The 115,343-nt window shown below is 50.5% G+C and carries 113 protein-coding genes, 1 tRNA gene, 1 pseudogene and 1 other annotated feature (2 of these 116 only partly in view); of the genes and pseudogenes, 41 read left to right on the top strand and 74 right to left on the bottom strand.

What is annotated here, in order from left to right; genetic code table 11:
• On the top strand, window positions 1-525 hold the 3' portion of the coding sequence (locus tag BJP58_RS27715) for a class I SAM-dependent methyltransferase (RefSeq protein WP_194541461.1). It extends 243 nt beyond the left edge of the window; 525 of the gene's 768 nt are visible here — the last part of the coding sequence; its start codon lies off the left edge, out of view; the stop codon is at window positions 523-525.
• Between the two features lie 55 nt (window positions 526-580).
• Window positions 581-805 (top strand) — a binding site (T-box leader).
• Window positions 806-868: 63 nt separating this feature from the next.
• Entirely contained in the window at window positions 869-2,731 is a 1,863-nt protein-coding gene (locus BJP58_RS27710) for an arginine--tRNA ligase (RefSeq protein WP_194541460.1), read from the top strand.
• An 88-nt stretch (window positions 2,732-2,819) separates the two neighbouring features.
• Here the strand turns inward: BJP58_RS27710 and BJP58_RS27705 are convergent, their stop codons facing one another.
• The 3 genes from BJP58_RS27705 to BJP58_RS27695 all read right to left on the bottom strand — a co-directional run bounded on the left by BJP58_RS27705 (window position 2,820) and on the right by BJP58_RS27695 (window position 4,068).
• Complete coding sequence (locus BJP58_RS27705) at window positions 2,820-3,260, bottom strand: hypothetical protein (protein ID WP_194541459.1); 441 nt, start codon at window positions 3,258-3,260, stop codon at window positions 2,820-2,822.
• A gap of 62 nt (window positions 3,261-3,322) precedes the next feature.
• Entirely contained in the window at window positions 3,323-3,787 is a 465-nt protein-coding gene (locus tag BJP58_RS27700) for a GNAT family N-acetyltransferase (protein ID WP_194541458.1), read from the bottom strand.
• Between the two features lie 207 nt (window positions 3,788-3,994).
• Window positions 3,995-4,068: transfer RNA gene (locus BJP58_RS27695), tRNA-Arg, on the bottom strand.
• 159 nt (window positions 4,069-4,227) lie between these two features.
• Here BJP58_RS27695 and BJP58_RS27690 point away from each other — a divergent pair.
• Window positions 4,228-4,524 (top strand): magnetosome magnetite crystal formation protein family, encoded by a 297-nt coding sequence (locus BJP58_RS27690; RefSeq protein WP_194541457.1) that lies wholly within the window; start codon window positions 4,228-4,230, stop codon window positions 4,522-4,524.
• Between the two features lie 92 nt (window positions 4,525-4,616).
• On the opposite strand, the gene BJP58_RS27685 is transcribed toward BJP58_RS27690, so the two are convergent.
• Window positions 4,617-6,077: a copper amine oxidase N-terminal domain-containing protein gene (locus BJP58_RS27685; protein ID WP_233354789.1), complete on the bottom strand. Its 1,461-nt coding sequence runs from the start codon at window positions 6,075-6,077 to the stop codon at window positions 4,617-4,619.
• 347 nt (window positions 6,078-6,424) lie between these two features.
• Window positions 6,425-6,988 carry an RNA polymerase sigma factor SigZ gene (gene sigZ / locus BJP58_RS27680; protein ID WP_194545085.1) on the bottom strand — a complete coding sequence of 188 codons (564 nt, stop codon included), beginning with the start codon at window positions 6,986-6,988 and terminating at the stop codon, window positions 6,425-6,427.
• 112 nt (window positions 6,989-7,100) lie between these two features.
• Here sigZ and BJP58_RS27675 point away from each other — a divergent pair, with 112 nt between their 5' ends.
• A complete protein-coding gene (locus BJP58_RS27675; protein ID WP_194541455.1) occupies window positions 7,101-8,126 on the top strand; it encodes an aldo/keto reductase in 1,026 nt (341 codons plus the stop codon).
• Between the two features lie 105 nt (window positions 8,127-8,231).
• On the opposite strand, the gene BJP58_RS27670 is transcribed toward BJP58_RS27675, so the two are convergent.
• Both BJP58_RS27670 and BJP58_RS27665 read right to left on the bottom strand, forming a co-directional pair.
• The gene (locus BJP58_RS27670; protein WP_194545084.1) at window positions 8,232-8,597 is read right to left on the bottom strand and encodes a hypothetical protein; all 366 of its coding nucleotides are present in this window, start codon (window positions 8,595-8,597) and stop codon (window positions 8,232-8,234) included.
• Window positions 8,598-8,653: 56 nt separating this feature from the next.
• On the bottom strand, window positions 8,654-8,965 hold the full coding sequence (locus tag BJP58_RS27665; protein WP_194541454.1) for a hypothetical protein: 312 nt from the start codon (window positions 8,963-8,965) through the stop codon (window positions 8,654-8,656).
• A gap of 162 nt (window positions 8,966-9,127) precedes the next feature.
• On the opposite strand from BJP58_RS27665, the gene asnB reads away from it, so the two are divergent.
• Window positions 9,128-10,972 carry an asparagine synthase (glutamine-hydrolyzing) gene (gene asnB, locus BJP58_RS27660; protein WP_194541453.1) on the top strand — a complete coding sequence of 615 codons (1,845 nt, stop codon included), beginning with the start codon at window positions 9,128-9,130 and terminating at the stop codon, window positions 10,970-10,972.
• Window positions 10,973-11,052: 80 nt separating this feature from the next.
• On the opposite strand, the gene BJP58_RS27655 is transcribed toward asnB, so the two are convergent.
• The 3 genes from BJP58_RS27655 to BJP58_RS27645 form a co-directional block, all read right to left on the bottom strand.
• A complete protein-coding gene (locus tag BJP58_RS27655) occupies window positions 11,053-11,682 on the bottom strand; it encodes an XTP/dITP diphosphatase (protein WP_194541452.1) in 630 nt (209 codons plus the stop codon).
• A 4-nt stretch (window positions 11,683-11,686) separates the two neighbouring features.
• Entirely contained in the window at window positions 11,687-12,445 is a 759-nt protein-coding gene (gene rph, locus BJP58_RS27650; protein ID WP_194541451.1) for a ribonuclease PH, read from the bottom strand.
• A 112-nt stretch (window positions 12,446-12,557) separates the two neighbouring features.
• On the bottom strand, window positions 12,558-13,616 hold the full coding sequence (locus BJP58_RS27645; RefSeq protein ID WP_071223451.1) for a GerMN domain-containing protein: 1,059 nt from the start codon (window positions 13,614-13,616) through the stop codon (window positions 12,558-12,560).
• 166 nt (window positions 13,617-13,782) lie between these two features.
• Between BJP58_RS27645 and BJP58_RS27640 the strand changes: the two genes are divergently transcribed.
• Window positions 13,783-14,346, top strand: a complete 564-nt coding sequence (locus tag BJP58_RS27640) for a phosphatidylglycerophosphatase A family protein (protein ID WP_071223452.1) — start codon at window positions 13,783-13,785, stop codon at window positions 14,344-14,346.
• A 366-nt stretch (window positions 14,347-14,712) separates the two neighbouring features.
• Here the strand turns inward: BJP58_RS27640 and BJP58_RS27635 are convergent, their stop codons facing one another.
• The 7 genes from BJP58_RS27635 to BJP58_RS27605 form a co-directional block, all read right to left on the bottom strand.
• On the bottom strand, window positions 14,713-17,157 hold the full coding sequence (locus BJP58_RS27635) for a glycogen/starch/alpha-glucan phosphorylase (RefSeq protein ID WP_194541450.1): 2,445 nt from the start codon (window positions 17,155-17,157) through the stop codon (window positions 14,713-14,715).
• Window positions 17,158-17,195: 38 nt separating this feature from the next.
• Complete coding sequence (gene glgD / locus BJP58_RS27630) at window positions 17,196-18,299, bottom strand: glucose-1-phosphate adenylyltransferase subunit GlgD (RefSeq protein ID WP_194541449.1); 1,104 nt, start codon at window positions 18,297-18,299, stop codon at window positions 17,196-17,198.
• Window positions 18,300-18,313: 14 nt separating this feature from the next.
• Complete coding sequence (locus BJP58_RS27625) at window positions 18,314-19,498, bottom strand: glucose-1-phosphate adenylyltransferase (RefSeq protein ID WP_194541448.1); 1,185 nt, start codon at window positions 19,496-19,498, stop codon at window positions 18,314-18,316.
• Between the two features lie 459 nt (window positions 19,499-19,957).
• On the bottom strand, window positions 19,958-20,980 hold the full coding sequence (locus BJP58_RS27620; protein ID WP_194541447.1) for an MBL fold metallo-hydrolase: 1,023 nt from the start codon (window positions 20,978-20,980) through the stop codon (window positions 19,958-19,960).
• A gap of 582 nt (window positions 20,981-21,562) precedes the next feature.
• Window positions 21,563-23,287 carry a proline--tRNA ligase gene (locus BJP58_RS27615; RefSeq protein WP_194541446.1) on the bottom strand — a complete coding sequence of 575 codons (1,725 nt, stop codon included), beginning with the start codon at window positions 23,285-23,287 and terminating at the stop codon, window positions 21,563-21,565.
• A 368-nt stretch (window positions 23,288-23,655) separates the two neighbouring features.
• Window positions 23,656-23,961 carry an ArsR/SmtB family transcription factor gene (locus BJP58_RS27610; RefSeq protein ID WP_071223457.1) on the bottom strand — a complete coding sequence of 102 codons (306 nt, stop codon included), beginning with the start codon at window positions 23,959-23,961 and terminating at the stop codon, window positions 23,656-23,658.
• Window positions 23,942-25,009: a flavin-containing monooxygenase gene (locus BJP58_RS27605; protein ID WP_442953972.1), complete on the bottom strand. Its 1,068-nt coding sequence runs from the start codon at window positions 25,007-25,009 to the stop codon at window positions 23,942-23,944. Before BJP58_RS27605 ends, BJP58_RS27610 begins: the two co-directional genes overlap by 20 nt.
• A gap of 235 nt (window positions 25,010-25,244) precedes the next feature.
• Between BJP58_RS27605 and BJP58_RS27600 the strand changes: the two genes are divergently transcribed.
• The 3 genes from BJP58_RS27600 to BJP58_RS27590 are packed head-to-tail and all read left to right on the top strand — an operon-like array spanning window position 25,245 to window position 27,575.
• On the top strand, window positions 25,245-25,496 hold the full coding sequence (locus tag BJP58_RS27600) for a FeoA family protein (protein WP_194541444.1): 252 nt from the start codon (window positions 25,245-25,247) through the stop codon (window positions 25,494-25,496).
• Window positions 25,493-26,239 carry a FeoB small GTPase domain-containing protein gene (locus BJP58_RS27595; RefSeq protein ID WP_194541443.1) on the top strand — a complete coding sequence of 249 codons (747 nt, stop codon included), beginning with the start codon at window positions 25,493-25,495 and terminating at the stop codon, window positions 26,237-26,239. Before BJP58_RS27600 ends, BJP58_RS27595 begins: the two co-directional genes overlap by 4 nt.
• Window positions 26,190-27,575: a ferrous iron transporter B gene (locus BJP58_RS27590; RefSeq protein WP_194541442.1), complete on the top strand. Its 1,386-nt coding sequence runs from the start codon at window positions 26,190-26,192 to the stop codon at window positions 27,573-27,575. The genes BJP58_RS27595 and BJP58_RS27590 overlap by 50 nt, the downstream gene beginning before the upstream one ends.
• A gap of 106 nt (window positions 27,576-27,681) precedes the next feature.
• Here the strand turns inward: BJP58_RS27590 and BJP58_RS27585 are convergent, their stop codons facing one another.
• The 7 genes from BJP58_RS27585 to BJP58_RS27555 all read right to left on the bottom strand — a co-directional run bounded on the left by BJP58_RS27585 (window position 27,682) and on the right by BJP58_RS27555 (window position 34,500).
• The gene (locus BJP58_RS27585; RefSeq protein WP_194541441.1) at window positions 27,682-28,566 is read right to left on the bottom strand and encodes a carbohydrate ABC transporter permease; all 885 of its coding nucleotides are present in this window, start codon (window positions 28,564-28,566) and stop codon (window positions 27,682-27,684) included.
• A 13-nt stretch (window positions 28,567-28,579) separates the two neighbouring features.
• Window positions 28,580-29,461: a carbohydrate ABC transporter permease gene (locus tag BJP58_RS27580; protein ID WP_194541440.1), complete on the bottom strand. Its 882-nt coding sequence runs from the start codon at window positions 29,459-29,461 to the stop codon at window positions 28,580-28,582.
• Between the two features lie 99 nt (window positions 29,462-29,560).
• Window positions 29,561-30,880, bottom strand: a complete 1,320-nt coding sequence (locus BJP58_RS27575; RefSeq protein WP_194541439.1) for an extracellular solute-binding protein — start codon at window positions 30,878-30,880, stop codon at window positions 29,561-29,563.
• A 115-nt stretch (window positions 30,881-30,995) separates the two neighbouring features.
• On the bottom strand, window positions 30,996-31,781 hold the full coding sequence (locus BJP58_RS27570) for a response regulator transcription factor (protein WP_194541438.1): 786 nt from the start codon (window positions 31,779-31,781) through the stop codon (window positions 30,996-30,998).
• Window positions 31,756-33,549: a cache domain-containing sensor histidine kinase gene (locus tag BJP58_RS27565; RefSeq protein ID WP_194541437.1), complete on the bottom strand. Its 1,794-nt coding sequence runs from the start codon at window positions 33,547-33,549 to the stop codon at window positions 31,756-31,758. The genes BJP58_RS27570 and BJP58_RS27565 overlap by 26 nt, the downstream gene beginning before the upstream one ends.
• A gap of 175 nt (window positions 33,550-33,724) precedes the next feature.
• Window positions 33,725-33,997, bottom strand: coding sequence for a hypothetical protein (locus BJP58_RS27560; protein WP_194541436.1), 273 nt, complete (start codon window positions 33,995-33,997; stop codon window positions 33,725-33,727).
• Between the two features lie 278 nt (window positions 33,998-34,275).
• A complete protein-coding gene (locus tag BJP58_RS27555; protein ID WP_006208732.1) occupies window positions 34,276-34,500 on the bottom strand; it encodes a helix-turn-helix domain-containing protein in 225 nt (74 codons plus the stop codon).
• Between the two features lie 290 nt (window positions 34,501-34,790).
• Here BJP58_RS27555 and BJP58_RS27550 point away from each other — a divergent pair, with 290 nt between their 5' ends.
• From BJP58_RS27550 to nagA, 3 genes are read left to right on the top strand one after another with little or no spacing between them, the layout of a single operon-like run.
• Window positions 34,791-35,663 (top strand): MurR/RpiR family transcriptional regulator, encoded by an 873-nt coding sequence (locus tag BJP58_RS27550; RefSeq protein ID WP_194541435.1) that lies wholly within the window; start codon window positions 34,791-34,793, stop codon window positions 35,661-35,663.
• Window positions 35,664-35,669: 6 nt separating this feature from the next.
• Entirely contained in the window at window positions 35,670-36,398 is a 729-nt protein-coding gene (gene nagB / locus BJP58_RS27545) for a glucosamine-6-phosphate deaminase (RefSeq protein ID WP_194541434.1), read from the top strand.
• Complete coding sequence (gene nagA, locus BJP58_RS27540) at window positions 36,395-37,582, top strand: N-acetylglucosamine-6-phosphate deacetylase (protein ID WP_194541433.1); 1,188 nt, start codon at window positions 36,395-36,397, stop codon at window positions 37,580-37,582. Before nagB ends, nagA begins: the two co-directional genes overlap by 4 nt.
• A gap of 97 nt (window positions 37,583-37,679) precedes the next feature.
• Here the strand turns inward: nagA and BJP58_RS27535 are convergent, their stop codons facing one another.
• The 19 genes from BJP58_RS27535 to BJP58_RS27445 form a co-directional block, all read right to left on the bottom strand.
• Window positions 37,680-38,720, bottom strand: a complete 1,041-nt coding sequence (locus BJP58_RS27535; protein ID WP_194541432.1) for a YhcN/YlaJ family sporulation lipoprotein — start codon at window positions 38,718-38,720, stop codon at window positions 37,680-37,682.
• 176 nt (window positions 38,721-38,896) lie between these two features.
• Window positions 38,897-39,856 (bottom strand): NAD-dependent epimerase/dehydratase family protein, encoded by a 960-nt coding sequence (locus tag BJP58_RS27530; protein ID WP_194541431.1) that lies wholly within the window; start codon window positions 39,854-39,856, stop codon window positions 38,897-38,899.
• Window positions 39,838-40,665, bottom strand: coding sequence for an SDR family oxidoreductase (locus BJP58_RS27525; protein ID WP_071223472.1), 828 nt, complete (start codon window positions 40,663-40,665; stop codon window positions 39,838-39,840). Before BJP58_RS27525 ends, BJP58_RS27530 begins: the two co-directional genes overlap by 19 nt.
• Window positions 40,662-41,648, bottom strand: a complete 987-nt coding sequence (locus BJP58_RS27520; protein WP_071223473.1) for a polysaccharide biosynthesis protein — start codon at window positions 41,646-41,648, stop codon at window positions 40,662-40,664. The genes BJP58_RS27525 and BJP58_RS27520 overlap by 4 nt, the downstream gene beginning before the upstream one ends.
• Window positions 41,638-42,732 (bottom strand): non-hydrolyzing UDP-N-acetylglucosamine 2-epimerase, encoded by a 1,095-nt coding sequence (wecB, locus tag BJP58_RS27515; protein WP_194541430.1) that lies wholly within the window; start codon window positions 42,730-42,732, stop codon window positions 41,638-41,640. The genes BJP58_RS27520 and wecB overlap by 11 nt, the downstream gene beginning before the upstream one ends.
• Window positions 42,733-42,886: 154 nt before the next feature.
• A complete protein-coding gene (locus BJP58_RS27510) occupies window positions 42,887-44,272 on the bottom strand; it encodes a glycosyltransferase (RefSeq protein WP_233354787.1) in 1,386 nt (461 codons plus the stop codon).
• Between the two features lie 167 nt (window positions 44,273-44,439).
• A complete protein-coding gene (locus BJP58_RS27505) occupies window positions 44,440-45,564 on the bottom strand; it encodes a CgeB family protein (protein ID WP_071223476.1) in 1,125 nt (374 codons plus the stop codon).
• A gap of 49 nt (window positions 45,565-45,613) precedes the next feature.
• Window positions 45,614-46,705 carry a CgeB family protein gene (locus BJP58_RS27500; RefSeq protein ID WP_194541429.1) on the bottom strand — a complete coding sequence of 364 codons (1,092 nt, stop codon included), beginning with the start codon at window positions 46,703-46,705 and terminating at the stop codon, window positions 45,614-45,616.
• A 203-nt stretch (window positions 46,706-46,908) separates the two neighbouring features.
• Window positions 46,909-47,217 (bottom strand): hypothetical protein, encoded by a 309-nt coding sequence (locus tag BJP58_RS27495; RefSeq protein WP_074961975.1) that lies wholly within the window; start codon window positions 47,215-47,217, stop codon window positions 46,909-46,911.
• A gap of 7 nt (window positions 47,218-47,224) precedes the next feature.
• Window positions 47,225-47,539, bottom strand: coding sequence for a hypothetical protein (locus tag BJP58_RS27490; RefSeq protein ID WP_194541428.1), 315 nt, complete (start codon window positions 47,537-47,539; stop codon window positions 47,225-47,227).
• Window positions 47,539-47,850, bottom strand: a complete 312-nt coding sequence (locus BJP58_RS27485) for an alpha-helical endospore appendage domain-containing protein (RefSeq protein WP_233354786.1) — start codon at window positions 47,848-47,850, stop codon at window positions 47,539-47,541. The genes BJP58_RS27490 and BJP58_RS27485 overlap by 1 nt, the downstream gene beginning before the upstream one ends.
• Before the next feature lie 35 nt (window positions 47,851-47,885).
• Window positions 47,886-48,194 carry a nucleoside-diphosphate sugar epimerase gene (locus BJP58_RS27480; protein WP_374198209.1) on the bottom strand — a complete coding sequence of 103 codons (309 nt, stop codon included), beginning with the start codon at window positions 48,192-48,194 and terminating at the stop codon, window positions 47,886-47,888.
• 48 nt (window positions 48,195-48,242) lie between these two features.
• Window positions 48,243-48,980, bottom strand: coding sequence for a glycosyltransferase (locus BJP58_RS27475; protein WP_194541427.1), 738 nt, complete (start codon window positions 48,978-48,980; stop codon window positions 48,243-48,245).
• A complete protein-coding gene (locus tag BJP58_RS27470; protein ID WP_194541426.1) occupies window positions 48,977-49,708 on the bottom strand; it encodes a sugar phosphate nucleotidyltransferase in 732 nt (243 codons plus the stop codon). Before BJP58_RS27470 ends, BJP58_RS27475 begins: the two co-directional genes overlap by 4 nt.
• Window positions 49,705-50,466 carry a glycosyltransferase family 2 protein gene (locus BJP58_RS27465; protein WP_194541425.1) on the bottom strand — a complete coding sequence of 254 codons (762 nt, stop codon included), beginning with the start codon at window positions 50,464-50,466 and terminating at the stop codon, window positions 49,705-49,707. Before BJP58_RS27465 ends, BJP58_RS27470 begins: the two co-directional genes overlap by 4 nt.
• A complete protein-coding gene (locus tag BJP58_RS27460) occupies window positions 50,463-51,353 on the bottom strand; it encodes a glycosyltransferase family 2 protein (RefSeq protein WP_233354785.1) in 891 nt (296 codons plus the stop codon). Before BJP58_RS27460 ends, BJP58_RS27465 begins: the two co-directional genes overlap by 4 nt.
• 190 nt (window positions 51,354-51,543) lie before the next feature.
• Window positions 51,544-52,401 carry a glycosyltransferase family 2 protein gene (locus tag BJP58_RS27455; protein ID WP_194541423.1) on the bottom strand — a complete coding sequence of 286 codons (858 nt, stop codon included), beginning with the start codon at window positions 52,399-52,401 and terminating at the stop codon, window positions 51,544-51,546.
• A 178-nt stretch (window positions 52,402-52,579) separates the two neighbouring features.
• Complete coding sequence (locus BJP58_RS27450; RefSeq protein WP_194541422.1) at window positions 52,580-53,140, bottom strand: WIAG-tail domain; 561 nt, start codon at window positions 53,138-53,140, stop codon at window positions 52,580-52,582.
• A gap of 82 nt (window positions 53,141-53,222) precedes the next feature.
• Window positions 53,223-54,368, bottom strand: a complete 1,146-nt coding sequence (locus BJP58_RS27445) for a glycosyltransferase family 4 protein (RefSeq protein ID WP_194541421.1) — start codon at window positions 54,366-54,368, stop codon at window positions 53,223-53,225.
• A gap of 292 nt (window positions 54,369-54,660) precedes the next feature.
• On the opposite strand from BJP58_RS27445, the gene BJP58_RS27440 reads away from it, so the two are divergent.
• Window positions 54,661-55,764, top strand: coding sequence for a YheC/YheD family endospore coat-associated protein (locus BJP58_RS27440; RefSeq protein ID WP_194541420.1), 1,104 nt, complete (start codon window positions 54,661-54,663; stop codon window positions 55,762-55,764).
• A 258-nt stretch (window positions 55,765-56,022) separates the two neighbouring features.
• On the opposite strand, the gene BJP58_RS34295 is transcribed toward BJP58_RS27440, so the two are convergent.
• The 6 genes from BJP58_RS34295 to BJP58_RS27410 form a co-directional block, all read right to left on the bottom strand.
• Entirely contained in the window at window positions 56,023-59,259 is a 3,237-nt protein-coding gene (locus tag BJP58_RS34295; RefSeq protein ID WP_194541419.1) for a DUF5704 domain-containing protein, read from the bottom strand.
• A gap of 11 nt (window positions 59,260-59,270) precedes the next feature.
• On the bottom strand, window positions 59,271-60,203 hold the full coding sequence (locus tag BJP58_RS27430; protein WP_194541418.1) for a stalk domain-containing protein: 933 nt from the start codon (window positions 60,201-60,203) through the stop codon (window positions 59,271-59,273).
• A gap of 323 nt (window positions 60,204-60,526) precedes the next feature.
• A complete protein-coding gene (locus BJP58_RS27425; RefSeq protein ID WP_194541417.1) occupies window positions 60,527-60,925 on the bottom strand; it encodes a helix-turn-helix transcriptional regulator in 399 nt (132 codons plus the stop codon).
• A 114-nt stretch (window positions 60,926-61,039) separates the two neighbouring features.
• The gene (locus BJP58_RS27420) at window positions 61,040-61,666 is read right to left on the bottom strand and encodes a hypothetical protein (RefSeq protein ID WP_233354784.1); all 627 of its coding nucleotides are present in this window, start codon (window positions 61,664-61,666) and stop codon (window positions 61,040-61,042) included.
• A gap of 293 nt (window positions 61,667-61,959) precedes the next feature.
• On the bottom strand, window positions 61,960-62,694 hold the full coding sequence (locus BJP58_RS27415; protein ID WP_194541415.1) for a type 2 periplasmic-binding domain-containing protein: 735 nt from the start codon (window positions 62,692-62,694) through the stop codon (window positions 61,960-61,962).
• A 244-nt stretch (window positions 62,695-62,938) separates the two neighbouring features.
• Window positions 62,939-63,094: a hypothetical protein gene (locus tag BJP58_RS27410; protein ID WP_194541414.1), complete on the bottom strand. Its 156-nt coding sequence runs from the start codon at window positions 63,092-63,094 to the stop codon at window positions 62,939-62,941.
• 220 nt (window positions 63,095-63,314) lie between these two features.
• Here BJP58_RS27410 and BJP58_RS27405 point away from each other — a divergent pair, with 220 nt between their 5' ends.
• The 6 genes from BJP58_RS27405 (at window position 63,315) to queF (ending at window position 67,317) form a co-directional block, all read left to right on the top strand.
• The gene (locus tag BJP58_RS27405) at window positions 63,315-63,767 is read left to right on the top strand and encodes a cell division protein ZapB (protein WP_194541413.1); all 453 of its coding nucleotides are present in this window, start codon (window positions 63,315-63,317) and stop codon (window positions 63,765-63,767) included.
• 54 nt (window positions 63,768-63,821) lie between these two features.
• Window positions 63,822-64,526 carry an AIM24 family protein gene (locus tag BJP58_RS27400; RefSeq protein ID WP_194541412.1) on the top strand — a complete coding sequence of 235 codons (705 nt, stop codon included), beginning with the start codon at window positions 63,822-63,824 and terminating at the stop codon, window positions 64,524-64,526.
• 277 nt (window positions 64,527-64,803) lie between these two features.
• The gene (queC, locus tag BJP58_RS27395; RefSeq protein WP_194541411.1) at window positions 64,804-65,475 is read left to right on the top strand and encodes a 7-cyano-7-deazaguanine synthase QueC; all 672 of its coding nucleotides are present in this window, start codon (window positions 64,804-64,806) and stop codon (window positions 65,473-65,475) included.
• 1 nt (window position 65,476) lies between these two features.
• Window positions 65,477-65,968, top strand: coding sequence for a 6-carboxytetrahydropterin synthase QueD (gene queD, locus BJP58_RS27390; protein ID WP_071223496.1), 492 nt, complete (start codon window positions 65,477-65,479; stop codon window positions 65,966-65,968).
• Window positions 65,961-66,752 carry a 7-carboxy-7-deazaguanine synthase QueE gene (queE, locus tag BJP58_RS27385; protein WP_194541410.1) on the top strand — a complete coding sequence of 264 codons (792 nt, stop codon included), beginning with the start codon at window positions 65,961-65,963 and terminating at the stop codon, window positions 66,750-66,752. The genes queD and queE overlap by 8 nt, the downstream gene beginning before the upstream one ends.
• A gap of 67 nt (window positions 66,753-66,819) precedes the next feature.
• Complete coding sequence (queF, locus tag BJP58_RS27380; protein ID WP_009591586.1) at window positions 66,820-67,317, top strand: preQ(1) synthase; 498 nt, start codon at window positions 66,820-66,822, stop codon at window positions 67,315-67,317.
• Window positions 67,318-67,438: 121 nt separating this feature from the next.
• Here the strand turns inward: queF and BJP58_RS27375 are convergent, their stop codons facing one another.
• On the bottom strand, window positions 67,439-68,344 hold the full coding sequence (locus tag BJP58_RS27375) for an EcsC family protein (RefSeq protein WP_194541409.1): 906 nt from the start codon (window positions 68,342-68,344) through the stop codon (window positions 67,439-67,441).
• A gap of 208 nt (window positions 68,345-68,552) precedes the next feature.
• On the opposite strand from BJP58_RS27375, the gene BJP58_RS27370 reads away from it, so the two are divergent.
• Window positions 68,553-69,242: a helix-turn-helix domain-containing protein gene (locus BJP58_RS27370; RefSeq protein WP_194541408.1), complete on the top strand. Its 690-nt coding sequence runs from the start codon at window positions 68,553-68,555 to the stop codon at window positions 69,240-69,242.
• 14 nt (window positions 69,243-69,256) lie between these two features.
• Window positions 69,257-70,117, top strand: a pseudogene (locus BJP58_RS27365) (IS3 family transposase); the annotation flags it as partial.
• A 151-nt stretch (window positions 70,118-70,268) separates the two neighbouring features.
• On the opposite strand, the gene BJP58_RS27360 reads toward BJP58_RS27365, so the two are convergent.
• Window positions 70,269-70,742, bottom strand: coding sequence for a Dps family protein (locus BJP58_RS27360; RefSeq protein WP_194541407.1), 474 nt, complete (start codon window positions 70,740-70,742; stop codon window positions 70,269-70,271).
• A 207-nt stretch (window positions 70,743-70,949) separates the two neighbouring features.
• The gene (locus BJP58_RS27355) at window positions 70,950-72,398 is read right to left on the bottom strand and encodes a potassium/proton antiporter (protein WP_194541406.1); all 1,449 of its coding nucleotides are present in this window, start codon (window positions 72,396-72,398) and stop codon (window positions 70,950-70,952) included.
• A gap of 193 nt (window positions 72,399-72,591) precedes the next feature.
• On the opposite strand from BJP58_RS27355, the gene BJP58_RS27350 reads away from it, so the two are divergent.
• Entirely contained in the window at window positions 72,592-73,701 is a 1,110-nt protein-coding gene (locus BJP58_RS27350; RefSeq protein ID WP_194541405.1) for a GNAT family N-acetyltransferase, read from the top strand.
• Window positions 73,702-73,897: 196 nt separating this feature from the next.
• On the opposite strand, the gene BJP58_RS27345 is transcribed toward BJP58_RS27350, so the two are convergent.
• The 3 genes from BJP58_RS27345 to BJP58_RS33995 all read right to left on the bottom strand — a co-directional run bounded on the left by BJP58_RS27345 (window position 73,898) and on the right by BJP58_RS33995 (window position 75,172).
• Window positions 73,898-74,254, bottom strand: a complete 357-nt coding sequence (locus BJP58_RS27345; protein ID WP_194541404.1) for a hypothetical protein — start codon at window positions 74,252-74,254, stop codon at window positions 73,898-73,900.
• Between the two features lie 76 nt (window positions 74,255-74,330).
• Window positions 74,331-74,993, bottom strand: a complete 663-nt coding sequence (locus tag BJP58_RS27340; protein WP_194541403.1) for a general stress protein — start codon at window positions 74,991-74,993, stop codon at window positions 74,331-74,333.
• A 44-nt stretch (window positions 74,994-75,037) separates the two neighbouring features.
• Complete coding sequence (locus BJP58_RS33995; RefSeq protein ID WP_267907842.1) at window positions 75,038-75,172, bottom strand: hypothetical protein; 135 nt, start codon at window positions 75,170-75,172, stop codon at window positions 75,038-75,040.
• A gap of 56 nt (window positions 75,173-75,228) precedes the next feature.
• Here BJP58_RS33995 and BJP58_RS27335 point away from each other — a divergent pair, with 56 nt between their 5' ends.
• On the top strand, window positions 75,229-76,182 hold the full coding sequence (locus BJP58_RS27335) for a hypothetical protein (protein ID WP_194541402.1): 954 nt from the start codon (window positions 75,229-75,231) through the stop codon (window positions 76,180-76,182).
• A 72-nt stretch (window positions 76,183-76,254) separates the two neighbouring features.
• Window positions 76,255-76,494, top strand: a complete 240-nt coding sequence (locus BJP58_RS27330; protein ID WP_194541401.1) for an NHLP leader peptide family RiPP precursor — start codon at window positions 76,255-76,257, stop codon at window positions 76,492-76,494.
• A 94-nt stretch (window positions 76,495-76,588) separates the two neighbouring features.
• On the opposite strand, the gene BJP58_RS27325 is transcribed toward BJP58_RS27330, so the two are convergent.
• The 3 genes from BJP58_RS27325 to BJP58_RS27315 form a co-directional block, all read right to left on the bottom strand.
• Entirely contained in the window at window positions 76,589-78,478 is a 1,890-nt protein-coding gene (locus BJP58_RS27325) for a sensor histidine kinase (protein WP_194541400.1), read from the bottom strand.
• Between the two features lie 149 nt (window positions 78,479-78,627).
• Window positions 78,628-80,544: a sensor histidine kinase gene (locus BJP58_RS27320; RefSeq protein ID WP_194541399.1), complete on the bottom strand. Its 1,917-nt coding sequence runs from the start codon at window positions 80,542-80,544 to the stop codon at window positions 78,628-78,630.
• A 195-nt stretch (window positions 80,545-80,739) separates the two neighbouring features.
• Window positions 80,740-82,191: a SulP family inorganic anion transporter gene (locus BJP58_RS27315; RefSeq protein ID WP_071223508.1), complete on the bottom strand. Its 1,452-nt coding sequence runs from the start codon at window positions 82,189-82,191 to the stop codon at window positions 80,740-80,742.
• A 342-nt stretch (window positions 82,192-82,533) separates the two neighbouring features.
• Here BJP58_RS27315 and BJP58_RS27310 point away from each other — a divergent pair, with 342 nt between their 5' ends.
• The 4 genes from BJP58_RS27310 to BJP58_RS27295 all read left to right on the top strand — a co-directional run bounded on the left by BJP58_RS27310 (window position 82,534) and on the right by BJP58_RS27295 (window position 85,140).
• Window positions 82,534-83,232, top strand: a complete 699-nt coding sequence (locus BJP58_RS27310; RefSeq protein WP_194541398.1) for a hypothetical protein — start codon at window positions 82,534-82,536, stop codon at window positions 83,230-83,232.
• Between the two features lie 280 nt (window positions 83,233-83,512).
• Window positions 83,513-83,689 carry a hypothetical protein gene (locus tag BJP58_RS27305; protein WP_194541397.1) on the top strand — a complete coding sequence of 59 codons (177 nt, stop codon included), beginning with the start codon at window positions 83,513-83,515 and terminating at the stop codon, window positions 83,687-83,689.
• 92 nt (window positions 83,690-83,781) lie between these two features.
• Window positions 83,782-84,174, top strand: a complete 393-nt coding sequence (locus BJP58_RS27300; protein ID WP_194541396.1) for a hypothetical protein — start codon at window positions 83,782-83,784, stop codon at window positions 84,172-84,174.
• Between the two features lie 243 nt (window positions 84,175-84,417).
• A complete protein-coding gene (locus BJP58_RS27295) occupies window positions 84,418-85,140 on the top strand; it encodes a peptidylprolyl isomerase (protein WP_194545082.1) in 723 nt (240 codons plus the stop codon).
• A gap of 166 nt (window positions 85,141-85,306) precedes the next feature.
• Here BJP58_RS27295 and BJP58_RS27290 read toward each other — a convergent pair whose 3' ends face one another.
• A complete protein-coding gene (locus BJP58_RS27290; protein ID WP_194541395.1) occupies window positions 85,307-87,439 on the bottom strand; it encodes a class I SAM-dependent methyltransferase in 2,133 nt (710 codons plus the stop codon).
• 170 nt (window positions 87,440-87,609) lie between these two features.
• Between BJP58_RS27290 and BJP58_RS27285 the strand changes: the two genes are divergently transcribed.
• The 3 genes from BJP58_RS27285 to BJP58_RS27275 all read left to right on the top strand — a co-directional run bounded on the left by BJP58_RS27285 (window position 87,610) and on the right by BJP58_RS27275 (window position 90,714).
• Complete coding sequence (locus BJP58_RS27285; RefSeq protein ID WP_194541394.1) at window positions 87,610-88,329, top strand: 3-ketoacyl-ACP reductase; 720 nt, start codon at window positions 87,610-87,612, stop codon at window positions 88,327-88,329.
• A gap of 246 nt (window positions 88,330-88,575) precedes the next feature.
• On the top strand, window positions 88,576-89,499 hold the full coding sequence (locus BJP58_RS27280; protein WP_194541393.1) for an AEC family transporter: 924 nt from the start codon (window positions 88,576-88,578) through the stop codon (window positions 89,497-89,499).
• Between the two features lie 33 nt (window positions 89,500-89,532).
• Entirely contained in the window at window positions 89,533-90,714 is a 1,182-nt protein-coding gene (locus tag BJP58_RS27275; protein ID WP_194541392.1) for a MalY/PatB family protein, read from the top strand.
• 119 nt (window positions 90,715-90,833) lie between these two features.
• On the opposite strand, the gene BJP58_RS27270 is transcribed toward BJP58_RS27275, so the two are convergent.
• Window positions 90,834-91,361, bottom strand: a complete 528-nt coding sequence (locus tag BJP58_RS27270; RefSeq protein ID WP_194541391.1) for a hypothetical protein — start codon at window positions 91,359-91,361, stop codon at window positions 90,834-90,836.
• A gap of 173 nt (window positions 91,362-91,534) precedes the next feature.
• On the opposite strand from BJP58_RS27270, the gene BJP58_RS27265 reads away from it, so the two are divergent.
• The 4 genes from BJP58_RS27265 (at window position 91,535) to BJP58_RS27250 (ending at window position 94,327) form a co-directional block, all read left to right on the top strand.
• Window positions 91,535-92,128: a M15 family metallopeptidase gene (locus BJP58_RS27265; protein ID WP_194541390.1), complete on the top strand. Its 594-nt coding sequence runs from the start codon at window positions 91,535-91,537 to the stop codon at window positions 92,126-92,128.
• A 222-nt stretch (window positions 92,129-92,350) separates the two neighbouring features.
• Window positions 92,351-92,737 carry a GntR family transcriptional regulator gene (locus tag BJP58_RS27260; protein WP_071223518.1) on the top strand — a complete coding sequence of 129 codons (387 nt, stop codon included), beginning with the start codon at window positions 92,351-92,353 and terminating at the stop codon, window positions 92,735-92,737.
• Window positions 92,727-93,605 (top strand): ATP-binding cassette domain-containing protein, encoded by an 879-nt coding sequence (locus BJP58_RS27255; RefSeq protein WP_194541389.1) that lies wholly within the window; start codon window positions 92,727-92,729, stop codon window positions 93,603-93,605. Before BJP58_RS27260 ends, BJP58_RS27255 begins: the two co-directional genes overlap by 11 nt.
• Complete coding sequence (locus BJP58_RS27250) at window positions 93,602-94,327, top strand: Tat pathway signal protein (protein WP_194541388.1); 726 nt, start codon at window positions 93,602-93,604, stop codon at window positions 94,325-94,327. The genes BJP58_RS27255 and BJP58_RS27250 overlap by 4 nt, the downstream gene beginning before the upstream one ends.
• A gap of 83 nt (window positions 94,328-94,410) precedes the next feature.
• Here the strand turns inward: BJP58_RS27250 and mmsB are convergent, their stop codons facing one another.
• The 7 genes from mmsB to BJP58_RS27215 form a co-directional block, all read right to left on the bottom strand.
• Window positions 94,411-95,577, bottom strand: coding sequence for a multiple monosaccharide ABC transporter permease (gene mmsB, locus BJP58_RS27245; protein WP_194541387.1), 1,167 nt, complete (start codon window positions 95,575-95,577; stop codon window positions 94,411-94,413).
• A gap of 1 nt (window position 95,578) precedes the next feature.
• Window positions 95,579-97,111 carry a multiple monosaccharide ABC transporter ATP-binding protein gene (mmsA, locus tag BJP58_RS27240; protein WP_194541386.1) on the bottom strand — a complete coding sequence of 511 codons (1,533 nt, stop codon included), beginning with the start codon at window positions 97,109-97,111 and terminating at the stop codon, window positions 95,579-95,581.
• A gap of 42 nt (window positions 97,112-97,153) precedes the next feature.
• Window positions 97,154-98,239 carry a multiple monosaccharide ABC transporter substrate-binding protein gene (gene chvE, locus BJP58_RS27235; protein WP_194541385.1) on the bottom strand — a complete coding sequence of 362 codons (1,086 nt, stop codon included), beginning with the start codon at window positions 98,237-98,239 and terminating at the stop codon, window positions 97,154-97,156.
• 441 nt (window positions 98,240-98,680) lie between these two features.
• Entirely contained in the window at window positions 98,681-99,898 is a 1,218-nt protein-coding gene (locus BJP58_RS27230; protein WP_194541384.1) for a response regulator transcription factor, read from the bottom strand.
• Complete coding sequence (locus tag BJP58_RS27225) at window positions 99,895-101,838, bottom strand: cache domain-containing sensor histidine kinase (RefSeq protein ID WP_442953942.1); 1,944 nt, start codon at window positions 101,836-101,838, stop codon at window positions 99,895-99,897. Before BJP58_RS27225 ends, BJP58_RS27230 begins: the two co-directional genes overlap by 4 nt.
• The gene (locus BJP58_RS27220; RefSeq protein WP_194541382.1) at window positions 101,819-102,826 is read right to left on the bottom strand and encodes a substrate-binding domain-containing protein; all 1,008 of its coding nucleotides are present in this window, start codon (window positions 102,824-102,826) and stop codon (window positions 101,819-101,821) included. Before BJP58_RS27220 ends, BJP58_RS27225 begins: the two co-directional genes overlap by 20 nt.
• Before the next feature lie 225 nt (window positions 102,827-103,051).
• Window positions 103,052-103,651: a TetR/AcrR family transcriptional regulator gene (locus BJP58_RS27215; protein WP_194541381.1), complete on the bottom strand. Its 600-nt coding sequence runs from the start codon at window positions 103,649-103,651 to the stop codon at window positions 103,052-103,054.
• A gap of 187 nt (window positions 103,652-103,838) precedes the next feature.
• Between BJP58_RS27215 and BJP58_RS27210 the strand changes: the two genes are divergently transcribed.
• Window positions 103,839-104,549, top strand: a complete 711-nt coding sequence (locus BJP58_RS27210; RefSeq protein WP_194541380.1) for a futalosine hydrolase — start codon at window positions 103,839-103,841, stop codon at window positions 104,547-104,549.
• Entirely contained in the window at window positions 104,546-105,400 is an 855-nt protein-coding gene (locus BJP58_RS27205) for a 1,4-dihydroxy-6-naphtoate synthase (RefSeq protein ID WP_071223528.1), read from the top strand. The genes BJP58_RS27210 and BJP58_RS27205 overlap by 4 nt, the downstream gene beginning before the upstream one ends.
• A 146-nt stretch (window positions 105,401-105,546) precedes the next feature.
• On the opposite strand, the gene BJP58_RS27200 is transcribed toward BJP58_RS27205, so the two are convergent.
• Together BJP58_RS27200 and BJP58_RS27195 are read right to left on the bottom strand one after the other, a co-directional pair.
• Window positions 105,547-106,062 carry a mismatch-specific DNA-glycosylase gene (locus BJP58_RS27200; RefSeq protein ID WP_194541379.1) on the bottom strand — a complete coding sequence of 172 codons (516 nt, stop codon included), beginning with the start codon at window positions 106,060-106,062 and terminating at the stop codon, window positions 105,547-105,549.
• Window positions 106,063-106,105: 43 nt separating this feature from the next.
• Window positions 106,106-106,609, bottom strand: a complete 504-nt coding sequence (locus BJP58_RS27195; RefSeq protein WP_194541378.1) for an LURP-one-related family protein — start codon at window positions 106,607-106,609, stop codon at window positions 106,106-106,108.
• Between the two features lie 154 nt (window positions 106,610-106,763).
• On the opposite strand from BJP58_RS27195, the gene BJP58_RS27190 reads away from it, so the two are divergent.
• On the top strand, window positions 106,764-107,282 hold the full coding sequence (locus tag BJP58_RS27190; RefSeq protein ID WP_194545081.1) for an RNA polymerase sigma factor: 519 nt from the start codon (window positions 106,764-106,766) through the stop codon (window positions 107,280-107,282).
• Window positions 107,279-108,298 (top strand): DUF4871 domain-containing protein, encoded by a 1,020-nt coding sequence (locus BJP58_RS27185; protein ID WP_194541377.1) that lies wholly within the window; start codon window positions 107,279-107,281, stop codon window positions 108,296-108,298. Before BJP58_RS27190 ends, BJP58_RS27185 begins: the two co-directional genes overlap by 4 nt.
• A 229-nt stretch (window positions 108,299-108,527) precedes the next feature.
• Here BJP58_RS27185 and BJP58_RS27180 read toward each other — a convergent pair whose 3' ends face one another.
• Complete coding sequence (locus tag BJP58_RS27180; RefSeq protein ID WP_194541376.1) at window positions 108,528-109,403, bottom strand: DUF6612 family protein; 876 nt, start codon at window positions 109,401-109,403, stop codon at window positions 108,528-108,530.
• Between the two features lie 125 nt (window positions 109,404-109,528).
• Between BJP58_RS27180 and BJP58_RS27175 the strand changes: the two genes are divergently transcribed.
• Both BJP58_RS27175 and BJP58_RS27170 read left to right on the top strand, forming a co-directional pair.
• The gene (locus BJP58_RS27175; protein ID WP_194541375.1) at window positions 109,529-110,089 is read left to right on the top strand and encodes an SLOG family protein; all 561 of its coding nucleotides are present in this window, start codon (window positions 109,529-109,531) and stop codon (window positions 110,087-110,089) included.
• A 155-nt stretch (window positions 110,090-110,244) separates the two neighbouring features.
• Complete coding sequence (locus BJP58_RS27170) at window positions 110,245-110,937, top strand: pseudouridine synthase (RefSeq protein WP_194541374.1); 693 nt, start codon at window positions 110,245-110,247, stop codon at window positions 110,935-110,937.
• A 145-nt stretch (window positions 110,938-111,082) separates the two neighbouring features.
• Here the strand turns inward: BJP58_RS27170 and ald are convergent, their stop codons facing one another.
• From ald to BJP58_RS27150, 4 genes are all read right to left on the bottom strand, one after another.
• A complete protein-coding gene (gene ald / locus BJP58_RS27165; RefSeq protein WP_194541373.1) occupies window positions 111,083-112,201 on the bottom strand; it encodes an alanine dehydrogenase in 1,119 nt (372 codons plus the stop codon).
• 286 nt (window positions 112,202-112,487) lie between these two features.
• Entirely contained in the window at window positions 112,488-113,993 is a 1,506-nt protein-coding gene (locus BJP58_RS27160) for an alpha-glucosidase/alpha-galactosidase (RefSeq protein ID WP_194541372.1), read from the bottom strand.
• Between the two features lie 107 nt (window positions 113,994-114,100).
• On the bottom strand, window positions 114,101-115,021 hold the full coding sequence (locus tag BJP58_RS27155) for an AraC family transcriptional regulator (protein ID WP_194541371.1): 921 nt from the start codon (window positions 115,019-115,021) through the stop codon (window positions 114,101-114,103).
• 182 nt (window positions 115,022-115,203) lie between these two features.
• A protein-coding gene (locus tag BJP58_RS27150) for a methyl-accepting chemotaxis protein (RefSeq protein WP_194541370.1) crosses the window boundary here: on the bottom strand, window positions 115,204-115,343 show its end. It continues 1,858 nt past the right edge of the window; the window shows 140 of its 1,998 coding nt (coding positions 1,859-1,998); its start codon lies beyond the right edge, outside the window — the gene reads right to left on this strand; it ends in the stop codon at window positions 115,204-115,206.

Here is a 115,343-nt window from a genome sequence, read left to right as displayed (position 1 = left end):
GCCGGAGACGGCGAGAACTTCGACACCGAATCGCCGTATGATGCCGTCTTCTCCAATGCAGCCCTGCATTGGATGAAGGATGCTGGTGGTGTGGTACGCTCCGTCTATGGCGCACTCAAGCCCGGTGGCCGATTCGTAGCGGAGTTTGGAGGCAAGGGGAATATCGACGGAATTTACCAAGCTTTGAAAACGGTGTTCGCCGACCATTATGGAATGGATGCCGACACCCGAAATCCGTGGTATTTTCCCAGCTTGGGCCAATATACGACCTTGCTTGAATCCCATGGGTTCCGGGTGCATATCGCCCATCACTTCGACCGTCCCACGAAGCTCCCTGAGGGCAAGGATGGCGTGAAGTATTGGCTGCTGCATTTTGGCGATCGTTTCTTTGCTGGATTCTCGGCTCAAGAGAAGGACGAAGCCATTGCCCGTATCAGCCAAGCTGCCCGGGCGACGCTCTGGCGTGAGGATGCATTTTATGCAGATTACAAGCGCCTGCGAGTCTTTGCAGAGAAAGTTTCATAATTTTAGGGTTGATTTTCTAAATAGAATGGTTAATAATATGAAAAACTTGAACATGTGATTTTCGTTGATTGGGAGAGTAACTGCACTTGACTTTAGTCCAAGCGAGCCGGGAGGGTGGAAACCGGTACAATGTCGGCGGTGAAACGGACCCAGGAGATGGTCTTCCGAAATGAAATATCGTAGGAAGCCCCGGCTTACACCGTTATCGTATCAAGGTGGTTAAACCCTCTATGGTTTAACAACAAGAGTGGTACCGCGAGCACAAGTCCTCGTCTCTTTAGGAGATGAGGGCTTTTTTGATTTTTCTGACGTGTTTTGTTTATTTTTCAAAGGGGGATTTAACGTGTTAAGTCATTTGATTACTTCGAGCCTTCAACAAGCTGTAAACCAGGTGTGTGAAGATATGGGCGTCCAACTGCCCGATTCTACTCCAATCCGGATTGAGCAGCCTGCCAGCATGGAGCATGGGGACTATGCCACCAACATTGCGATGCAGCTTGCGAAGCTGCTTCGTAAAGCTCCGCTGCATATTGCCGAGCTGATTCAAGCCGAGCTTGAGCAGGATACGACTTATAAACAGCTAGTCTATGCCACGGAGATTGTTGCACCAGGTTTTATGAATCTGCGTATCGATTGGGAATATTGGGCTGGTCATCACTTTGAATTGCCCCCGGCAACGAACGAGAAGATTGTCATTGAGCATACTTCCATCAATCCGAATAAATCCGCCCATATCGGCCATCTAAGAAACTCCTGTATCGGCGATACGCTGGTCAGGCTGATGAGGAAGCTTGGTTACGAGGTGGAGGTTCATAATTATATCGACGACCTTGGCAATCAACTGGCAGATACGGTGGTCGGGATGCTCCACACGCCGCTGTCAAAGGAACATGCCCGGTTCGGCGATTACTGCTGGGACGTGTATTCAAGTACCAATAAGGCCTACGAAAGGGAGCCCGGGCTGGTTCAGCATCGGACCGAGGTTCTGCACGCACTGGAAGAGGGTAACCAGAATCTGTCCTGGATCGGACTGCTCGTTGCCGAGAGAATTGTCAAAGAGCATCTTGAAGAAATGAAGCAGTTCGGCATTGACTATGATCTGCTTGTGTGGGAGAGCAGCATTGTCAGAGAGGGGTTCTGGGCATCCGCTTTCGAGCTGTTGAAGAACACGCCGCTCTTCCATCAGGAAACCGAGGGCAAACTTGCAGGCTGCTGGGTGCTCAAGCAAACAGGAACGGAAGCCGTTGACGATCCGGAGTCAGACCACAGCATGGATAAAGTGCTCGTGCGCTCCAATGGCATCCTGACTTACACCGCTAAAGACATCGCCTATCACCTGTGGAAATACGGTGTGCTCTCCAACGATTTTGTATATAAAAAATTCACAAACGAAGTTTGGACGACGAGCACTCATGGCGAGCAGCTCTCTTTCGGCAAAGCAGACATGGTCATCAACGTCATTGATTACAGGCAGCAGTACCCGCAGGCGATGGTGAAGCAGGCGCTGGAAAGCCTGGGATTCCATAAAGAGGCCGACAAGCTCCGTCATGTCAGCTACGGCGTCGTTTCGTTAAGCCCTTCTGCCGCTTCGGATCTCGGCATCGATACTTCCGACGGGAAAGCATCCTACGCGATGTCCGGACGTCAGGGGATCGGAATTAAAATCACCGAGCTTATCCATCAAGTAGCCAAGTTCATCGAAGACACCCGTTCCGATAAAAACGGTTTGTCCAGTCATACGATCGCAGCCGCCTCCATCCGTTACTATCTGCTTCGTTTTGCACTGCAAACCGAAGTGGTGTTCGATCTGAAGCAGGCCACTGAAATATCGGGAAATACGGGGGTATACCTGCTCTACTCCTACGCGCGTGCACTCAGCGTGCTCAACAAAGCGCAAGAAGCGGGGGTTTCGCCGTCGGTGCCTGCCCGGTTCCCTGCCATGGAAAAAGCGGAGCATGCGCTCCTTCGCCATATCAGCACCTGGCACGATACCCTGTATGCCGCCGGCCGGGATCTATCTCCAAGCGCCATCTGCAACTTTACTTATGAGCTGTGCTCCTTGTTCAACAATTTTTACTCGGCATGCCCAATTCTGAAATCGGCGGATGAAGTGCTCCGGTTCCGTGTATGGCTCACTTCCTTATTTAAAAACACTCTTGGAGAAGCACTGGATGTACTGGGACTGCCCACGCCCAGCCGGATGTAAATCTCCATCTAACGAGTTTAACGAATGACGGTGTACTAAAAAAGCCACCGTACGATTCATGTTGAATACGTACGGTGGCTATCATATATTATTGCAATCCTCTGACGGTCAATCTGATCTGGACGGCATCTGCTGCAGGCTCTTCCTGCAGGGTCCAGTTGACGGCCAGCGCTTCCTTCAAGCGAGCGACCTGCTCCTCCTGGAGCTTCAGCCCCTCAATAATGCCTTCACCTACACTAAAATCGGATTCTGAACTGATGTGGAAGGCTTCCTCCAGCCAGATCTTCAACCCGTTGCGGGTATTAAACGTCATTTTGTATCCCTCGCTAACGGCCTTCTCTAAATCTTCCCCATGTTCTTTTGCATAAGAGAACAATTCCTCATAGTGAAAATGACCATTGTTCGCGACTTGGAATCTCTCGACCTCACCCGAGCGCACAGCCTCCAGCAGCTCGGAGGTAGTTAGCCCCGATTTTTTGGCATGCTCCAATAAAATGGCGGTATTCTGTGAGATTTTCGTAAGCTGCATGCTCGACGCCTCCTCAATATGTATCGTAAAATACTTTTTTCTTCTATTATAAGACGAAACCGCTAGGATGTCAGACACTTCTCAAAACATAAGCTATATTCGCTCCCGATGTATTCACCGAACGGTTCAATCTGGGCATACCCCAGCTTCTTATAAAAATGAACGGATTCCTCCTGCGGCTCGCCTGTTTCCAGGCGCGAAAAACGATAACCCCGATTCTTCGCTTGCTCTTCCAGATAGAGCAGAATCCGAGAGGCTATTCCTCTGTTCCGGTATGGAATATCCACGAAAAACCGCTTGATCTCAACCACCTCTTCATCCAGCGGCCGTACAGCTCCACAGCCGACAGGTCGGCCCTCCTGGTAGGCGACCACGAAGAGGGTTTCTTTTACCTTGGGGTCAGTCAGATCCAGCCCGAATATTCCTTCCGCCGGGTATAACGTTGATAAATAATCGTCCAGCTTCGCGATGAGCTCCTGAAGATCCTTGTCGGTCTCTCTTACCAAAGTCATAGTGATTTCATTCATCTATCATATACCTCCACGTTTCTAGTCGTATTATGGAGTGGGATTCATCATCCTCACGGGACGTACTCGTCCCAGTCGGGGTACGACCTTCCAGGCCGACTGCGATGTAATCCTAACGAAGCTTATCCTCCGGCGAACCCCTTTTTTGGGGTTCTCATCCTCACGGGACATAAAAAGACACCGTCGTTTGACGGTGTCTTCTTTTTACGTCCCAGAAGGGATTCGAACCCCTGACCGACGGCTTAGAAGGCCGTTGCTCTATCCAGCTGAGCTACTGGGACAAATATGTATGAAAATCTTTTAAACAGTAACGAAGTATATTATATCGCATCTTTCGTATTTTTCAAAGAACTTTTTTTCAGAATGGTTCGGAACAGAATCAGGAGCGGGCTTACTGGGTAATATGAATATCATGAAAATGACTTCAGGAGCGTGATATCATGAGACAGCTTTTGTCCTCTTTATCGTATTTCAGCATCTTCTTTGCCCCCTTCATCCTTCCTGTCATCGTTTGGATTTTCTCCCCGGACGCCTATGTAGCCAAGCACGCCCGTCGCGCCCTATTCTCGCACCTGTTCCCCATTATCGCTGCGATCCCTTTAATCTACATGGCCGTAACCGCAGGGTCCTTCGGTTCCGTCATTGGATACCTGATCCTGTTCGGCATCATCTACTTCGGGGCTTTTGTTTATAATGTGATCATGGGCATTCAAGTGCTGAGGGAGTACGCATACTGATCATATTTAAAAAGGACCATGCGCTTAATTGCATGGTCCTTCCTTGTGTTATTAGGTTGTGCCATGCGTTTAACCGCATGGTCCTTCTCGTGTTATTTCGTTGTAATCAGCACCATTTTTTCATTGCCGTCCCACTTCACTTCACAGCCCAGCGCGGATGCCACGAAACGCAGCGGCACCATCGTGGTGCCCTTTACCATCCGCGGCGCCGAATCCAGTGCTACATTTTTTCCGTTAACGACCGCTTGCTTGGAGCCCATCTTCAGCTTGATCTGGGCAGATCCTTTGCTGGAAGATACGCTTTGCGTCTTTTGATCCCATTTGACCGAGGCATCGAGGGATTCGAAGATCGGGCGCATTGGGACAAGAACGCTTCCCCCTACCATGACCGGTGACTGTGCATAGGATTGGAGCTGACCGTTGATTTTGATGCGAATCGGCGCTTCTCCGATTTGTTTGCCGGACTGATCATAATATTTAAGCTTTACGCTTTTTACGCGTGTATCGTAATCAATGCGCAGGGTCGTCGTTTCATTGGCCGTCATGAACATGGAATCCGTATCCGTCCCCAAAGAGCGTCCCTTTGCATCATATGCCGTTGATTTCACGGTAATTCGTTGGGACACATCCCCGTTCTCCACCCCGATCGTAACGACGAGCTTATTGTTGATCGTCGTTCTGCCCTCGGCTATGATTTTCGGAGTCTGGCTGTTTCCCGTCAGGAACACCTTGAGATCGCTGACAGCTTTGCCAGCTTCCAGCTCAGCCTGGAAAGTCGCGATTTCGTTAGATGAAAGGTAGCCCGAAGTTGTATTGACTTCCAAAACCTTGCCGCTGCCGTTGCTGCCGACAACAATGACTCCCGCTTGCCCGCCTTTATTCCGGTTCTGAATCGAGCCGGTCACGACAAGCTTTCCGTTCTCCAGGCGGCTGCCCGTTTGAAGCAGCTTCACGGCATCTTCAACCGGATCGATAACGGATACCTTTACGCTTTTGATCAGTTTGGCTGCCTTCAGCTGTACGATGAACGTACCGACATCACTGCCGCCAAAGTAGCTGTCCGCCGATGTCACTTCAACCGCTTTACCGGAAGCATCATAACCTACCGCGAGCATGCCCACGTTGTGCCCGACCGTTGAATTCTGCACGACACCCGACACGTTAATCACGCCGTTATTCGTATAGTAACCTGAAGCCAGCAGCTGTGCTTGATCGCCGGCGGGTCCTGCAGGAATGACTTCCACCCGCTTAACGCTGCTGCCGCTATCCAGATCCACCTCATATGTACCGATTTCATCACTCATCATATATTCGGAATCACCGACAACCTCAAGTGCTTTGCCGTTTTCATCATAACCCACGACATAGAATCCCGCTTCCGCACCGGTTCCTCCGTTGCGAATATCCGCCGTCACGCGCATCTTGCCGTTCACCAGCTCATGCGTGGACTCAAGAACCGTGACGCTCTGTACGGTATCCGCGTATACCGGCACTTGGACGGAGCCCAATGTAAGCGACAATGCCAGGATTCCCGCTCCCCACAGCTTAACCATATGTTTATTCCATCTACCCAATTTCAATCTCCCCTTGTCTAATATGTTAGAAGTGACGCTAATCCAACATTATAGGGAGGATTCTTCAGTAATCATATAGAGGAAAAGCCCTATTTGCATCTCTTTCATAATCAAGAGTCCCGCGTGGTCCATACTCCCTACTGAAGCGGAATCGGAATCGACAAGAATCCTATCTTTTATCGACATCTTTTGCAGAACTACGTAAAAATCCATTGTCCTATATAGGAATATCATCATTGTTATAGCCACTGGAAAGAACATATACGCTTCGGGGTGATTCCCATTGTGATACATAATAATAAAAAGCTTGGTGAACGCACCAAGCTTTATTTTTTGGTCTTTTTTCTTACCGGCTGCGGCTCATCGTACACGATCCGAAAATCCACGATGTTCCCGTATGCATCCGATTCGATATGACAACAGCCCGTCAGCAGCTCTTTCATCATCTCTCTCCCGCGCTGTACTCTTGATTTAGCGCCGGAGTATGATATCCCCAAATGCTCGCTTAATTCCTTTTGCGACATCCCTCTATATTCGGTCAATTCAAGAGCTTCCCGATATTTATCCGGCAAGCATGGCAGCACGGACTGAAAACAGGCAATCACTTCCTGATCATAATCAATCTCTGCATATTCATCGACAACAGACAGCTGTTCCGGCAGCTCTTCACCTGACCGAGTCTTCCTGTAATGATCCACGATGCTGTTGCGAGCTATTTGAAATATCCAGGAGCCCCGTTTCTCCTCATCCTTTAAATCTGAGATATGGGTGTGGACCTTCATAAATACATTCTGTACAATATCATCCACATCAGCGCGCTCACGAATCCTAGTCATGACAAACCTTTTAACAGGCTCATGGTACTCCGTCCAAATGGCGACTGCATCCATCTGAAAGCTCACCCCCGGCATTTTCCAAAAATAATTCGATTGATTTTTGCGTCCATTCCAACTGACCAGCGTCTCCCTTAGTGTAAACCAAATCATAGGAGGCTGGAAAGAGATGAAATACAATTTACTCGGTAATACAGGTGTGCTGGTATCAGAGATCGGGCTCGGCACGATGACGTTTGGCGGAGGAGCGAAGTGGGGAATGTTCGGCACGCTGGATGATAAGGAAGCAGGTTATCTTGTAGATCAGGCCTTGGATGCGGGTGTCAATTTCTTCGATACAGCCAATGCCTACGCCGAAGGCCGCTCTGAAGAGATTCTTGGTAAAACACTGAAATCCAAGCGACATCAAGCGCTGATTGCTACGAAGGTTCGTGCGCGCACGGGTCCGGGCCCCAACGATATTGGACTGTCGCGGCTGCACATCATTCGTCAGGTGGAAGAAAGCCTTAAACGCCTTAACACCGATTATATCGATCTATATCAAATTCATAACCCGGATCAATTAACCGATTGGGAGGAAACACTCCGTGCACTGGATGACCTTGTCCGAAGCGGAAAAGTACGGTACATTGGCAACTCCAATATGACCGGTTGGGAAATCATGAAAACGCGCGGCATCTCCACTATGCACGGTCTTCATGCATTCAAAAGCAGCCAATCGTATTATTCACTCGCCGCAAGGGATATCGAAAGAGAGATTATCCCTGCCCTAAAGGATCAGCATATGGGTTTGATCGTCTGGAGCCCGTTAGCAGGCGGGTTCTTGACCGGAAAATATACGCGTGAACATCGGGGAGGCTCCGAGGACCGCCATGCCAAATTGGCTTTTCCGCCGATTGATACGGAGCGGGTGTACCCGATTCTTGATGTGCTTCAAGATATCGCGCAAGCTCATGAGGCAACTGTCGCCCAAATTGCGCTTGCGTGGCTCCTTCATCAACAAGCGGTCACCACAGTTATCGTAGGAGCTAAACGTACTGACCAACTGCAAGATAATTTGGGAGCGAGCGGGTTGATTCTGAATGAAACCGAACTTTCTCGACTGGATGAAGTAAGCCGTCTGCCTGCTGAATATCCGGGATGGCCTTTTATGGAACTGGACGAGGATATCATTCGAAAGCATGGGCAGAACTGAGTTTTTTAGAATGGGGAATGCTGGTATGGCGGCATTGCCCTTACACATACAAAAAGAGATCTGCCGATGAGCATCGGACAGATCTCTTCTTTCTTTTTTATATCTCTAAAAATATTGAGACCCTTCGCTGAGCCGCTGGTTCAGCTGCTCATATAGCTGGCCTGTAGAAAGCAGCTGCTGCTTGAATGCATCCCGATCTTCCTCCGCGGTGGATTGAACGGTGCTCTCGAACGCTTCATCCGTGGCATCGACAAATGCATCATGCATGCTGTTGTCGTACCAATCCACCTCCATGCTGGCGTCGCTGCGGACGATTTTCACCAGCTCATAACCTCCCAGCGGGGAGGACGGCGTCAGATAAGCCAGCAATGCACTTTCTCCTTCCGCTGCGGGATAGACCTCAACCTCAGCGCAAGGAGCGCCATTCACTTCCGTAATCCGGCGGATTTTTGCATCTTTAATTGCATACATCATACATTCTCCTTCATCGCGATGTGCAGGGACTGCACGATCCGTATAGTTTTCAGTCAGTCGGAGAGCAATCGCAGCTCTTCCATTTGCTGGCGCGTGGCCGGTGTGCCCAATTGATAAATGGTTCGATACACCTTGTCCAAGGAATATTGAAACAACGAATTGGAGGATTGCTCCGGCGTATCCGGCCATGGGAATACATAGCCTGGAAACCCCTCCTCCTCCTTCTCCTGCATCATGTCCAGCTCAATCCGAACTTGGTCCGCCTCTTCCGGCGTTGCTTCGATCTCCCATTCATAAGCGCTCGCTCCCTGTTCGGTCAACACGGAGCGGCTCTGGACGGAAACGTAGTAGGTCGACTTATTCATGGACGCATCTCTCCTTCTCTTTGATATTCGTCCTCTTTCTTAGTTTTCGTAAAAGGACAGACATTTTATGCCTTCCTTCGGCATATATCTGTATCACTTTGGCGACGTAGGATTAAAAAGATGGGACAGCGTATGACAAAGACAAAGAGAGGATGAACCGTCATGTGCGGAATAACCGGTTTTATACAATGGAGCGGCGATTTGACGCAGGATTCGCAGCTGCTGGTAAAAATGACAGAAAGTTTGGCTCACCGCGGACCTGACGGATCCGGCACCTGGATTTCCAACCCGTGCGCATTCGGTCACCGAAGACTCAGCGTGATCGACCCCGAAAATGGCGCCCAGCCGATGATCATTCATCGGGAAGAGGAAGTCTATGCCATTGTATATAACGGGGAATTATATAATGCTGCGGAGCTTAAAGACGAATTGGTACGACGCGGTCATCGTTTCAATACCAAATGCGACACGGAAGTTTTGTTAGTCTCTTATATCGAATGGGGTCCCGATTGCCTGGAACGCCTCAATGGCATATTTGCATTCGCGATTTGGGACAGCGTGCGGGAACAAGTATTTTTGGCTCGAGACCGGGTAGGGGTAAAACCCCTGTTCTATAGTTACATTGACGGAACGCTCGTATTCGGATCGGAACCGAAAGCATTGCTACAGCATCCGAAGGTGGAGCCTGTGGTCGGGGCCGAGGGGCTTGCGGAAGTGTTTATTATCGGTCCGGCGCGAACCCCGGGACATGGTGTCTACAAGGATATCGCAGAGCTTCGCCCTGGAATGGCGATGATCTTTAACCGGGAAGGATTGCGCAAGTATACCTATTGGAAGCTGGAAAGCAAGCCCCATGAGGATGATGCGGATCAGACGGCAAGCTACTTACGCGATCTTCTGCGGGACACCGTTGAACGTCAGCTGGTATCCGATGTACCGGTCTGCTCCCTGTTATCAGGCGGTCTTGATTCCAGTGCGCTCTCCTCGCTCGCCGTCGATTACTACAAACGGACGGGCCAAGGACAAGTGCACACCTACTCCGTCGATTATGTGGACAACAACAAACATTTTAAATCCCATTCCTTCCAGCCGGGCGCGGATGCGCCATGGATCAAACGGATGCACGAGGAGCTGGGCACGGACCACCATTGGATTGAATTCGACACGCCCGAACTGGTCGAAGCGTTAGATGTCTCCACGCAGAAGCGGGACCTCCCGGGCATGGCTGACGTGGACGCCTCCCTTCTCCTCTTCTGCCGTGAGATTAAAAAAGGCGCGACCGTCGCCATATCCGGTGAAGCCGCTGATGAAATATTCGGCGGTTACCCTTGGTTTCACCGGGAAGAAATGCTGAATTCCGGTACTTTCCCATGGTCTGTCGCCCCGGATATGAGAGCCGGGCTGCTGTCTGCCGAAATTCGGGACTGGATCAAACCGCTGGAATACCTCGGAGACCGTTATGCCGATGCGGTAGCCGAAGTGCCGAAGCTGGACGGGGAGTCCGGGCAGCAGGCCAAAATGCGGGTCATGTCCTATCTCAATATCACCCGCTTCATGCCAACGCTCCTCGATCGCAAAGACCGGATGAGCATGGGCGTTGGGCTGGAGGTCCGCGTTCCATATACCGATCATCGCCTGATCGATTATGTGTGGAATATTCCTTGGAGCATCAAAACGACAGGCGACCGTGAAAAAGGCATTCTGCGCAAAGCTCTTGAAGGTGTGCTTCCCGACGATGTCCTGTACCGCAAAAAAAGCCCGTATCCCAAAACTCACAATCCGAACTATCTGGCAGCCGTCAAAGCGCAGGTGCTGTCCATTCTGGACGATCCTTCTTCACCGCTGCTTCCGCTCATCGATACGGCACGGATCCGGGAATTGGCTTCTTCGCCGGATGCTTCCTCCAATCTCCCTTGGTTCGGTCAATTGATGTCCGGTCCGCAGCTGTTTGCCTACCTGGCCCAGGTGCATTTCTGGCTCAAAGAGTATAACGTATCCATACGTTAAGTTCTTATTGTTTACGAAAAATTAAAGAAACCATACCCGCAATAGCCGGTATGGTTTCTTTTTATAGTATTACTATTCAATTATCGTGCCTGTAGGTCCGCTACAAGCTTGCGCAGCGCTTGGCCCCGATGGCTGATCTCCTGCTTCTCCTCCAGGGAAAGCTCGGCCATCGTCTTCTCATGGCTTGGCAGGTAGAACAGCGGATCATATCCAAACCCGCCTTTTCCGGACGGATCCGACGTGATCCAGCCTTCAACGCTCCCTTCAGCCTCAAGCTTTTCTCCCGAGACCGGATCATACAGCACCAGCACACAGACAAATCGGGCCGGACTTAGCAAGGGCTGCTCCGTATCCTCACCGAGCCTTAATTGTTCCAGCTCACCGAGCAGCTTCTCGTTATTGTCCTCATCCGCGCCGTGCTCGCCGGCATATCTGGCGGAATAAACGCCAGGCGCGCCATTCAGCGCATCCACGCACAATCCCGAATCATCGGCCAGAACAGGCAATCCCAGTGCGTCGCCAACCGCCTTGGCTTTTTTAAATGCATTGGCTGCAAATGTGGCTCCGTCCTCAACGACATCCGGCAGATCAGGGTAATCGTACATGCTCTTGACCTCCGTACCAAAAGCAGCAAAAGCATGCGCAAATTCCTTGACTTTCCCCTGATTGCGGGTAGCTACGATTAACGTGTCTCCAAGTGTCAATGTCATGGGATTATACTCCAGTACTCGCATTCACGGAACCGATTTTTGCTGCAATCGGGCCAAGCGCCTCTTGCTGACGTCCGATCAGCTCGCGGATTCCCTGTTCCCCAAGCTCCAGGATCTGATCCAGTTCCTCACGAGAGAACGGGCTTTCTTCGCCGGTTCCCTGAACCTCAACGAATTTGCCGCTTCCGGTCATGACCAGATTCATGTCCACCTTCGCTTTGGAATCCTCTTCATAATTCAGATCCAGCAGCGCCTGTCCGCCTGCAATGCCCACGCTAATGGAGGCCAGGTAGTCCGTAATCGGAAATACCGCTAGTTTATGTTGTTCTGCAATTTTATTTACCGCTATGGCTAAAGCTACAAATGCTCCTGTAATGGAGGTGGTCCGCGTTCCGCCATCCGCCTGGATTACATCGCAGTCCAGCGTAATTGTCCGCTCGCCAAGAGCATGCAGATTCACAACAGACCTAAGCGCTCTGCCGATCAATCGCTGAATTTCCATCGTCCGGCCACTGAGTTTACCGCGATTGGCTTCCCGTTGGTTACGGGATTGTGTGGCGCGCGGCAGCATGGAGTACTCAGCCGTCACCCAGCCCTTTCCTTGTCCTTTCAGAAACGGGGGAACCTTCTCATCCACGGTTGCCGTAATCAGCACCTTGGTGTCTCCCATCTCGATGTACACGGAGCCTTCCGCATATTTATTCACATGGGTCGATAAATTCATCGGTCGAAGCTCATCGCTCTTACGTCCGTTAGATCTCATGTTTTCTGCCTCCTACTTCTTATCGCAATCCTGATTAGCATTCCCTATTCTACCAAAGTGCAGGCACAAAAGCACCTTTTCCGGCGCATATTTCAAAGATGGCCGTGAAGGGTCAGATCGAAATTTCGTTAATGAACTCCGGACGGCTGACAGGCTCGCTGTAATTACGGCTATCCGTTCCAACGACCTCGGAGAGATCGTTCATTCGAATTTTGACCTTCGCATCATCCGAATTCTCGGCTACGGTTAGCACGACGGCCTGCAGCAGCTCGGTTGGAACCTGCTCTCCCTGCTCAAACATGCTGTCCTGAAGCGATACGGTAACAGCGCCGTCCTCTCCTTTTTCGACCGATGCAACGGTGGTATCGTCCGGGATGACCTCGACAAGCCCATCACCGTAATGCGGTCCCCGGATCAGTTCGTTCAAAGCAGCCTTAACCGCATCCTGTCCAGTCGGAACAAGTCTGGTAACAGGTACATAATACTGAATGCCGTCTGGCGTCACTGAAGAGAAATAGACGGTAACCGGCGAAGAGGAAGTGTACAATGCGTCATCCGCCTTTTGAAGGTTGATCCCCATTGCTCGTGAAAGCGGACGGTCCAGCGGCGTGTGATTGACCGGCATTTCCGTTAGTTTGACTCCATCCACCCATACCTGCATCGATTCGATGCCTTCATGTCCCGTCAGCGTCCACGTCAACGCCTCCAAGATTCTTCGTTCATCTGCCGCTTGATATTCCGTAAACGATTTATTGAATTCAACAACGGCCAATTTGCTCTCCGGATCGACCGTCACATTATGGATCTGCGTACCTGCAGGCAATACCGCCTGGAAACCCTGTGGAACATAGCCAGCATAGCGGCCTCCGTTCACAAGCACTTCAAGAGATTCTTTCACGGCGCTTGCACCTTCTACCTTCGGAATACCCAAGGTTACAGGTGCCAGCATTCCCCGCGCATCCGAAAGATAAACCGTTGTCTGCGTGCCAATGTCACCTTGTGCCGCTGTGGATCCGGCCGTGTTCAGCATCTGCTTCTCCACTTGTGCAGGCGGCGGGTCAATCGCCTCCGATTGCTTCCCGGAAAATACGCCGCAGCCGGACAACACGATCGGAACAGCAAGCAGCCCGGCAGCGGAAAGCCTGCGAAGGTTACGTTTACTACGTTTCATGTATTGTTCCTCCCTAACATTTTTTTGTACAGGTTGTACTCCTATGTATACGAGCCCTTTCCAAAAAAATAACTCTCAGTTTTGCCCTTTCTGGACAAAGGGGGGTGGAAAAAGTACAATCGTCGTATGCATCTTCATCAACCACGAAAATGAGGTGAGTTCCATCATGGCAGAAAACGATTCAAACATTCCATACAGTCTGAACAGCAAGAAGGTAGCGGATGCGACACGGAGCCTGCTGCATAAGCGTGGAATCAAGTTGGAGGAAATCGCGGAACTGGTGATGATCCTTCAGAATAAATACTACCCGAATTTGACCATGGACGAGTGCATGGAGAACGTGGATGCCGTACTCAGCAAACGCGAAGTCCAAAACGCCGTATTAACCGGAATTCAACTAGATATTTTGGCGGAGGAAGGCAATCTCATATCCCCGCTTCAAGAAATGCTGGCCAATGACGAAGGGTTATACGGCGTGGATGAAGTCCTGGCATTTTCCATCGTTAACGTATATGGAAGCATCGGCTTCACCAACTACGGGTATATCGACAAACTCAAACCCGGCATCCTTGAGCAATTGAATGATAAATCAAGCGGCCGTGTACATACCTTTCTCGACGATATCGTCGGCGCGGTTGCCGCAGCCGCCAGCAGCCGGATCGCCCACCGCAAGCAAGCGGAGCGTGAGATCGAGTTGTACGGCACGACCGAAGAGCTTCCAAAAGAATAAAACGCTCATAAAAAGAAGATTCGCTCAACATGCGAATCTTCTTTTTTTCTGCCTACCAGAAGGAAACAGCTCACCGGACGGGAGCTATCCAAGCCGAGAGTAGGTAATTTCAAAGAATTATAGACGAATGCAGTTAGAAAGCATACCTCTTTACGGGCCGGAACCATGAGTTTCTTCTATAATAAGAAGCCTCCTCTCACCTATGAAAAAACGGGCTGTCCAATCACGTAAATCGGTAAATCTATCTAGTCATTTTTGAAAAGATCCATCATATGATATGATGAAGAACATTCCAATAGAGCGCCTATGGAAACCCCGCCAAGCCTATGGCGGGGTTCTTTTTTTAAAGAATATGATAGAGATAGATTACCGGTTCGCACCAACCATAACAGGAGAAACATTCCAGATGTCGGATGCATAACGGTGAATCGTGTTATCGCTGGAGAAATGTCCGGAGTGGGCCATATTTATTATCGATTTCTCGGTCCAGGCTCCGGTATTCAAATAAGCACGATCGATCTCCGACTGGGTTGCCACATAACTGGCAAAGTCCGCTAATACAAAAAACTCATCGTTATGATCAAGCAGGGACTGGAGAATCTGACCAAACTCCAACTCGTGACAGCAGAAAGGTCCTGAAGATATTAACTGATTCAGCACACGGGCGATTCTGGGATCCTGCTCATACCGCTCCCTGGATACATAAGCTCCCGTCCTGTAATACTCAAGCACTTCCTCCAGCTTCAATCCGAACAGGAACATATTCTCATGGCCAAGCAGCTCGAACATCTCCACATTAGCCCCATCCAGCGTGCCGATGGTCAAAGCGCCGTTCAACATGAACTTCATGTTTCCCGTGCCGGATGCCTCCTTGCCAGCCGTGGAAATTTGCTCGCTCACATCGGCTGCGGGGATAATCTTCTCCGCCAGAGACACCGAATAGTTCTCCAGGAACAGCACCTGGAGTTTGTCATTGACCTGCGGATCCTTATTCACGACTTCGGCAACGACATTAATGAGTTTGATGATGCTTTTGGCCAGATAATAACCCGGTGCTGCCTTCGCCCCAAAAATGACGGTACGGGGAACGCGATCCGCGCTTGGCTGATCCTTAATCTCGTTATACGCGTGCATCACCCGTAATATATTCAGCAATTGCCGTTTATAGCCGTGCAGCCGCTTCACGTGGACATCGAATATGGAATCGGGATTAATGACAATCCCTTGCTTATTCGCGATGTAATCGGCAAGCCGTTCTTTATTGTTCCGTTTGATCCGCTGAATCCCCAGCTGAAAGGCGGAATCGGTCTTCAGTCCCTTGAGCTGAATTAATTGATGCGGATCCGTGATCCATGAATCGCCGATACCATCGCATATCAATTGACTCAGGCCGGGGTTGCTGTGCATCAACCAGCGCCGGTGGGTAATCCCGTTGGTTTTGTTGCTGAATCGCTCCGGATACAGCTCATAATGCGGTTTCATGACCTGTGTCTTAAGCAGTTCCGTGTGCAGCGCCGCCACACCGTTTACATGATAGCTGCCCACAATTGCCAGATTGGCCATGCGGATCTGGTCGCTTTCAATGATGGCAAGCTGCGATATGCGCTCATGGTCGCCAGGATAGCGTTCCAGCAGCATGCCGCAGAACCGCTTATTGATCTCTTCGATCATCATGTAAATGCGCGGCAGTAGCTCACGAACCATGCCGGCCGGCCATTTCTCCAAAGCTTCGCTAAGCAGCGTGTGGTTTGTGTAGGAAACGGTCCGGCTCGTGATGTCCCAGGCTTCCTCCCAACCGAAACCCTTATCGTCGATAAGAATCCGCATCAGCTCCGGAATCACCAAGGTCGGATGCGTATCATTGATATGAATGGCCACATGCTCGGGCAGCTCATGATAGGACCGTCCCAGCTTGTCGAACGTCCTGAGAATGCTCTGAACGCCCGCGGAACAGAGAAAGTACTGCTGCTTCAGCCGGAGGAGCTTGCCTTCGTAAGCCGAATCATCCGGGTACAAAAACTCCGATATCGATTCGACCGAACGGTTATATTCCAAAAATTTATAATAGCTGTTGTGATGATGAGCCGAACGGATTCTGGATATATCCGAAGCGGATTCGGCGCTCCACAATCGCAGCGTGTTCACCTGCCCCTCACCGTACCCGATCACCGGAACGTCGTAAGGTACCGCCAGAACCCGCTCATAATCCATCGTGTGAAACACGGTTCGCCCCTCCTGCACATCCACCTCCACGCGGCCCCAAAAGCGCACTTCCACCGCCTTGTCAGCCCGCCGTTCTTCCCAGACGTTGCCCCGCTGAAGCCAGTTGTCCGGCAGCTCGACTTGGTGGCCATCAATAATCTTCTGTTCAAACAATCCGTACTTATACCGGATTCCGCACCCGTGGCCTGCATAGCTTAGTGATGCCAACGAATCGAGAAAACATGCCGCTAGACGTCCGAGCCCCCCATTTCCAAGGCCTGCATCCGGTTCCTGCTCCTCAATCTCATCCAAATTCCACCCGAGGTCCAAAAGGCCGCTGCGGACCATACCCAGCACGCCCAAATTCAGCAGATTGTTTCCCATTAACCGCCCGATCAAAAATTCAAGCGAGAAATAATATACCTGCTTCTGCCCGGTATCCCGGTATATCCGATTGGCGGCCGCCCATTCCCGTCCGACATACTCCCGGATCATGCCGCCGAGTGTTTTGTATACATCCTCAGCTGTCGCTTCCTCAAGTCCCTTCCCCAACCGACTCACCAACTGCTCCGTAAAGACCTGCTTGAATGTTTCCTTGTTGTTAAACAAAAGAAAGTTCCTCCTGACGGATTCGAATTATTTTGTGATCAAATCGAGATGTCCTTGGCGATGACAAAAGGTTTGCGAAAATCCCCTTGAAGCTTATGATCCCGCGAGATCATCACATCTTTATCGAGTATGACGTTCTCCAGCCTCACATTCTCGCCAATGACGCATTTTTGCATGATGATGGAGTTATGGATGCTTGCGCCTCGTTTTACCTGTACTCCGCGAAACAGAATGCTATTCTTTACTTCCCCGTCGATCTGGCAGCCGTTGGCCACCAGTGCATTGCTCACATCGGCCGAATTCAAATATTTAGCGGGAACCTCATACTTGATCTTGGTGTGGACAGCCTGCTTGCGAAACAAGCTGTTGTACGTTTTAGGATTCAGCAGGTTCATGCTGGTACGGTAATAGCTCTCAAGCGAATTGATCACCGCATGATAGCCGAGGTATTCATATCCCGCAATGTTCAGCTTGTGCCGGTTACGCATGATCGCGTCCCGGAAGAAATGGCTGCCCCCATGGGCGATGCAGTGGTCGGCCATCTCCAGAAACCGCGCTTTCTCCATCACAAACATCTCCATGTATACCGCATCATGCTTGTGATCGTAATGAATATCCTTGACCATGCCGTCCTCATCGACATCGAGGCGAACACAGGAACGGTGCTCTTCCCGTGGTGCAGTTACTTTTGTATAAACAAGCGTCACGTCGGCGCCCTGCTCCAAATGGTATTCGTATACCTCATTGAAATCGACGGTGCTTATATGCTGGCTGCCGGAATGCACGATATGCTTCGCGGATCCCCGCTCAAAAAAATCGAGATTGTTATAAATATGCCGCAGCTCGCCGGCGGACACATCGGCTTCATCGTTCCAATCCGGCGGAAGTATGAACAGGCCGCCCCGCTTGCGATGCATATCCCAAGGCCTGCCTTCGCCCAGATGATCCATCAGGGACCGGTATTTCCTGCGAACAAACAGCGCAATATCCTCGATGCCCGCATGCATCATATTGGACATCACGAAGTCGATCAGGCGGTACCTCCCCGCAAAAGGCACAGCGGCCCCGCACCGGTAATATGTCAATTCACTCAATACATCCCGTTCATGCTCCAAATTAATAATACCCATGAGTTCTCTCATCTGCGAATCCCATCCTAACCTTGATTATTATGGGACGAAGACGACGATTGAAGCAGCTTCAGGACGTCTTCATCTTGACCGCTTGCAAGCACAATCCGGGATGGATCTTCAGGAGGGGGACCAATGACGGCATGATCTTGAATGATCATGTCCTCAGTGATAATCGCCCGGTGTATTCGTACATGGCTACCGATGCGCACCTTGGGCATAATGACGGAATCGGTAATGACACTGCCTTCCCCTACCTCCACGCCATAAAAGAGGACCGAATGTTCTACCTCGCCGCACACGGTGCAGCCCTCGTTAATCATGCTGTTCCGGACGACGCCGGTTGGAGAAATATACTCTGCCGGCTGATTCGGGTTCCGGGTGTAAATGCGCCACAGCGGATCATTCAAGTCCAGCTTGGGCTGCTCGCAGAGCAGATCCATATTGGCTTCCCATAGGCTCTCGATGGTGCCGACGTCCTTCCAGTACCCTTCGAACGGATAAGCGTACAGCGTTTTGCCGTCCGCCAGCATGCTCGGCAGAATGTCTTTGCCAAAATCATGGCTCGTATCCGGATGCTCCGCATTCCGCAGTAAATAGGATCGCAACAGCTTCCAGCGAAACAGATAAACGCCCATGGATGCCGTCGTACTCTTCGGATGCGCAGGCTTCTCCTCGAACTCGAAAATCCGGCAGTTCTCATCCGTATTCACCATGCCGAACCGCTTCGCTTCGTCCAGGCTCACCTCGATGACGGAGATGGTGCAATCGGCATCCTTCTCCTTGTGATAAGTCAGCATACGGTCATAATCCATCTTATAGATGTGATCTCCCGACAAAATCAAAACGTGCTCGGGATCGTACTGATCAATAAACTTAAGATTCCGATAAATCGCATCTGCCGTCCCGCGGTACCAGGTCGTCCCGTCCTCGCGTTCATGGGGCGGAAGCACGAATACGCCCCCATTCAACCGGTCCATGTCCCAATCGCTTCCTACGCCAATGTAAGAATGCAGAACCAGAGGTTCATACTGGGTTAGTACCCCAACCGTGTCGATTCCCGAATGGGAGCAGTTGCTCAGCGGAAAATCAATGATCCGGTATGTACCCCCAAAATAAACAGCCGGCTTGGCGAGCGTCTTCGTGAGGCCCTTCAGCCGTTTGCCCTGACCTCCTGCGAGCAGCATAGCGACCACATCTTTTTTCTTCATGACAGATTCTCCTTTAAGGGGCTTTATGAGATACGAATCCTATAACATGAAAATTGCGGAACCAAGGGAACGCTTCGATACGAATATGGTGGAGTGAATCATGGTGATGAGTGATTAAGAAAAAAGCCTTGAGGGAATGCCTTACTTAAACAGCAAGGTACATCAGCTATATGCGGGGCAGTGAGAAACTCTGACTCTAACTCTGACTCTAACTCTGACTCTAATGAGGGAAAGGCCCCCCATCTTAGGAATTATCGGCCTCCTCTTCTATAAAAAAGCCGTGGCGCCACTTGCCAAGCATCCTGATCGCAGCGGCTGCGCGGGCAGACTATCGGCTGCTTCTGATCAAGAGATGCTCCACAATGTAGCCCTCTGAATCTATTAAACAAAAAACCGCCTATTCTACGCATGATGGAAGTCAACGTACAAGCAGACGGTTTTATTCATGTCTTGATTATATCAGGAATGCGGCTGTTTCCGTACAGAAAAATAGCGCATTCCATCCTCGTTTTCGATCTCCTCGGCCTCCCCGCGGCGGGCCAGCTCGGCGAGATGGGCCAGCGCTTCGCACATGGCGAAGCGCAGCTGGTGGATGCCGAGCTTCTCGCCGAAGAGGGCGGTGCAGACCTCGAAGGCGGTTAGGCGGCCGGCAGCGCTCAGCATGCCGGCGATGGCGGCCAGGCGCTCCTCGTGATGGAGGAGGAGCGTCTCGATCCGTTCACGGAAATGCGTGAACGGGTGGCGGTGTCCGGGGTACGCCGTCCGGACATGCAGCTCCCGCAGGCGGCGCAGCCCTGCGAGGAATAGTGCCAGCGGCTCGGCGTCGCTGCCGGGCAGCAGGCTCACGTTGGGCGAGATTTGCGGCAGCACGGCATCGCCGCATAGCAGAACGCCGCTGTCTGCATGGAAGAACGACAGATGCCCCGGAGCATGGCCGGCCGTTTGCACCGGCACCCATATCCGGCTGCCCATCCGGAACGGCAGATCCTCGCTGATAAACGAGATCTCCGGCTGCGGCGTAACTTGGGGGAAGAAGCCGTTCAGATGCTCCGGCAGCAGGGAAAGCTTGGTTTCCGGCATGCCCTGCTGCCGGAAGAACACCGGGAGTTCGTGATCCATTGTGGAATCCGTTCCCCACATGAGCATCGCTTCCCGATGCGCCCGCTCTGACATCCACACCTTGGCGCCCGAACGCTCCTGAAACCACCCGGCAAGCCCATAGTGATCCGGGTGATGATGGGTCAGCACGACCGAAGCGATGTCGCTGTACTCGAACCCGAGCTGCTCCATCGCCGCCAGCCATTCCTGCTCCGAGGAACTCGTTCGCGGCCCCGGATCGATGATGGTCACACCGTCATCCCCCCGCAGCACATAGCTGTTCACCCATCTTAAAGGGTTGGACAATGTAATCTTCACCTGACTGAGCTGATGTTCTTCTATATGATGAATGTCCGGGCTATTTCCCTTCTCTTCCTGATTCATTGTAGATGCAACCTCCATCTGCATTATGACTTCAAATCCGACTCTTTCATCATAAGCTTGAAATCGGGATATGTATAGCAGGGTGCCTGGTTTAGATGCTACTGTTTCCCATCAAAGGACGCTTCACGTACGCATCGTTCCTCCAATCGCTGTTGCCCCCGGATTTTTCTTATTTTATTGATCCATTGTAAAAATCCGATGGCAAAGGCGACCGCTGCCGCTTTTACGGAATCGATTCGTCCGCTCCGCTGCTTCGTGCTCGTTCATCATAAAGCGTGTACCGTCTGATCTTAATAAGCAGATGACCTTCTTTCATATACGAAAAGCATCCCCATAGTCATATAAACTTGGGGATGCTTCTCCATTAGCGAAACTGTAGTTTTTTTGAGTTAGCTGAGTACGCTTCATTTCAATCCTGTAAAACTTTCTTAGGACTTGCATGATGTTTACACTCTCTTTTCGATCCACAAAGTCCCTCTTGGGAAATTGCACGTTCTGCAACCTCTTGATATTCCAAGTTAATTCTTTCTACCCATCTCCAGCTCAATGAATACTCGCCTCATACTGAAAGGCTCCATAATATCACTTCAGCTGACGGTCTATCTCCTCGCGTGAGCGCTGGATGGCTTCCTCGGCAGGCAGGGTGATCTTGATTCCGTCCTCGCCCATCCATTCGACCTCTCCGTTAACGGCTCCGCGTCCAACGATCAGACGCATCGGAGCGCCGGCAAGGTCGGCATCCTTGAACTTGACGCCAGCCCGTTCGTCCCGGTCATCCAACAGCGGCTCCAGACCAGCCTTATTCAGCTCGCTGTAGATATGTTCAGCCAGTTTCATCTGTATCTCATCCTTAACCGCAACCGGGATAATGTGCACCTTGAACGGAGCCACGGACATCGGCCAGACCAACCGCTCATCCGAGATGCACTGCTCGGCGATGGCGGACATGACGCGGGAGACGCCAATACCGTAGCAGCCCATGATCAGCGGTTTCTCCCGTCCGTCGGAATCCAGGTACATGGCGTTCATAGCCTCACTGTACTTCGTACCCAGCTTGAACACATGTCCAAGCTCGATCCCGCGATGAAACTGAAGCGGAGCTCCGCAGCGCGGACAAGGTTCACCTTCTGTTACATTTCGGAAATCGCCGGTGTGTTCCAGCGAAAAATCATGTCCTGGGCGGACTCCCTTCAGATGGGTATCCCCCTGGTTAGCACCGGTGATCCCCTCTGCCATAGCTGCTACTTCGGAATCGACCAATACCTTCAGGGTTAGACCTACCGGTCCCGCAAACCCGACCGGGGCTCCCGTCGCCTGCATCACCTCTTCGGCGCTCGCTAATTCCGCGAGTTCTGCCTCTAGGTAAGACTTCACCTTTGCCTCGTTTGCTTCGCGGTCTCCCCGGACAAGCACCGCAACCCGTTCTCCATCCACGTGGTAAATCAGCGTCTTGATCAATTGCTCCGGACCGACTTGCAGGAAGTCAGTCAATTCCTGAATGCTCTTCACATCGGGAGTTATTACCCGTTCTATAACTGAGCTTCCGTCTGTCTTTACGGATTCTCTTCCTGCAGGCTCAGCTGAAACCGCAGACTCCGCTCGCTCGAGATTCGCAGCATAACTGCAATCGGTACAGGAAACAACGGTATCCTCGCCTATATCCGCCAGTGCCATAAACTCATGGGTTTCCCCTTGTCCGCCAATGGCACCCGCATCGGCTTCCACCGCCCGGAACGTCAGGCCACAGCGTCTAAAGATTCGTTCATACGTTTCATACATGTTCCGGTAGGACACATCCAGGCCTCCCCAGTTCCGATCAAAGGAATACGCATCCTTCATCAGGAATTCACGCCCCCGCAGCAGACCAAAACGCGGACGCCGCTCATCCCGATATTTGTTCTGAATTTGGTACAGGTTGACTGGCAGCTTCCGGTACGAAGAAATCTCTTGGCGAACGATGGACGTAATCACTTCTTCATGGGTTGGTCCAAGCACGAACTCCCGATTATGGCGGTCATGCAGCCTGATGAGTTCCGAACCGTAAACATCGTACCTGCCCGATTCCTTCCACAGCTCGGCGGGCTGAACAGCGGGCATGAGCATTTCCTGTCCGCCGGAGGCATCCATTTCCTGCCGAATAATAGCTTCGATCTTTCGCAAGACCCGCCATCCCAGCGGCAGATACGAATAGATTCCTGCTGCCGTTTGACGGATATAGCCGCCGCGGAGCATCCATTGATGGCTCAGTGCCTCCGCCTCGGAAGGCACATCACGCATCGTTGTCATCAATAATTGGCTTTGCCGCATCTTCCTCATACTCCTTCTTATATCCATGAATGAACCTGCCTGAGCGCAAAAAGAGCACATTCGCTCCTAGGGACGAATGTGCTCGTGGTACCACCCTGATTCCATCTTGCCGGACGCAAAAGACGCTCCATTGAAGATGCTTCATACGGCGGTAACGGGCCAAACCGGCGCCGCTTGTTCACAGCGGGCAACTACAAGGTAGGAAGGACACAGCCTAGCGGGGGAAGCCTTTCAGCCAAGGGCTTCTTTTCTGTCTCGCCGAATCTTGCATCCTCATGTCCTTGATGATCGTTATTCACGGGAAATTCATTTTCCAATACATTACAGCCGGACGGTCGGAATGTCAAGCATGAACGGGTCAGGCGATTCTAATGAGCGATATGGTCCAGCACCTGCCGTAAGATCCCGATGACATGCTCATCTTCATACGTATAAAAATATGTATTTCCTTCCCTCCGGTATTTGACCAGTCTTAAACTTCGCAGATAGCCAAGCTGGTGGGATACCGCCGACTGACTCATGCCAAGCACCTCGGCAATATGGCCGACCGGGCATTCTTCTTGCGAGAGCAAATGAAGAATCCGGATCCGCGTCGGATCCGAGATGGCCTTCAGCAGTCGTGACGCTTCCATGGCCTCGTCTTCGTGCAGCAGCTCATGGTGCTCTTTTTCCATAAACTAATCCCCTCTTCTCCATAATGGCTTGAACGATTTCGCGGGCATCCCGTGAAACTCCTGCCAAGAGTGCGGAGCCCCTGTGCGTCTGCCAAGGCAAACCTGCATAATAGAGCCCCTTTACCGGACTGATACCGCGTGTATGAATAACAGCCTTCTCATGATCCAGCGCTCGATCCACTTGAAGCCAATCATAGCTGGGAACAAAGCCGGTCGCCCAGATAATATTCTGAACCTTAAGCTCCGTTCCATCCTCGAATCGCATTCCGGAAGCGCCGGCATCAACGGCTCTCTTTTTCAACACCACTTTACCGCACTTGACCGCTTGTTTCAATTCATATCCAAAAATCGGGTCTCCGCGGCGCTTCAGCTTACGCCCCAACCAGGAGGAACCGCCGGCAGATAAAATGCCGAGTTTGTCCAACCACCAGAACATGCCCTTTCCCCCAATGGTCATGGGTAAATAACGCGGCTGCTGTCCGAGGGCCAAATACGTTTCCCGACCACGTGACAGTTCGACCGCAATCTGTGCCCCGCTGTTCCCGCCGCCAACGACAAGAACGCCGCCCTCCTGAAGCTGTGAAGGTTGCCTGTAATCGGATGAGTGCAGCTGGAGAATGTCCTCTGGAACCGATGCTGCAAACGTCGGAATTCGAGGCTGCCGGAACGGCCCGGTAGCGATGATCAGCGCCTTTGCATGATATTCTCCCTGATGGGTGTCGATTATAAAACGGTCTTCTTCCTTCCGGACACACTTCACATCCGTCTCAAACTGAATGGGCAGCCTAAACCGCGCTGCATACGATTTCAGATAGGACGCCATCTCATCTTTATCCGGGAACCCGTCGGGATCCCCCTCTAACCTCATTCCATGCAAGGCACTATGAGTCCTCGGCGTAAACAACCTCAAGGAATCATATCTCATCTTCCATGCATCGCCTGCCTCCATCCCCCGATCCAACAACAGAAACTTCATCCCTGCCTGCTGCAGCCAATAGCCAGCTGCCAATCCTGCCTGCCCCGCGCCGATAACGATTACGTCCCATATCATATAGGTATCACTCCAATTATATGAATAATTGCTCATATTTACATATAACATGGATCTTGTTTCCCCTTCAAGCATAAAATGGTGATTGCATCGTCAAACGCCGCATGAAACTGGAATAAATATCTGATGAATCCAGTTGACAACATACACATTCAGTCATACTATAGGCATAAAGTTGCTTCGAGGAAACAATATATGCTCGGCCCAATTTAGTAGGGAGAGGTTAAACTTTATGGATGAGACAAAATATCGGCAGCATTTGCATCAGGCAGCGCTCGGCGAGCGGTTTCTGATTGAACAGGTGGATATCCGCGGAGAGCATAAGCGGCGGCTTCTGGACCTCGGATTCGTACCGGGCTCCGTTGTCGAAGTGCTGCAAACCAGCCCGCTCGGCGATCCGACCTCTTATAGAGTGGCAGGTACCGTCATAGCATTAAGAAAAGAAGAAAGTCAGTTAATCTGGGGTAAGGTGATGTCATCATGAGAACTTTTACCGTCGCGCTGGCTGGCAACCCGAACACGGGAAAAAGCACGCTTTTTAATGCGCTCACCGGGCTAAAGCAGCACACCGGCAACTGGTCCGGCAAAACAGTCAGTCTCGCAAGCGGCTATTACGATTACAAAGACACCCGCTTCCAATTTATCGATCTGCCCGGGACGTACTCCTTGTTCTCCAACTCGGCCGATGAAGAAGTGGCGCGCGATTATATTATTTTTGAGAAACCGGACGTTACCCTGCTGGTTCTGGATTCTACGGCGCTGGAAAGAAGCCTTAACCTTGCGCTGCAAGTGCTGGAAATGACCGACCGGGTCATCATCTGCCTGAATCTGATGGACGAAGCGAAGAAAAAAGGCATCAAGATTAACGCACGCAAGCTGGCGGATCAGCTCGGGGTTCCCGTCATTCCGATATCGGCCAGAAATAACGAAGGGCTGGATACCCTGTCCGAGCAGCTGCTTCTCATGTGCACAGGGCAGACTCCGACTACGCCGTACCGGATGAAATATAACGAATATCTGGAATCGCGAATTTCCGGCCTGGAGTCCGAATTACGAGACATTCTTGGCGACGAATATCCAGCCAGATGGCTGGCGATCCGTTTTCTTGATGGAGACCGGAAGCTGATCGCGACGCTGAAAGAACGATTAAAGGCTTCGGATAAAGGAGGGATTTCGCTTGGAACAGCTAAAGCGCTTGGAAGCTCTAACAGCCGCCATTCCTGCTGAGCAGGTAGAGGACGTTCGGGAAGACATCGTGGGCGAATTATTCAAAAAATCCCGTGAGCTGTGCAGTGATGCCGTCACCGTCACCAACCGTGAGCTTCTGTACCGTTCCGAGCGTCTGGACCGCATCTTCACCTCCAAGCTGTGGGGATTTCCGATCATGCTGGCCATGCTCGGCGTTATTTTTTACTTAACGATCGCAGGGGCTAACGTGCCTTCTTCCATGCTGGCAAATTTCTTTGGCTGGATCGAAGGATACCTGACGATGGCCTTTCAGGCCCTCCATGCTCCCGATTGGCTCTATGGCGTGCTGATTCTCGGATTGTTCCGGGGGACCTCCTGGGTTGTCAGTGTCATGCTGCCTCCCATGGCTATCTTCTTTCCAGCCTTTGCGCTGCTGGAGAACTATGGCTATTTGCCTCGGGTAGCCTTTAACCTGGACCGCCTGTTCAAAAAAACAGGAGCGCACGGCAAGCAGTCCCTCACCATGGCGATGGGATTCGGCTGCAATGCGGCGGCCATTATGTCGACCCGGATCATCGAGTCGCCTCGGGAGCGGATGCTCGCTATTCTGACCAATAACTTCGTGCCCTGCAACGGTCGCTGGCCGACCCTGATCCTGCTGGCCTCCTTGTTCATGGCTGCAGGTTTCTCGGGAGGAGCCCAGACGCTCGTAACGGCTTCCGTTGTTATGGGCATGGTGCTGATCGGTGTCGTTGTCACGCTCACGGTATCATGGGGTCTATCCAAAACCGCCTTGAAAGGCATTCCTTCCCACTACACCCTGGAGCTGCCTCCATACCGTAAACCGAAGATACTGAATACCATTCTCCGGTCGACCCTGGATAAAACCCTCTATGTGCTGCGCAGAGCCATTATCGTAGCGGCGCCTGCAGGCGTGCTCACCTGGGTGCTTGCCAACATCTATATTGGCGATGCCAGCATTCTGATTCATTTCGTTGAATTTCTTGATCCGTTTGCGCGCGCACTCGGACTCGATGGCTTCATTCTGATGGCCTTTATCATCGGACTTCCCGCCAATGAAATCGTGCTGCCGATCCTGCTGATGGGATATTTGGCTACGGGGTCCCTGACCGAGGTTACCGATATGTTTGCCCTCAAGCAAATCTTCCTGGACCAAGGCTGGACCTGGCTGACCGCACTGAACATGATGCTCTTCTCGCTCCTTCATTATCCATGCGGAACCACGCTCGTCAATATCTGGAAGGAAACGAAAAGCGCAAAGTGGACGTTCCTGTCCTTTGCCATCCCGACGGCCATCGCCATCGGCGTCACCTTCCTGGTCACTCAGGTGGCCCGGGCACTGGGATGGGTTTAAAGACCGAGGATTGAATCAGCATCATATAAAGCAAACGAGCCGCTACAAGAAGTCTCCTTGAAGCGGCTCGTTTATTTTATCCGGAAATGGATGAGTTCTATGAAACTTAACCTTTCACCGAACCAGCAGCGATGCCTTCCACGATACGATCACTGAGGAACAGGAACATCAGCAGGATTGGCAAAATACTGATCATCAAGGTTGCGCCAATCGCACCCCAATCGGTTGTGTATTGTCCGATAAAGTTCTGCACGCCGACGGTGAGCGTCTTGAATATGTCCGAGCTGATAAACGTATTCACGAAAATAAATTCGTTCCAGTTGTAGATCATGTTAATGATGGCTGTCGTCGCCAGCACCGAGCCCGTCATCGGAAGCACGATCCGGAAGAAGACCCGGTGAACCGAGCAGCCGTCCATGACCGCCGCCTCTTCCACTTCCTTCGGCAGCGTGTAATAGAACCCGAGCAGAATCATAATGGTAATCGGCATATTGAAGGCCACGTACGACAATATCAAAGAAACCGGATGATCGGTCAGGCCAACCTTGTTGAACATGCTGAACAGCGGGATCAAGGTGGAGTGAACCGGAATCATCATGGCAACCATAAATAATCCGAGGACGAAGGAGCTGCCCTTCCACTTCATTCTCGTAATCGCGAAGGTGACGAGACTTCCCAGAATGACCGTGAGCGCAGTCGCGACAACGGTGATCCAGACGCTGTTCAGAAAATATACGCTGATGTTGCCGGCACTCCATACCTTCTCATAATTCTCCCAGCGCGGATTCATCGGAAGGGACAACGGAGGAAGATCGAATACTTCCTGATTGTTTTTTAATGAGAACAGCAGCAGCCATACGAGCGGGAACAGCTGGAATACGGCAACGCCGATCAGCACGATATACAGCAGCGCGTAACCCAGCTTGCCCCCCACTCCGTTTCCGGACCGGGCGCGCCCGTCTTGGAGCTGTCCTGTGGCTCCGGATATCATGAAGCATTCCTCCTTATGAATATTGGATCGTTTCTTTCGATGCCGTTAATTTCCGTATGACCCACGTTACGATCAGACAGATCACTAGCAGGAAGAATCCGATCGCGCTGCCGTAACCGAAATCATAAGCGCGGAAAGCCGTGTGATACATGTAGGACGCCATCACTTCACTTGCGCCGTTAGGCCCCCCGTCCGTCATAACAAAGATGAGGTCGAAATATTTCAAGGAACCTACCACCGCCAGCACGATCGTAACCTTAATCACTTCCATGATGAGTGGAAGCTTGATCCGGAACGCAATTTGCAGGGAAGTCGCACCGTCGATCTTGGCCGCTTCCACCAGCGATGCCGGGATATTCTTCAAAGCTGCATAATAGATCAAGATATAGAAACCGGCATACTGCCAGAGAATCGGAATAAACAATGCGAACAAGACAAGCGACGGCTCAGCGAGCCATGCCGGCGGGTTCGTGATCCCGATGGATTCCAGGAAGCTGTTCACAATTCCGTTCGTCGGGTGGTAAATGCGCAGCCACAGCTGCGCGATCGCAACGGAGGACAGCAGCATGGGGATGAGATAGATTTTACGGAACAGGTTGGCGCCCTTGATCTTGGAGGCCAGCACCATTGCCACGGCCAGGTAAATGATCAGGCTTGCTGCCGAGAATACGGCTAACAGCAGGGAGTGCCATGCACTGTCCCAGAACTTGCCGTCCGAGAGCAGGGCCTGGTAGTTATCAAGTCCGATAAAGGTCATCGCACCGATGCCGTTCCATTCGTTCAGTCCGTAATAGGCGGTAAGTAGGATTGGAATATAAACGACGGCCATAATCACAAGCAGTGCGGGCAAAACATACAGCGCGATGATTTTTTTGTTGGACATCACTTTATCCAAAGTGTCCGACTCCTTTCTTCCTATGGTCTTAAGGAAAGATTTATCCGGCATCGCTGCCGGATAAATCAGGGTCCCGTTTCTTTGTTGTCCTAAAGAGTCTTAGTTCCCTTTGGAGATCGCCGCTTCATGCTCTTCGGAGAATTTCTCCGGCGTCACGGCTTTGCCGAAGAGCGCCTGAATCATGTTCAGATGTGTCTCGGCGGCATTCGCCTCCATCTGTACATCCGCGAACAGGGTGATGCTGCTTGCTTGGTTCATTTCATCAAAGAGATCGATGTACAGCTGCGGAAGCTCAAGCGTCGAGGTATCCACCTTCGTTGCCGGGATGACGCCGGCACCTGTAACGGACTGCTCGCCCCACTTGGTGACGAAATACTCAACAAACTTCTTGGACTCCTCTTTCACTTTGGAGTTCTCGCCGATGAACAGGCCGACACCCGGTCCGCCTACCCAGCTGTTAATATCGCCTTTGCCGCCTTCAACCGTCGGGAATTTGAAGAAACCGACGCTGTCGCGGAATTCTTGCGGAATCTCTTCATTGGTCGTAAAGTTAGGCAGTTCCCAGGTCCCCATCATGTACATGGCCGCTTTGCCGTTCAGGAATTCGGATTTCGCTTCCTCGTTGGATAAGCCGTTGAACCCTTTGACAAACGCGTTGCCATCCACCAGCGATTGAACCTCGGCGGCTGCCTTTACAAGCGATTCGTCCTTGAAAGAACCCGAACCGCTGATTGCGCTGGCAAGCGTTTCTTGTCCGCCGATTCGGTCTGCCAGGTACATGTACCAGAGCGAACCGGTCCAGCGATCCTTGTTGCCCAGTGCGATCGGAGCAATCCCGTTATCGGACAGCGTTTTCACGACATTTTTGAATTCTTCGTAGGTTTGCGGAATCGCCAGATTATGCTGCTCGAATATCGCTTTGTTGTAGTATACCGGAGCGATATTGAACTCGAGTGGAAGCGCATACGTTTTGCCGTCAATGGCATAAGCCTCGGTCGTGCCGGCTACGAACTTGCCATTAAGCTGACCGTCCAGCAAATCATCTACTGGTGCAAAAAGCTTGCCTTCGACATAAGGCTTCAGGAATCCCGCTGCCCAGGTTACCCCTACGTCCGGAAGCTCGTTCGAGGCGGAAAGCACTTTCAATTTATTTTTATATTGCTCATTATCCAGAACTTCCTGTTTGATCGTCACGTTCGGATTCTCTTTTTGATATTCTTCGATGATCTGATTCACGATTTTGTTCTGTCCCGCAGAAACGCCTGCCGGCCATAAGTGCATGAAGTTCACCGTAACTTTATCGCCCTCGCTGCCGCTGTTGCCTGAATCCCCCGTGCTGCTGTTGCTCGATCCACAACCAGCCGCAACCAGAGCGAGACACAATGTTAGTAGCAGAACCGTCCATTTTTTGTTGAACACGTTTACAACCCCTTTTCTAGTATGCTGTTCGCGTATTGAAACCGCTTTAATCAAATTTTATCAGTGAGGGGATGATTGTATAAGGTCATAATGATTGGGACTAATTCCACTTTTATTAGATTTCCTCTCCGCTATCGGATACGCTATGGCGGTATTGACTCGGGCTTACCTCCTCAAGGTCACGGAACACTTTCACGAAATATTTCGCCGTTTGGTATCCCACCTTCTCCGCAATTTCCGCGACAGGCAGCGATGTGCCCGCCAACAGCTCCTTGGCCCGCTGTACCCTGCGACGCGTTAAATATTCGCTGAAGGTGAGTCCGGTCTGCTCTTTGAATAACACGCTGAAATAACTGGAATTCAGGTGAAGCACTTCTGCCACTTCCTTAAGCGATACCGATTCCTGAAGGTGCTGATCCACGTACTTCAGCGCTTCCTGCACCTGAATGCTGTAGCCCTTATCCTGCTGCGCCGCCTCCAGGAGCTTGGGATCCACCAGTTTCTCCATCCGCTCAATCCGGTCTATTTTTTCCCGGCGTTCCAGGGCCGATTCGACCGCAGTTACCAGCTTCCGCTTATCCAGCGGCTTTAGGAGATAATCCACGACGCCGTATTGCAGCGCTTTACGGGCATAATCGAATTCCGAATAACCGGATATGACGATAATGACCGGCGGATGCTCTAGTTCATGCAATCTCTCAATGAGCTCAAGTCCCCCGATTTCCGGCATGCGGATGTCCGTCACCACCAGATGAGCCACCTGCTCCTGCAGCCACTCCAGCGCCTCTACGCCGCTTGAAGCCGTCACGATTCTGCAGCGACCCGACGACCATGCCTCCAGCGTCTTCCTTACCCCTTCCCTCGTTCTCGGCTCATCATCCACGATCAGTATCGTTTTCATGCTGTTCCCCCTCCCCACCATTAACCTGAAAATCATTCGGAATTTGAAATGAAATCGTCGTTCCCTGACCCACCACGCTGTGAATACGCAGGCCGGCTTGCCCGGAAGCGTAATACAACCGGATTCGCTGCTCTACATTGGCAATGCCAACACCGCTTTTTTTAGAAGATTCCGCGTATCCCTTTTCCATGGAGGAATACAGAGAGGCCACCGTCTCCTCGTCCATTCCCGGGCCGTCATCGCTAACCGAAATGACCGTATATCCCGGGTGATCCGAGACCTTCGCCCGTACAATAACGGTGCCCGGACCCAATCGCTGCTCAACTCCGTGGAGGATCGCATTTTCCACGATCGGCTGAATCAGCAGCTTCGGAATCGGCACGTTTTTGCTGGCTTCATCCGCCTCGATTTTCCAGGATAACCGGTCCAGCATCCGCATTTTCATAATCATCAAATAACGCTCGGCATGATCCAGCTCGTCCCGGACCGATACCCACTCATCCTCGTCTTTGCGGTTAATGACGTAACGGAATAAGCCGGACATCGCGACCACGATTTGGGCCAGCTCTTCTTCCCCTTGATCATCCAGCGCCCAGTAAAACGCTTCCAATGTGTTAAAAAGAAAGTGCGGATTGATCTGCGCCTGCAGCGCTTTAAGTTCCGTCCGGCTCTGAATGATCTCCTTCTGATACACAACCTCGATTAATTCGTTCAGCGAATCCACCATCTGGTTGTACGAATTGTTAAGCTCGTTGATCTCCATCGTCTTCGAGGTGACGGCAATGGGCTTCAGCGTTCCCAATCTCACGCCGCGCATGGCTTTGATCAGATTCAAAATCGGCCGGATGATCATCGTGGTCAGTATAAAGCTTAAGAACAGAAACAGCAGCGCACCCACGCCCCCGGATACGATGATCGCGGTCCGCAGCACCGATATCCCCTCCGTCGTATAATCGACAGGCGTCAGGATGACCAGGTTCCAGCCCGTGGCCTCAGACTGTTTCTGTACGGCAATGTAGTCCTCATGGCCGACCGTAACCGTCTCCCCTTCGCGGTGCAAAACCTCCTTCGCATCCACCACGGTGGCAAAATCGGACGAGATTTCATTCCCCGCCTGATCAAACAATCCCATCGTTTCACGCGAATCGGTGCCCATGCCGCCTGCAGAGTCCGCCAGCGCAAAATAGTCCTTCTCCAGCTTCACGAGCAAGTATCCGCCGTGGGCAAAGGAATGGTCAATCAGCCGAATTCTCCGTACCGCTACCACCACATCCGGGTCCCGGGGATCCTGACCGAACCATACCAGCTTCCCCATGCCCTGGTCTGCCGCAGCAATCCAATCGCCCCTAACCCGGCTGGTCAGACTTCCTTCATCCAGTGGAAACAGCCGCCGATAATCCTTCGTATATAATTCCAGCGACCGGATGCCCGTAGCGTAGGCTTCATATTTACGAACCTCCTGTTGAAGGGACTGCCGTTCACCGAATGTTATCGGCTTACCCGCGGTCTCCTGCGCCAGAAAGCGCTGAACCGTCGCGTTCGTCGAGACTTGTGCCGTCAGCGTATCCACCTGCTTGAGCAGCGCATCCAGCTTCCCTGTGGCCTGAACGGCCGTCTGCTGAATATGCTTCTCCGCACTGTTGCGCAGCAAAGCCGAAACCTGATCATATACAAACACCCCGACCAATGCCAATACGATAACCATCACTAGCATAAATCCAAGGAAGATTTGATTCCGCAGTGTATTCAGCCTGCCAAATCTGTTCAAGTTCTGCACTCCCTTTCGATTTGGAACTGTAATTCACTATACACAATCTTGTTGAAGTTAGGGAGTCCTCGCCGTTCCGCAAAGGTCCAAGGCATATGTACTTTATTACTCAAAAAAAGAGGAAATGCGAAAGGTTAGTTTCCCCTTGCACTCCTCTCATATACAGCCAAACATACTATACCGGATATAATTCCTGATGCCGCTCAAGCTCTCTTTTGCAATCGGTGCACAGCCCTCTTACGGCGCCGGCGTCATCCGCGTAAAAGATTAATTGTCGCTTGCGCCGGCATTTACTGCATGCTTGTCCGTGCTGACCGCTCCGGGTTCGCGTTGTTGTGTTCAGATGGATAACATTACGTTCCCTTCCGCTTCTTTTCTTGCGTCTGATCCATACAATTGCAAGAAGGACTAGAACGGCCCCGGTCATCATCCCGATCATCCATCCCATGTTTATTTCACCTCCGACATGTGCAGGCTATTTGTACAAAATAGCTAAAAAACGATTAGCAGATTTACACTCCATGATCACGTATAAACGACGTCGCTACATTAATACATTTGCGAACATTTTAACATATCTTGTATTTGTCATGGCAGTTTCTGCCCATTTCTAATCACAGAATATAACCGGACTTCCGCAATGAAAACACAAAAAAGCCTTCTCACTCCCGTTGCTACGGGAAGGAAGGCTTTCGCTGTGCTTTCGTTCATGCAACCGGCATGGTGTCAGATCTTCAACTCACCGAGTTTTATCAACTCAACGACAGCTTGCGAACGGCCCTTGACGTTTAATTTCTGCATGACATTGGAGATGTGGTTACGCACCGTCTTTTCGCTAATAAACAACTGCCCGGCGATATCGCGAGTCGTTTTGTCCTGCACTAGCAATTCAAACACTTCGCGTTCACGGTGGGTTAACAAGAACTTGCTGTTATGGTCGGTCCCCTTCAATGGTGTCACCCCTCCTTGCCCGGGTATGTGTGGTCTAACAAGGGTAAGGGATACAGTCAACTCATCTTATGTAAGATGAGGGGGGAAGGTGCGAAAGAGGCGAACAATTTGGGCGATTTGCCCGTATTGGCGATTTTTGTCCTTGCTTCCTCTCGAGGGTTGGTCTATGATGATGGTGTAAAAATAATTTTCTTTATTTTTTCATATTTATAAAAATTATTTTCAGAAATGGAATCCCATTTGTTATGCCCAAGCAATAAGCTCACCGGGAACCTTGAAGGAGGCTTGTGATGACACCAATCTTGCATATTATTTCTGTCGAAAAGGAAAGTCTGCCCCGTCAGGAACGACGGCTCGCAGAGTTTATTTTGACAGCTCCATCCGAGATTGTGCATATGGGCATTAAAGATCTTGCAGAGCAGTGTGAGGTCAGCGCTGCCACCGTAACCCGTTTTTGTAAGAACTTTCAGTGTAAGGGGTATCCTGATTTTAAGCTCAAGCTCGCCGCCGAGATCGCTCATGCCGAAATGGCCTCACGCACGGGAAATACGCGCTATCAGGATATCGTTGCCGGCAACGCGCTTGCCGGCATCGTCGAGGCGATTGAATCCAATCATCTGACTTCGATACGGGATACGACAGAGCTGCTCGATCTGGGTCAGCTGGAGCGTGCCGTGGATGCCCTATGCCGCGCGAAGCGCATTGATCTGTACGGAGTGGCTACCTCTTCCATTGTGGCACAGGACTTCTACCAGAAGCTGATCCGGATCGGCAAAAACTGCACGGCTTTCGCAGATTCGCATATGCAGATCACATCAGCCTCTACCCTGGCTTCAAGCGATGTTGCCGTTGCTGTTTCATACTCCGGCGAAACACCGGAGACCATCGATGCGTTGACTTGTGCCAAAGACGCCGGCGCCTTCACGATCAGCATCACCTCGTACCGAAGCAGCGCCATCTCCGCTCTGGCAGACATCACACTGTATTCATCTTCATTAGAGGAAGGAATGCGGCGGGGAGACATGGCTTCGCGTATCGCTCAGCTTCACATTATCGACATCCTGTTCATGGGTATGGCCAGTCGGGACTTCTCTACGTATGTTCCCCGTCTGGAGCAATCATATCTTAATGTTCAAAACTATCGCAAAAGCCGAGGAGGATAATAACCAATGAATATTTACACATTCCGCGATGAAGAGCAATTTGTGCAAACAGGTGCCAACCTGATCTCCAGCCTGCTTCACACCAATCCGCGCGCTAAGCTGGGACTGGCTACAGGAAGCACACCGGTCGGGCTCTATGCCAAACTGATTGAAATGAACCGTCAGGGCCTGGTCAGCTTCGCCCAGACCACAACATATAATCTGGACGAATATGTAGGCCTTCCCGAGAACCATCCCGAGAGCTACCGCACTTTCATGAATGAGAAGTTCTTCAATCATGTGGACATCCAGATCGAACGGACCCATGTGCCGAACGGAAATGCTGCCGATGCGAAAGCAGAATGCCTGAATTACGATAAAATGTTGGAAGAATTCGGCCCGGTTGATCTCCAGCTTCTCGGCCTTGGACATAACGGACACATCGGTTTTAACGAACCTGGTGAAGCCTTGAGTGGGGGTACGCATGTGGTTGAGCTGCAAGAGAAAACACGCAACGCCAATGCAAGATTCTTCCCTACCCTGGATGATGTTCCAACCCATGCGATTACGATGGGCGTTGCCACGATCTTGAAAGCCCGGCAAATCCTTCTCCTCGTCCGTGGTGAGGATAAAGCGGAAATTGTTCACCGTGCATTGCAAGGACCGATTACCACACAATGTCCGGCATCGCTGCTTCAATGTCATCCGAACGTGGTTGTCCTTTTGGATCAAGGTGCGGGGAGACTGCTGGTATGAGCGGCGAACGAAAAGAATCTGTCCAATTGCTGTATGGTCAAGTCCTGACGCCAAACGGCATCTGCGAAGACGGCGTGCTGGCGATTCAAGGTGAGAGCATCTCCTACGCCGGTGATGCTTCCGGACTCCCTGCCGATCTGAAGCAGGCCGCAGCGGAAGTGATCCATCAACCGGATGGGTACATTATTCCCGGTTTTATTGATATCCACGTACATGGGGGTAACGGTGAAGATTTCATGGATGCCTCCAAGGATGTCCTGGATAAAATCACGTCGTTCCACAGCTCCCAGGGAACAACGGCCATGCTTGCTACCACGATGACGGCCCCTAAGGCAGCCATCGACCATGTGCTGCAAGAAGTTAACGACTACCAGAGCCAAGGCATGCCTTACACAAGACTGGTGGGCGTACATCTGGAAGGCCCTTTTATCAGTCCGAAATGGCCCGGCGCACAAAATCCGGAGCATATCGTCCACGCTAATATCGATTGGCTGGAAGAGTGGGTATCCACTTACCATGGCCTGATCCGCCAGGTGACGCTCGCACCCGAGCGAGAGGGAGCACTAGAGGCTATCTCTTGGCTGAACACCCACGGGATCGTAGCCGCCTTGGGGCATACAGATGCCACCTATGAGGAAGTCGAAGCCGCCGTTGAAGCAGGTCTTAGCCATGGCGTGCATACGTTCAATGCGATGACAGGACTGCACCACCGCAAGCCTGGCGTGGTGGGCGCGATGCTCAGTGATGATCGCTTAAGCTGCGAGATTATCGCTGACGGTATCCATGTCCACCCCGCAGCCATTCGGATTCTGGCCCGCATGAAGCAAGACGGAAATCTGATTCTGATTACCGACGCGATGTCCGCTACCGGTATGGCTGACGGCGAATATACGATTGGTGACCTGCCGGTTGTTGTCGAGAACGGCATCGCCACGCTCAAGAGCAACCGAGACAGCCTGGCTGGCAGTACACTGACGATGATCAAGGGCTTTCAGCTGTTGGTCCGAGAGGTTGGGTTAAGCATTGAGCAGGCTTCCCTCGTTGGAAGTCTCAATCCCGCCGCAAAGATCGGCATCGCAGATCTTACAGGCTCTCTTGAAGCCGGCAAGCTTGCCGATGTGCTGATGCTTTCAAGTGATCTGGAGCTTCAAGGCGTCTGGATTCAAGGACAACGCAAACATTAATCCTGATTGATTATTACTTATAGCAGACATAGCAAAGGAGCTGCCTTTTTAGGGATGATTTCATTCCTAAAGAGCAGCTCCTTTTGGTATAGAAGTTTTACCGGCTGTTCCGATTACCGCCAAACCAACCGTCATCCGTATCATTCTTCATCAGGTTGCCGCGGGTATCGTTCATGCCGTCACGACCGCCAAGGTTCAGTGGGAACACACGGTTAATCCATGTGCCGAAATCGCGCGTAAGCGTTCCAACCGTGTTCGCTGCATTACCGTCAGTTCCAAAACGATTGGCATGCTGATAAAAATCCTCATCCGTGGAAACATATACTTGACTGATATGCGGAGCGGTCTTGCGAATTTTGCTCGTAATCTCCTGACGTACATGTTGAGGAACCTCTTCACGATTGTTGCTCATGATGCCCATATTATTGTTGTTGTAAGTGCCATAAGGAACGCCATTGATGCCTGTTCCCATATGAGTGTCATTTGTCGTACCGTTCGTTCCGTTAGTACCCATCAGTCCATTCGTGCGTGTTCCGTTTAACGTATTATAATTGCTGCCGCCAAATCCGCCATTGGTTGTCGTTCCATTTACACCGAAGCCGCGGTTATCGGCATTACGGCCTAAACCTGTTCCAAGACCTGTCGTATTGTCCACAGCACGTCTTGTGTCGTTTGCCATTCCTTGCAGGAGACCGACGCTGCCTGTACCTGAGGTACCGAAGGTACGGTTTCTGACATTCGTGGTGTTCGTGCCCGTCAGCGTACGGTCAGTGGCACGATTAGCTCCAGTGCTCATACCTGTCACACGACCGTTGATGTTATTCGTGTTCATGCCATCCCGGGACAGCGATACATACGCATTGCGGTTCGTCACGAATACATGCGCTGTACCTAAACCACTGATATCCGAAACTTTCTTCGACAGCGTTTTGCTGTATTTCAGGTTGGTCAGGTCATGCTGCTGCGTGCTGCGGACGTTCTGGTTGTTCCGTACGGAATTCACACCGATACGGCCACTGTCCACATTGTTCGTACGTGTCGTGTTGCCGTCGTTGGCGTTACCGCATCCTGCTACTGCAGCCATACTCAGCAGCAATGCCGTGGAGACGGTCAGGTTGAGGGCCTTGGATTTAATCATGATTCATCCTCCATCTCTATAATGAGTGTATTAACATCGTATAGGATGACCTTGCGGCAGAAGTGGTATGCTGAAAGGTTTTAACATGGAAGATTACTGATGATCAAGCCTAATTTTATGGACAAAAAAACACCGATTAGATCACGAGCATCCATCGGCGTTTTATTTCAATTTACTTATGAAGTGGAGGACTGCACCTGTATTCTGGCGTCATCCATAATATCGGCAAGCGATTGCTCCAGGACGTATTGCGGGCTCCATCCCAGCGCTTTGAGGAGCCCGGCCCCTTGCTGCCCCCCGGTCCCCTTATTTAACGAATCCAACGAAAGCGAGGCGGATTCAGGTCCCCAATCGATGGGCACCGCCGTCCCGGTCTCCTTCAGTAAGCGCTCAGCCAGCTCTCCAAGCGTATGCTCTTTCCCCGAATCGATGGGATACGTCATGCCGGAAGACCCGCTCTTCAGAAGTACGCCGTATGCAGCTACCGCATCCCGAACGTCCAGAAAGTCCCTGGATTCGAATCGGGAACTGATACGGAATAGCGGCAGGCCCCTACCCGCTTCACAGCCTGCAATATACCGGGCAAGCAGCGTGCAGAATCCTGTCGATTCTCCAGGGCCAATCAGATTGGACGGCTCAGCAAGGACGATATGCTGGTTAAACATGCTGTGCCAGGCCGCTGCGGACCAACTGGCAAAGGTTTTGCTAAGGCTGTATGGATGAGGAACGGCGGCCGCGCCTTTTGCGGGATCTACGCTTAGTCTGGACCCAACCATCACCATGCGACTCTCCGGACAGTGCTGCCGAACAGCCTCAAGCAGATAGATGGTACCCATAACATTACTCTCCATATATGAAGCAGGATGCTTCCACGACTCCGATGCTGAATTTTTTCCGGCTAAATGTAAAATATAATCGGGAAGGTTATTTCGAATAAGGTCATTCACCTGTTCACGATCCTCCAGGTGACACTCGGCGGAAATGACGCCTTGTATCGAATCCAGCGTTTTCTTATTTCGACCGGCAGCAACGACCGTACAGCCCTGCCGGACGAAATAAGCACAAGCATGTAAGCCGGTAAAACCTGTGGCTCCTGTGATCAGCAGTTTTTTGTTTGTTAATGTTTCTGCTGCCATTCATACATCTCCTTTAACATTTGAGCATAATCCGGAAATGGATAGGTTGCATCGAGTCGCGTGCTGCGCAGCGTCCGATCCTGAACAAACTCGTCGGTCGGGACCACAACCACATCGTGTTTCCCCCATATGTCCTTGAACAACAGCAGCAACTCATATTTGCTTACCGGATTCGGATGTCCGAGATGGATGAGCCCCCCCACGTCCTTGTTCATGAAGAATTCGATCGCTTTGGCAAGCTCCAGCGTTGTAACACCGTTCCATAGCACAGCCCGGTAGCCGGAAACCTCGCCTCGCTGCTTCATAAACCAGTTAAACAGGCCGATTCCGCTCTGCCGAATTTCTGGTCCGATGATCGAGGTTCGAATCGTCAAGTGATCCGGGTCTTGGACCTCGCCCAGCGCTTTGGTTACCGCATAGGAAGTCACACCATCGGGAAGATCATCTTCCCGATAGCCTCCCTTGGTCCCCAGAAACACGCAATCCGTGCTGATATGAATAAGTCTGGCTGAAATGCTATTCGCTAAATATCGCAACCGATGAGGTAAAAAACCGTTGATATGATACGCGTTTATCTTGTCTTCCTCAGCTCGTTGATTCAAGACGCCTACGGCGTTGATGATGATATCGGGCCCAACCGCCTTCACGATATGCTCTACAGCACTCATATCGGTTACATCGAGCACCAGGCCTTGTGAATCGCTTCTGTCCCGGGTCGTATAAAAGACATGATGCTTGCCGGATAACTGAAAGTACTGTACAAGCATATGTCCCGCCATGCCATTTCCCCCGAGAATGAGCATCTTCATGGCAAGAATCCTCCGCGGCGCAGAATATCCCGTATTTCGACCTTCGTCATCAATTGATGCTCCGAGCTGAAGCTGTTGAAAGACACTTTGGGCAGGTGTTGATACCGTTCCTTCAGATCAGGAATATCTAAAGTTGGTAATATGACCAAATATTCGTCGTCGTAAACAACGGTTGTCTGGCTTTCAAAATCACTCATGAGTATTTCATGGATCTTCTCTCCCGGTCGAATTCCGGTTTCAACCACTGTGACGTCGTTTCGCCCGGAAGCCTCTATAAGCACTTCCGCCAAATCCACGATGCGGCAGGTCGGCATCGTCATAACGAAGATTTCGCCGCCTATGCTTTCAATCGACGCTTTGAAGAGCAAGGAGATTGCGTCCTTCAAGGTCAGGAAGAAACGGGTCATGTTGTGATCGGTGATGCTGATCTGTCCCTTTTGCCGAATCTGATTCTTGAATACATGAACGACGCTCCCGTTCGTTCCGAGAACATTGCCGCCCCGCACGCAAACGAATTTGGTGTGATTACTCAACAGATTAGCATATACAATCAGCTTTTCGCCAATCGCCTTGGTCATGCCGTAAAAGTTGGATGGATTTGCAGCTTTATCCGTTGAAATATATATCACTTTTTTCACTTGGTTTTCAATGGCTGCTTCAATGACATGCTGCGTGCCTACTACATTGGTTTTCAGAGCTTCATAGGGATGCTCCTCACATACAGGCACATGTTTCAGCGCCGCAAGATGAAAGACGTAATCGACATCCTGGCAGGCTGCCGTAAGAGCTTCCTTGTCGCGGATGTCCCCAATTCGGAAAGTGAGTCTCGGATCTTCAAACTCACGGTCCATGGCCACTTGCGTAGCCTCGCTTCTGGAATAGACGATGACCTGCTTAGGATTTAGCGGCAGTAGCTGGCTGATCAGTTCATGTCCCCAAGAGCCTGTGCCGCCAGTCACCAAAATCCGTTGATTAGTGAACATTCACTTTCCCTCCAAGCACATATTTTACGACGGTACGCGACACATTGTCCGCCAAGTATCCGTCCGGGCACTTCCAGTCGCGACTCAATTGAGTCATCAATTTGACCGCTCCATGGATCCGGTCGGCACTCAAGCCGGATACGATGTTACTTCCGCAATCCACAGTTTCCGGTCGCTCCGTCGTCCGCCGAACCGTTACTGTGGGTACGTGCATGATGCAGCATTCCTCTTGTACCGTGCCGCTGTCGGTGATGGCACAGAGAGCATCCTTCTCGAGCCTCACAAAATCAAAAAAGCCAAACGGCTCGTGGAATTCAATGAGCGGATGGAGACTAACCTCCTTCGCCCCTTCAAGGCGCGAAGCCGTCCGGGGATGAAGGCTGCATATGAGCCGGTGTCCGAACGTTTCCGCAACCGCGTTTAACCCATTTAAAATTTCCTTTAAATTCTCAGGTCGATCCACATTCTCGGAGCGGTGTATCGTGACCAGAAAATATTGCTGAGGCGACAAGGACAGCTGCTCCATGATCCGGCTTTGATTGACCTGAGTTTCATAATGTTTCATGACTTCATAGATCGGGTTCCCTGTCAGAACGATACGCTGACTCGGCACACCCTCGCGAAGCAGATGATTCTTGCTATAGTTCGTATAAGGCATGTTGATAGAGGATACCGCATCAATGACTTTGCGGTTCTTCTCTTCAGGCACATCAAGATCAAAGCAGCGGTTCCCCGCTTCCATATGCACCACGGGATACCCCAGACGCTCAGCCAGCACAGCGCAAAGCGCGCTGTTTGTATCGCCTAGCAGCAGAACGGTATCGGGCTTCTCCTGCTCCAAGATTTCTTCCATACGGCTGAACATGACCGACAGCTGGCCTCCGAGCGTTGCCTGACGGTCCTGAAGGACGTAATCCGGACTGCGGAGTCCCATCTCCGAGAAGAACACCCCGCTTAAGGTATTCGTGAAATTTTGCCCTGTATGCACGAGCACATGCCTCGTTGCATACTGGTCTAATAGAGGAATGATCAAGCTTAATCGGATAATTTCGGGCCTCGTACCCAAGATTGTCATGACTTTCATATCGGATTCTCCCTTGCCAAGTTAATCACAGATCCGAAGGCGATCTTTCCGCAGCACGACCATTCTTCCCGTATTCGTGAGGAGGCAGAGGTGAATGCATATCTGCTTCTCAATGTCTCAGAAGCCTGAGGACCGCTCTGCCTTTCCCCTCGTCTTATGCCTTCCGTCGCCTTGCGGACGTTCTGCGTTGTCTAGGCTTTGATGCCCGTCGCCTGGTCGGTTTTCCTTCTGTTCTTCTGGTTCTCGTGCGAGGGATTATTCGGCGCAGTCCGGCTTTGCCGCGTTTCTTCCGGATCCGCTTACGCTGCTGTTTATGCCGTCTCGTCGGAGCAGCCCGGTGCTTCGCCGTTCTTGCCGTCGCCTGGAACCACTCAGGATGCTCATTCATCCACCGGGAAACCATTTCGTTCACTCGTACCTGGTACATCGCAGGACCATAAACAGCCTGTGCTTGCATCCGGTTCTGCATTCCCAAGGAAACTCCCTGATCCGGCTGATCCAGTATGGACCTTACTTTCTCCACCAGAGAGGCCGTACTCCCTGGGTCGGCTAGCAGTTGCGGACAGCCGGCAGCTGTCAACACTTCCTGGAGTCCTCCTGAGGCATAGGCAACAACCGGTTTTCCGTACATCAGGCCCTCCAGTGCCGTCAACCCGAATCCCTCCGGTACCACGCTCGGTACAACAACAACATCGAGTGCACAGTACACCTGAGTGATATCATCCTGGGTACCGGCGAATATGAATCGGTGCTGAGCTCCGGACCAAGCAATCCGATCGCGGCACAATCTCTCATAGTCCAGGTCCAGCACGCTGCCAACAATGAGGAAGACCGCGTCCGGATAGGCATCCTTGAGTGAAAGCGCCATGTCGATAAAATGATGGACCCCTTTGCTCTCGATCAGAAACGACGAGATCATTCCAATTACAGGTCTGTTCGATGTGATCCCAAGCTTCTCCCGGTAGGAAGCCCTCCATCCCGGCCATGCTTCCGGCTGAATGTCAGACTCGCTCCAGGATGGAGGAAGAACCGTCATCTTCGTCTGCCTCACTTCCGGCGGGAAGCTCTCGGCTACCGATTCGGAAATACTGATGATCCAACTGCTGTACTGATGGATTAACGAAGTGGAGAAATGGGCATACCCGTTATCCGTAATTTTTTCTGTCAGCTGCCACATCACGGGAATCCCGAGTCGTTTTCCGGCAGCCGCCGGCATAAAATGCACGCAGGTATTGGTAAGGATCACCTGAGGTCCTTCATTTGCTATCCATTTTGTCAAGGCACGGAATACAGGTGTTGTCATTAACTTTTCCGCTTCGTTCATAAGATGGGCACCAGGTGTATATATACTGTGAAGCAATGGGATTTTGTATATTTTGACCATAATCCCGGATTGTCTGGCCAGCATGGTCAACCGGCCTTCATTCGGTGCAACCAGAACACAATCGAAGTATGGAGCTAACTGCCCGCAGAAGAACAGAAGCAGCTTCTCCGCTCCCGTAATGCTTGAAGGATTGGATACGTGTGAAAAAATCAACATTTTCGGTTTAAGGGCCATCGGTATCGTCCGCATCTTCAGTAACCGTGATTCTCGCAGTACCGGATGCGATCCACCTCCTTTTCACCCAGTTGGTACAATATATTAGGGAGACAAAGATACCGCAACGACGCTTGTTCCCCCAACATTCATCTATTTCTGAATATCGATCAAGGGAAGATGACCGAGAACATCGTGTTCAGCCGATGCGCATAGGTATGCTCCTGAAACGTTCTCTCCAGCGCACGATGGGCAATATCTTTACGCAGTTGGTCATTCGTAAGGTAATACTCAATCTTCTCCAGCAGTTCACCAGGCGATCGGTATGTCTCAATCTCCACACCCGGCGTGTAAAAGCGTGCCAGATCCGCGCGCTCATCACAGAGTTGAAGCGTACCGCAGGCACTGATCTCAAACGTCCGAGGGTTCGGGGACGCCGCAGGAATATGACCTCTATTTTGATTAATGTCGTCGTCATCTACCGCACGGTGCAGATTGATGATAATCTTGGCACTGTTGTATACGTCTGCCGTTTCCGCGGGGCCCATCCACTTGTTGACCTCGATTCGGTTGTTATATCGCCCATACCCAGGGAATCGTTCCCACCAATTTCCGTTTATAAATGTACGGTGCGCCATCAGTTGATCCATAATGGGCTCAAAGAACTGAATCCGCTTCGGGTAGGCTGTACCGACAAAACTGATATCGCGGGTTGCCGCTCCAGGTTTGACGATCGGACGATAATGACCGGGAAATGCAGCGAATGGCAAATAATGAACCTGAGCGCAGCCCAAGTTCTGATAATGGGCCACGCAGTTAAACTCCAGCGTAAACACATAATCATAGTGATGAACCCAGCCTATGGTCATATCGGTATAATACGGATCGTCGGTCATCCATACGGCTGTCCGAATCCCCATGGCCCGAACGGCATCCATCTGTTCCACAGGAAGATACATGCCGTCCAGCACCAGCACTAGATCCGGCCTGGTGCGGCTTGCTTCCGCTGCTACATCCTGCTTCGCATCCGTCAGCGAAAGCTGACGTACCATGCCATGCAGCGTGCCGATAATCGCCTCGTCAATCGGCGAGTAGGGAAATCCTTTTCCCGAACTGACAAACAAGACATGGATATCCCGCACAGGCGGGGTGTATACAATCCGGTTGACGATGCCTTGTGATTTCCCCCGGAAGTACCCTTCATCGTATCCCGCTTGAAGACCGGCATTCCTGCCTTGCCCGTATGCATCGGATACGGCGGACCGACGTGGTCCTGTAACTAAACTTCTAGCCATCCGCTTCGCTCCTCCCTGATATTTGCTTGAACGAAAAACAAAGTCCGTCCTATCGATTGGCTTCGATCAAAGTCAGAAGTTCCGGCAGTCGGTGAACATACGTATGTCTTGTCATCGTTGTCTGAAGCGCCCGCTGCGCTATACTTCTGCGCTGATCCTCTTGAGAGAGATAATAGGAAATCTTATGTTTCAATTCCGGAACGGAGCCAAAGGTTTCGATGTCGATTCCTGGCGTATAATACTGGCTCAGATCCTCACGGATATCCGTGATCTGCAGCGTACCGCAAGCATTGATCTCAAAGGTGCGCGGGTTGATCGAACGTCCCGGATAATTCAGGCTGTTGCGGTTATCGTCACCGCTTTGTGTGGGCCGGTGCAGGTTGATCACAATTTTGGCGCCGTTGTAGAATTTCACGGTTTCAGCAGGCGGAATGAAGCCGCTGTACACAAACGGGGAGAGTTCTTTATAACGGGCAAGTCGTTCCCAGTAGCCTCCGATAATACGAACCTGCTTCCCTTTCAAGAACGGGGCCAATTCATCAAACAGTGCCGCACGGTTGCGGAACGCGTTCCCGATGAAACAAATGTCAGAACGATATGCCGGCCCTGCCATCGTAGGGGTGAATAGTTCCGGATGAACGCCAAGCGGAAGATAATGCACTTCCTTCACCCCAACGCTTTGATACAATGAAACACAGCTCAGCTCATGCGTGAACACAACATCAAAGTGCTGTGCCAATCCCGGTGTCTCCTCCGTAAAATAAGGGTCATCGACAAACCAAATGGCCGTCCGGAAGCCGAGGTTCCGGAGCTGATTCATGGAATGGCGAAACCCCTCCGGAAATACGTGCAAGCCGTTCATCACCAGAATGATATCCGGCTTTTGCTGCAGCGCTACCTCCACCACTTGTTCCGGCGGCACCACGATACATTCCTGAACGATTCGGCCAAGTCCCTTGACTACCCCTTCATCAATGGACTCAAATCCTTGAGGGACATACAGAATTTTCAGATTGAAATATGGCGAGGGCTCGACTGGAATACGTTCCATCAGCGCACGGCACCCCCCCAAACGGTAACCTTCACTGTAACCTGCCTGGTAGCCCTCCTTCTGACCTGTAAGAAACGATAAGCTCACCATCTTCACCCTGTCTCTTATGGGATTTACAAAGGTTCATATAACTATATGCCAAGAGGACGAATGCATCATGGACGATTGTCCCTTGAACCGGGAATTTGGCGTATGCCCTTACGTATCGCCCCCTTGAAAACGGCGAGTGAAAATAAAAAAAGAGCGGTCCTTCACGGATTCGAAACCTTCCGTGAGAGCCGCCCTGTCCGCCTTCATACAGGTGCAGGAGGGATTTGCCCGTCTTCATAACCCTTCGCAAATCCCGATTTAAATCCTTCGTCATATGCCTGACTATAACCTTGGTTATACGCCTGGGATGAGGCGGGATAGAAAACGCGCCCTCCTCTTCGTAAACGATAGCGGCCTCGAATCCCGCGGCGTTTACGCAAACTCAAGTTTCCGCCACGACGCCGTCTGGCACCTTTAACAATCTTCAAGCGTCTTACAGCCAAGGACAATCTCTTGCTGCCGGCACGACGTGCACGTCCGCTCTTTCGCAAGCCCTTTATTTTTACTTTCATCCTGTCATTAACCTCCCAAGTGCGTGGTTTGTTCCTGGTCTGCTGTACCGTGGCTTGCAATCCTTCCGGCTGCAAGCCATGGGGAAGAAGGAGACCCCCGTTTCGTTCGGTTCAGCGGTATGCCTGTCAGCATCTCCGTCATAACCGACTGGTAACCGGTTAATAGCCGGATATTCTCAGCAAGCTTTTTCGCAGTCACGTCGGAATGGGCCGAGACTTCGGCGATATTCTCCAAAATGCCGGCCAATGCCTCCTGGCTTCTGGCGATAGATGATATCATGGCTACCCTTGCTTCATGTTCCCGGTGGGTGCGTGTAATCATCAATCCGAATCTCCAAAATCAAATTCATCAAAACCTCCGCTTGACGCCTGATCATCGGTACCTAAAGCCACACGCAGATTCCGGCAGAGCCCTGATCCGATTCGGGTCAGTCCTTCAATCTGCTCCACGATCTGCTCATGCATCACCAGCGAATCCTTCAATCCGCCGGTAGAGGGATCCTGCGAAAGCACCCACTCGCGAACTTTTTCAGCTTCGACCGCCTTCCCTTCCAGGATCAGAGAGGTCTCGCGCTGAATGGCTACGGCTGCTTCCAGCATTCGCATCAAAGACTCTTCTTTGCTCACCTGCATTCCCGCCTCCTCTGTCATCCGGTAAGATTACCGGGTTATTCTTCCTCTTGGTCTCTCATTTCCTTTAACACGATCTCCAGGCTATCTGCTGCGGTTTGCTGCAGATCCGCCATGGCATTCAAATAAGACACGATGCTGCGATTGATTTGGGTCGTCTGTCCTCCTGATGATTTCGGTCCTTCTGCAAGCTGAAATTCATATTCAGGAAGAGAATGTATAATTTGAGCCATGCGAACAGCAGCATGGCGCTGAGCTTCCAAAATCCGGGCCAGCTGCTGTTGAGAATGCGAAAGATGCGCTATCATATCATCGATTTTGCTCTCCACGTCGGTACTCCCCTTCACTCTTCTATCAGTTCAGCATATGCGGAAAACGGATTCTCCGTGCAACAATCAAATCATATCTTCCCGCTTGCAAAATATAGATGATGCCTCTATCTGTAATCTCTGTTCCGCGGGTATCCGTTCAAGCCATCTATGCATATGGTCTTCCGCGGAAAGGATCTCTTCCGTCCACATTCCGATCTCTGCCGGGAGCGATCGTCTGAACAGCAAACAGCTCAATGGACTGGGCGAGGAACTCGGCAGAGCTGACTTCTCCTCGCCCACTAATGCAGCTCCTAAACCCGTTGCTGCAGAACTGGCGTAGACCATTTTTATACCAGGTTCACGCTCAAACTCGCACATCAGAACCCCAAGCCAGTTATCCATATGTGGAGGATCGTTGGCCAATATGGCGATATGCTCGCCAAGTGAAGCTGAAATCGCCTTATTCACTACGCGGGCTAGATGATCTCCACTATTCCCCTTGATGTGACGCACGACTCCTCTTCGATCATGAATATACCGCCTCGTATTCGCTGTGGCGCCAGCATCGGCAACAAGCACCTCATAGAGATGGGGAGTCATTGTCTCAATATGCTGTATGACTTGAACCGCTGCATCATGCTGAGAATCCGCAGGGATAATAATGCTCGTTCCTTCGAACACACTGCCCCGGTCCTCCTGCCCAAGCCTTAGCCCGAGAGCATAACCGGCCTCATAACCGGCTCGGTAATGCTCGCCCGATACGCCCCCCTCTCGCTGCTCTCCGGTATGGACTGCAGCCCGAACTGCACGCCGTTTTTTCATGGCAATTCATCCTTCATATGCACAGCCGCCTCCTGCAACGATTCAAAAGTGCCGGCATCGCACCACCACTGCTGCAGGATGTCATACATTAATGTCCCGTTGGCTGCATACAGATTGTTGACATCGGTAATCTCCAATTCCCCTCGTTCTGACGGACTGATTCGGCTGATGATATCAAATACGCTATGGTCATACATATATATTCCCGTCACCGCATGACGGCTCCGGGGATTTACGGGTTTTTCCTCAATGAAAAGCAATTTCCCGCTGCCATCCTCCGCAAATACAGGTACGCCATACCGATGGGGGCTATCCGTAGGACTAAGCAGTACCATAGCCGTACCGGAAGGCTGCTGTACATAATGCTGAATGAACGGCTTTAAATCATCCTGAAACAGGTTATCCCCCAGCAGAACAACGAATTTTTCACCGTGAGGTATAAATCCTTTCGCCAGCTCCAACGCCTCCGCAATTCCGCCTGCCTGCTCCTGCACCTTATAGGTCAAATTGACACCAAAGCTCCGTCCGTTCTCCAAATATTCGGCGTACAGGCCAACCGATTTGGAGCCGGTAATCAATAAAATGTCATCGATGCCCGCCTGATGCAGCTTGTGGATTCCATATGCAATCATCGGATGCTTTCCTACCGGAAGCAGGTGCTTATTCATATATTTCGTCAGCGGAAGTAGTCGGGTGCCGTTCCCCCCTGCCAGCAATACGCCCTTCATGATGCGTCACCTCTCTCCTCGATGAATTGTAATGGGTCTACATTCCACTTCTCTACAAACCGTCTCCGGTTTCGTTCAATCAACTCCTGGAATCCGCTCGGGAACCGGGTTCGGAAGCTTGCACTCCCTTCATGGTGCACCAGCACATTCCCTGCCACCACCAGCTTGAACCCTGCAAGGCGGGCGCGATAGCAGTAATCATCATCCTCATAGTGTCCGGGCGAGAACATCTCATCCAGGTATCCCACCCGATCCATGACCGTGCGCCTAAACAAATAGCATAACCCCACGATACGATTCACTTCGTGCCACAGTGCCGCATTCGGTACATTCCAGCGTTCTGCCTCCCGGATGTAGCCTGCTCTGTCCGTATAATCTACCTTTACCTGCTGGATACCGCTTGCGTAATTCGTTACAGGCCCCACGACCCCGATCTCTTCCTGGCTGTATAACGCTTCTTGCAATAACGTCAGCCACCGCGGCGAAACAAAAACATCATTGTTCAGCAGCAATAATTGATCTCCCAATGCCAACCGGAGACCATGGTTACACGCGATGGGGAAACCGGTGTTTTCGGGCAGCGAGACAAGCAAAAGCCCTTCCCGTACACAATATTCACCGGTTCCATCCCGTGAGCCATTGTCCACCACAATAATCTCGTAGGGGACATCGGTATATGCCCGGATATGCTCCACACAGGTACGGAGCAGATGCAGTCCGTTATACGTGGGAATAATAATACTCGTTAGTCCGCTCATAGGCTGTTCCTCCGTAAGGCTAATTCCGTCCGTGACACCTGTCCCCATTGAAGGCGCCCGCCAAGGTTTTTCATCGTATCTCCCAGGGCTTCGATATGATCGCCAATGATCAGCTTTGCCACTGGATTGTCCTTGCCGCGATTCGTCTTCCTTCGCCGGTTTACGCTCAAAACATCCACGGTCTGCACCGCTTCAATTCGAAGCCCCTGTCTTATGGCCAACGTCTGGGCTCTGGGAGGGACTGAAAGATTCGCATAACCGATACTCTCCAGCGCCTGCCTTGTCATCGCATGGGGAACAGCAGTTAGCGAATTGGCCTCCAGATCGTCACGTCCCAGCATGCGGTTGAGAAATGTTTTGCAGCGGGTAACTTCATCTTGGCGGCCAAATTCCGGCAGCAATGGCATGATATCATTCAATGCCACATCCACTCCGCGATCTGCCGCAACCAGATAGGAACTCAGCTTCTCCGCAGGCACCGGCATATCCCCGTCCATGAACAGAACGATGTCCCCGGTGCTCATCTTCGCTCCCAAGGCACGGGCCACATCATGCCCCAGCCGCTCGGGAATGTGGATCACCGTAACCCCTTCAAATGCACGCGCTGCCGCGTACGTATGATCATGGCTCCCATTCTCGACAACGATGATTTCATGAAATGGAAGCCGCTTTAGCTCTCGCAGCACCATCGGAATGGAACCCGCTTCGTTGCAGGCGGACACGATAACGGAAGCACGCCCGTTCAGAGGCGGCAGCAGCGGTGCCGGAATCGACTGCCTGGCCCCTCTGGCGTATCCTCGTCGGAACGCTTCCGCTACCCCCGGCAGAACGTGATAGAGCTGGTGCTGGGGGATTCCGCTGGAAGCCAGCCATTGACCCAAAGCCATGGATGCATCCCTTTTGGAGGCGGCCCCTCGTCTTCTCCCGGACATACCTCCCGCACTCAGCGCGAGCCGTTCCCAACGGCTGCTCCGTGTTAAACGGTATGCCACCACCCGTGAGGAACCTTTCCTTAAACGTCTTCGGCCTTTAGATCCTGATCGACTTATTTTTTTATGAATCCGTTTTTGCACGTGCTCACCTCACCACGCTCCGTCTTCGTCCACCATCGTGATATCCGCCCCGGATACCACGCTCTGCAATCACGGCTTCCAGTGCTTCCAAATGATCGCCAAGCACCAGCATTTCCAGCGGATCTCTGCCCGGGATTCGACCGGGATTCAAGCGTCCAACCTCCACGCGATAGACCGCCTCTACACGCAGCCCCCGGTTCACCGCAGCCGCTTGCGCTTTCGGCGGAATGGACAGCTCACTTGCACCGATTGTCTCCAGCGCACGACGGCTTAAGGCATGCGGTACAGCTGTCATGGACGCGCCCCGCAAATCAGATCTTCCCAGCATCGAATTTAATGTATATTTCGCAAGAATAACCCGGTGAACCGGCTGCCGATCGATAGGACCGGTATAATCGTTCAAGGCCACATCAACGCCGGATTGAACCGCCTGCACGAAAGGCCTTAACTCACCGGAAGGAATAACCATATCGCTGTCTGTAAAAAGAAGAATTCGTCCTTTAGCTGCTTCTGCGCCCACACTTCGTCCCACATCGTGTCCCAGCGGCTCCGCAAAAGACAACACCTTGGCTCCCATCCGTTCTGCGACAGCTGCGGTCTGATCCTTACACCCGTTCGCAACAACGATTACCTCGGTCTCGGGATGAACCGCCCGCGCTTCTGCTATGACCGCGGAAATCTTACCGGCTTCATTCATAGCGGGAATAATGACAGACACGCAAGGATGGGGGTGATTCTCCCGTGGGATCTGTGGCTCCATAGGACGGTAGGTGGTAGGAATAGCGGGTGGCTGCAACGATTCCCTGGAAGGACGCCGAGAAACCGGCCTTCTTCGGGGCCTTAACCGCTGCATTTTGCGCATACTTGCACTCCTCCTCCCTTGTAACGGTCACTTGCTCCTTGGCAATCTATCCTATTGTATGTTTGCTCTTCTTCATCGTAACGGCATATGTACGGTTACGCCCCAACGCTTATCCCCATCCGCTATCTGTACATACAAAAAGGGCGGGGAGTAAACTCCCTGCCCTTTTTGTACGATTCTATTGCCCGCCTATTGCTATCCATGATAACCATCCGGCTGCATGCGGATTGCCTGCGGACCTTGTGATGCCGACCATCGCCTGAAGCTCATTCCGTGACTTGACCCCCGCTTGAAACCCGGGGTCGCTGCATGATACCACCATGACATAATTTCCATCGGCATAAGGGGAGTGGAGCGAGACGGCAACATCGATGGTGTCGACGCCTTCGGGAAACATGAACGGCATCTCGCCGAACTGCTGCATTAACGGCCTGTCAGGCATCCCTTGTACCGGATTAAAGCTCAAATGCGCCAAGCCCACCGAATGGCTCGCAATTTTAGAGGAAGTAATCGATTCAGGGGATAAGTGAATGCTATATACAGAATAGTCTTCAATCGCCTCGCTTCTCACACTGCGATGTCGAAGATGAGCCGCGTCAATCGTATCATCGGCCAATTCATACTCGGCCGTACCGCCACGATCAATGCCCGTTCTGTACGCGGATGTCTTGAGACGGCCAGGATATCGCCGGTACGGTCTCTTCCCTCTTCCCCTGGTGATCCTTCTGGCTTTGTTCACTGTCGGCTCTCTCCTCTGCTTCTAATCGTTACTTCATCCTATTCGGCAAGGGGGGCGCCTGCCACTGTTCCATCGGTTATCCTCAGATGGTCTGCATCAAATGAACCCAGCGCTCGGCCGTATGGTCCCATCTGAAGCGCTGCCGCACCGTTTCGCGACCGGCCATTCCGATCTGTCTGCGAAGATTTTCGTCCTGCAGCAGATTGTTTATCTGCTGCGCAAGTCCGGCAGGAAATTCATCGCTTTGCACCAAATATCCCGTCACTCCGTTTTCCACAATTTCCGGAATTCCTCCGGCACTTGAAGCGATGACCGGCACGCCTGCTGCCATAGCTTCCACATTCACGAGGCCAAACGCCTCTCTGGGTGCAGACGGAACAACCACGATGTCTGCAAGCGAATACCAATCCGCAATAGCCGGGTATGGCACAAAGGGGCGAAAGTTTACCCAATGCTGGTAGGGTCTTGCAGCTTTTTTCAATTCCCGCACATAGGCAGTTTCCCGGTCCGATCCGTATCCGGCGCTCCCGATAATGAGCAGCAGTACATCCGGATGCTTATCGATGATCTGCGGCAGTGCTTCCAGCAAATGGTGAACGCCTTTATCCGGAATAAGTCGTCCGGCAAACAGGATGATGCGCCGCCCGTTCCATCCGTAATGAGCAAGTCGGGCTTCCCGCAATGCCTTGGCTGCCGGGCTGAAGGGCGGAGTAAAATGCTCCAGACTGACTCCGAGATGATTGATCGTAATTTTATCCGACAGCTCTGGATGCCTTATCGTGATATCTTCCAGCAAAAAACGGCTGTTCACCACGATGCCGTCCATCCACCTGGCGATGTTTCCAAACCGCTGCTCGCTCATATACGGAGGCGATATAAAGGTATTGGAATGGAGATTAAGTACAGTCTTTACATCCGGGAGATGCATCTTCAGACGCTGAGCTAACAGCGGGCGATTGTGTACTTCGATAATATCCGGTCTCCATTTCTGAAGCCTCCGCAGCAGGGAAGGATAATAATTCGCTCCCGATGGCAGGCGGTAACACGGAACGCCGTTGATCGTGTCTTTTGAAGGGAGTCCTTTTCCAAGCACTCCAAATATGCGCACATCCATGGCTCCCTGTGCCAATGGAATGGTCTGCTCCACTACACGCTCGACAGAGCTGCTCCTCCCCGAAGGAATCACAAAGGACCCCGGCGTCACAACGGCCACCTTCCGCAAACCCATAACTCCACACCCTTCTCACAACTTATCTATATGAAAAACCCCTACTGATATATCATAGGTACCCATCCCCTTGATACCAGCAGTGTTTCATTGCCCTAATTCAAAAAAGCGCATCCCTGTCATGTGTATGGCCGGATACCTTAACATATACCGAATCAGGGTCTATTGGTGACTAATCTTTCGATAAAGAATAGGCCAACCACGGGCGACACCCGTCCACCCGGGACAAACTTCCTCCTGCATACGATGTGGTACAAAGACTCCATGATCTGTGGTAACAAGGAGGATGACCATGCATCCGGAATTTGTCGGCATTCTGCTCAACAACAACACGTATCGCAGAATTTCCAGCGGGAGAATCGGCACTGAATCACTGGCTAACTATGAAGAAGCCGCTGCCATGTACGGGCTGGTTCCTTGTTTTTTTACCATTCATCATATTTCATTGGATACCGGAAAGGTGACAGGATATACACCCATTCCATCCGGGTACCGCCGTGTCCACATTCCCATTCCGCGCGCCATCCATATGCGTGCCATCTACCACAACCGACGTGAACTCAAGCGGATCGACGATCTGATCAAACAAGGAATCTTTGTGTTTAACGGCCGTACGCGCTACGGCAAGGATACGATACACCATATGCTGGAACAGGATCCGGGATTAACGAATGCCTTACCGCATACGGTAAAGGCTACGCCCGTCTCCATTCGATCCATGTTAAGCCAACATGGTGACCTCGTCTTAAAACCATGCAGCGGCAGCATCGGCATCGGCATCATGCGGCTAAAAAGCAGCGCCGGACACAGCCAGTTGACGTATTCCCGCTCCTCCCCTTCGGCTAAAGGATGGAGAACAGTAACATTGGCCGAGGGCAAGCTTCATCCGTTAATCTACCAGAGAATCAGACGTGCGCCCTTTCTGGCACAGGAGCGCATTCCGCTGGCAGAATACAGGGGGCGTCCCTTTGACATCAGGGTCACCGTGCAGCGGGGGGGCAGCGGCAGCTGGGAAATCGCGGGCATGTTCGCCAAAACCTCGCCGCCTCAAACCTTTGTCTCCAACATCGCGCAGGGGGGCTCCGCTTATCAGGTACCGGACATTCTAACCCGCTGCATGCCGAATGCCCCTGTTGGAGAAACCCTTGAGCGTATTGCGGAATTCTCCCTGCATATCGCCCGCATCCTGTCCCTGTTTATTCCGTATGCTGCCGATTTTGGACTGGACATCGGTATCACCGAAGATGGAAGGCTCTATTTCATTGAGTGCAACGGCTGCGATCAACGGTATGGTTTCCTGGAGGCTGGCATGGGAGAGGCGTGGAAGAACTCGTATCGGAATCCAATGGCTTTTGTCCGCCATCTCTACGATAACGATGCCTGGCCCGCGTATTGAGATAAGCCGAATGCGCTGGCGATGACGCTTACGGTTTGATCCCGATACGGGATACACCGCTCCTTGTCTGTATCGAAACCTAATTCCATGTAAACAATGCAGCCGTGAATCAACAGAGCTTTTTCATTGCAAGCACTGCGAGCACAACCCAAAAACAGCCACCGCCTTTGAGAAATACTCAGGCGTGGCTGTTTTGGTGTTGTTACGGGTAAGGATTAGGGACCATCCTCTTTATTATAAGGAGGTCAGGTGAACACTTTAATGAGGTACCTGAGATTTAAAATCCCCTTTGCTGGACTGATCGGCATGATAGAATATGACATCCCCATCCATCAGAGAAAACCGCTTACCATACGGATCGTTATACGTGCGGCTGTATCCTTCAAGCTGCCATTGATTCATGAGTGGGCCATGAATGTATTGCAAATGGGGTTTGACCATGTTGCCCTCCCGGATCGTCTCGATGTTGAAATTGACCACGATATACCCTTTTTTGAGAAAAATCGAGGATTTCTCGTCCAGTCGGTTCGTCCGCCCATAGGCGGCCAGATCGGTCCCTTTCTTCACCACATACACGTCGGCAGGAAGACTGTATTCACCATACCAGCGCTGTACAGCCGCGTTGGCCCTCTCCGTGTCAACGGAGGCTGGCAATCCTGACTTCGGGCCGATCAGTGTGCGTATTTCGTATGGAAGCAGCATCCAGTCGATCCGACCTACCCAGGTCTTGCTTTTGCTGATCTTCTCCAAATACTGCTTCATGTAGGCTGCCGCGGACATTCCCGCCGGGGCTCCGCCGCGGTTGTACAAATACGAAGCCGTAGCCTGCAGCTCGTCTTGCGGAACATTGCGCAGCCTGTCATTCAGGATGACATAACGCTTCTCCGTGTCCTGCGGGGAACCGATCCGAATAAATTTCCGGTTTCCGCTGTGGTAATACAGATCAACGGGCTGCCGTCCGCTGCCGTCCTGATTAACAAAATAAAAGCTCGGGGTAATTGAAATGCCGTCTTGTACACCAAACATATTGCCCTTCGTCTTCAAATCGAATTTGAAATGGTAGCCTGTCTTTACGGCCGCATTCTTATATCCCTGTGCCGGATGCTTGCCCGGTGCGATGGGAAGTGTGTACGGAAGCGAGTTCCCGCGTGTTCCACCGTCAATATCGCGAAGTCCTGTCCAATAGGACGCGCCGCTTGGTGCCGCATTCCCTTTTTGTTTGCGGAAGACCGTCTCCCAGTTATAATCGGCAATATCCGTGATATGGAAATCATATACGCGCCCGATCACTTCAACCGGTTCTATATCCGTAGCCACATGGTGAGCCAAATCCAGGTTCGCGCTGGGCTGCGTCGTGAAGTCGGATGGAGCGTTCTCCGCAATCGTACGGAAATATACCTGATAATCCCCCTCATCCACCCATACCGGCAGGAAAAACTCCGTATCCAGCTGAGCCGTAGGGATTGTAATCCAGGTGTCTTTTGGATAAAAGGTGCTCCTGTCGCTGCTGTAGACATCGAAAGGAAAATACACCTGTTTCGATCTTACATACTTCGCATAGTCCCGGTCTCCGTATCCCTGGATGTTCCGGTGCTGACCCGAGGTAGGGATGCGTACCGTAAACGGCCGATCCAAGATGAATGCAGAGCGGTTCGGGTTCGGGGTCGTCTTCTGATTGTGGGCCTGATCATCCGTCACTGAGGAATAATTGACTACCGGCGTATGGACGGTGACGGTGTTGATGGCGTGAATCGGAAATTCCTTGTTGCTTCCACCATTAATATTCCCTGGTAATAAACCATATTGAATTGTACCTGCGCTTGTTGTATTTGCCTTGTTAACCTTATCGCTACTAATCATATTATTGGGCTTGTACAGCACATTGTCACTAATATGTGTGGGAGCGGGGATACTGCCCGGTGCAGGCCCTTTTTCCGGTGTTCGATTCGAATTCATAATGGTAGATCCGTTAAAAATCAGAGAGTCATTCGTGACCTCGACTTTTTCTACAGCATTCTCAGCTACACTCTGTAGATTCTCACTTGGCGGGGAAGGTTTTGTCTTATATGAGTTTCCTCCGTAAGAGCCTGCTGGAGCTATAATGGGATCAGGTGGGGATGGAGGATAAAACGCTCCAGATGCACTGGCTGTAAACTGAGGTGGCTGGTACCCTTGCGGATAAATTGTAATTTGCTCACCTGGTAATGCGTAATTCCTTAGAATCCCCTGATCGATCTTATAAACTTCGAGGTTATCAATCACCCAATAAGAATATGTCCGTTCCACGGTGTATCGTTCTGTGACCTTCTCCTCGGCTTGTTGTGGATCAGGTACCGTTGTAGGATTACCGCTTGGATTATTTGGTCCTGGTTTCCCTGGGTCCCAATATAAGGTCCATGTCTTTTCAACGTTCACTTTAAAGGAACAGACACCTGTCATGTTTACAAATGTATTCTGATACAGGTAATTACGAGCCAAGATATTACCAAATAAACTTTCAGACGTCGGTATTCCTTGCAAAACATCAAAACGTTCACTTCCACGCAGGTCGGCGAGAATCTTCGCTGTGACCACCGGATCCATGTAACGACCATTCATTTTCGTTCCTGGAGAAGGTCTCGTGCAAGAGGCCTCAGGTGGGTCAGGGTTAGGAGGCGGTTTATCGGTCTCATAATAAAAAAACAGATAATATGTCGGGAATGAGCCATCATAAGTAAAACGGCTAGGGTCACCAGGTGTTATTGATCCACCACTCGGGGCTGAGACAGTGCTTTTCTTGTGTCCAACATATGTGTAATCTGCATTCCCAGGAGTATGAGTAAAAGAGTATGGACTGTTCTTCTCTAATAATTCTTCACGATCTGAAAAGCCCGGTGTACCGTTCAGCGAACGCCCTGTAGTTGTGTAATGTTTTATAATGGCATTACCTACTTCGGGTTCTAGTTCGATTGTGAAAAGGATAGGGAAGTAATAACGAAGTCCTTTGACATTCACATTTTGCTCTTCTTTTGTTGTCTCAAGAGGATCATCTGCTTTTAAGTCTCCTATGACATGTACATTAAAAGATACGTTGTCCGTTCCTAGTCCTCGAATATTCCCTTTAATATTAGGAGTATATTTTTTACTAACGTTTGGAACCCTCTGATCCCATGTTTCTTGTTGATAACGAGAACGAAAATATAGATCCCTACCATCTGGATCAGTCATATCAGGATTGAATTTTTCTACCGATACACTTTTAATCTTTCGGTCAGGAATATCGAATGAATACGGAAAATCCATAGATTTATTTTGTTGGTTCTCGTATCCTTCCGGCGTCCAAGTTTGTCCATCTGAATAACGCCAAATCTCATAAGTAAACATTCCAACAAAATAATGTACATTGCGGTTGCTTGGCTTCGGTGTTGTAGGAAGAGCTGCATAGGCACTTTGAATAATAAGGACTTTTATAGTCAACATAATTATTAGTACATAAAGAATTCTCTTTTTTCCCATAAGGTTACCATTCACTTAAAAGGATTCTTAAGCAAAGTTAATGATTCTGTACCCATCTGAAAACCAATATATTCAGCTTTATTTAGATTGAATTGCTTATAGTTGATATCATTATTGACTATTTGATCATACTCGCTTGTAGTTTTATAGGTTCGAATAATCGTTTTATCTGATTGCTTAATCGGATCCGCAGAATTTCGATAACGAGGAAGTTCTCCTTGTTGTAGGTAGTAGATTGGGCCAAGTCCTGCATCAAATCGGATTCTAATTGATTGGTATTCTCCGAACATCACTGGCCATAAATCGTAAACTATAAATCGATCTATTCTTAATGGCAGATCATCAATAGTAAATATTCGAACATCCTTTTTCCCATCTATCAAGTGAGTTTTTGATCCAAACATTTTCACAAAATCATTGTTCAGATTCGACTTTTTCACACTTGCTACTTCCGTTATATCTGGAACTTCCTTCGAACCAATCCAAACCCAATTACCAACCTTATCCCAGTTTACTGGTACACCAAGATTTTCACTTACAAATCTTAATGGCACATAAGTGCGCCCTTTAACAGCTTTAGCAGCTGTATCCATAGTGACATTTTTACCGTTTACAATGGCTTCTTTACTCCCTAAGGTAAGGGCAATCGATTTTCCATCTTTCATGTAAGTAACAGTTTTACCACTAAAGCCGATTTCTGCCTTTAAAGCTTCACCAATACCTCTGAGTGGTACTTGTACCCGGCCATTTTCAAAAGTAGGATCTCCGCCTTGAAACTTCACCTTTCTTCCATCCACCAAAACTGCTAATTTAGGACCGCCAACGGCACTATCTGCCTCAACAGGAATAGGATCGCATAACCCGAGCCATGTCATACTAATCAAAGCCATAACCAATAGCTTTATATTCCATTTTCTTACCTTATTAGTTACCTCTTTCTTCATGAATATCCTCCTATACAAGTTGTGGAATAAACCTATGCTATTGCTCCATATCTCCTTCCTACGCCCTTGCTTAGGGACATCAACCGCCGTCTCTCACAATTACACATCCATGACATTTTTGGATGAATGAGAGAAATTATAGTTATATTATCATATAATCATCTATTTTGGTATAATATTCCTATCCTGATTCTAATTTACTACTCTATTCGCATCTCCACATGAGATAATTAATTCCCCATAAACTAATAAAAACCTCGACGATAGTCACATGAAGATGTGTCCTTTCGTTCGAGGTTTAATTGTTACACGTAGTGGAACCGTTATAGACCGGTGGAGGATTCATCCCGGTCCCCGGCCTGAATTTCAGCTTTTTCCGCGCTTTGCTTATATACAGCAGCCAATACCTTTTCATAAGCGCTTTCAAATTCATCGGGCAGCATTGACTTGATTTGCTCCAATATGGTCAATAGCTTAAATAACGCCTGTACCTCCTCTTCCGTTAAACCAAGCGGGTACATTGCAAAATGCCCGATAAATGTGTAGCCTCGGCCTCGGCCTTGGTGAGTGATGGGAATATGCATGGCGCTGAGGGCATCCATATCCCGATAAATGGTTCTTTCGCTGGTTCCACAACGTTCAGCAAGCTCTCGAGCCAGTATACCTGGTCTTGCTTGTACAAGGGTAATGATTCTCATTAGTCGGATCAGTCGGTCTGTCATATGGCATTCTCCCTATCTTTCTAGTAAATTAGACATACATTTATTGACTGCTAAATAGTACATTCGACCCTGAAATCATTTTTCCTTTTTTATATACAGATTCTTCATTCCCAGTTATTCCTTAAGTCTAAAGTCCCTCTTCCTATTCGCATTTTCAGAAGATAATTGCCGATATGTATTCAGATACAATCCAATTAGTTGATATAGGGTCTCTGCCTCCCTCAAATAATCCGCATCCCGAAATCGGATTGCGTATAAAAGCATCTCATCTGCCTGTCTACGAATCATTTCTTCTCCTCGAGCCAGCTTCCCCCGTTCCAGCTCTCTTCTTGCTTGCTCCAGAATGGAAGCATTCTGGTATAACTTCAGCACCTTCTCAACGCGATCATCTGCCTCCCGGTATTTCAATGCCGTATGATTGCTGAATTGAAGCGGAATCGTTCGAGACGGCTGCAAGACGACCTGCTGCTTCTGAACATCCATATAGGTCCATAGAGCGGTAATTATGGGATACACCCCCGATTGCCTGGCTCCGACACTTAGCTCAAGAACCAGCTGTTTGGTTCTCCCTTCCGACAAAGAACCTAGAGACAATGAAATGTTGCGATCATTCAATATCTCGCCATGGCATCCATACATATGTCCTACTTGAACGTATTCCCCTAATTGAAGGTGTAATTGGACATCTTCAGCCATGGGCAGATTAAAGCCGCCATGAGACTTCTTTTTTTGCTTTAACACACCAGCCCTCCACTCGATCAGCAGAAAGACCTGACTAGTGCCCCCAGCGAATACATGGCTGTGGCTCCATGTAAAATCCGAAAACAAGCCAGACTGCAATACATCCACCTCTTTCCTCTTCTTCTAATAATGTACCAATACAGATGGACATCTTACTGTCACGGAACATATGTTCCTATTATGAATTCGACAAAAAAAGACCACAGCCCTAGCAGCTGCGGTCTTTTGGATATGCTGATTTTTGTCAGATGTCGGACCAGGAAGTCTTTTTCTGCCTCGTAATTGACTTATTTCTACAATAATACGGTCTGTACAATGGCAAATAATAATACATAAATGCCTATAGCTACCCCTAAAAATTTTATCCATTGGTTGGATCCGATGCGATACAATTCGATAATGGCTGCGCTGTTCGCCGCCAGTCCGGTCATTAAAGCAAATACAAGGATAAGGAATGCCAGCTTTAACGACATGAAGCTGATCAATCCGCTTACAATAAGCGCCGCTCCGAAGGGCAGCTGAAAAGAACCGATCTTCGCAATGAATTCCTTCAAGTCAAGCTTCTGCTTCGTAATCATATTGCCCGTAAACCAGAAGGAACCCAATAAAATGACGGTTGAGAACAGCCCCAGTAAAAGTGCCCGGCTCCCCATGCCGAAATTACTTAACAAGGCCGATACCATCCCCAATCCGGAATAGAACACCTGCTTAATGCCCAGGCCGAACAACCAAAATCCGATGATGCTGGAAGCCATTCCGATCAGGCCGTAGATTAAACCAGTTTGATCTCCCCGCATGTTCAAAGCACTCATCGGATTTTTCAATAGCTTCAGCAGCACCTGACCATCGACTTGAATCGTTGACGCAGCCTTGGCAGCTGAAGCCCCAGAAGATGAAGATGCTCCGCGCTCTTGTTCCGGCTCCGTCGCTGCTGCCGTATATTTCTTAGGATTCGCTGCGATGTCGTCAACGCATTGATGTGCGACGCCGTCCGTTAATTCGTTGCCGCAATGTGTGCAAAATGCCATTTCTTCAAAACTCCTTTTTTCATAATTATGGTATATGTATATGAGTACTTGTTACAACCTAGTATAAAGGAAAGTTGTATAAATTTGTAACGTTTTCTTCCAAATCCAGTCATATTCAGACGATTTCTCTGTTTTTATGCCACACTCATAAGCAAAAGAATGAAGTTCTATTCGTAATTAAACACAAAAAACCCGGAGACGTTCTCCGGGTTTTAAAGCTGTTGATTTCACTATACAGGGTCTATTAACCTATTTCTGCTGCCGAAACGGGTTTATCTCCAGTATGTCTTGATGTACGTTGAATGGGAGCGTACGTTACTTTATCAATTAATAATCCGTTACCCACGGGTTTTCCATTCACTGTAATCATAATTTTCTTCACGTTGTTATCCTTTATCATGATTGTAATCTCCTTTTATCTGCTAGTTCATTTTATGATCATTCGTATGGGATGGCTTGTTGGGCTCTTACTTACATACATTAACCTTTACTTGAGCTAGTTAAACAACTTGGCCTGCTAATAGATTCACTTCCATCGCAAATGTGGGTAATATATTAATAGAAACCTGTCAGAATCTGATTCGTATTTACTATAAATAATCGAATGGTGGTGGTCCCTCTTGCATAAGCCGACAAAATCCAAGCTAATTCAACTTTCTCTCCTATTGCTGGTGGCGGGGATCGCGCTGCCGGCCGGTGGACGGACCGCCAGCGCCAATTACTTTAATAATTTGTACGACAATATCCAGCAGTTCTCCGGATTGCCCGATGAAATAAACCAGCTCAAGAGCAACTATAACCAAGCCCTGCAGGAACTTGATAAAGCCAGAATCGCTTCCGAACGGCTGCAGCAGCAAAATCTGACGCTGGCGGAGCAGAACTCCAATCTCGCGGAGCAGAACCAGCAATTAACCCAAATGGTAAGCCAGCTTCAGCAGGCTGAAGCCGCACGAAATCGCGGGGCGGAACGTATAAAGACCGTGGCGATCACCGCCGTGGCATTAGCTGCCGGATACTTTGTCATCATTCGCGTCCTGCGATTCGGCATGCGCCGAACGAATCGTTCTAAATAGGACAAGCTCTTATCCAGATTCCTATCATCCAACCAGGCAAAAGGAGGCGCGGCCATGATTATCCGAATGGAAGATGCAGCCGGCAGCGGAGCGGGACAAGCGGTTACGTTCTCCCTGACTGAAGGGGACACGGCCCATGTCCTCCATCCTGAGCAAATCGTTGCCTATCGGGGGCCCTCCTCCGGACGCAGCGACCGTCTCATGAACGTAAAGGGCATATACCGCAAGAAAAAACTGATTCGAGCCGATATTACAGGGCCCAGTCAGTTTACGGCTGCGCTCCCCCCAGGCTTCAATATGCATGAAATTGAGCTGGAAGGCGAACAGGACATGCTCTATGATTTTCGGCATGTTTTCTTTTATACCCAGCATGTTACGATGCAGACACGAATCCTTAAGATCAAGAACATGCTGGTCACGCGAGACGCGATTAAGATGAAGTTTTCCGGAAATGGCAGCATCGGCATTTTGACCCAAGGTCCGGTATGTAAAGTCAAGCTGCATCCTACCGAGCCGTTGTATGTGGACGCCGGGAGCATCATCGCCTATCCGGAAGCGGCCAAGCTGGACCTGACCGTATACGGCAATCATCTGGCCAGCCAACATATGAACTACCACTGGAAGCTGACCGGTGACGGTTACGTGTTGTTTCAAGCGGGACGCCAGAATCAGCGACTCGTGGACGAATTAAACGATGAAGGCATCATCAAGCGTTTTCTGCGGGAAGCAATTCCCTTTGGCGGAGTGTTTATCAAATAATCGGGCCGTGTTATAATGGAGGGCATAATCAGACTGCATGCTGGATTCTAACACCCTATGCGGTCACAAGGACAACAGAAGACAATCCATACGCCTATCGCGGTGTGTGGGAGAGGTTCGTGAACTCCCTCTATAAAAAACTATCGTGTCTTATTCGGTGCTGCACCCTAAGAATAAGGCTTGTTTTTTTACGGATTCAGTTCAATGAACTTCTCTTTCTTCTACAGGTTCAGCCCTTTCGGCTGTTCTTAAAATATGAAGGATGAGAGGTTTTTTTATGCTTAAAAATGAAAAAGCGGTCGTTGTTTTCAGCGGTGGTCAAGACAGCACCACCTGCCTGTTCTGGGCGAAGGAACGCTTCGCCGAAGTGGAAACCGTAACCTTTGATTATGGCCAACGCCATAAGCTTGAAATAGAATGCGCGGCACAGATCGCCAAGGAACAAGGCGTGAAGCAAACCGTGCTTGATATGAGCCTGCTGAATCAGCTGGCACCGAATGCGCTGACGCGCAGCGATATCGAAATTGCCGAAGGCGACGGCTTGCCCACTACGTTTGTGGAGGGACGAAACCTGCTGTTCCTCAGCTTTGCCGCTGTGTTGGCCAAGGGGATCGGTGCCAAACATCTGATCACGGGCGTATGCGAAACGGATTTCAGCGGTTATCCCGATTGCCGGGATAGCTTCATCAAGTCACTCAACGTTACGCTGAATCTGGCCATGGATTACCCGTTCGTCATTCACACGCCGCTCATGTGGCTCGACAAGTCGGAAACCTGGGAGCTAGCCGACCAGATGAATGCACTTGAATACATTCGCGACCATACGTTAACCTGCTATAACGGCATCAAGGGCGATGGTTGCGGGGAATGTCCTGCATGCAAGCTGAGAAAAGCCGGGCTCGATAACTATATGCAGCGTCGTAATCATGTATCCGAAGGGGGCGTCTGATATGAGCCGCGAGCCCGGGGCTTTCCGCATTGTAGAGCATCTGCAGAAGCTTGGCGAGGACATCGATGCCGGAAGCCTGCGTTACCATCGGAAGCGGGTGCTTGTCTCCAAGGAGTTTACCTTCGATGCTGCCCATCATCTGCATTGCTATGAGGGTAAATGCAAGAACCTGCACGGTCACACATACAAAGTGGTCTTTGGTATCAGCGGTACTCCCAATGAAGTGGGCATTACCGTGGATTTCGGGGACATTAAGGACTGCTGGAAAACGGACATTGAACCTTATCTGGATCACCGTTACTTGAACGAGACCCTGCCGCCAATGAACACAACAGCGGAAAACATGGTGGTCTGGCTGTTTGAAAAAATGGAAGAATCCCTTCGCAGCAGAGAGTCGCACGAGCAACAAGGCACACGAACCGAATTCGTTCGCCTGTTCGAGACGCCGACCAGTTACGCTGAGGTCAGACGGGAGTGGATGATCGATGAATAATGTGCATGTAAAGCCTGAGAACGATTCAACTGCCTCCTCCCCGGTCATAGCAGTGGACCGTCCGATTCCCGTGATGGAGATTTTCGGTCCTACTGTTCAAGGTGAAGGCATGGTCGTTGGCCGCAAGACCATGTTCGTTCGTACGGCGGGCTGCGATTATCGCTGCTCCTGGTGCGACTCCGCATTTACGTGGGACGGATCCGCCAAGGACACCATTTCGCGCATGAATGCAGACGAAATCTGGCAAGAGCTGTACCGGCTGGGCGGTGAGCGCTTCGATCATGTCACCCTGTCCGGCGGCAATCCCGCTCTTCTCTCGCAGCTCGGCACGCTTGTGGATGAGCTGCACCGACATGGAATCACCGTTGCCGTGGAGACCCAAGGTTCACGCTGGCAGGATTGGCTGAATGACATTGATGAGGTCACCATCTCCCCCAAGCCGCCAAGCTCAGGTATGAATACGGACTGGGGCAAACTCGATGATATCGTCTCCAAGCTGTCCGCTCGGGCGCCCGGCAGATCCTTCAGCCTCAAGGTTGTCGTATTTGACGATAAAGACCTCAGCTATGCGGAAACGGTCCATGAGCGATACCCGAACGTGCCGTTTTATTTGCAGACCGGCAATCCCGATGTAGGTACAGGCGATACCACTTCGCTGGTCTCCCATCTGCTGGATCGGTACGAGTTGCTTGTCGATGCCGTCATGCAATCCGACCGGTTGAACGATGTGCGTGTCCTGCCGCAATTGCACACGCTCGTTTGGGGCAATAAACGCGGCGTGTGACGTTATAATAAAAAATACGCTGCGCCTGATTGAGCATTTATTCATTTTAATAAAGGAGCTACCTTATATGGCTGGAAGACAAAAAGAAGAAATGGAAGACGTTACCCTGCTCGGCAACCAAGGCACGAAATATACGTTTGAATATGATCCCGGCATATTGGAGAGCTTTGACAACAAGCATCCTTACCGCGACTATTTCGTCAAATTCAACTGTCCCGAATTTACAAGCTTGTGCCCGATCACAGGACAGCCGGACTTTGCGACCATCTACATCAGCTACATTCCGGATATCAAGATGGTGGAGAGCAAGTCCTTGAAGCTGTACCTGTTCAGCTTCCGCAATCATGGGGACTTTCATGAGGACTGCGTCAATATCATCATGAATGACCTCATCAAACTGATGGATCCGAGATATATCGAGGTATGGGGCAAATTTACCCCGCGGGGCGGCATTTCCATCGATCCGTATTGCAATTACGGTCGTCCGGGGACCAAATACGAGGAGATCGCTGCAAACCGTCTGATGAATCATGACCTCTATCCGGAAAAAGTGGACAACCGATAGGTAGCCTTTTTCCTGAATGATGTCAGTTCTAATTTCATAAATTTATAATGATGATAAAAAGGGTTGCCCGCATAAGGTGGGCAACCCCTTTTTTTGTCATTTTATCAGGAGGACTACACGATTACAGGGGATATTCCATATTCTTAAGCCGGTAATTCAGACGCCGCTTCTTGTACAGCATTTTCCCCGCTTCGGCCACATCGCTGATCGTCCCTTTGTTGCTGATCGAACCGAATACAATCCCGGCGATCGGAATCAGCTGAAACAGCTTCTTCATCCCGAAGTTATCGGTATAAGACTGAACGACTTCACGCCAGCCCTGCAGCTGTGAGAATACCTGCTCTGTCATTTGTTCATCATCAAAAGTGGCGAGTTCCTCGAGCACCGCTTTTTTTCCCACGATATCGGCAGATGCAAACTGCAAGCACTTCACGATAAACACCCGCTCCCGGGGATCGTTCGGATCATAACCGTAACAAAGCGCCATCTCCTGCAGCACCTTAAGCGATTGACCGAGCACCATCGGCAGATCGGCCGCTATCGTAAATATCCCCCCGATTCCCGTGGCTGCTCCTTGCGCTGCGGCGAATTTGACTCGTTTTACCGTCAGCGTATCCGCTGCAGTATCCATGACTTGGAGCGGCAGCTTCGCGGCAGATGCCAGCGTAAGCCCGGAAGTCGACGCCACCCCCTCTTCGTTCTCATCTTCAATGGATTCCTCCTGAGCGGACTTTACGGAAGAACCGGAAACCGCATTCCGACCTTCCAATCCCGCTGCCTGTGCCAGAACGTTCATAACCGCCTTCTCGCGAACCAGATGCTTCCCGCCGCTCTGAATAAATCCGCCTACCTCATTCAAGGCGTTTCCGATTTTCTCTTGAACAGCCTTGGGCGTGAGGCGATCCAGCAGCATGAAAGGAATTCTACCGAGCTTCTCCCAGAACATGACATCCTTCTGCTCTTTCTCCCATTTCAAAATCTCTTGAAGCTGCGACTCCAGCTGTTGTCGTGATTCCATCTCTGTCATCCTCACTACTCCTATCCAACATTAAAAGTAACTATAAACTGTATACGCAGTTCAATTGAAGAAAGACGCAATAAATTTCAAATTTAATCTTACAACATCACAAGCAAGATTAACAAAAAAGAGACCAACCCCAATCTGATATGCTCCCATCATAGTAGACAGTAGAAAAAATGAAATTCTACTTCTACCTATGATGGGAGTTTTTGTAATGTCCAAAAGAAGCCCGATTTCATATGAAATAAAGATTCAGGTTGTGAGGCGTTGCTTGCAACATGAATCCAATCCTAACCATGAGGCAAAACAACTGGGGGTCCATAAAAACACGGTTAATGATTGGATAAGGAAATACAAAGTAGATGGAGAAGAAGGATTAAGAGAATCCAGGGGATGGAAATCCTACTCCAAGGAGCTAAAACTATCTGCCATTCAAGATGTACGCTCTGGAGAATACTCTGTACGAGCGGTGGTGAAAAAGTACCATATTTCGAGTAAATCTGTGTTAGAGAGCTGGATTTCCAAGTATACTGAAGGGGTGAAAATGAAACCAACTCGGAAAAGGATTGAACCCCCTCATATGAATAAAGGACGGAAAACGACTTACGAAGAACGTATTGAAATTGTACAATTCACCATCGCCCATGATTTAGATTACCAGAAAGCCATCGACAAGTACGGGGTCTCTTACCAGCAAGTGTACGCATGGGTTCGTAAATATCAAGCGAGTGGTCATGGAGCCTTAAAAGACCTCCGAGGTCGTAAAAAGCCGCTAGAAGAGCTAGACGAACAGGAACGGTTAAAGCTTCGGATCAAGGAACTCGAGGCACGAAATGAGCAGTTAGAAATGGAGAATGCACTCGCAAAAAAGTTGACAGAGATCCGGCGAAGAAATACACGTTAACCCTTGTTCGGCATGCAGACATTTATCAAGCGATTACAGAACTGCATGCCGAGAAGGGATATGCGATCACCAAGCTCTGTGAGCTAGCAGGAATCGCCCGATCTGCCTATTATAAGTGGCTGAAATGGATCCCATCCGTCAGGGAACTTGAAAATCTTGCACTAGCCAAGGAAGTCAAGCGTCGCTATGACAAACGAAACGGGATACTCGGTTATCGCCAAATGCGTACTCAGTTAAATCGTAAGCTTAAAAAAAGTTACAACCGTAAACGGTATTATCGCATCATGCGAGCCCTTGAATTAAGGGCAGTGATTCGCAAAAAACGGCCAAATTACATGAAAGCTCCAGCCCAACATATCGCTGAGAATGTCATGAACCGAAAATTCCAAGCGGAGGTCCCCAACCAAAAGTGGTGCACCGATGTAACAGAGCTAAAGTACGGAAATGGCCGCAAGGCCTACCTGAGTGCCATTATTGATGGATATGACAACTCTGTTGTTTCATGGGTGTTCAGCCATTCCAATAACAATGAGCTTGTCATGAATACGGTAAAGAAAGCATATAAAAGAAATCCGAATGCTACGCCGCTCTTGCACAGTGATCGCGGCTTTCAATATACTTCGCTGGAATACAGACAACTTCAAAAGAGATACAAGTTTACAAAAAGTATGTCTCGTGTAAGCCGGTGTTTGGACAACCAACCCATTGAACGATTCTGGGGTACCTTAAAAGCAGAAAGCTATTATCTGGAGAAGTACGATACGTATGACAGTCTCCTTCGTAGTGTAAGAGCTTATATCTATTATTACAATAATTTTCGATACACCGAACGACTAAACGGCTTATCCCCTAACGAATATCGACGAGCAGCTTAACTAAGAAAAATAATCCCCTCAGTCTTGATAACCGAAGGGATATTGAATGCTAATGATTTTGCTTTTTTAGTCTGTCTACTTGACAGGGAGCACTTCAATCAGGTCGATCTCCCTCTTTATTATCGCAATCTGTCAGGCGACAGATGTGAAATTATTTACCCAAGAAGGCATTCAGCATCCAGGTATGCTTCTGTACATCGCTGACCATGCCGGTCAACAGATCGGATGTAGCGTCGTCCCCTTCTTGATCTGCGGCTTCGATTCCCGCCTTCAGTTCGCCGGCAAGCTGCTCGAAATCCGCAACCAGCCGTCCGACCATCTGCTCGGCCGTGTTTTCATCGGAAACCTCTTGCAGCGTGGCCAGGTTCAGATATTGCGCCATACTGGCTGCCGGTTTGCCGCCAATGGCCAGCATCCGCTCTGCCAGCTCATCCACATAACCAGCTGCAGTGTTGTACAGTTCCTCGAATTTCTCGTGCAGCATGTAGAACTGAGGACCTTTTACATACCAGTGATAGTGGTGAAGCTTCACGCCAAGCAAACTCCAATTGGCTACCTGCGTGTTCAAAATTTGTTGAAGTTCATTGGTTGTCGTTCCTTGTGTTTGTTGGGTAAAGTTACTCATCTATATCGTCTCCTTTGTTATTGTATTTAGACTTATTCTAAATCCTTGTATTAATCATAACAGATTCTTGTCTCTTTTGCAAAGGGAATCGGAAACTTATCAGATGAAGATAGGATGAAGAAATTACCTTCTATTTATTCCTATCCTAATTTATTTTTAAGATCAACTGCTATGATAGGCATCATATTTCTCCGGCTTCAAGTAACCTTAAGACAACCCCAGGATCGTTTTCATTTCCTTCCGCTTTTGCTTCGGATTCATCACATACAACGTATCCCCTGCCTCTATGACCGTACTCCCCTTAGGCGTAATGATCCGCTTCTCCCGAATAATAGCCGTAAAGAGGATATCGTCCGGCAGATTCAGCTGCTGAATCTCCTTGCCGATAATGGGCATCTCCCCATCCACCAGAATATGGTTGATCTCGGAATCCGTTTTTCCAAGAGCCATTAACTCTAATAAAGTCGGTGCTTTGGCTTTATCCTTCTCCACCAGCGAAAGCATCTGCGTGAGCGGAGAGATCGTGGTGCCTTGGATCACCGCTGAGGTCAACACAACAAAGAACACGACATTAAAAAACAATTCTCCATGCTTGATTCCCGCCAGAACGGGATATGTAGCCAGGACGATCGGTACGGCCCCGCGAAGGCCCGCCCATGAAATTAATATTTTCTCCCGCATGGCAAATTTGGTAAACAACAGGCTGCTGAACACGCCGATCGGCCTGGCTATAAATATGAGAATCAGGGACAATAACAGTCCTTGCCATACAACCTCCGACAGCTCATTCGGGAAAACAAGCAGCCCGAGCAGGACAAACATGACGATCTGCATCATCCAGGCGAAACCTTGGTTAAATGCCTGAATCGTCTTCCGGTATGTCAGCTCGGTATTGCCGAGCAGCAAAGCCATCACGTATACGGCGAGCAGACCGCTGGCTCCAAGCCAAGCGGCGGCGGCATACGACATCACGGCGAATCCCAGTGCCGTTACGGGATATAAGCCCGAGGAATCGAAATTGATACGATTGATCACATATACGGCCAGCATGCCGATAAGAACACCGACAACCAGACCCAGTCCCATCTCCATTACGAACGAAAAAATAAGACCTATCAAATTCAGTTCCGGGTATTCGATCCATTCGATAAGGGATACGGTTAGAAATACCGCCATCGGGTCATTGCTTCCGGATTCAGCCTCCAGCGTCATTCGAATCCGTTTCTTCAAATTCGTTCCGCCGAGTACCGAGAAGACGGCCGCCGCGTCCGTCGAACCAACAATCGCACCAATTAACAACCCCTCTTGTAACGAAATATCCAGAATGAATGCAGCGCATATTCCGACGACAACCGTTGTCAGCAACACACCTATCGTTGCAAGTGAAATGGCCGTCCCCATAACCGGCTTGATTTCTTTGAAATCGGTCTGCATCCCGCCCTGAAACAATATGACAATCAACGCAAATATGCCGACCAGCTGTGTGAGCTCCGCATTATCGTAATAAATGAAGCGGCTGAGAATCATCCCGATGGCAATAAACAGCACCAGGGCGGGCATGCCGAAGCGAGAAGAAAATTTGGTGGTCAATACACCTGTCACTAGCAAGGCGCCGCATAATAAAATCATGGAATCAACAAAACTTGGCAAGCTCATCCCTCCGGTGCGTCAAATTCGTACATTATATTACCCGAAAATCATCGCTTCCTCGCACACAATAACTACTCCATCGGTCAAAGATTAACGGCGGAGCTGGCAGACAAGAAATTTGCAAACGTTTACTGGAAATTCCACGCCCAATGACTTTATACTGGTAACAAGCGACATACATAGGGGAGGCGTCAATCGAGTGAACATATCTATTATGAAAAGCGATCAACTACATCAAGCTGTTGAGCTGTCCGACCGTATATTTCTGAAGCAGCCGGAACAGCCTTCTATGGGGGTATCCTTTCCTCCGATATTCTCGCCGGGAATCAGCCATTCCTACGGTGCATGGGATCAAGACAAACTCGTTTCATTCATGGGATTCGTACCATTTACCATTCAAACTCGCGGTGCTCGTTTAAATGTCTACTCCATCGGCTCCGTCTGCACAGATCCGGAATACCGGGGTCAGCGACTCGCAGGCAGTCTCCTGGAACAGTGTATCCGTCATGGCGAAGCTTCGGGGGCATCCTTAATCCTCATTTCCGGCGGAAGATCCCTGTATACCCGGGCAGGCAGCCGTTTGTTCGGCCGTGCACTCCGGTTTCGTCTAGACCGGGCCGTCATGGAGCCCTTACGGGCGGTAACGGGAAAACAAGTGCGCATCCGGGCAATGCAGCCGCAGGATTTATTCCACCTTCAAAAGCTCATGGAACAGCGGGAAGCCGGTTATGTTACCACAGCTTCGGAGCTTAACAAGCTGCTGGGTGCAAGCGCATATTCCAACGTGATCCGTCTCGAGCAGCAGGTGCTTGTCGCCGAAGAAAACGGCGTGTTGACTGCATTTGCTATCATCGCCGTACCCGGAGCTGTGATGACTCCTTCGAGAGAATCTACCCTTGTAGAATGGGGGGGAAGCCCGGAAGCGGCTGCGCTGGTCATAGCCGAGGCGATCTCTTCCTTCAACCTGTCAGAGCTAACCGTTCCGCTGCCATGGCAGGATAACGAGCTGGCAGCGTTAATCCAATCCGCCGGCATCAAGCCTGAATATATTCAGAATGAGGGGACCGTGTATTTGGTCAGCGGCCCGGAACTGCTCCGTCAGCTGGCTCCCCTGCTGCCAGAGGGGTTGATTCAGGCAGATGGCGAGCATGGTCCTTACCGTCTTAGCTTGAACAATGAAGTATTGGAACTGGATGATGAGGGTTTGCTCTCGATCCTGTTTGATCCGGAATCCTCTTATCGGGCTAACGGAAGCATAACCTTTGAACCTATCCCTCTCCCGTACACAACAGGTCTTCAATATATTTGACGCAGATACTGAAGGTGCATTTGATCCTTCCCCTAGTGGGGGAGGTCATGTGCACCCTTTTTATTTAATTGGTTAGGATCTGAATCTATTACCCGACAGTCAGTACAGCGCTGCTATTCATACCAACCATGGTCGTGCGCCTATTTTTAACTGGATATGTGCCCTTCTTCTCCGCTTATACATAGGATGAAATAACCTATCTGATAGAAAGAGGTGCATGGCTTGAGTCATCATCCAAAAAGAGGCCTGCAATCCCAAACAAGCCTGGGTATTCCAGGGCTTTTCCCCGGATACCCGTTCTATCCTTATCCATACTATCCACCTTATTATCCGGTCTATCCTTTCCCTCCGTTTTATCCGGGATATCCCGGTCACGGATTTCCTGGACACGGATTTCCTGGACACGGGCATGGACATGGCCCATGGCATCCTGGCGGACCGGGTCCGTGGCATCCAGGTGGTCCTGGTGATCCCGGACACGGACACGGTCCTGGCGGCGGTCCCGGTTACGGGCCGAGGGGAGCACAGAGACTGCGCAGTAAGCGGTAAACACTCGCTAACGCGCATAACAACCCGCCCGGTTCATCCCGGGCGGGTTGTTATTGCTAATCCATAGCTATAAATGGCCTTTACCGTCTCTTCGAGATCTCATCCCGATCCGGACTTATGGCACCGCCATTACCATCACCATAACCTTGATACAGATTAGGGTCCGGAACCGCATCCTCGGTGGCAGCCGCTGCTTCGGAGCGTGAATCTACCGGCGCACCGGAACCGCTATAGGTGCCTTCCTCACGGTAATGATGTTCATTAAGGGCGCTATTGCTGCGGAATATATCATATACCCGGCCACCGTTCGTTTCATCTGCATCCACCATGACCAGAATATGGCCTTCATCCACATAGCCCCCATATTCCTCGGCTTGCTCTTCCGGAATTCCAAGGCCAATAAGACCGCCTACCAATCCGCCCGCGCCGGCGCCAACGGCTGCTCCCGTAAGGGTTGCCGCGATCGGACCAGCCGCGACGATCGGACCAATGCCTGGAATGGCCAATGCACCTAAGCCGGCTAGCAATCCGGTTACACCGCCTAATACACCGCCTGTAGCCGCACCGGATGCCAAGCCCTCAGGTGCCTTGGTGCCGGTCTCCTCCTGAATATGAGAAGATTCACCGCGATCTTTGGCAATGACAGAGATTTCATCGGCTCTGAAACCTTGCTGCTTTAGTTCCTCAATGGCCCGGGTTGCTTCCTGCTCCGTCCGAAAAGCTCCTACAATTTTCTGAGTCATATGAATTCCTCCTAATGGTCATTTTCGGTTATCGCTGTACATTCCTAACTTAAACGCCAGCCGCCATAATCAAACAAAAAAACTGATGTAGTGTCTGTAATAGGCCTCGCCGCAGCACCAATAACCCCATAATTATCCAGTTTTAAAGACTGGTAATATTTAACTTTATAAATATTCATGTTAATATAGCAAGTAAGCACTTGTACCTTAAAAATAGAATAGGGTTGGTGATTGCATGAACTGGTTCAAGCCGTTCGAGGACGATCTTGCTGCCGCATTCTCTGTCTGCGAAGCAAGGTTATCCGAGCTCCCTGCTCCCTTGAATGAAATCGGTCTTTCCTACTTGAGAAAGTTTGACGTGTTCGAGCAGGACAGTTCCAAAAATTACATTTGTTATCTGCTTCCTTTCTGGATGAAAGAACTGACCGAACTCCCCGCCGATGTATACCGACACCTCTCAGCGGCCAACATAATCGGCATGTTATACTACTTCATTCAAGACGACATAATGGACTCGCCCCATGACAGTCAGTCTTCCACAGATTCGAAACATCATCTCGCACTTGCTAACCTGCTGTATTACGAATTTCTCACATCCTATCAACCCTATTTTCCAGCAAACTCCGACTTCTGGTCTTATTTCAAAAACTACACGTTTGAATGGTCGGAAGGCGTTATCCATGAAACCCAGGATGATTACTTCAAGCACAACCCTATCATGGTTGCAAAAAAGGCAGCTCCCGTAAAGCTGGGAAGCACGGCAGCATTGCTTTTATCTGATCAAGCAGGCCTCATTCCACGAACGAATGATGTAATGAACCATGTTTTGCTTACCTTGCAGATGATGGACGATTGGACCGATTGGAAACAGGATCTTGCGGATGGCAGCTACAATTGCCTGCTGTCTCTCATTAAATCGGAATTGGGACGACCGCGCGACACGAATCTGACGATGGCCGAAGTTCAAGAAGCCATCTATATCAACAACGCGTTGAAGCCCTATGCAGACATTGCGGCAGCGACCCATGCCTTTCTCTTATCGGTAGATATAGACGCCCCCCATCTCATCTCCTTTCATCAAACGATGGTGGACGAGCTTCAAGCCGAAGCAAATCATATCGAAAACAGTAAAGAAACCCTTTCTTTTGGCGGATTAAACTATTACTTGTCTATTCTAAGCAAAAAATAATAGATTTTATATTTGTTCCATGGTATTCTTTAAGAGTAAAAAATAACCAATTTATTTGAAAGGGTGATTCTTATGACGACAGAAGCCATCTTTCAAACACAATTGATTCAAAAAGCTTGGGAGGATCCTAGCTTTAAGGCAAAATTGCTTAGCGATCCGAAATCCGCCATCAAGGAAGTTCTTGGGGTGCGGATTCCCGACCACATCGAGATTCGAACGCTTGAAGAGAACCCTAACGAGCTGTATCTGGTCATTCCTCCGAATCCATCAGGCGTGATCAAGTCAGAAGCCACAGCAAAAGCCATCTGGTAAAGACTACATAACAGCTTGGACATTTCATAAATAGATGTTATCGGCACAAAGAGTGGGGACGATCGCCGTCAAAGCGCTGCCGCAGCTTAGCGAATTATTCGCCAGCTGCGGGAAGCGTAATGACAGCATCCGTCCCCACTCCTTTTTTACTCGTAAAATAAATGTCTCCATTCATGGCCTCGATAATTCGGAAGGTCACCATCAGACCAAGCCCCGTGCCCTTGGTTTTGTTGGAGAAATAAGGCTCTCCCAGCCGTGCCAACACATCCGGCTCCATCCCTTCGCCATTATCTATAACATGAATAAATACCTGGTCCTGCTGACGATAGCATCGGATATGAACCAATCCCTCTTCGCCCAGCGCCTCGATGCTATTCTTAACAATGTTGATAAAAGCCTGCTTAAATTTCGAGGAATTCCCCCGAATCGTAATATCCTCCGGAATATCAACGGTAATCCTGCCTCCTTGGAGGTGGGCAAGTGGACCAAGTATGCCTTCGATATGTTTAAACTCCTCCGCAACCCGTAGCACGGTGTCTTTGCCGAATTCCGGTTTGGCAAAGGTCAAGAAATCCGTAATAATGCCGGATGCACGGTCTAATTCCACCAGAGCCAAATCCAAATATTCGCGTTCCGTGGCTTGGGCTTTTCCAGTTAGAAGCTGCAGGAATCCCCGCGTAACTTGCAGCGGGTTACGAACCTCATGCGCAACCGATGCTGCAAGCTCACTGATGATCTCCATTTTCTCCGATCGCTGCAGTTCATTGTTGAACATCTCAAGCTCCTTGGAGTATTGAAGAATCCGTTCGTGGTTTTTGGCAAAATGCCGTCCCAGAATGACAATCAAGGCAATAATGAAGCTGACAATCCCCCATTTCCAGAGGAAGAGATTGTAGCTGCCACGGGTGAGGAAAAATTGCAGCAGCTCGCTTAAGCCCACAACTGCGAAGATTGCAAAGCCTGCATTAAAAATAACAGCGTCCTTATTACCCTTCACGGCATAATACATGGAGCTTCCGACCAGCAAAACAAATTGAACGATCATCACAATACCCATTACATGAACGGAGAAGAAATAATACAGATCGAACCATTGATTCGAACCCCATTGATTAACAATCAGAAACAGCCCGCAAAACAGCGAGTAAAATATCTGGAACTTGCGGAGTTTGCGCAGCAAGCCCTTCCAGCCGGGCCCAAAGATGGTTTCAAAAAAGAGACTGAACGAAGGAAGTAAGATAAATAATGAGATGTCATATAAGTGAGTGTAAATATTTCCATATTGATTAAAAATCGTATAAAGAAACGGGGAGTATGTAAACACCAGTATGCCTACAGATAAAATAATGCAAGAAAGGGATAATACAGCGACCAAATATTTTCTGTTCAAAAAAATAGCGCAGATCAACATCACCAATGCGATAAATATAAAGGCGCTCCCAAGAATGATGTCCATTAAATTCGACTTGATAAACCGATTAAACATGTCCTGATAATCGCCGACAAGGATTTTCCCTTCAATCGTCACATGATCTCTAGCGGTCTCCAGCCAGATGTGAAGGTCCTTGCCGAGCATGTTCTGATGCAGAGGAAGCAAGATGTAATTAAGCTCATAATTGTACGTTCGGGTAGATTCGTAAATCTTCTCATGGTTCGCATAAACCGCAACCTGCTGTCCGTGGAGCTTATCAATCAAAATGCCAGGGGATGTGGATGCGATCTCGGGAATCTTCATATGAATCCACGCGGATGCCTTGGTATGCGGCTTAAAAGGCTTCGAATCACCGGCCGAAGTTTCCATCCAGTCATTGATATGGACGGGGACGCTCTCTGGTATCCCCCGGGACTCCGACCAGAGGATTCTCCACTCCTTAATCGCTGCACGAACTGCCGTTTCTTCGGTGGCAAAGACAAGCCTGGGGAGCCCCTGGCTTAAAGTAAATACGATGATCAGGAACACAGCGATTCTCCATCCAGACTTCATTGACGCACCTCAAACATTATAATGAGTGAAACTCTTACTGTGTTATTCGATGCAACAAAACCTTCCACCTTCTAAAATTCGGAAAAATGATAAAATTTTCTATTATAGATGTAACAAAGAGAGACACCGTTATGGTATCTCTCTTCCATTTATACTTCCGATTCCTGCGTAGCAGGTACGGCCGGAAAGCGTATAATGGCCTCGGTCCCGCTGCCCTTCTCACTAACAAAATGAATGGTGCCATGCATCGCTTCGATGATTCGAAAGGTAACCATCAAGCCAAGCCCCGTCCCTTTGGATTTATTGGAGAAGTAAGCCTCGCCAAGTCTCTCAAGATCGGCAGCATCCATTCCGATGCCGTCATCTTTGATATGAATCACCACTTCTTCTCCCTTGGCATAGGCCCATATGCGAATAACCCCTTCTCCATCCAGTGATTCGATACTATTCTTGACGATATTAATCATCGCTTGTTTAAGTTTGGAAGAATTACCCTTCATGAATAATTCCTTTGCGTTATCCAGCTCGATCGAGCCTCCGCTAAGATTGGCAAGCGGCAACAGGATGCCTTTTACGTGCTTCAACTCTTCATACACATTCAGCTTGGTCTCGTTCTCTAATTGAGGCTTAGCAAATGTGAGGAAATCCGTGATGATTCCCGAAGCCCGATCCAGCTCCTTCAACGCCAGGCCAAAATACTCCTTCTCCGCCTGTTTGGTGTTCTGTGCCAGCAGCTGCATGAAGCCGCGTGTCACTTGCAGTGGATTACGAACCTCGTGTGCTACTGAGGCGGCCAGCTCGCTGATGATCTCCATCTTCTCCGATCGCTGAAGCTCATTATTAAACATCTCCAGTTTCCTGGAATACTGCAGCACTTGCTCATGGCTGCGGACGAATTTACGGCCCAGCATGACGATCAAGGAGACAATCAGTCCGATAATGCCCCACTTCCATAAAAAGAAATGATATTCCCCGTCATGGTAATAAAAAGCCAGCAGATCTCCGAGCGTCGCTAACGCCATTATCCCAAAGCCTACAGAAAAGATATAAGCGTCCTTGTTCCGCTTGGATGCATACAGAATCGTAGTACCGACCAGCAGCAGCATCTGCAGGATAATCAGAATACCCAGGATCTTCACCGAAACCAAATAGTAGATCTCGTAAAATGAATGATGGCTGACCACATGGGCAACTAGAAATATCAGGCATATGACGGAATAGGCTATTTGAAATCTTCGGCAGTAGCGAATGACTCGATAGGGCCCGGGGCCATACATATTCTCAAAATAGTAATACAGCGCCGGCAGCACGGCGAAGAGTGAAATATCAAACACCGAGACCCACACGCTGCCTTGCTCTCCATAGAAAGTGTATAGGAACGGTGAATACGTAATAAGCATAGCCCCGCTTGCCAGAATAACCACGCTAAGCGACAGCCAGCTGGATACCGTATGCTTCGGGAGGAACAAGCAGCAAAAGAACATGACCACCGCAATAAACAGAAACGAGCTGCCCAATATGAAATCTTCCAGGTCCTTCTTGATAAAGTTTCCACGCAAATGCTCATATTCGCCAAGTATAATATCGCCTTCGATGCCTAACGTCATATCCTTGACGCCGTTCGTCCATATATAAACGGTCTTGCCGGCATCATCCGGATGGACCGGAAGCAGAAGAGAATGATTCGTGTACATATAGTCTCGCTTGGCTTCATACACCTGTTCATTCTCCAAGAAAGCCACAACATCCTGTCCCTTGATGCGGTCAATCATGATGGCCGAATGTTTCCAAGGGAGAGCCGGTAAAGTAAAACGATTCCATGCTGAATACACCCCATCTGACTCGGGGGGGCCCTTCTTGTCTGGTATTCCCGTCAACCAGCTTCTTCCCTGCAGGTTGACCGGCGAAACAACCTCCTGTTGTTCGTTATCCCACATAAACTGCCAATCGGATATCACGATTTGAGAACTCTTTGCGTCCGATTTTCCCGGTGATATGGTCGATATAATCAGCAGCAGCGGCACCACCAGCAGAAGCAGGAATATGGATTTGGGCATATCCTTCATCTAGTCAGCACCTCTAACCGTCTATAGTCAATAAAAGTCCGCATCTTCTCCGTCTTGCCGATTCGACAAACTTCGTGTTCATTTACAATCAATATAACATGAAACGTCTGTTCCGTTTGTAAATTTTTTATTACATACAGGCAAATGAAAAGGGATCGCCCTTAACCCTAAGGTTAAAAGCAATCCCTTACACCTCTAGTGTGTGGAGCTTGAAGCAAGGCCGACTTTATCAACCATCCGCTGACTTTCGTCGTTCAACCCCACGAGCCTGATGTCTTTACCCGCTTCCTTGTACTTATTCAATACCTTGGAAATAGCATTGGTGGCTGACTGATCCCATACATGGGATTTGGAAAAATCAATCACGACCTGCTCAGGGTCCTCATTTACGTCAAACAGGTTTACAAAATACATCATCGTTCCGAAAAATAACTGTCCCCGGATTTCGTATACCTTCGTACCGTTTGGCTGCACATGCGGTACGGCATGGATTTTTGCCATTTTCCAGCCGAAATTCAGCGCGCTTAATATAATTCCGATCATGACCCCGATGGCCAGATTATGCGTGGCCACCACGATGATTACCGTTGCCAGCATGACTATGGCATCACCTAGTGGTACACGATGAAGTGTGCGAAGCGATCCCCATTCAAATGTACCGATGGAAACCATAAACATGACCCCGACAAGCGCTGCCATCGGAATTTGTTTCACGACATCACCGAGCACAATGATGAGAAACAGCAGGAACACACCGGACACCAGCGTTGATAACCGGGTGCGACCGCCCGATTTGACATTAATCACTGTCTGTCCGATCATGGCGCAACCGGCCATGCCGCCGAAGAATCCAGTGATCACGTTGGAAACTCCCTGCCCGCGGATTTCGCGGTTCTTGTCGCTGCCGGTCTCCGTCATCTCATCCACGAGTGACGCCGTCAGCAGCGATTCCGTCATCCCGACGACAGCAAGAGCCAGAGATATAGGCAATATCGTCATGATCATATCCAAACTGATGGTTACATTCGGAATGTGGAAGAACGGAAGAGCCTGCGTAATGTTGCCCATGTCGCCCACCGTTTGCACAGGAGCTTTGAACCACACCGCGATGATGGTCATCACAATGATGGCAACAAGCGCCGAAGGAACTGCTTTGGTAATCAGCGGCAGCAAGTAGATGATAAGCAGCGTTCCGATGACCATCAAGTACATGGGCCACGACTCGCCCTTGAAATTCGGAAGCTGGGCCAGAAATATGATGATGGCCAGTGAGTTCACGAATCCGGTGATGACCGGCTGGGGAACAAATGTAATAAACCGCCCGAATTTGAGCGCCCCCATCAACAATTGCAAAATACCTGTAAGAATGGTTGCCGCATACAAATACTCGATCCCGTGCATCGCCACGAGCGGCCCCATTAATGACGCCATGGCCCCTGTTGCTGCGGAGATCATGCCGGGACGGCCGCCAAAGAATGAAATACTGACTGCTATCACAAAAGAGGCATAGAGTCCAACCATGGGATCGACGCCAGCCATGATGGAGAATGCGATCGCTTCCGGTATGAGAGCGAACGCTACCGTCAATCCTGACAAAATATCCCTGCGCGAGTTGCCAAAGAAGCCTTGTTTAATCCATTGAAACAAAGTCCTGATCACTTCCTGTTCTATTATAGTGGTTTGACAATCCACTCTCAGGATTGTCCTGGTCCGATAATCACTTTTTCGATTATAACGGGATCATTTCAAAATTTCATTATTCAATTTAAGGAACCTATCCCACGATATCATTCATTTTCTCCCGTTTGTCTTGAATTACGTCCATTTTTCCAATTTAAAAATATTCATAATACGGCAAATGACAGGGAAAGATAAAACTTGTTTGGTTTATCATAACCTGAAAAGATCCAAGATTCATTCTTGATTCAGCGGGTAAAGTCGAAGTATAGAAACCTATTGTATTTGAACTCTTGGAAGGAGATGGACCCTATGCGAGACGAAAATAACCGCAATACGCTGGCAGATTTGACATATTTGGAATTCGAGGCCAAACGGAGAGTCGAGGATACGGACATGATTCCACAAGATGATCTGAGAGACGTCAACACCTACACGGAGCAAAGCCTAAGCAGCGAAGACGCGGACCACATCGCCTACGATCAGAATGAAGCTGCGCCTGCGGATGCGAAACCTGACGAACGTCTGAACCCGGATCACAGCGCCATCGATGCATGGGAAGCGACCGGTGCCGATCCCGATCAGCGGACCATTGCCGACGAAAGAAACTTTTCCTCCTCGGGGCTGGCCGAAGCAGACCGAATCGAACGGGATCGACCAGTCGATGAAACTTACATTCGCGATGTCGCAGATGATGTAACGAGTCGGGAATGGCGAGCTGTCGAAGGTGAGCCCCCTTCTCGCCCCGGAGACGAAATTATCGGCCAATATTCCGGCGATACAGAACGGCGGCTTGCAGCTGACGCTTCATTAACCGGCAGCGGAACTGCGTTTTTAAATCAGGACATTTTTACGAATTACCCAACCGAAGAAGATGAATACCAGCCGCTGGAGGATGTACCGGATGCGGACGCCATAGCGGCTAACAGCCCGGTGGACCCAGCCGCCCCGCCAACGGAACAGATGCACGGTACCGATCTACTAAACGGCAGCCATGGTGAGGACGACTAAACCTGCAAAACCCGCCTCTCCTAATAGGAAGGCGGGTTTTATACTTGTATGGGTTCGATCCTCTATTTTCCGAATATGATATCCAGCCAGCCGAGAAATGACATCCACAGCAGGATGCCGATCAAGGTACCCCATATGAGTGCTGTTAATATGTTTCCCTTTCTTTCCATGCCTATGCCTCCCATACAACATCTTTTATAGTAAAACAGTATGGGTCGAGCTATCAGTTCTTATACTAGCCAACCATTTCAAAGACTAGATTTAATAGGAGGAACAGCCGATGAAGAAGCATCCTGACGAGAACCCACGTTTAGTGACCGAACGCGACATTGATGAGGATTTTGGCCTGTTTGTCGAGGATTCATATCCGGACAGCATCCCGATACCAGGCAGCATCAAACACGAGAAGCCGGATGGCAGTGAAACGAGCAACCGCGGAAACTCTTCATCTTCCTGATCCTTCACACCGGAAATGTAACCTCTACGTTCACCCAAGTCATACCTTCCAACATACACTACACCATACGACCCTGGAAGGATGATGCTGATATGAAAGGATTGCCGATCCATCCCTGCGGACATAAAATCACGCTGCAGCAGCGGCTGGCCTCTTTAACCGGTCATCTGGTAGAAGTCAACGCACCGAACACCGGTTTACAACCCGGACGTTTGCAGCGGGTATTCCCGAAAAATTTCATCAAGGTACAGGGCGAGCTCTTTGTGCCGTCCAGTCTCAACTCGGTTCGGGTATTTGATGTCAAGCCGCCGGGCAAAACGGTGCTGATAGGCGTGCGGACCACCTTCTCTACCCGTGGTGCCTTTAACCGGATCCGTCTGGTCAGAATCGGAGCCGATTTTATTGAATTGCTCGCCAAGGATAAGAACCGTTCCCGGATTTTGCTCCCATTAAACAAAGTGGAGGGCATATTCCCGGTGAAGTAGAGACAGTTAAACGTTTTCCTTTTCCTCAAGCTTCCAGACTTGCGACAAGTCCGGAGGCTTATTTTTTGATTATGGATACTCAGGCAGGACCGACTCTGGCTTCTGTGACATTACGTCGATAACGTTTTCCTATAGATTATGTATACTCACCTTTTTCGATTTTCAGTACTTGTCCAACCTGTGCTAAAATATGATACAGATTAAATACTTAAGGCTTGATAAGGAATACAGGAGGAATCAATGATGTTGAAACGCAGAACACGCTGGATGCCCGCCCTATTCGTCATCCTGGCGCTGCTGCTCGTGATGACGGCATGCGGTCAGAATGACAAGGGAGCCGAAAGCGGCGCGGGCAGCGGAACGGGTTCGACGACCGGGGCAACAGCACCCGAAGCGGAATCGCCGAAGGAAACCGAGGTTAAGCAGAACGTGCCGGACCCGAACGCCAGCCACCCTATCGTTACCATTGAGATGGAGAACGGCAAAACGATAAAGCTTGAGCTTTATCCGGAGGTGGCGCCGAACACGGTGAACAATTTCATCTCCCTGGTGGAGCAAGGATTCTACGATGGGACAGGCTTTCACCGCGTCATCCCCGGCTTCATGATTCAGGGAGGCGACCCTGACGGTAACGGAACGGGGGGACCCGGCTACGCTATTCCCGGCGAATTTACATCCAACGGCTTTCAGAATGACCTGAAGCATACGACAGGCGTATTATCGATGGCCCGGGCGCAGGATCCAAACTCCGCCGGATCGCAATTCTTCATTATGGTTGCGGATGCACCTTCGCTGGATGCTCAGTACGCATCCTTCGGAAAGGTGATCGAAGGAATGGAAACCGCAGAGGAGATCGTGGGCTTGGAGCGGGATCAAATGGACAAACCGCTTGAGGTTCCCGTCATGAAGAAAGTGACGGTTGATACGCTCGGCAAGGATTACCCGGATCCCAAGAAGCAGGAATAGCATCTCTTCAGACTAGCATTGCCTCGCAAGTTCATGGCATTGGCACACATCCCGGATCTCTTGTAAATACAGGCCATACCGGCAGGTTTAACGACACAACAAAACAAGACCCGTACGCTGAAATGAGCGTGCGGGTCTTGTTTTAAGTTACAGCCTGTTGTCTCTTCTAGGAATGGGCCGGCTTCTCGATGACGTACAAGCAAGTGCTGTCAGGCAGCTTCACCGGCTTCCCATCTTCATCCATGAATTCGATTCGATCAGCCAATGCCTCGGCATATCCTTCCTGCAGATAATGCTGCTCCACGCGGATGATCGCCTCAGGACCTAGCGTCCTGCGTATACATTCCGCATACTGCGTAGGCGTAAAGTAGCCAAACTGCTCTTGCACTTCATGAACGTAAGCTTCAGCGCCCCAAGTATAGGTGTACAGGAACTCCATTGCATCGTTTACGGGCATGCGCACTTCCGCCTCGGCCAGCTGCTCGTATGATATGACCCGCCCTTTGAAATCCGAGGCATATCGGATCAGCCATTCCATACCGTCGGCCTCAAGAAAGCGGATCCTTCTCCAGGCATCCTCGGGCTCAGTCATAATCCCGTCACGGATGATGATGCGCCCCCCTGGAGCAAGCACATCATAGGCACTGAGCAAGGCTGCCTCCACGGTCGCCGTATTGAAGCGTGAACCGTCCGTCTCAATGTACGAATACAACTCATGCAAAATCGAGGAGAAGATAACCGTATCCACACTCCCCGGCTCCACGTAATCCCTGAGGTTCAGCGCGTCCCCCTTCATCACTTCCCATGCTTTGTACTCCAAGCGTTTACGTTTCTCCAGCGCTTCAATCACGTTCGAGGAGATGTCGATCCCGACTGGGCGCGCTTGCGGCAGCCGTTCCTCGATCAGATCAAGCAGCACGCCGCCTCCGGGCCCGATATCCAGCACCGCCGTTCCCGTTATATAATCCAGAATCACTTTTTTATAATCTCCCGTGCTGTTCATATCGCTCAAATAACTCTCTTCGTTATGAAATCTATCGTAGGCGTCGCGGCGCAGGCCGAATAGGTCGAACAGGAGCAGGACCGCTTTCTCATAGAGGGGCGATTTCTCCGCTTCGATGCAAAATTCAATTAGTTTCTCCGCTGCTTGCGAGAATTCGAAGGTAAAAAATATCGTATCCGGCAGCTCCGGCTTCCGTTCAATCCGGTGGCTCAGATGCGGGTTGGCCATCACCGACCCATGAAGGCAAGACGTCCAATCCGTTTGGCGCAAATATTGCTCAATCATTCTCTTCTTATATACGTTCAGCTTCTTGACGCCTTTGTAATCGTAATACATATCGTTCATCAGCGGCTCAAAGCTTAAGTGGTTCACCGAATCCGGTAGCAGCCGATCCCCCTGCCCCTCCGCAAGCGGCTGATCCATGTCCCGCTTCTCCGAATGGAGAGCAAGCAGGAGAACCTTCACGAATTCTTCCAACGAGAAATCCTGCAAGGCGGCTTCCACGTACCAGAGCGTCATATCCTGAAATCCATGCAGAACAGCTGGCAGATCACACTGCTCACGAATCCCATGAAGCTGCTTATCGAAGTCTTCTCCGCGGGCAATCGAAACGGATCGAAGACGGCGCAGCCGTTCCTCGTAAGTCCACCGATCCGGTACGGTCCCTTCGGCAAGATTCCGAATAAGCTGAGTTATTTCTTCCTGAACGGAATGCCAGAGCTCCTCCGATACGCCGCCGATGATGCAGTGATTCAAGGGGATTAGCAGCCGGATCAACTCCTCCGCGGTCAGCCGTCCTTCCTCCGTAAGCTTATGCAGCGGCAGATTCTCCTCAAAAGCGACTTCCCCGCGAATGTGTTGCCCGAGCAGTCCATGGGTAAGTATGAGTGTATGGACCATCTCCTCATGCGGAGACATGGTTCCGTTGCCGTCCCGGATATATCTCTCGTATAACTGGGCAGACCCGATATTATGAAGGAACAAGTTCATACCCGACTGCTGCCAGCGAAGGCGATCTCGCATCGTTCCGCCCTTGGCCGTTTCCGCCCACACCAGTACTTCTTCCAGCAGTTCTTTGATCCAATAGGAAACAGGCAGCGAATCCAGTATCTTCAATGTACGTTCTACATAATCGAGCACGGGGTTGGCATGTGCCAATTGGCCAATGGACGTAATCCGTTCCAGATTCACGATTCGTTCTTCGGCTGATACCAGTTTCATTAACCATGGATACCTCTTGGCAGCCGCTTCATCCCCCTGCCGAAAAGCGGTTATGATATCCAGCGCGTGCAGCATAGATTGTTCCTCCACTTCCTGAAATAATAATGAACACGTTACGTTTTTTCGCTGCTACGATTATAACAAATTCCTGTCGATGGAATGCAAGCATTTGGTAGTAGCCGATGCTACAGGGTATACTGGTCAACGAAACCATATTTTTTATTGATGTGAAGGAGTGAGTGTACATGAGCCTGAAAAATAAAACAGCCCTCATCACGGGTGCAGGCAAAGGGATTGGACGCGCTCTGGCGATTGCTCTTGCCAAGGAAGGCGTGCACGTTGGGCTTGTCGCCCGTACGGCAGCTGATCTGGAGCCGCTGAGCGCCCTGGTTGCTGAACAATATGGTGCCAGAGCCGTGGCTGCAGTTGCCGACGTTTCCGTGCAGAGCGAGGCAGAGGCTGCGTTTGCAGCGGTAAACATGGAGCTCGGATCGGTAGACATTCTGATTAACAATGCGGGCATTGCCCAGTTCGGCAATCTGCTGGAAATGGAACCTGAAGCCTGGAAACGTATCGTTGACGTAAATCTGATGGGGACTTACTACATGACGCGCGCAGCGCTGCCCGGCATGATTGAGCATAACATGGGCGATATCATCAACATCTCGTCTACGGCCGGAGAGCGCGGATTCGCCACAGGCTCTGCCTATAACGCTTCTAAATTTGCCGTTATGGGACTGACCGAAGCCGTGCTCCAGGAGGTCCGCAAACACAACATTCGGGTGACCGCACTGACCCCAAGCACCGTGAACACGGATCTTGCCGTCAATGCCGGCCTGAAGATCGGGGACGAGGACCGGATGATGCAGCCGGAAGACGTAGCTGAGCTTGTGCTCGCTGCACTGAAGCTGCCGCAGCGGGTATTTGTCAAATCCGCCGGGATTTGGACAACCAACCCGCAATAATGGCGCGTCGACAGACGCACCTATTGCTACAGCCATTCAAGGGTGTTCCCTGGTCATCGGCCAAGGGAGCACCTTTTTGCGTACAGCCTGGATATAAAGCGACCGTAACGCGGACAGCAACAATTGTTCTTTTTTCCATACGGAATCAAGTGTCAACAATCCGTTGTCATGATATAATGACATGGCGTCATACGACAGCCAGATAGTTACCTTAAGCTACACTCATGGAAAGAAGATGACAACAGCATGATCGCTGACATTTTACTAGAAGTGGTACTTCCCATCTTTGTCCTGATAGGTTTTGGCATCATTATGCAATATGCCTTCAAACTCGATTTGTACACACTCGCCAAAATCAACTTTTACTACATTACGCCTGCAGCGGTATTTATGAGTATGTACGAATCCAAAATGTCACCGCAGCTCCTGGGCATGGTGGCCTTATTCTATGCGCTCTATATCGGCGTGCTCTACGTGATCAGCATGCTGGTTGCCAAGCAGCGCAAATTCAATCGGGGGATGAGAGCTGCTTTTACCAACAGCCTTCTGCTCGATAATTCGGGAAACTACGGCCTTCCGATCAATGATCTGGCCTTCAAGGGAGACCCGATGGCCGGCTCGGTACAAGCGCTCATCATGTCTTTTCAGAGCCTCCTTACGTTCACGTACGGAGTTATTTCCATTCAGGGAGCCAAGACGGAAGGATTATACAAACAGGCCATCATCGGATTTCTAAAAATGCCCGTTCCTTATGCCCTCGTCATCGGCATTGTGCTGCATGCCCTGGCGTTGCCGCTCCCGGTCTTTATCTCACAGCCGCTGATGTATGCGGACCAATCCATGGTCGCGATCGCCCTGCTGACGCTTGGCGCACAGATCATTAAATATCCGCTCCGCCTGCGCCGGCTCGATGTTTACCTCAGCGTTCTGCTGCGTCTGCTGGTCGCGCCAGCCATCGGCATTCTGATCGTGCTGCTGCTCGGGCTAAAAGGCGTTCCGGCTCAAGCGCTGATCATTGCTTCAGGCATGCCGGTTGGCGTAAATTCATCCATTTTGGCGGAAGAATATCAGAATGAGCCTGATTTTGCTGCACAAACTGTCCTTATATCGACCATACTAAACGTAATTACAATTACCGGCTTAATTACATTAGCCAAATTTGTAGCTTAACGCTAACTCATCTCTGCTAGGAGGAATTTACATATGAATTTTGATCTTGCAATAGACCGAACCTGTACCGACTGTCAGAAGTGGGACAATGTTCCCACCATCTTCGGCGTGCCGGATGCGCTTCCGATGTGGGTGGCTGACATGGACTTTGCCGCTCCTCCCGCCGTTGTAAAGGCGCTCCATCAACGGGTGGAGCATGGTGTATTCGGATATACGTTCCCTTCCGACTCTTACCGTGAAGCGATATGCGACTGGATGGAGAAACGCCACAGCTGGAGTATTCAGCAGGAGTGGATTCAATTCTGTCCGGGTGTCGTTCCGGCACTCAGCCTGATCGTGGATGCGTTCACCGAGCCGGGCGATCAAGTCGTCATCCAGACGCCGGTCTATCCGCCGTTCTATAGCGTCGTTCAAGACCATGGCCGTGAGCTGGTGCATAATCCGCTGCTTCGAAGTGAGGACGGCGATTACTCGATGGATTTCGAAGACTTGGAGAAGAGCTTTTCTACAGGCAAAATCAAAATGCTCATTCTGTGCAGTCCGCACAACCCGGTGGGCCGGGTGTGGAGCAGAACAGAATTAGAGCGACTGGCTTCTCTCTGCCAGCAATACGATGTGCTTGTCGTATCCGATGAAATCCATGCGGATCTGGTGTTTGAATCCGGGGCGCATACGCCATTCGCTGCTCTGTCCGAGGATGCCGCCGAGCGTTCCATCATCTGCACCGCGCCAAGCAAGACATTTAATATCGCCGGTCTGAACACGGCAAACATTATCATTTCGAATGCGCAGCTGCGCAGCAAATTCCGCAAAATTCTGAACCGTTACGCCATCGGCTCCATTACGCCGATGGGCGCCGCTGCCACCGAGGCCGCTTACCGTGAGGGCGAACCTTGGCTGGATGAACTCCTGGTTTATATCCGCGGGAACATGGAGCTGGTTGCGAATTACGCACAGGAGCATCTGCCCGAGCTGAAGGTGGTTATACCGGAGGCTACTTACCTGCTGTGGATTGATTTCCGTGGAATGGGCATGTCCCACGAGGACTTAAATCGCTTCCTGGTTCAAGAGGCGAAGCTTGGATTAAACAGCGGGGCGGCCTTCGGGAAGGAAGGCGAAGGTTTCATGCGCATGAACCTGGCTTGCACGCGCGCCACCGTCCATGAGGCGTTGTCTCGTCTGCATAAGGCTGTCGAGGAATGGTGGAAAGCCTAAGGACATAAACTCAATCGCAAAAGGAGCCGCGCTATACGCGCAGCTCCTTTTTATTGCTTGCAAAATTTCGAACCCTGCCTAAACCTGTTATCCTGTTCCGTCCCTCCGATCGAGCAGTCTCACATCAAACTTCCGTTGTCGTCGGTACCGGAAGTCAGCCCCTCAATCGTTACGGCTCCATTCAGACTGTCGCCGGCCACCTGTCCCCGCTCCATCTGATAACCTGCGTCCAGCATCGAGCCGTCCAGCTGATGAAGCTGCTGGCTGACTTGGTCCATCTGCTGGAACAGCTGACGATGTCGATAAGCTTCGGCGTACCCGCTCTGCTGCGCAGTCTCGTCCATTTGCTCGAATGCCGTTTTGTTCTCGCCCAGCACCTGACGGTACTGCTCCGCTATAGATGTTCGGATATCCTGCACTGCGTTCATCATCCCATGCAAGACCATTCGGCAATTCACCAGCTCCTGCCGGACGGCAGAAGAAGTTTCAGGCGTAACCCCTGCCTGGGCGCTTTGAAGCTCGGCTTGGATATGGCTTAGCTCACTTACGATCATCCCGACTTCGCTCATTCCCCCGTTTTGCGCTGCAGCGGTCAATTGGCCCGATAGCTGGTTGAGTCTCATCGACATATTTTGAATGTTGCTCATTGCAATTCCCCCTTTTCCGGATAGCGTACATGTTTATGAATAGGATGCGATAAACCATGGATTGCTATTCATGTCGATATCTGGTCAGGGGTCCCGTCTGTTGGAATACGGGACGGGATGCCGATATAATAGAGTAAGCCATCATATGAAAGTAGGTAGATTATAGAGTCCTCATGATCAAACGCAAAAAAACGACACTGTTCCTGATTGCTGCCTTATTACTCGCCATATTTTATATGCAGCTGCAAACCTCCATACCGGGATTCATCAACGATCTCGATTTTGATTTTAACAGTAAAGAAACACCTGAAGTCACCCAGCTCCACCCCTATGTATTACAGCAAAAGAATGAGCTTGTCCGCCTCACCAAGAAAAAAGGAATCACGATCATCATAACGGACGGTTACCGCAGCCATGAAGAGCAGACCCGCATCTACAATCAGGGGCGCAGCACCGAGGGCGACATCGTGACGAATGCCAAAGCCGGAGAATCCCTCCACAACTATGGACTTGCGATTGATTTTGCGCTAAGGCTAAAGGATGGAAGCGTCATCTGGGATATGGAATATGACGGGAACGGAAACGGCAAGGCTGACTGGATGGAAGTTGTGGAAATTGCCAAAGATTTAGGCTTCCAGTGGGGCGGCGATTGGGCCAACTTCCCGGATTATCCGCATCTGCAGATCGATTTTGGACTGACGATCCGTGATTTAAAACGGGGAAAGCTCCCTCCCATGGACGCTTCCGAGACTTTGGAAGCAAAGTGAACGGCTAAGCAGCGCATGTCCCTCAAACCTTACGCATCACCTTTTAGATTAATGCCGACCAGATCGTTCTGGTCGGCATTTTTGACGTTGTTCTCTACCAAAACTTTTGATGATTCGTGATATCCAACCAAATGCTTGACATTCGATTCACCTTTTGGTTATATAGTCATATATATGAGTATATAACCTTAACAGGACATGAAGGCAAGGCGGTGATTCTTATTGAGCGGTACCGTACACCCAGATAATAAGCCCCTGTTCATCCAGATCAAGGAGAAGATCGAGGACCAGATCGTGAATGATCTACTGCTTGAAGGTGAACAGGTTCCTTCCACGACGCAGCTCTCCCAATTTTACAAAATCAATCACATCACGGTATTAAAGGGCATCAACCTGCTGGTTGATTCCGGACTCATCTATAAAAAGCGAGGTGTCGGCATGTTTGTTGCAGAGGGGGCCAAGGAAATGCTGCTCCAGACCCGAAAGAGTGCATTTGCGGAACATTATGTGGTGCCTATGGTACAGGAAGCAGACAAACTCGGCTTATCCACGGATGAGCTTTTTCAAATCATAACCCAGTTAAAAGGAAGTGACGTCCATGAATCTTGATATTCAGTTTGATCGCCTATCGGTGGTATATGGTGACCTCGAAGCCGTCCGCAATGTTTCGTTTCATCTCCCGGCCGGCAAAATTTATGGTCTCTTGGGGCGGAACGGAGCAGGCAAAACCTCGCTTCTGTCTGTTCTTGCTTCATTTCGTGAACCCTCATCGGGATCGGTTACGGTCGGCGGTGAGCAGCCGTTTGAAAATGCAAAAATCATGAAGGAGGTCTCCTTCATCTACGATATCGACTATAAAGACGAGACCGACAAGGTCAAGGCAGCGATTGAATCGGTAGCCAGACACCGGCCCCATTTCGATACCGGATATGCCCTTGAGCTTGCACGCAAATTCAATTTGCCCTTGGATAAACAGCTGAAGCAGCTTTCCAAAGGGATGCAATCCGCTTTTAACGTATGCATCGGCCTTGCCAGCCGCTCGCCGGTGACCATATTGGATGAGGTTTATCTCGGCATGGATGCGCCGTCACGCGAAATTTTTTACCGGGAGCTGCTGGAAGACCAGGAGCGCCATCCCCGTACATTCATTCTCTCCACCCACCTGGTTTCGGAGATGGATTATCTGTTCGAAGAAGTCATTATCATTCACAAAGGCCAGTTCGTGCTGCAAGACGATTATGAAAGCCTCACATCCCAAGGCGTTTCCATTACGGGCCCGGCGGCAAAGGTAGATGAATATATCCAGGGTATGAAGGTGCTGAACGTGCAGCAGCTCGGTTCTACCAAAGCCGTCATGGTCTATGGAGAATTAAGCGATGAAGCCCAGCTGGCCGCACATCGGGCGGGACTTGAGATCGGGCCGATCTCACTCCAGGACTTGTTTATCCATCTGACGGGGGAGGAATATTCCGCATGAAAAAAACGTCATCTGCCGTAACCAGAGTTTCGACGGACATGTTTATTCAGCAAGGCAGCTGGTCCTTGGGTTTTCTATTTGTTGTGCTGCTGATCTATATTGGAGTCGGCATCGGTACCAGCATGGGTGTCAATGTTCGCGAAGGAATCGCAGAGGAGGACTTCTTCTCTATCACTTACCGTTCAACCAAAGGATTTATGCTCGTCATCGGCATCATTTCTGCTTACGGCTTTCTGAGCTATTATGTAAGAAACGGGATTACGCGCAGGGATTTCTTTAAAGGAGCCGCATTGGCGGCCGTCTATCTATCATTGGCCTTTCCAGTCGTGGTGGGTCTGGTCAATTGGATCATCGGAATGGTTACCTCCCATGATGTCAGCAGCACCTTGCTGCAGAAGCTCGATAACAACTGGCTGCTGATACTTGTCTCCTATGGCGTCCAAATTTTTATCTACTATCTGATGGGATGGATGATTGGATCCGGATTTTACCGGTTTGGCTGGATTCGCGGCTTGGGGTGGATCGCCTTAGCCCTCGTGTTGATCGCCTTCATGGATGCATTATGGCAATTCGAGCTGGCTTCCATATGGGAACAGTGGCTGCCGGTCACGACTGACTTTTCCGTTACGCTGCCGGTCTCTCTTGCAGGCTCCCTGATCGTCATCCTGATTGCGCTTATTCTGATTCGGCTGATCACGCGAAGAGTTACGATCAAAATGTAACATGTACGCCAAAATGGCTGATTCACGGGTAGCAGCATATCTACTCCGGAGTCAGCCATTTATCATTCTTTACATTGCTTGAATTAAGCAGCGCTGCTCTTCTTTTTATTATAAATATCGAAGGCTACCGCCGCGAGAAGAACCAGACCCTTGATGCCTTGCTGCCAATCGATGCCAAGACCTACTAGCGACATCCCGTTATTGAGCACGCCCATGACAAGACCGCCGATGATGGCGCCAAAGACCGTACCGATCCCGCCGGTGGCCGATGCGCCGCCGATGAAACTCGCCGCGATGGCATCCAGTTCAAAGTTCGTGCCGGCTCTTGGCGTCGCCGCGTTCAAGCGGGCGGCAAAGATCAACCCGGAGATCGCTGCCATTACGCCCATATTAACGAATACCCAGAACGTGACCTTCTTGGTTTTCACGCCGGACAGCCCCGCCGCCTTCTCGTTGCCGCCGAGCGCATAAATATGACGGCCCATCACGGTTTTGTTCATCACGAAGGAATAGATGATGATCAGCACCAACAGCAGAATCAGAATGTTCGGGAGGCCGGCATAACTGGCCAGCATGAACGTAAAGGCATTGATCACCGCTGCAATTAGGATAAGCTTCAAGAGGAACAAGCCGTTTGGCAGAACTTCGAAGTTGTATTTTTTATGCGATTTTCGCTCGCGAAGCTCATTGATCAGGAAAATAACCGTAAAGACGATGCCCGCCAGAATGGCGATCAGATTGGTGCCGGTATTGCCGAAGTCCGGGATAAAGCCGGAGCTCAGCTTCTGGAAGCCTCCCGGAAACGGCGCAATGGATTGGCCCTCCAGCACGATCATGGTTAGACCGCGGAACAAGAGCATGCCCGCCAGAGTTACGATAAAGGCCGGTATTTTCACATAAGCTACCCAGAATCCCTGCCAAGCTCCGATCAGACCGCCGACGATCAAGGATACGATGACGGCAATGACGGGATGCAGCTGCATATCGACCATCATGATCGCTGCAACCGCACCGACGAACGCGGCTACCGAACCGACCGACAAATCAATATGACCCGTAATAATGACAAGCACCATGCCGATGGCTAATACGAGGATGTAGCTGTTCTGGAGAATCAGGTTCGTGATGTTGATCGGCTCCAGCAGAAGTCCGCCCGTAATGATCTGGAAAAATATCATAATGACAACAAGGGCGATAATCATCCCGTATTGGCGGATGTTGTTTTTGAACATTTTTTTGAGTGTCTCCATCTTAAGCCCCTCCATTCTTGGTCATGTATCTCATCAAGGTTTCCTGCGAAGCCTGCTCTCTGCTAACTTCTCCGGTCAGCCGTCCCGCGCTCATGACATAAATCCGGTCGCAGATCCCTATAATCTCCGGCAGCTCCGAGGAAATGACAAGCACGCCCTTGCCCTCATCCGCCAGCTGGTTAATGATCGCGTAAATCTCGTATTTGGCCCCAACGTCAATCCCCCGCGTCGGCTCATCCAGGATCAGAATGTCCGGCTCGGCATATATCCATTTACTCAAGACAACCTTCTGCTGGTTCCCCCCGCTGAGGTTTCCCGTCTTCTGGAGAATGTTCGGCGTTTTGATTTTCAGCTTCTTCCGCATATCCTCCGCCACGAGGATTTCTTCCCGTTCATCAATGACCATGTTCTTTGCCAGCTTGGACAGTCCGGTCAGCGAGATGTTACGTTTGATATCGTCCATGAGAATCAACCCGTATTCCTTGCGGTCCTCGGTCACGTAAGCAAAGCCGTTTTCAATCGCCTCGGTAATAGATTGATTCCGGATTTCCTTCCCGTCTTTGCGCAATGTTCCTGTAATATTCCTGCCGTATGCCTTACCGAAAACACTCATCGCAAGCTCGGTCCGGCCGGAACCCATCAGCCCGGCAATGCCCACGATTTCCCCCCGGCGGATATTCATATTAACTTTATCAATTACTTTGCGGCTTGCTTGCTGCTCGTGATACACCGTCCAATCCTTAATCTCCAGAATGACTTCCCCGATTTTTGGTGTCCGCTCCGGATAGCGGTTCGTCAAATCCCGGCCGACCATGCCGCGGATGATCCGGTCCTCGTTCACCTCGCCGCCTCTCATATCGAGCGTTTCGATGGTCTGACCATCGCGCAGAATCGTAATGGAGTCCGATACCTTTGACACCTCGTTCAATTTATGGGAGATCAGGATGCAGGAGATTCCCTGCTTCTTGAATTCCAGCATCAGCTCAAGCAGGTTCTCGCTGTCGTCCTCGTTGAGCGCTGCCGTCGGTTCGTCCAGAATAAGCAGCTTCACCTTCTTCGATAAGGCCTTCGCGATTTCGACCAGCTGCTGCTTGCCGACGCCAATGCTGCCGACCTGCGTGTTTGGGTTTTCGCTGAGTCCCACCTTATCCAGCAGCTCTTTAGCTCCGATCATCGTCTCGTTCCAGTTCATAATGCCCTTCTCTGCGCGCTCGTTCCCCAAGTAAATGTTCTCGGCAATCGACAGATACGGGATCAACGCAAGCTCCTGATGGATGATGACGATGCCCAGGTCTTCACTTTGCTTAATATCTTTAAATTGGCAGACGCTGCCTTTGAACAAAATATCTCCCTCATACGAGCCGTGTGGATACACGCCGCTCAGCACTTTCATCAGCGTGGATTTGCCCGCTCCGTTCTCCCCGCACAGGGAGTGGATTTCGCCTTCGCGAACTTTCAGGTTCACGTTATCCAGCGCCTTCACCCCGGGAAACGCTTTCGTAATATTCCGCATTTCAAGAATGTACTCTGACATCTGGCTTCACCTTCCTATCGTTTCGTGTTCGCTGCCTAAAGGCTATTTCAATCCGATTTCTTCCTTGGAATAATAGCCCGTCTCCACAACCTCTTTCTCCACATTGGAAGCATCAACGGATACGGGAGGGAGCAGATAGGCTGGCACGACCTTGATGCCGTTATCGTACGATTCCGTATCGTTGACCTCGGCCTCTTCTCCCTTCAGCACGCTCTCCGCCATCTTGACCGCTTGCTCGGCGAGCTGGCGCGTGTCCTTGAACACCGTCTGCGTTTGCTCTCCGGCCACGATCGATTTAATGGAAGCTAGCTCGGCATCCTGACCCGTGATGATCGGCAGCGGCTTGGCCGCCGTCCCGTAGCCTACGCCCTTGAGCGAAGAGATAATGCCGATGCTGATCCCGTCGTAGGGCGACAGCACCGCATCCAAATTTTCGCTCGAATAGTTGGCACTGATCAGGTTATCCATCCGCGACTGGGCCAAAGCCCCATCCCAGCGCAGGGTCGCAATCTGGGCCATCGTAGTCTGCTTGCTCCGAACCACAAGCTTGCCTGAATCCATGTAAGGCTTCAGCACGGACATCGCGCCGTCATAGAAGAAGTAAGCATTGTTATCGTCCGGCGATCCGCCGAACAGCTCGATATTGAACGGCCCCTTCCCTTCCTTCAGGCCAAGCTTCTCTTCAATATAAGATGCTTGCTGAACACCGACCTGGAAATTGTCGAAGGTGGCATAATAACTTAAATGCTCGGTATTTCGAATTAACCGGTCATAAGCGATAACCTTAATTCCCTGATCATGGGCCTTCTTGATCACGTCTGTCAGCGTATTGCCGTCAATGGAAGCAATGACGATGACGTCGACCCCTTTCGTAATCATGTTCTCGATTTGGGAAATCTGGTTTTCAATCACGTCCTCGGCGAATTGAAGATCGGTTTTATATCCCTTTTCCTGAAACAGCCGCTCCATGTTCTTTCCGTCAGCCACCCAGCGTTCGGATGATTTCGTTGGCATCGCAAGGCCGACGTATCCCTTCTCAGCATCGCCGGTTTGGCTTTCGGCGAGGTTGCAGGCCGTCAGGGCCAAGAGCAGCACCGCGATCAGCAATCCTGGCAATCCTCTCTTCATCGGTAGTTCCCCTTTCCGAAAAATGGAATCGAGAGCGCTTACAACCGAAGGTTCGAAAAGCCTCTCTGTACTACAAAGGATACCTCCCAACGGGTGGAGGGGTCTTTCCACGAAAACAACCTTTTTTATAATTTTCATACTTTTGTTGTTTGGAATTCGCGCGGGTGTGTACATGGCTGCTTAACGTCCCGGCTCCGTACACAGCATGTCTCAAGCGGTTGCCTGCATAAAAAAAGCCTCTGTTAAGTTGGTTATCCCAACAAAACAGAGGCTATCGCCTTCACTTAAGCCATGATAAGCGCGAAAACCGTGTCATCTCCCCATATCATTAGAAAAGTCTGCGGGCATCAAACTCGCCAGCGGACCATAATTACGATCATATACGGCCTGCCAGAATGGTATAGGTTCCGGATACCAACTTCATGCCCCTAACTCAACCGCTTATTCTTCCTGAACCGTCGCCCCTTTGCGGTACCGGTTCGGCGATACCCCCATCACCTTCTTAAAAGCCGTGCTGAAATAATGCTGGCTGTCATACCCTACCCGCTCCGCGATGTCCAGGATGCTAAGCTCGGTGGAGTTGAGCAGCTGGATTGCTTTCTGAATCCTCGTCTGGGTCATGAGCGTGATAAAAGACGTGCCCAGTTCTTTCTTTAGCGTCCGGCTCAGATAGACGGGCGAAACCTGCAAGGCATGGGCAAAGGATTCCAGCGTCAGCTCCCGAACGGCATACTGCTCCTGGATGAGCTGGCGAGCCCGCCGTACCAGCGGAGAGAGCTGCGCCTCCTTGAACACCCCTTCCCGGCAAGCCTCATAGGCGGCTGCAACCGCGCCGTCCGCTTCTTCCGAAACAGGCTCCAGATGTACATTCACAGCCAGCTTTAAGTACTTCTGGATCAGCTGCTCGGCATCGGCCGCAATGTTCGAATCCGCTACTCCCCAGCAGCAGATGCCGATCCATCCGGTGTGATCCCGGAACAAAACGCAGGGCGCGGGATGAAACAGCTCGGCGATTATATTTTCCATCGCGAACAGATACAGCTGCCGGTCGCTTTCCTTCATCAAAGGCTGCGGAGCCGTCATCTCCGTCCATCTGGCGATGCCGATCCGGGATGGACGGCAAGGCGGCAGTCCCAGGAATTCCAGCTGCTCGAGCGCCTCCTCCTCATCCAGCAGGCCATGTATCCATTCGAGGCAGAACCGTTCCCGCAGCAGCGGAATGTTCTTCTCGATTTGCTCGGACGCCTTCTTAAGATAGTTCTCCTGGATTTGATGGTCGTTCAGCTCATCCCGAACGCTGCCCAGCACCTGGATCAGGTGACCCGCATTCACCGGCTTCAATATATAATCCTTAACCCCGAGCCGGATCGCTTCCTGCGCATAAGCAAATTCGTCATGACCGGTAATAATGACGAACCGGCATTCGGGACGTTCTTCCTTCATCCGCTTCATAAGCCCGATGCCGTCCAGGAACGGCATATTCATATCGACCAGCATAATGTCAATCGGTTGGCTGAGCGCAAGCTCCAGCGCCTCTTCGCCATCCTCCGCTTCGGCAGCCACTTCCATGCCGAGTGCCTCCCAGTCGACCGCATCCCGAATGCCCTCGCGGATAATTGGCTCATCGTCGGCAATCAAGACTTGATACGCTCTCTTCATAACCTGTCTCTCCCATCATGATCGGAGGACGAAGGAACGGCATGCACCAGCGGGTGCGTAATCACTACCGTGGTTCCCTCGTTCTCTGTACTGTCAATCGTGATTCCGTACTCATCGCCGAACGTTAGCTTGATACGTGCCTGCACATTCAGCATGCCGTAGCTTCGGCTTCCGCCCAGCCCTTCTCCCGGGGTCGCCTCCATGGCGGTTACCGGGTCGGCAAGCTGTTTGCGAAGCGCCTCCAGCCGATCAGAAGACATGCCGGCCCCATTATCCTGGACGCTAAGGAGAAGAACGTCTCCGTTCACCTGGGCTTTGATGACAATTCGCCCAGGCCCTCTACGGGCCTTAATGCCATGGTATATCGCGTTTTCCACGATCGGCTGCAGTAAGAGCTTCAGCACGTACAATTTCTCAGCCTCTGGCGAAAGCTCCATCTCAACCTGCAGCCTGTCGCGGTAACGCGTTTTCTGTATTTGCAGGTAACTGCTGATATGCGTCCATTCGTCGGACATGGGAATAATATCATCCCCTTTGCTGAGCCCGATCCGAAACAGCCGCGACAAGGATTCCACCAGATCCGATACATCGTCCGCCCCTTTCTTGCGGGCCATCCAATGAATTGTATCCAGCGTGTTGTACAGAAAATGCGGCTTAATGTGAGCCTGCAGGCTGCGCAGCTCCGCTTCGCGCTTCTGCTTTTCCCGCAGCTCGCTCAGCTTCATCAGCTTTCGAATCTGCAGAAGCATGCGGTTAAAGCTGCGGCCGAGCATACCCACCTCATCCTGCCGGTTTCCCCAGTAACGGGTCGTCAAATCCCCGGATTCGGCTTTTTGCATGAAGGACATGAGCTGCCAGATCGGTCTGGATATCGACTGTGAAAGCGTATAGGATGCCGCAACCCCAAACAAACACACCACAAACAAGAAACAAATCATATAAAAACGAATCTCCCGGACCTCATACACCGTTTCGCTGGTTGGAAATACGCCGATCGTCCGCCAGCCGGTAAATGAGGAGGTGCCGTATATCAATTGCAGACGCTCCCCGTTCACCTCGCGGATCAAGGCGCCGCTGTCCTCTTCCGGAAACCACGAGGGGGGAATGGACGGAATGATGGAATCCTCCGGAGCATAGATACTGGAGCCGCCGGCCTCTGCCACCATCAAATATCCGCTTTTTCCAAGCGTGACATCCCGGACCGCTCTCGCGACTGCCCGCAGCTTCAAATCGATCAATACCGCACCGGTTACTTCCCTCGTATCCGGATCCACAATCGAGCGAACGACCGATACCAGCTCCTCGTTGCCGTAATGAACATGGGTGGTGACATTACGCTCTGCCGGATGGCCAAGCACGGTGAAAATCCCTTCATTTAAAACAGCCTCGCGGTACCATTCTTCCTCCGTCAAACTTGCCGGACTGCGTGCGTACATTTCGTTACTGATATACTCTCCCTCGCGATTGACCAGAAGAATAGAGGCGATTTCCGGGTACAGCGTCGTGAAGCCTTGAAGGTACCGCTTAATCTCATAATTCTCCGTATTGTCCTGCTTGACCGAGGCGGTTCGCGGGCCGGAATCACCCGTATCTTCGGTTCCAACGGCTGGCTTGTCCCCTTGAATTTCCCCATTCAGAAATCGTTCCGTGCGCGGGTCAAATCCGATCAAATACGTAATGTTCTGGAGATTCTCCATATCATTGTCCAGGGTCTGATTGACCTTTCCGATCAATTGAATGGTGTTCGAGGTTACCTGCTGATCCACAATGCGGTTAACCGTCCAATTGACGAGGACACTCAGCGCGATTGAGGGCAGGATGCCAACCATGAGGAACAAAATGACGAGCTTGTATCTCAGCGGCAAATCCCCGAACCGCAGCCACCGCGACATGCCTTCGCGCCAGGATTCCGCTCTGTTTCTATTTTGCATAATAATCATTCACATTCTCTCGGGTCACAATGGAAATCCCGGTGTCCACCCTTGTCGGAAGCGGAGATACGTCATTGCCGAGCGTCGGGGCCGGTACGGTAAGACCATGATGCAGATGAAACAAATACTGCAAGGACCAATAGCCCATATTCCACGTCCCCTGGGCGATCGTTGCCGCGATGGTTCCATCGGAAATCCGGTCCAGCGTTCCTTTATTCGTATCGAATCCGATGATGGTAATTCGGTTTGCTTTATCCGCGCCGATCACGGCATCCGCCACGCCCATTCCGCCGCTGGCCTCCGTTACGAAGATCCCTTTGAGATCCGGGTGCTTATCCAGCATGTCGGCAGCAGCCTCTTTGGCAACGAGGGTATCCCCTTTGCCTTCCCTGATCTCCACCACGGACATGCCGGGATATCGCTGCTCTAAAGTGTCCCTGAAGCCTTCGGAACGGTCATCATGATTCTGCTGCCCGGGCTGGGTAACAATCCCGATCTCCCCTTCCCGGCCGAGAAGCTGCGCCATTTTGTCCGCGGCCGCAACGCCAGCGTTGTAATTGTTGGTTGCCAGGAACGAATAGGCCTTACTGTCAGGCGCATCCGCATCAAACAGCACGACGGGGATCCCGGCATCCACGGCTTTATTAATTGTCGACGTCAGCGCTTTGGAATCGATGGCCGACAGGGCGATACCGGCAGGCTTTTTGGCAATCACTTGTTCCAGAACAGTGATCTGTTCCTCCACGTCGTATTGTGTAGAGCCGCGATAATCGACAGTTACGCCTAGCGCATCCCCTCCATCCTCGAAGCCCTTCAGAATATTTTTCCAGTATTCCATACCGGATTGAAAAGTCACCATAACATAATTCTCACCCATGCTGCCGTGCAGGCCGCCCTCCTCCCAAGCGGAAGAACGCTTGTCCTCCAGCCTGTACATGAAGACATAGGTGAAAAAAGCCAATAGAAGCGCACCGTACACCAGCATCATCTTCTTCATGAATAAGTCCCCCGATCCTTGATCCTTCGTTCGCCATCTTCAGTTGCAATCGGTTACATAACGTATAATGAATATACTGCAATTCTTTGAAAAAGATCAAACCCTTGCTAAAATTTGGCTATGGCCGGCAGCAAAAAACAGACCGTCCACAGTTAAACCTAACCATGTTGCAGCCTGTTTCTGATATGTTAATTATCTTATTTTTGTACATTGAATTTCATTGCCTTATGTAGCCCGCTTAGCTGGATAAATGCTGATACCGTGCATAAATAAACTCACCACGTGACGCGCAAGATCCTCAGGAGTCCGCTTGCCTGTCAGAAGCTGCTGCGAGGTCAGTCTTTCAATGACACCGACCAAGCACTCCGCAACGATATGCATATCGGATTCACCGTCAAAATACCCGTCCCGCTGCTCAGCTTTCAGATTTTGCTCAATCATGGCTGCCATTTCCGACTTTACGATCACCGCGTCATCCCCAATAAAAAAACCGATTTGCGTCAGATCCGGGTCTTTGCCAAGAAACGCGAACAACCCTGTCAGTACGCTCTGCAAACGGCCGGTCACATGATTCTCATCGATTCCACTTTCCAATCTGCTGCCCTCGAGCAGGATCTTGAGCTCAGCTCGAAATTTCTCCACCAGCTCCTTGAACACGGCTTCTTTGCTCTCAAAATACAAATAGAATGACGGCTGCGTCAATCCAGCCCGAGAAACGATGGTGCTGATCTTGGTCTGATGGTATCCTGACTTTGCAAATTCATTAGCAGCGACAATCAGTAGTCTAGCCCGGCTTTCTTGTCCGTTCGCACCCTTCTTACGCAAAGCTATCCAACCTCCGAATCTACTCATGATGTATGTAAGTTACCGTCCATTATACTCTATATCGGAAAGTTGCTGCTACAGATAAAGTCCAGTCTTAACATGCACGAGACTTTACATCGCCACAAGAACGTTATAACGTAAAAGGATAACGATGTTTATCGTTACAGCTAAGAAGGAGATAAATAACATGCAGAAACATACCCCATCCAACTCGGTGGATATAACCGAGTCACATAACTCGCAAGACCCGTCATCCACACGCGTACTTATTGTCACGGCGGTCGATGCTGAAAAAGAAGCCGTGCAGCGCGGGCTTAACCATGCTCACGGATTTGATGTCATCGCGGGTGGAGTCGGCCCAGCGGCAACCGCTGCTGCGACTGCCCGCAAGTTGGTTCAAGGCACCTATGATTGGGTTATCAGCGCAGGTATCGCTGGAGGATTTGCCGGTCAGGCTGAGGTTAGTTCCATCGTTATTGCGGACACCATCATTGCCGCTGATCTCGGTTCCGAAACTGAAGACGGCTTCAGCAGCGTCCAGGAGCTCGGCTTCGGAACGGATCGGGTGCAGGCACATCCGGATTCCGCCCGCAAACTCGCGGAGGCCTTACAACATGCTGGCGTTCCCGTAACCCTCGGGCCCGTTCTGACGGTCTCCACTACGACGGGAACAGCCGCAACGGCCGCACGTCTCCTCCACCGGGTACCGGACGCCGCAGCCGAGGCGATGGAGGGCTTCGGCGTGGCCACCGCTGCCGCTGCAGTCGGTGTGCCCGTGCTCGAAATCCGGTCCATTTCCAATCAGGTCGGTCCGCGGGACCGCAGTGCATGGAAGATCAAGGAGGCGCTGCAGGCGCTTGAGACCGCAAGTTCATTACTACCGGAGGTGTTACGATGAAAATCGCTTTTTCCCCTTGCCCCAACGACACATTTGTATTTCATGCCTGGGTTCACGGACGGATTCCAGGCGCCCCCAAGCTGGATGTATCCTATGCGGATATCGATATCACCAATCACTGGGCAGCCGAAGATCGAGAACATGATATCTTAAAAATATCCTATGCCGCGCTCCCCTGGGTGCTGGATGAATATGCCCTTCTGCCCTGCGGAGGAGCACTTGGCCGCGGATGCGGGCCGCTCGTTCTGACAGCGGACAAGCTGACGGATGGTAAAACCCCTGACAGCCCTGCGGATTTGTCCGGCCGGCGGGTAGCCGTTCCAAGCGAGCGCTCCACGGCTTATCTGTTGTTCCGTCTGTGGGCCGCACAGAACGTACCCGGAGGGCTTGGCGAAATCGTGGTGATGCCGTTCGATCAGATTATGCCGGCTGTCCGGGATGGAGCGATTGATGCCGGGCTTGTCATTCACGAAGCACGGTTCACCTACTCGTCTTATGGATTGAAGATGATGACGGATCTGGGCAGCTGGTGGGAGTCCGATACCAATCTGCCTATTCCTCTGGGAGCCATTGTGGCCCGCAGGTCGCTGGATCTGGCAAGCATCTCGAACTGGATCCGCTCCTCTGTCGAATACGCCTGGCAACATCCCGAGGACTCTCGGGCCTATGTCCTCCATCACGCTCAGGAAATGGACCCGGATGTCGCCGATGCTCACATCGACCTGTACGTCAATCCATTTACCGCGGAGCTGGGCGAGGATGGTTATGCCGCGATTTCAGCCCTGCTGAACCGCGCAGCCGATGAAGGGCTTGTGCCAAGGATTGATCCTGCGCTGCTGAAGCGTCCGTAATATGGCAGCCTAAACGCCTTCACTTCACTGAAAGCTTATATTTTCTATATCCATAAGAGGAGCACCAAGAACCCAGCAACCGGGTCTCCTGGACGCTCCTCTTTTTCATTGTCCACCCATGAATGGTTCTTGTCGTACACTCCTGTTCAGTACTCATTCCTCGATATAAAATCATGCAATCGCCGATAAATTCCGATAATCTCATCCATGGGCATTCTCACCAGTCCGCTGGAAGAAGGAGCTACAAACTCACGCACGCCGTCAATGACGGAGTCCGGCTGAATTCCCCAATCCGCCTTGGCTTTGCCGCTAAATTCGGTATACACGCCCTTGCCGACAAAGCAGGCAACCTCCGGTCTGTACTTGGCCAGCTTCTCGCGCAGCGTCTCTCTACCGAGCCTGTACTCTTCGCGGGTTATGTCTTCGGCCCCCCTTGTGGGCCTGGCTACAATATTGGTAAATCCGTACCCTAGCTTAAGCAATTCCCCATCCTCAGCGGCTTCATATAAGCGCGGGGTCAAACCGGATTTATGCAGAATCCTCCAAAAATTGTTGCGAGGGTTCGCATAATGATGACCGACCTCCCCGGATCGCAAACTCGGATTAAAACCGATAAATACAAGAGTCAATCCATAATCCAGATGATCGCTGACTTCATCCATTTTGCTTCCTCCTCTCATCATCTAAATCTGGGTTCCCTTGAGCTTAATGAGAGCTCGATGCGGCAGCGCTGTTGTTGCGTTTGCGTATCTGGTGAATGCCCATCACGACGGCAACAAGCTCCCAGTCACCAAGAACGTCGCTCTCATTCTGAAGCTGATAGGCTCCGGCTTGAAGCCAGCCGCTAATGCGGGAAAAAGAGGCGATGCCCCCTCCGGCATCATCCGTTATTTCATACTCATTGGAAAAAGCAGGCGAAGTGATCTCGTATACGCCCCGCGATCCCGCATCGTATTCGAATTTTTTCGTAAAAAAACTCATCCGCATGCGCAGCAGGCCCAGTTCTTCCCCATTGCCGCCAGTAATATTCCATTTGTTCGAGAAGAATCGAAACGACCCGCTGCATACCGGATCTCCCGAAGCGTTATATACGTCCAGCGAGGAGCCGAAAGCGCTCTTCAAATCCAGACTTCCTATGACACTGCCTTCCCTATCCATAATATCTGTTATACCCGAGCTAAAAAAGTTATCCTTAAAATATAAATGCATAGGACTTCTCCCCTTCCTCGATTCCTGCATACCTGTTATTCATACAACGATTTGCAGATTAAATTGTTTCAATTTTTTTGCGGGAAATTCGGGAACCGATCCGTCATTTGATTGTCTAATAGTCGAGGTGATGTTATTGGAGTACCTTAAATCGATGGTAGCCGTGAATGATGCGAGCACCGTGCTGAGTGACTGGATGGAGTCCTTCGGCCAGGACGTATGGAACTATGCATTCTTCCTAACGAAACGCAAAGATGCGGCTGACGATATCAGTCAGGACGTGTTTTTGAGAGCATTTAAGCACTGGAATGATTTTCAGGGCCGAAGCTCTGTCAAAACATGGCTGTTAACCATCACCCGCAATCTTTCCCTGAACTATCTCAAGTCTTCCTATATGACAAGGGTATCATTAACCGGCTGGATCACTTCCAAGCAGACCAAACCCTCCGCTGAAAAAGAGTTTATGGATGCCGCTGCCGTCTCGCAGATTTGGAAGTATGTGTTGGAGCTGCCGCCCAAATACCGGGAGGTGCTGATTCTTGAATCCCATTACCAGCTGCCGCGAAAAGAAATAGCGGAACTGCTCGGCATATCCGAAGGAACAATCAAATCCAGACTGCACCGGGCTCGAGCCCGAATGGAAATGATGTTGAAAGGAGAGGATGTCCAGTGAAGACCGAACAAGAGCTGCAGCCCGATTGGATTCAGGAACTCGCTTCTTCTCCATTTAACGAGCCGATGTTCACCGAAGAGATGAGATCCAGTGTATTAAACAACGCTGCTAATGGCTCTGTAAGAATGGGCAGAAAAAAACGGAGGTCTCCAACACGTCTGCGTATTATGACCGCAAGTGTGTTCATGCTTCTTCTAATCGTGGCGGCATGGGGATGGCGTGAATCACCCGTGATTCAACAGCTGATCCCGATCAAGGGTTGGGGGAATGCTGCCGATTGGGCTCCCCGCAGCGTGTACACGGAGGATGGCGTAGATAAACTTCAGGCATTTCCGGGCGGGGATAATGTCGCGGGCTCTCCAGCCGGTGCCTGGTGGAATCTTCTAACCCCCATTCAAGATCTTGAAGGGAAAACGATCCGCATATCCGCCGTACACCGGGATACGGGCATTACCCTTGAAGAGCTAGCTGAGACGAAGATTACTTCCGATATGGCATACAATGACTTTACGCGAGTATCTTCCCGTTTTGCCCTGCCGCTCTCCGGTTTATGGCGTTTCGACGTAATGGTGGATCAGGAGAAGTACGGCGATATCGTGGTCGATGTGCCGGACAGCAGCTGGGAGCCGAGCCCGAGTTTCGTTTCGGCTGCTTCTGAAGACCCGGTGGAGGCGATGCTTTCCTCAAAATATCCTCCGACTGAAATGACGGGCATCGAAGGGCGTCTCGGCTTTATTGATCCGGGCTTTATCGCTGGCCAACCCAACAAATACATGTGGCACTTCTGGGGGCGTGAAGAGGAATTGAAGGGGGAGCTTCTCATCGCCGCCGTGAAAAAAGACACGACCGAGATCATTGATGTATTTAAAACTCGTATCAATCCTTATCCTCATAACGGCGCCGATGCAGCAATACCTACCTCCATGTCGCTGCCTTCGCCAGGACTATGGCGCATTATGGTCTCCATTAACGGTCAACTGTTCGACAGCGTCATTGTGGAGGTCGATAAACCATAAATAGCGATGTCCCAAAATATATGAGCTACTGATCATGAATTCAAACACGACTCATGCCACTCCTCGTTCTCTATTTGAGGCAAACGCTGCCTTGACCAAACCCTTGAAATGAGACCTTTGGATAAAAACAAAGCTGCCCCGGTCTGTAGTCATCTACAGAATCGGGGCAGCCTTACTCATGAGGAATATCGTCATTTCATATTCCTCTCATATCATCTGCCAAACAGCATTATTTCGCGTTCAATGCTTCCTTCGGCACTTCGATTTTGCTGATTTCGTTATGCTTCGAGTAGGTGCTCTTCATTTTCATATCCAAGGATACCTTCTGACCTTCGGCTTCCATTGCCATCACCATGTCCAAATCGGTTGTTGCAGGCAGGTAAGATTCCTTCTGTACGCCATAAATAATATGGATGCTCTTGATATCCATTTGATCCATCATGGCTTCCATCTGCGGATCGTTGCCCGCTTGGCTCATCATGGACTTGGCAAGCTCCTTCAGATTGTCGCCGGAGACATCCGCCGTCAGGACGTATGTGTCTCCATCCTCCGTTACTTTGAAGTCCTTAGCAAGGGTCTTGAACTGCTCTACCTGCTGCTCCGGACTCGCACTGCTTGGATCCAGGCTATCGCGGATCTCCTGCTCCGATTCCTTCGGAACCTGCATCCATTGACCATCCATGAGCATGTAAATACCGTCTTCCGTTATATACTGCTTCATCTCGACCTTGCCTTCCGGAGAATCCATCACGACGTTCTGCATCATCTCCACCGGCTCGAGCGTAAGTTCCGAGTCAAGTGACATATTAACATCCTGCTCCTGCTTCTCTTCGCCTTCAACCACGATATGCTGTTTAACATCGGCTTTCATCGCAAAGCTCTTCAAATTCTGGGAAGCTTCGGCCGATTTCTGGAGAAGCTCGTCAGCAGTCGGAAGAGCATCCTCCTTCGGTTCTTCTTTAGCTGGCGTCTCTGTCGAAGGAGTCGTCCCTTGTTCTGTTGCTGGCGGTGTTGCGGCGTCGTCTGCTGCTTTGTTGTCCTTGCCGCATGCCGTCATACTCATAACCAAAATTGCCCCTAGTAATGCTGCTGTCCACTTCTTCAATCGAATGTCCTCCTAAAATATGTATTCCGAGTTACTTCCCCATTCTATACGATTTGTAACATCGATTGATCAAAATTTCCGAAAAAGGTACACTAGACCTATTCTTTGTCAGGGAGCGTGCTCGATTGGAAAACATTCTGATTACCGGATATCGGGCCCACGAGCTCGGTATTTACAATAACAAACACCAAGGCATACCTTATATACGTAAGGCGATTGCCAATCGCCTGGTTCCACTGCTTGAGGAAGGCCTCCAGTGGGTCATCACGCCAGGACAATATGGCGTGGACCTATGGGCCATCGAAGCGGCTATCGAACTAAAGTCCCAATACCCCAACCTGAAATGCTCCATTCTGACGGCCTACCAGAATCCCGAGGAGCAATGGAACGACGATAAAAAAGCTTATTTTCAGGAAGTGATGAAGGGGGTAGACTTCTATGCACCCGTCAGCAAGGGCCCTTATCAGGGGCCGTGGCAGTTTACGGCCAGGGATGATCTGCTTCTCCGCAAGACCGATGGTATTCTGCTCGTGTATGACGAAGATAACGGCGAAGCCAGCCCCAAGTTCATCAAAGAGCGTGCCCTGAAGAAGCAGGCAGCCGACGGCTACCGCTTTATCAGCATCGGATCGGAGGAGATACAGGCTGTTGCAGACGAAGAGAGCATGTCGCAGGATTTTTACTAGGCTCGATATTCCCCGGTTACCACTTCGATCCGCCAGAGGAGCTGTTATGTTCCCAACTGGATCGCTCGAGGAATTCCGGCTGGCGATCCCCCCGGCTAGATCAAGGCTAACTAAAATGAACCTGTGGCAATATGACACATGAGAAGCGGTGGAGCATGCGAATTAACAAATACATAAGCAAAACGGGATATTGCTCGCGCAGAGAAACCAACCGATTGATTGCAGCCGGACGCATTACAATCAATGGCAAGGTGTGTGAAAAAGGGGCGGACGTTGAGTCGCACGATATCGTGTTGATAGATGGAAAGGAAATTCCTTATAAAGATAGCGAAGCGGTTTACCTGGCTCTCAATAAACCCATCGGTATTGTCTGTACGGCAGCAGAACATGTGGCGGGAAACATTATCCAATTTATTGACTATCCATCGCGCATTTTTGCCATCGGGAGGTTGGATAAAGCCTCTGAGGGGTTGATTTTACTCACGAACGATGGAGATATTGTGAACAAAATGATGCGTTCGGAGCATAATCATGAGAAAGAATATGTGGTGACCGTGGACAAACCCGTTACGGACGAATTTATGCAAGCGATGTCTCAAGGCGTTGAAATCCTGGACGTCATAACCAAACCATGCAAGGTTTACAGGCAAAGCGAAGATGTATTTCGTATTATATTGACGCAGGGCCTTAATCTGCAAATCCGCAGAATGTGTAAAGCCTTGGGGTACAGAGTCCTGAAGCTGGAGCGTGTTCGGATTATGAATATTACACTGGATCAGCTCGAACGGGGGGAGTGGAGGCATTTGAAGGAAACGGAACTGCATCAGCTCCTGTTCATGTTGAACTAGGCGAAGGCGTCTAACCAACATAACAAGCCATTTTTCAGCTTTGCCCACGGCGGCCGAGCGAAAGCACCGCTAAGGTTTACGTCAAACCTTGGTATCGTGTCAAGTATATGAAAAATGGCTCTGCATGCTGTAAAACTTGTTATCGCTATGCCAGCAAATAATCGTCAATGCTGGTATACGCATAACCATGAGCCGCCGCAACCGCTTCATAGGTTACCTTGCCCTCGATGACATTGATGCCCTTGGCAAGCGCTTTATCATGACGAGCGGCAGACCGGAGCCCTTTACTTGCTATTCTCAACCCATACGGTGCCGTTACATTGGTCAGTGCCATGGTGGAGGTTCTGGCTACGGCGCCCGGCATGTTGGCTACCGCATAATGAATAACGCCATGCTTTTCATAAGTCGGATTATCATGCGTGGTGATCCGGTCGATCGTCTCGATCGAGCCTCCTTGGTCAATTGCCACATCCACGATGACCGATCCCGGGCTCATCTCTTTTACCATCTCTTCCGTTACGAGGCGAGGAGCCCTTGCACCGGGGATTAATACCGCACCCACGACAAGGTCGGCAGCCTTCACCGTTTCCGCAATATGATACGGATCGGACATAATCGTTTTGACCCGCCCTTGGAAAAGATCATCCAGTTGACGAAGTCGGGCGGGATTAATATCGAGGATGCTGACGTCCGCACCGAGTCCCAGCGCAATTCTTGCCGCATTGGTGCCAACGATGCCGCCGCCGATAACGGTAACCTTACCCGGGGCGACTCCAGGTACGCCGCTTAGAAGGACACCCTTGCCGCCATGTGCTTTTTCCAGGAAATGCGCCCCGATTTGGATGGACATTCTTCCTGCCACTTCACTCATCGGTGTCAGCAGCGGCAAGCTGCCATCCGTTAATTGTATCGTTTCATAAGCAACGGCACTCACCTTACGGTCGACCAGTGCTTTGGTCAGTTCCGGCTCGGGGGCCAAGTGCAGATACGTATATAGGATCATATCCTCTTGAAAGTATTCATACTCCTCTTGCAGGGGTTCCTTCACCTTCACAACCATCTCGGCTTTCCACGCTTCGGCAGCCGAAGCAACCACCTTGGCTCCAGCCGCTCTGTAAGCTTCATCCGTAAATCCGATCCCAAGGCCTGCCCCGGATTGAACAAGCACTTCGTGCCCGGCATTCCTGAAACTGACGACCGTACCCGGCGTCATGCCTACACGGCTCTCGTTATTTTTGATTTCTTTGGGAACCCCAATGATCATCCCCATGCCTCCTTAATGGTGAGCTTTGCCTATCTAATTGAATTGTAACCATTTTTACCCAAACTGTGTACCTGTCTAAGGTATGGGATTGTCCATCCGAATTTATATCTATGTATCCGTAGTATATGCAGGTGAAAGATGAACCGTATGCAGAAAAAAAACACTTCTGGCAGAGGAATTATAACGGATTTTTGTCCGTTATATCATCCTCGCCCAAGTGTTTGTATAATACGCATTCATGAAACCATAAGTATTTCTATTGTTTGACACCTTCGTTAATGCGCAATCAGCTTAACGTTTTTTCGCGATCCTTCCCTTTGTCGGATTCACCTGCGTTTTTGTTCGCCTTCTCCCGGTCGAGCTGCATCTCCTCCACCGTCTTCACCTTGAGTCTCGCTGCTCCTTCATACGGACGGGTGGGTATCAGATTGTCAGATGTTAGCCGTGCCTTCGCTTCAGCGATCGAAGCCGCATACTGAGGGAGCCAGGCTTCACCGGCTACCAGCATTTCATCGACCAGCTGCCAAATTTCCTTCGGATTACATACCGCACCGACCAGCGGATCCATCATAAATGCCTGACGAAGCAGCTTGTCATCTCCGTGAACCGCCGCTTCAACCGCTAGCCGTTGCACGGATATGCTTGCGTTGCACACGGCAGCCGGCCCTAACGGCAAATTCCCTACATGCGGCATGGAAATGCCGTTGCGGTCCACGTAACCCGGCGCCTCAATGATTGCATCATCCGGCAGATTGGAGATAATGCCCTGATTCACCACATTAAAATGGCCCCGGTATACCCGGCCGGTTTCCAAGCCTTCAATAATGTAGGAGCCATGTTCCTCTCCTCGTTGCTCCGGCGTGTACTCCATAGCCGGATCTTTCATCCAGTTCGGGAAATCGGTCTCGAACCAGTTGCGTCCCTCGGTACAGACTCGCAAATATCCGCCCGTCTCTCCGTTTATCCAGCTGCTGAGGTCGATCCACTCCGTAATTTCCTCCGGCCGTTTACGGTACCAAGGAACATATTCGCTTAGATGGCCGTTGGACTCGGTGCTGTAATACCCAAAACGTCGCAGCATATCGATGCGAACCTTCTCAGTCCTGCTGTACTCCGGATGCCGTTCGAACGCATCCAGCAGTCCAGCCGTCAAATCCTTGCCTTGATGCGAGGCTTGAATATACCAAGTCTGATGGTTAATTCCGGCACAGACAATATCGACCTCCCGTTTCTTTAGACCGTACACCTCGGCGATTTGGTGATGCCCATGCTGCACGCCATGACATAAACCAATCGTCCGCACGCCGCCATACTGATTGCATGCCCATGTCAGCATAGCCATCGGGTTCGAATAGTTCAGCAGCAGTGCATCTGGCGCGCTCACCTCGCGAATATCCCGGCAAATGTTCAGCATCTCGGGGATTCCCCGCTGGCCATACATAATGCCGCCTGCACAGAGCGTGTCGCCTACGCACTGATCGATGCCGTATTTCAGCGGAATGTCCACATCCGTGCGAAACGCCTCCAATCCACCCACGCGAATGGTGCAGATGACATATTTGGCATTCTGCAGGGCTTGTCGTCGATCCGTGGTGGACTGAATCGCAATCGACAGCCCATTCTCGATAATGTCCCGCTGACACAATTCCGTGACCATATCCAGGTTATGCTGGCTGATGTCGGTGAATGCGACCTCGATATCCCTAAACTCCGGTACAGTCAACAAGTCACGCAGAATTCCCCGGGTAAAGCCGATGCTTCCCGCTCCGATAAAAGCAACCTTAAATGACATTCTATCCACTCCTTAGCTGCAAATTAGATTGTAGTTATTGTAACAATCAAGTGGTAGAAAGCGTTATCAAAATTATGACCTCTTGAACTCTTCTGAGTCAAAAATCCTCACTTCTTATCTGCTCCGGCATCCTGATCACCGTATTTCCAGGCATTGCGGTCCTTCCGCAGCCGATATTCCACCGGCGTGGTGTCCGCATACTTCTTGAACAACATATGAAAATACTGTCTGCTGCCAACACCCACATAATCCGATATTTCATGGATGGGGATATCCGTCTGCTCCAGCAGCATTTTGGCCTTTTCCATTCGAATCATGGTCAGATACTCGGTTATTGTTCTGCCCGTCCCTCTGCGGAATACTCGATGCAAGTAGCCGGGATGCAGATTCACCTCAGCGGCAACGTCTTTCACCTGAATATTGCGGTCATAGTTCTGATGCAAGAAATCGACGCTTCGTTTAATGTAGAACTCGCTCTGCTGCATTTCGCTACGTTCCCTTTCATCATACAGCCGGGCGATGCATACAAGCAGCTGAATAAACAGCATATGCGTCATCATTCTGCCCTCAGTCCCTCTTTGATCAAGTTCAAGGACGAGGCTCCTTAACACCGGATATACCTCCTCTTGATCCACTAACACCAAGTAGGGAAACGGCCGATTCAACAGAAAAGATACCTCTTGCTCCTCCCGGGCAATCTGCCTAAGAGAAAGTGACCTTCCTTCAGTTTCCATAAACCCGAATTCCACATTCAGCATTCGGCAGGAGGCCGCCTGCTCAACGATTAACCGATGCGGGACATCGGCATCCAATACCATAAACTCCCCTTTTTTCAGCGTGAGACTCTTTTCCGTATCGCCTACCTTCACGTCAATCCGGCATACCCCTGAGATCATATACATAATTTCGGTTGAATCATGCTGATGGTAAGGCATTTCATAATCCATCCACTGCTTATAGTAATAGGCGTAAAAGCGCGGGACGTAATCCCCCTCTTCTAACATCTGCTGAAACAAGCTGCCATTCACACGTTTTCCTCCTTTGTCCAAGCATTACGGAGTTCCAATTCATATAAAAACATCTATCGACGTCCTTACAAAAAACAGACCGCGGTTAGAAGTAGTTTTTCTTGCGATAGCAGGCCGCCAATGCCTTGCATGAAAAAAAGCCTGGCCCTTAGGCCAAGCTTATCATCAATATGCCAGTGGTGCTACGAGATTTTGAAGGCCGATACGGTATGGTTCAGCTCTTCGGCAAGCTCGGCAAGCGATTGTGCCGTTGCAGCCGATTCCTCGCTTGTAGCCGCCGTTTCCTCCGTCGACGAAGATATCGTCTCAATGGCGCTTGCCA

The organism is Paenibacillus sp. JZ16, from assembly GCF_015326965.1.
GTDB lineage: Bacteria > Bacillota > Bacilli > Paenibacillales > Paenibacillaceae > Paenibacillus_AQ.
This window is presented reverse-complemented; position numbering and strand designations above follow the sequence as displayed.

What these genes read in the sequence shown, in the direction of transcription:
- BJP58_RS27705 (WP_194541459.1), bottom strand. Translation starts at nt 3,260, where the DNA reads ATGCAGCTTACGAAAATCTCACAGAATACCGCCATTTTATTGGAGCAT.
- BJP58_RS27700 (WP_194541458.1), bottom strand. Translation starts at nt 3,787, where the DNA reads ATGAATGAAATCACTATGACTTTGGTAAGAGAGACCGACAAGGATCTT.
- BJP58_RS27690 (WP_194541457.1), top strand. Translation starts at nt 4,228, where the DNA reads ATGAGACAGCTTTTGTCCTCTTTATCGTATTTCAGCATCTTCTTTGCC.
- BJP58_RS27685 (WP_233354789.1), bottom strand. Translation starts at nt 6,077, where the DNA reads ATGGTTAAGCTGTGGGGAGCGGGAATCCTGGCATTGTCGCTTACATTG.
- sigZ (WP_194545085.1), bottom strand. Translation starts at nt 6,988, where the DNA reads ATGGATGCAGTCGCCATTTGGACGGAGTACCATGAGCCTGTTAAAAGG.
- BJP58_RS27675 (WP_194541455.1), top strand. Translation starts at nt 7,101, where the DNA reads ATGAAATACAATTTACTCGGTAATACAGGTGTGCTGGTATCAGAGATC.
- BJP58_RS27670 (WP_194545084.1), bottom strand. Translation starts at nt 8,597, where the DNA reads ATGTATGCAATTAAAGATGCAAAAATCCGCCGGATTACGGAAGTGAAT.
- BJP58_RS27665 (WP_194541454.1), bottom strand. Translation starts at nt 8,965, where the DNA reads ATGAATAAGTCGACCTACTACGTTTCCGTCCAGAGCCGCTCCGTGTTG.
- asnB (WP_194541453.1), top strand. Translation starts at nt 9,128, where the DNA reads ATGTGCGGAATAACCGGTTTTATACAATGGAGCGGCGATTTGACGCAG.
- BJP58_RS27655 (WP_194541452.1), bottom strand. Translation starts at nt 11,682, where the DNA reads ATGACATTGACACTTGGAGACACGTTAATCGTAGCTACCCGCAATCAG.
- rph (WP_194541451.1), bottom strand. Translation starts at nt 12,445, where the DNA reads ATGAGATCTAACGGACGTAAGAGCGATGAGCTTCGACCGATGAATTTA.
- BJP58_RS27645 (WP_071223451.1), bottom strand. Translation starts at nt 13,616, where the DNA reads ATGAAACGTAGTAAACGTAACCTTCGCAGGCTTTCCGCTGCCGGGCTG.
- BJP58_RS27640 (WP_071223452.1), top strand. Translation starts at nt 13,783, where the DNA reads ATGGCAGAAAACGATTCAAACATTCCATACAGTCTGAACAGCAAGAAG.
- glgD (WP_194541449.1), bottom strand. Translation starts at nt 18,299, where the DNA reads ATGAGAGAACTCATGGGTATTATTAATTTGGAGCATGAACGGGATGTA.
- BJP58_RS27625 (WP_194541448.1), bottom strand. Translation starts at nt 19,498, where the DNA reads ATGAAGAAAAAAGATGTGGTCGCTATGCTGCTCGCAGGAGGTCAGGGC.
- BJP58_RS27620 (WP_194541447.1), bottom strand. Translation starts at nt 20,980, where the DNA reads ATGAATCAGGAAGAGAAGGGAAATAGCCCGGACATTCATCATATAGAA.
- BJP58_RS27615 (WP_194541446.1), bottom strand. Translation starts at nt 23,287, where the DNA reads ATGCGGCAAAGCCAATTATTGATGACAACGATGCGTGATGTGCCTTCC.
- BJP58_RS27610 (WP_071223457.1), bottom strand. Translation starts at nt 23,961, where the DNA reads ATGGAAAAAGAGCACCATGAGCTGCTGCACGAAGACGAGGCCATGGAA.
- BJP58_RS27600 (WP_194541444.1), top strand. Translation starts at nt 25,245, where the DNA reads ATGGATGAGACAAAATATCGGCAGCATTTGCATCAGGCAGCGCTCGGC.
- BJP58_RS27595 (WP_194541443.1), top strand. Translation starts at nt 25,493, where the DNA reads ATGAGAACTTTTACCGTCGCGCTGGCTGGCAACCCGAACACGGGAAAA.
- BJP58_RS27585 (WP_194541441.1), bottom strand. Translation starts at nt 28,566, where the DNA reads ATGATATCCGGAGCCACAGGACAGCTCCAAGACGGGCGCGCCCGGTCC.
- BJP58_RS27570 (WP_194541438.1), bottom strand. Translation starts at nt 31,781, where the DNA reads ATGAAAACGATACTGATCGTGGATGATGAGCCGAGAACGAGGGAAGGG.
- BJP58_RS27560 (WP_194541436.1), bottom strand. Translation starts at nt 33,997, where the DNA reads ATGGGATGGATGATCGGGATGATGACCGGGGCCGTTCTAGTCCTTCTT.
- BJP58_RS27550 (WP_194541435.1), top strand. Translation starts at nt 34,791, where the DNA reads ATGACACCAATCTTGCATATTATTTCTGTCGAAAAGGAAAGTCTGCCC.
- nagB (WP_194541434.1), top strand. Translation starts at nt 35,670, where the DNA reads ATGAATATTTACACATTCCGCGATGAAGAGCAATTTGTGCAAACAGGT.
- nagA (WP_194541433.1), top strand. Translation starts at nt 36,395, where the DNA reads ATGAGCGGCGAACGAAAAGAATCTGTCCAATTGCTGTATGGTCAAGTC.
- BJP58_RS27535 (WP_194541432.1), bottom strand. Translation starts at nt 38,720, where the DNA reads ATGATTAAATCCAAGGCCCTCAACCTGACCGTCTCCACGGCATTGCTG.
- BJP58_RS27530 (WP_194541431.1), bottom strand. Translation starts at nt 39,856, where the DNA reads ATGGCAGCAGAAACATTAACAAACAAAAAACTGCTGATCACAGGAGCC.
- BJP58_RS27525 (WP_071223472.1), bottom strand. Translation starts at nt 40,665, where the DNA reads ATGAAGATGCTCATTCTCGGGGGAAATGGCATGGCGGGACATATGCTT.
- BJP58_RS27520 (WP_071223473.1), bottom strand. Translation starts at nt 41,648, where the DNA reads ATGTTCACTAATCAACGGATTTTGGTGACTGGCGGCACAGGCTCTTGG.
- wecB (WP_194541430.1), bottom strand. Translation starts at nt 42,732, where the DNA reads ATGAAAGTCATGACAATCTTGGGTACGAGGCCCGAAATTATCCGATTA.
- BJP58_RS27510 (WP_233354787.1), bottom strand. Translation starts at nt 44,272, where the DNA reads ATGTTGATTTTTTCACACGTATCCAATCCTTCAAGCATTACGGGAGCG.
- BJP58_RS27505 (WP_071223476.1), bottom strand. Translation starts at nt 45,564, where the DNA reads ATGGCTAGAAGTTTAGTTACAGGACCACGTCGGTCCGCCGTATCCGAT.
- BJP58_RS27500 (WP_194541429.1), bottom strand. Translation starts at nt 46,705, where the DNA reads ATGGTGAGCTTATCGTTTCTTACAGGTCAGAAGGAGGGCTACCAGGCA.
- BJP58_RS27495 (WP_074961975.1), bottom strand. Translation starts at nt 47,217, where the DNA reads ATGAAAGTAAAAATAAAGGGCTTGCGAAAGAGCGGACGTGCACGTCGT.
- BJP58_RS27490 (WP_194541428.1), bottom strand. Translation starts at nt 47,539, where the DNA reads ATGATTACACGCACCCACCGGGAACATGAAGCAAGGGTAGCCATGATA.
- BJP58_RS27485 (WP_233354786.1), bottom strand. Translation starts at nt 47,850, where the DNA reads ATGCAGGTGAGCAAAGAAGAGTCTTTGATGCGAATGCTGGAAGCAGCC.
- BJP58_RS27475 (WP_194541427.1), bottom strand. Translation starts at nt 48,980, where the DNA reads ATGAAAAAACGGCGTGCAGTTCGGGCTGCAGTCCATACCGGAGAGCAG.
- BJP58_RS27470 (WP_194541426.1), bottom strand. Translation starts at nt 49,708, where the DNA reads ATGAAGGGCGTATTGCTGGCAGGGGGGAACGGCACCCGACTACTTCCG.
- BJP58_RS27465 (WP_194541425.1), bottom strand. Translation starts at nt 50,466, where the DNA reads ATGAGCGGACTAACGAGTATTATTATTCCCACGTATAACGGACTGCAT.
- BJP58_RS27460 (WP_233354785.1), bottom strand. Translation starts at nt 51,353, where the DNA reads ATGGCTTTGGGTCAATGGCTGGCTTCCAGCGGAATCCCCCAGCACCAG.
- BJP58_RS27455 (WP_194541423.1), bottom strand. Translation starts at nt 52,401, where the DNA reads ATGCGCAAAATGCAGCGGTTAAGGCCCCGAAGAAGGCCGGTTTCTCGG.
- BJP58_RS27445 (WP_194541421.1), bottom strand. Translation starts at nt 54,368, where the DNA reads ATGGGTTTGCGGAAGGTGGCCGTTGTGACGCCGGGGTCCTTTGTGATT.
- BJP58_RS27440 (WP_194541420.1), top strand. Translation starts at nt 54,661, where the DNA reads ATGCATCCGGAATTTGTCGGCATTCTGCTCAACAACAACACGTATCGC.
- BJP58_RS34295 (WP_194541419.1), bottom strand. Translation starts at nt 59,259, where the DNA reads ATGGGAAAAAAGAGAATTCTTTATGTACTAATAATTATGTTGACTATA.
- BJP58_RS27430 (WP_194541418.1), bottom strand. Translation starts at nt 60,203, where the DNA reads ATGAAGAAAGAGGTAACTAATAAGGTAAGAAAATGGAATATAAAGCTA.
- BJP58_RS27425 (WP_194541417.1), bottom strand. Translation starts at nt 60,925, where the DNA reads ATGACAGACCGACTGATCCGACTAATGAGAATCATTACCCTTGTACAA.
- BJP58_RS27415 (WP_194541415.1), bottom strand. Translation starts at nt 62,694, where the DNA reads ATGGCATTTTGCACACATTGCGGCAACGAATTAACGGACGGCGTCGCA.
- BJP58_RS27410 (WP_194541414.1), bottom strand. Translation starts at nt 63,094, where the DNA reads ATGATAAAGGATAACAACGTGAAGAAAATTATGATTACAGTGAATGGA.
- BJP58_RS27400 (WP_194541412.1), top strand. Translation starts at nt 63,822, where the DNA reads ATGATTATCCGAATGGAAGATGCAGCCGGCAGCGGAGCGGGACAAGCG.
- queC (WP_194541411.1), top strand. Translation starts at nt 64,804, where the DNA reads ATGCTTAAAAATGAAAAAGCGGTCGTTGTTTTCAGCGGTGGTCAAGAC.
- queD (WP_071223496.1), top strand. Translation starts at nt 65,477, where the DNA reads ATGAGCCGCGAGCCCGGGGCTTTCCGCATTGTAGAGCATCTGCAGAAG.
- queE (WP_194541410.1), top strand. Translation starts at nt 65,961, where the DNA reads ATGAATAATGTGCATGTAAAGCCTGAGAACGATTCAACTGCCTCCTCC.
- queF (WP_009591586.1), top strand. Translation starts at nt 66,820, where the DNA reads ATGGCTGGAAGACAAAAAGAAGAAATGGAAGACGTTACCCTGCTCGGC.
- BJP58_RS27375 (WP_194541409.1), bottom strand. Translation starts at nt 68,344, where the DNA reads ATGACAGAGATGGAATCACGACAACAGCTGGAGTCGCAGCTTCAAGAG.
- BJP58_RS27370 (WP_194541408.1), top strand. Translation starts at nt 68,553, where the DNA reads ATGTCCAAAAGAAGCCCGATTTCATATGAAATAAAGATTCAGGTTGTG.
- BJP58_RS27360 (WP_194541407.1), bottom strand. Translation starts at nt 70,742, where the DNA reads ATGAGTAACTTTACCCAACAAACACAAGGAACGACAACCAATGAACTT.
- BJP58_RS27355 (WP_194541406.1), bottom strand. Translation starts at nt 72,398, where the DNA reads ATGAGCTTGCCAAGTTTTGTTGATTCCATGATTTTATTATGCGGCGCC.
- BJP58_RS27340 (WP_194541403.1), bottom strand. Translation starts at nt 74,993, where the DNA reads ATGACTCAGAAAATTGTAGGAGCTTTTCGGACGGAGCAGGAAGCAACC.
- BJP58_RS33995 (WP_267907842.1), bottom strand. Translation starts at nt 75,172, where the DNA reads ATGAATATTTATAAAGTTAAATATTACCAGTCTTTAAAACTGGATAAT.
- BJP58_RS27335 (WP_194541402.1), top strand. Translation starts at nt 75,229, where the DNA reads ATGAACTGGTTCAAGCCGTTCGAGGACGATCTTGCTGCCGCATTCTCT.
- BJP58_RS27330 (WP_194541401.1), top strand. Translation starts at nt 76,255, where the DNA reads ATGACGACAGAAGCCATCTTTCAAACACAATTGATTCAAAAAGCTTGG.
- BJP58_RS27325 (WP_194541400.1), bottom strand. Translation starts at nt 78,478, where the DNA reads ATGAAGTCTGGATGGAGAATCGCTGTGTTCCTGATCATCGTATTTACT.
- BJP58_RS27320 (WP_194541399.1), bottom strand. Translation starts at nt 80,544, where the DNA reads ATGAAGGATATGCCCAAATCCATATTCCTGCTTCTGCTGGTGGTGCCG.
- BJP58_RS27310 (WP_194541398.1), top strand. Translation starts at nt 82,534, where the DNA reads ATGCGAGACGAAAATAACCGCAATACGCTGGCAGATTTGACATATTTG.
- BJP58_RS27305 (WP_194541397.1), top strand. Translation starts at nt 83,513, where the DNA reads ATGAAGAAGCATCCTGACGAGAACCCACGTTTAGTGACCGAACGCGAC.
- BJP58_RS27300 (WP_194541396.1), top strand. Translation starts at nt 83,782, where the DNA reads ATGAAAGGATTGCCGATCCATCCCTGCGGACATAAAATCACGCTGCAG.
- BJP58_RS27295 (WP_194545082.1), top strand. Translation starts at nt 84,418, where the DNA reads ATGTTGAAACGCAGAACACGCTGGATGCCCGCCCTATTCGTCATCCTG.
- BJP58_RS27290 (WP_194541395.1), bottom strand. Translation starts at nt 87,439, where the DNA reads ATGCTGCACGCGCTGGATATCATAACCGCTTTTCGGCAGGGGGATGAA.
- BJP58_RS27285 (WP_194541394.1), top strand. Translation starts at nt 87,610, where the DNA reads ATGAGCCTGAAAAATAAAACAGCCCTCATCACGGGTGCAGGCAAAGGG.
- BJP58_RS27280 (WP_194541393.1), top strand. Translation starts at nt 88,576, where the DNA reads ATGATCGCTGACATTTTACTAGAAGTGGTACTTCCCATCTTTGTCCTG.
- BJP58_RS27275 (WP_194541392.1), top strand. Translation starts at nt 89,533, where the DNA reads ATGAATTTTGATCTTGCAATAGACCGAACCTGTACCGACTGTCAGAAG.
- BJP58_RS27270 (WP_194541391.1), bottom strand. Translation starts at nt 91,361, where the DNA reads ATGAGCAACATTCAAAATATGTCGATGAGACTCAACCAGCTATCGGGC.
- BJP58_RS27265 (WP_194541390.1), top strand. Translation starts at nt 91,535, where the DNA reads ATGATCAAACGCAAAAAAACGACACTGTTCCTGATTGCTGCCTTATTA.
- BJP58_RS27255 (WP_194541389.1), top strand. Translation starts at nt 92,727, where the DNA reads ATGAATCTTGATATTCAGTTTGATCGCCTATCGGTGGTATATGGTGAC.
- BJP58_RS27250 (WP_194541388.1), top strand. Translation starts at nt 93,602, where the DNA reads ATGAAAAAAACGTCATCTGCCGTAACCAGAGTTTCGACGGACATGTTT.
- mmsB (WP_194541387.1), bottom strand. Translation starts at nt 95,577, where the DNA reads ATGGAGACACTCAAAAAAATGTTCAAAAACAACATCCGCCAATACGGG.
- mmsA (WP_194541386.1), bottom strand. Translation starts at nt 97,111, where the DNA reads ATGTCAGAGTACATTCTTGAAATGCGGAATATTACGAAAGCGTTTCCC.
- chvE (WP_194541385.1), bottom strand. Translation starts at nt 98,239, where the DNA reads ATGAAGAGAGGATTGCCAGGATTGCTGATCGCGGTGCTGCTCTTGGCC.
- BJP58_RS27230 (WP_194541384.1), bottom strand. Translation starts at nt 99,898, where the DNA reads ATGAAGAGAGCGTATCAAGTCTTGATTGCCGACGATGAGCCAATTATC.
- BJP58_RS27225 (WP_442953942.1), bottom strand. Translation starts at nt 101,838, where the DNA reads ATGATTATTATGCAAAATAGAAACAGAGCGGAATCCTGGCGCGAAGGC.
- BJP58_RS27220 (WP_194541382.1), bottom strand. Translation starts at nt 102,826, where the DNA reads ATGAAGAAGATGATGCTGGTGTACGGTGCGCTTCTATTGGCTTTTTTC.
- BJP58_RS27210 (WP_194541380.1), top strand. Translation starts at nt 103,839, where the DNA reads ATGCAGAAACATACCCCATCCAACTCGGTGGATATAACCGAGTCACAT.
- BJP58_RS27205 (WP_071223528.1), top strand. Translation starts at nt 104,546, where the DNA reads ATGAAAATCGCTTTTTCCCCTTGCCCCAACGACACATTTGTATTTCAT.
- BJP58_RS27200 (WP_194541379.1), bottom strand. Translation starts at nt 106,062, where the DNA reads ATGGATGAAGTCAGCGATCATCTGGATTATGGATTGACTCTTGTATTT.
- BJP58_RS27195 (WP_194541378.1), bottom strand. Translation starts at nt 106,609, where the DNA reads ATGCATTTATATTTTAAGGATAACTTTTTTAGCTCGGGTATAACAGAT.
- BJP58_RS27190 (WP_194545081.1), top strand. Translation starts at nt 106,764, where the DNA reads ATGGTAGCCGTGAATGATGCGAGCACCGTGCTGAGTGACTGGATGGAG.
- BJP58_RS27170 (WP_194541374.1), top strand. Translation starts at nt 110,245, where the DNA reads ATGCGAATTAACAAATACATAAGCAAAACGGGATATTGCTCGCGCAGA.
- ald (WP_194541373.1), bottom strand. Translation starts at nt 112,201, where the DNA reads ATGATCATTGGGGTTCCCAAAGAAATCAAAAATAACGAGAGCCGTGTA.
- BJP58_RS27160 (WP_194541372.1), bottom strand. Translation starts at nt 113,993, where the DNA reads ATGTCATTTAAGGTTGCTTTTATCGGAGCGGGAAGCATCGGCTTTACC.